The organism is Mesorhizobium newzealandense, assembly GCF_042682145.1.
Lineage (GTDB): Bacteria > Pseudomonadota > Alphaproteobacteria > Rhizobiales > Rhizobiaceae > Mesorhizobium > Mesorhizobium newzealandense.
Genome location: NZ_JBHUGZ010000013.1, coordinates 53,677 through 162,337 on the forward strand (window position 1 = coordinate 53,677; position 108,661 = coordinate 162,337).

120 protein-coding genes (2 of these 120 running past the window's edge) are annotated in these 108,661 nt (G+C 63.6%); 66 read left to right on the forward strand and 54 right to left on the reverse strand.

Annotated features, from left to right (window positions below):
- The 4 genes from ACFSOZ_RS19845 to ACFSOZ_RS19860 all read right to left on the reverse strand — a co-directional run.
- A protein-coding gene (locus tag ACFSOZ_RS19845) for a GIN domain-containing protein (protein ID WP_379100599.1) crosses the window boundary here: on the reverse strand, positions 1-129 show its 5' portion. The gene continues 579 nt to the left of window position 1, outside the view; the window shows 129 of its 708 coding nt (coding positions 1-129); it begins with the start codon at positions 127-129; its stop codon lies off the left edge, out of view.
- 34 nt (positions 130-163) lie between these two features.
- On the reverse strand, positions 164-730 hold the full coding sequence (locus tag ACFSOZ_RS19850) for a DUF1700 domain-containing protein (protein ID WP_379100601.1): 567 nt from the start codon (positions 728-730) through the stop codon (positions 164-166).
- Entirely contained in the window at positions 727-1,053 is a 327-nt protein-coding gene (locus ACFSOZ_RS19855; RefSeq protein ID WP_379100603.1) for a PadR family transcriptional regulator, read from the reverse strand. The genes ACFSOZ_RS19850 and ACFSOZ_RS19855 overlap by 4 nt, the downstream gene beginning before the upstream one ends.
- A 245-nt stretch (positions 1,054-1,298) precedes the next feature.
- A complete protein-coding gene (locus ACFSOZ_RS19860) occupies positions 1,299-1,748 on the reverse strand; it encodes a GatB/YqeY domain-containing protein (protein ID WP_379100605.1) in 450 nt (149 codons plus the stop codon).
- A 277-nt stretch (positions 1,749-2,025) separates the two neighbouring features.
- On the opposite strand from ACFSOZ_RS19860, the gene carA reads away from it, so the two are divergent.
- Positions 2,026-3,231, forward strand: coding sequence for a glutamine-hydrolyzing carbamoyl-phosphate synthase small subunit (carA, locus tag ACFSOZ_RS19865; RefSeq protein WP_379100607.1), 1,206 nt, complete (start codon positions 2,026-2,028; stop codon positions 3,229-3,231).
- Positions 3,232-3,291: 60 nt separating this feature from the next.
- Here carA and ACFSOZ_RS19870 read toward each other — a convergent pair whose 3' ends face one another.
- The 3 genes from ACFSOZ_RS19870 to ypfJ all read right to left on the reverse strand — a co-directional run bounded on the left by ACFSOZ_RS19870 (position 3,292) and on the right by ypfJ (position 6,557).
- The gene (locus ACFSOZ_RS19870; protein WP_379100609.1) at positions 3,292-4,212 is read right to left on the reverse strand and encodes an aldo/keto reductase; all 921 of its coding nucleotides are present in this window, start codon (positions 4,210-4,212) and stop codon (positions 3,292-3,294) included.
- The gene (locus tag ACFSOZ_RS19875; protein WP_379100611.1) at positions 4,209-5,474 is read right to left on the reverse strand and encodes a TCR/Tet family MFS transporter; all 1,266 of its coding nucleotides are present in this window, start codon (positions 5,472-5,474) and stop codon (positions 4,209-4,211) included. Before ACFSOZ_RS19875 ends, ACFSOZ_RS19870 begins: the two co-directional genes overlap by 4 nt.
- Before the next feature lie 156 nt (positions 5,475-5,630).
- A complete protein-coding gene (gene ypfJ / locus ACFSOZ_RS19880) occupies positions 5,631-6,557 on the reverse strand; it encodes a KPN_02809 family neutral zinc metallopeptidase (RefSeq protein ID WP_379100613.1) in 927 nt (308 codons plus the stop codon).
- A 183-nt stretch (positions 6,558-6,740) separates the two neighbouring features.
- Here ypfJ and ACFSOZ_RS19885 point away from each other — a divergent pair, with 183 nt between their 5' ends.
- Positions 6,741-8,810 (forward strand): hypothetical protein, encoded by a 2,070-nt coding sequence (locus ACFSOZ_RS19885; protein ID WP_379100615.1) that lies wholly within the window; start codon positions 6,741-6,743, stop codon positions 8,808-8,810.
- Positions 8,811-8,887: 77 nt separating this feature from the next.
- Here ACFSOZ_RS19885 and ACFSOZ_RS19890 read toward each other — a convergent pair whose 3' ends face one another.
- Complete coding sequence (locus tag ACFSOZ_RS19890) at positions 8,888-9,073, reverse strand: hypothetical protein (protein WP_379100617.1); 186 nt, start codon at positions 9,071-9,073, stop codon at positions 8,888-8,890.
- A 107-nt stretch (positions 9,074-9,180) separates the two neighbouring features.
- Positions 9,181-9,636, reverse strand: coding sequence for a manganese-binding transcriptional regulator MntR (gene mntR, locus ACFSOZ_RS19895; RefSeq protein ID WP_379100619.1), 456 nt, complete (start codon positions 9,634-9,636; stop codon positions 9,181-9,183).
- Between the two features lie 234 nt (positions 9,637-9,870).
- Between mntR and ACFSOZ_RS19900 the strand changes: the two genes are divergently transcribed.
- The 3 genes from ACFSOZ_RS19900 to ACFSOZ_RS19910 all read left to right on the forward strand — a co-directional run bounded on the left by ACFSOZ_RS19900 (position 9,871) and on the right by ACFSOZ_RS19910 (position 12,926).
- On the forward strand, positions 9,871-11,235 hold the full coding sequence (locus tag ACFSOZ_RS19900) for an Nramp family divalent metal transporter (protein WP_379100621.1): 1,365 nt from the start codon (positions 9,871-9,873) through the stop codon (positions 11,233-11,235).
- A 75-nt stretch (positions 11,236-11,310) separates the two neighbouring features.
- On the forward strand, positions 11,311-12,153 hold the full coding sequence (locus ACFSOZ_RS19905) for a protein-L-isoaspartate O-methyltransferase family protein (RefSeq protein ID WP_379100623.1): 843 nt from the start codon (positions 11,311-11,313) through the stop codon (positions 12,151-12,153).
- 119 nt (positions 12,154-12,272) lie between these two features.
- Positions 12,273-12,926, forward strand: coding sequence for a dihydrofolate reductase family protein (locus ACFSOZ_RS19910; protein ID WP_379100625.1), 654 nt, complete (start codon positions 12,273-12,275; stop codon positions 12,924-12,926).
- A gap of 56 nt (positions 12,927-12,982) precedes the next feature.
- Here the strand turns inward: ACFSOZ_RS19910 and ACFSOZ_RS19915 are convergent, their stop codons facing one another.
- Complete coding sequence (locus ACFSOZ_RS19915) at positions 12,983-13,852, reverse strand: LysR substrate-binding domain-containing protein (protein ID WP_379100627.1); 870 nt, start codon at positions 13,850-13,852, stop codon at positions 12,983-12,985.
- A 76-nt stretch (positions 13,853-13,928) separates the two neighbouring features.
- Here ACFSOZ_RS19915 and ACFSOZ_RS19920 point away from each other — a divergent pair, with 76 nt between their 5' ends.
- The gene (locus ACFSOZ_RS19920; RefSeq protein ID WP_379100629.1) at positions 13,929-14,528 is read left to right on the forward strand and encodes a LysE family translocator; all 600 of its coding nucleotides are present in this window, start codon (positions 13,929-13,931) and stop codon (positions 14,526-14,528) included.
- 21 nt (positions 14,529-14,549) lie between these two features.
- Here ACFSOZ_RS19920 and ACFSOZ_RS19925 read toward each other — a convergent pair whose 3' ends face one another.
- Positions 14,550-15,344, reverse strand: a complete 795-nt coding sequence (locus tag ACFSOZ_RS19925; protein ID WP_379100631.1) for an SDR family NAD(P)-dependent oxidoreductase — start codon at positions 15,342-15,344, stop codon at positions 14,550-14,552.
- 221 nt (positions 15,345-15,565) lie between these two features.
- Here ACFSOZ_RS19925 and ACFSOZ_RS19930 point away from each other — a divergent pair, with 221 nt between their 5' ends.
- Positions 15,566-16,021, forward strand: coding sequence for a MarR family winged helix-turn-helix transcriptional regulator (locus ACFSOZ_RS19930; protein ID WP_379100633.1), 456 nt, complete (start codon positions 15,566-15,568; stop codon positions 16,019-16,021).
- Between the two features lie 96 nt (positions 16,022-16,117).
- Here ACFSOZ_RS19930 and ACFSOZ_RS19935 read toward each other — a convergent pair whose 3' ends face one another.
- The gene (locus ACFSOZ_RS19935) at positions 16,118-17,296 is read right to left on the reverse strand and encodes an MFS transporter (RefSeq protein WP_379100636.1); all 1,179 of its coding nucleotides are present in this window, start codon (positions 17,294-17,296) and stop codon (positions 16,118-16,120) included.
- A gap of 219 nt (positions 17,297-17,515) precedes the next feature.
- On the opposite strand from ACFSOZ_RS19935, the gene ACFSOZ_RS19940 reads away from it, so the two are divergent.
- The 4 genes from ACFSOZ_RS19940 to carB all read left to right on the forward strand — a co-directional run bounded on the left by ACFSOZ_RS19940 (position 17,516) and on the right by carB (position 23,511).
- Entirely contained in the window at positions 17,516-17,872 is a 357-nt protein-coding gene (locus ACFSOZ_RS19940; protein WP_379100639.1) for an ArsR/SmtB family transcription factor, read from the forward strand.
- 54 nt (positions 17,873-17,926) lie between these two features.
- Positions 17,927-18,685, forward strand: a complete 759-nt coding sequence (locus tag ACFSOZ_RS19945) for a metallophosphoesterase family protein (RefSeq protein ID WP_379100642.1) — start codon at positions 17,927-17,929, stop codon at positions 18,683-18,685.
- 167 nt (positions 18,686-18,852) lie between these two features.
- Positions 18,853-19,791, forward strand: a complete 939-nt coding sequence (locus ACFSOZ_RS19950; RefSeq protein ID WP_379100645.1) for an SH3 domain-containing protein — start codon at positions 18,853-18,855, stop codon at positions 19,789-19,791.
- Positions 19,792-20,007: 216 nt separating this feature from the next.
- Positions 20,008-23,511: a carbamoyl-phosphate synthase large subunit gene (gene carB, locus ACFSOZ_RS19955; protein WP_379100647.1), complete on the forward strand. Its 3,504-nt coding sequence runs from the start codon at positions 20,008-20,010 to the stop codon at positions 23,509-23,511.
- A gap of 1 nt (position 23,512) precedes the next feature.
- Here carB and ACFSOZ_RS19960 read toward each other — a convergent pair whose 3' ends face one another.
- The 4 genes from ACFSOZ_RS19960 to ACFSOZ_RS19975 all read right to left on the reverse strand — a co-directional run bounded on the left by ACFSOZ_RS19960 (position 23,513) and on the right by ACFSOZ_RS19975 (position 26,317).
- On the reverse strand, positions 23,513-24,664 hold the full coding sequence (locus ACFSOZ_RS19960; protein ID WP_379100649.1) for an FAD-dependent monooxygenase: 1,152 nt from the start codon (positions 24,662-24,664) through the stop codon (positions 23,513-23,515).
- A 268-nt stretch (positions 24,665-24,932) separates the two neighbouring features.
- Positions 24,933-25,325 carry a RidA family protein gene (locus ACFSOZ_RS19965; RefSeq protein WP_379100651.1) on the reverse strand — a complete coding sequence of 131 codons (393 nt, stop codon included), beginning with the start codon at positions 25,323-25,325 and terminating at the stop codon, positions 24,933-24,935.
- A gap of 185 nt (positions 25,326-25,510) precedes the next feature.
- Positions 25,511-25,978: a DUF6644 family protein gene (locus ACFSOZ_RS19970; protein WP_379100654.1), complete on the reverse strand. Its 468-nt coding sequence runs from the start codon at positions 25,976-25,978 to the stop codon at positions 25,511-25,513.
- On the reverse strand, positions 25,979-26,317 hold the full coding sequence (locus tag ACFSOZ_RS19975) for a DUF6152 family protein (protein ID WP_379100997.1): 339 nt from the start codon (positions 26,315-26,317) through the stop codon (positions 25,979-25,981). It lies immediately after the preceding gene.
- A 272-nt stretch (positions 26,318-26,589) separates the two neighbouring features.
- On the opposite strand from ACFSOZ_RS19975, the gene ACFSOZ_RS19980 reads away from it, so the two are divergent.
- Entirely contained in the window at positions 26,590-26,910 is a 321-nt protein-coding gene (locus ACFSOZ_RS19980; RefSeq protein WP_379100657.1) for a DUF1476 domain-containing protein, read from the forward strand.
- A 6-nt stretch (positions 26,911-26,916) separates the two neighbouring features.
- Here the strand turns inward: ACFSOZ_RS19980 and ACFSOZ_RS19985 are convergent, their stop codons facing one another.
- Positions 26,917-27,381: a cupin domain-containing protein gene (locus ACFSOZ_RS19985; RefSeq protein ID WP_379100659.1), complete on the reverse strand. Its 465-nt coding sequence runs from the start codon at positions 27,379-27,381 to the stop codon at positions 26,917-26,919.
- A 336-nt stretch (positions 27,382-27,717) separates the two neighbouring features.
- Positions 27,718-28,461: a DUF899 family protein gene (locus ACFSOZ_RS19990; RefSeq protein ID WP_379100662.1), complete on the reverse strand. Its 744-nt coding sequence runs from the start codon at positions 28,459-28,461 to the stop codon at positions 27,718-27,720.
- Between the two features lie 180 nt (positions 28,462-28,641).
- Between ACFSOZ_RS19990 and ACFSOZ_RS19995 the strand changes: the two genes are divergently transcribed.
- Positions 28,642-28,977: a hypothetical protein gene (locus ACFSOZ_RS19995; RefSeq protein WP_379100665.1), complete on the forward strand. Its 336-nt coding sequence runs from the start codon at positions 28,642-28,644 to the stop codon at positions 28,975-28,977.
- A 22-nt stretch (positions 28,978-28,999) separates the two neighbouring features.
- Here the strand turns inward: ACFSOZ_RS19995 and ACFSOZ_RS20000 are convergent, their stop codons facing one another.
- Together ACFSOZ_RS20000 and ACFSOZ_RS20005 are read right to left on the reverse strand one after the other, a co-directional pair.
- Complete coding sequence (locus tag ACFSOZ_RS20000; RefSeq protein ID WP_379100668.1) at positions 29,000-29,488, reverse strand: GNAT family N-acetyltransferase; 489 nt, start codon at positions 29,486-29,488, stop codon at positions 29,000-29,002.
- 5 nt (positions 29,489-29,493) lie between these two features.
- Complete coding sequence (locus tag ACFSOZ_RS20005; protein WP_379100671.1) at positions 29,494-30,426, reverse strand: transglycosylase SLT domain-containing protein; 933 nt, start codon at positions 30,424-30,426, stop codon at positions 29,494-29,496.
- 181 nt (positions 30,427-30,607) lie between these two features.
- Between ACFSOZ_RS20005 and ACFSOZ_RS20010 the strand changes: the two genes are divergently transcribed.
- On the forward strand, positions 30,608-31,177 hold the full coding sequence (locus tag ACFSOZ_RS20010; RefSeq protein ID WP_379100674.1) for a methylated-DNA--[protein]-cysteine S-methyltransferase: 570 nt from the start codon (positions 30,608-30,610) through the stop codon (positions 31,175-31,177).
- 115 nt (positions 31,178-31,292) lie between these two features.
- On the opposite strand, the gene ACFSOZ_RS20015 is transcribed toward ACFSOZ_RS20010, so the two are convergent.
- Positions 31,293-31,622: a hypothetical protein gene (locus tag ACFSOZ_RS20015; protein WP_379100676.1), complete on the reverse strand. Its 330-nt coding sequence runs from the start codon at positions 31,620-31,622 to the stop codon at positions 31,293-31,295.
- A gap of 288 nt (positions 31,623-31,910) precedes the next feature.
- On the opposite strand from ACFSOZ_RS20015, the gene ACFSOZ_RS20020 reads away from it, so the two are divergent.
- A complete protein-coding gene (locus ACFSOZ_RS20020) occupies positions 31,911-32,123 on the forward strand; it encodes a cold-shock protein (RefSeq protein ID WP_010910991.1) in 213 nt (70 codons plus the stop codon).
- Between the two features lie 429 nt (positions 32,124-32,552).
- On the opposite strand, the gene ACFSOZ_RS20025 is transcribed toward ACFSOZ_RS20020, so the two are convergent.
- From ACFSOZ_RS20025 to ACFSOZ_RS20035, 3 genes are all read right to left on the reverse strand, one after another.
- Complete coding sequence (locus ACFSOZ_RS20025; protein ID WP_379100679.1) at positions 32,553-33,161, reverse strand: glutathione S-transferase family protein; 609 nt, start codon at positions 33,159-33,161, stop codon at positions 32,553-32,555.
- 303 nt (positions 33,162-33,464) lie between these two features.
- Positions 33,465-34,313: an EAL domain-containing protein gene (locus ACFSOZ_RS20030; RefSeq protein ID WP_379100681.1), complete on the reverse strand. Its 849-nt coding sequence runs from the start codon at positions 34,311-34,313 to the stop codon at positions 33,465-33,467.
- Positions 34,310-35,206 (reverse strand): EAL domain-containing protein, encoded by an 897-nt coding sequence (locus tag ACFSOZ_RS20035; protein ID WP_379100684.1) that lies wholly within the window; start codon positions 35,204-35,206, stop codon positions 34,310-34,312. Before ACFSOZ_RS20035 ends, ACFSOZ_RS20030 begins: the two co-directional genes overlap by 4 nt.
- Positions 35,207-35,411: 205 nt before the next feature.
- On the opposite strand from ACFSOZ_RS20035, the gene ACFSOZ_RS20040 reads away from it, so the two are divergent.
- Positions 35,412-36,614 (forward strand): pyridoxal phosphate-dependent aminotransferase, encoded by a 1,203-nt coding sequence (locus tag ACFSOZ_RS20040; protein WP_379100687.1) that lies wholly within the window; start codon positions 35,412-35,414, stop codon positions 36,612-36,614.
- Between the two features lie 131 nt (positions 36,615-36,745).
- Here the strand turns inward: ACFSOZ_RS20040 and ACFSOZ_RS20045 are convergent, their stop codons facing one another.
- Entirely contained in the window at positions 36,746-37,141 is a 396-nt protein-coding gene (locus ACFSOZ_RS20045) for a (R)-mandelonitrile lyase (RefSeq protein WP_379100690.1), read from the reverse strand.
- A 385-nt stretch (positions 37,142-37,526) separates the two neighbouring features.
- Here ACFSOZ_RS20045 and ACFSOZ_RS20050 point away from each other — a divergent pair, with 385 nt between their 5' ends.
- From ACFSOZ_RS20050 to ACFSOZ_RS20060, 3 genes are all read left to right on the forward strand, one after another.
- Positions 37,527-39,578, forward strand: a complete 2,052-nt coding sequence (locus ACFSOZ_RS20050) for an elongation factor G (RefSeq protein ID WP_379100693.1) — start codon at positions 37,527-37,529, stop codon at positions 39,576-39,578.
- Between the two features lie 47 nt (positions 39,579-39,625).
- Complete coding sequence (locus tag ACFSOZ_RS20055) at positions 39,626-39,763, forward strand: hypothetical protein (RefSeq protein ID WP_379100695.1); 138 nt, start codon at positions 39,626-39,628, stop codon at positions 39,761-39,763.
- Between the two features lie 544 nt (positions 39,764-40,307).
- Positions 40,308-40,805, forward strand: coding sequence for a methyltransferase family protein (locus ACFSOZ_RS20060; protein WP_379100698.1), 498 nt, complete (start codon positions 40,308-40,310; stop codon positions 40,803-40,805).
- Between the two features lie 56 nt (positions 40,806-40,861).
- Here the strand turns inward: ACFSOZ_RS20060 and ACFSOZ_RS20065 are convergent, their stop codons facing one another.
- A complete protein-coding gene (locus ACFSOZ_RS20065) occupies positions 40,862-41,758 on the reverse strand; it encodes a LysR family transcriptional regulator (protein WP_379100701.1) in 897 nt (298 codons plus the stop codon).
- An 80-nt stretch (positions 41,759-41,838) separates the two neighbouring features.
- A complete protein-coding gene (gene trxB, locus ACFSOZ_RS20070; protein WP_379100703.1) occupies positions 41,839-42,813 on the reverse strand; it encodes a thioredoxin-disulfide reductase in 975 nt (324 codons plus the stop codon).
- Positions 42,814-43,065: 252 nt separating this feature from the next.
- Between trxB and ACFSOZ_RS20075 the strand changes: the two genes are divergently transcribed.
- On the forward strand, positions 43,066-43,545 hold the full coding sequence (locus ACFSOZ_RS20075) for an Lrp/AsnC family transcriptional regulator (RefSeq protein WP_095090929.1): 480 nt from the start codon (positions 43,066-43,068) through the stop codon (positions 43,543-43,545).
- A 193-nt stretch (positions 43,546-43,738) separates the two neighbouring features.
- Positions 43,739-44,638: a glycosyltransferase family 2 protein gene (locus ACFSOZ_RS20080; protein ID WP_379100706.1), complete on the forward strand. Its 900-nt coding sequence runs from the start codon at positions 43,739-43,741 to the stop codon at positions 44,636-44,638.
- Here the strand turns inward: ACFSOZ_RS20080 and ACFSOZ_RS20085 are convergent.
- The 4 genes from ACFSOZ_RS20085 to ACFSOZ_RS20100 all read right to left on the reverse strand — a co-directional run bounded on the left by ACFSOZ_RS20085 (position 44,539) and on the right by ACFSOZ_RS20100 (position 48,045).
- A complete protein-coding gene (locus tag ACFSOZ_RS20085; RefSeq protein ID WP_379100709.1) occupies positions 44,539-45,186 on the reverse strand; it encodes a D-glycero-alpha-D-manno-heptose-1,7-bisphosphate 7-phosphatase in 648 nt (215 codons plus the stop codon). The two genes, ACFSOZ_RS20080 and ACFSOZ_RS20085, sit on opposite strands and share 100 nt — an antisense overlap.
- A gap of 12 nt (positions 45,187-45,198) precedes the next feature.
- Complete coding sequence (locus ACFSOZ_RS20090; protein ID WP_379100712.1) at positions 45,199-45,771, reverse strand: D-sedoheptulose-7-phosphate isomerase; 573 nt, start codon at positions 45,769-45,771, stop codon at positions 45,199-45,201.
- 7 nt (positions 45,772-45,778) lie between these two features.
- A complete protein-coding gene (gene rfaE1 / locus ACFSOZ_RS20095) occupies positions 45,779-47,272 on the reverse strand; it encodes a D-glycero-beta-D-manno-heptose-7-phosphate kinase (protein ID WP_379100715.1) in 1,494 nt (497 codons plus the stop codon).
- Positions 47,273-47,412: 140 nt separating this feature from the next.
- Positions 47,413-48,045, reverse strand: coding sequence for a LysE family translocator (locus ACFSOZ_RS20100; RefSeq protein ID WP_379100718.1), 633 nt, complete (start codon positions 48,043-48,045; stop codon positions 47,413-47,415).
- Positions 48,046-48,209: 164 nt separating this feature from the next.
- Between ACFSOZ_RS20100 and rfaD the strand changes: the two genes are divergently transcribed.
- Genes rfaD through waaC form a run of 3 tightly spaced genes read left to right on the forward strand, consistent with a single transcriptional unit; the run spans position 48,210 to position 51,111 of the window.
- Positions 48,210-49,160 carry an ADP-glyceromanno-heptose 6-epimerase gene (rfaD, locus tag ACFSOZ_RS20105; RefSeq protein WP_379100720.1) on the forward strand — a complete coding sequence of 317 codons (951 nt, stop codon included), beginning with the start codon at positions 48,210-48,212 and terminating at the stop codon, positions 49,158-49,160.
- A complete protein-coding gene (gene waaF, locus ACFSOZ_RS20110; protein WP_379100723.1) occupies positions 49,133-50,140 on the forward strand; it encodes a lipopolysaccharide heptosyltransferase II in 1,008 nt (335 codons plus the stop codon). Before rfaD ends, waaF begins: the two co-directional genes overlap by 28 nt.
- Positions 50,137-51,111 carry a lipopolysaccharide heptosyltransferase I gene (gene waaC, locus ACFSOZ_RS20115; protein WP_379100726.1) on the forward strand — a complete coding sequence of 325 codons (975 nt, stop codon included), beginning with the start codon at positions 50,137-50,139 and terminating at the stop codon, positions 51,109-51,111. The genes waaF and waaC overlap by 4 nt, the downstream gene beginning before the upstream one ends.
- A gap of 143 nt (positions 51,112-51,254) precedes the next feature.
- On the opposite strand, the gene greA is transcribed toward waaC, so the two are convergent.
- The 3 genes from greA to ACFSOZ_RS20130 form a co-directional block, all read right to left on the reverse strand.
- Positions 51,255-51,728 carry a transcription elongation factor GreA gene (gene greA / locus ACFSOZ_RS20120; RefSeq protein ID WP_379100728.1) on the reverse strand — a complete coding sequence of 158 codons (474 nt, stop codon included), beginning with the start codon at positions 51,726-51,728 and terminating at the stop codon, positions 51,255-51,257.
- Positions 51,729-51,830: 102 nt separating this feature from the next.
- Positions 51,831-52,022 (reverse strand): hypothetical protein, encoded by a 192-nt coding sequence (locus tag ACFSOZ_RS20125; protein ID WP_379100730.1) that lies wholly within the window; start codon positions 52,020-52,022, stop codon positions 51,831-51,833.
- A gap of 11 nt (positions 52,023-52,033) precedes the next feature.
- Positions 52,034-52,570 carry a tetratricopeptide repeat protein gene (locus tag ACFSOZ_RS20130; protein WP_111542942.1) on the reverse strand — a complete coding sequence of 179 codons (537 nt, stop codon included), beginning with the start codon at positions 52,568-52,570 and terminating at the stop codon, positions 52,034-52,036.
- 144 nt (positions 52,571-52,714) lie between these two features.
- On the opposite strand from ACFSOZ_RS20130, the gene ACFSOZ_RS20135 reads away from it, so the two are divergent.
- The 3 genes from ACFSOZ_RS20135 (at position 52,715) to ACFSOZ_RS20145 (ending at position 55,265) form a co-directional block, all read left to right on the forward strand.
- A complete protein-coding gene (locus ACFSOZ_RS20135) occupies positions 52,715-53,140 on the forward strand; it encodes a DUF3775 domain-containing protein (RefSeq protein WP_379100732.1) in 426 nt (141 codons plus the stop codon).
- Between the two features lie 186 nt (positions 53,141-53,326).
- Positions 53,327-54,352, forward strand: coding sequence for an extensin-like domain-containing protein (locus tag ACFSOZ_RS20140; RefSeq protein WP_379100999.1), 1,026 nt, complete (start codon positions 53,327-53,329; stop codon positions 54,350-54,352).
- A gap of 106 nt (positions 54,353-54,458) precedes the next feature.
- On the forward strand, positions 54,459-55,265 hold the full coding sequence (locus tag ACFSOZ_RS20145; RefSeq protein WP_379100735.1) for an extensin-like domain-containing protein: 807 nt from the start codon (positions 54,459-54,461) through the stop codon (positions 55,263-55,265).
- Positions 55,266-55,371: 106 nt separating this feature from the next.
- Here the strand turns inward: ACFSOZ_RS20145 and ACFSOZ_RS20150 are convergent, their stop codons facing one another.
- Complete coding sequence (locus ACFSOZ_RS20150) at positions 55,372-56,091, reverse strand: gamma-glutamylcyclotransferase (protein WP_379100738.1); 720 nt, start codon at positions 56,089-56,091, stop codon at positions 55,372-55,374.
- A gap of 112 nt (positions 56,092-56,203) precedes the next feature.
- Between ACFSOZ_RS20150 and ACFSOZ_RS20155 the strand changes: the two genes are divergently transcribed.
- Positions 56,204-56,911 (forward strand): LssY C-terminal domain-containing protein, encoded by a 708-nt coding sequence (locus ACFSOZ_RS20155; RefSeq protein WP_379100741.1) that lies wholly within the window; start codon positions 56,204-56,206, stop codon positions 56,909-56,911.
- Between the two features lie 10 nt (positions 56,912-56,921).
- On the opposite strand, the gene ACFSOZ_RS20160 is transcribed toward ACFSOZ_RS20155, so the two are convergent.
- The gene (locus ACFSOZ_RS20160) at positions 56,922-57,944 is read right to left on the reverse strand and encodes a zinc-dependent alcohol dehydrogenase family protein (RefSeq protein ID WP_379100744.1); all 1,023 of its coding nucleotides are present in this window, start codon (positions 57,942-57,944) and stop codon (positions 56,922-56,924) included.
- A gap of 127 nt (positions 57,945-58,071) precedes the next feature.
- Between ACFSOZ_RS20160 and ACFSOZ_RS20165 the strand changes: the two genes are divergently transcribed.
- From ACFSOZ_RS20165 to ACFSOZ_RS20185, 5 genes are all read left to right on the forward strand, one after another.
- The gene (locus ACFSOZ_RS20165; protein ID WP_379100746.1) at positions 58,072-58,986 is read left to right on the forward strand and encodes a LysR family transcriptional regulator; all 915 of its coding nucleotides are present in this window, start codon (positions 58,072-58,074) and stop codon (positions 58,984-58,986) included.
- A 179-nt stretch (positions 58,987-59,165) separates the two neighbouring features.
- The gene (locus ACFSOZ_RS20170) at positions 59,166-60,476 is read left to right on the forward strand and encodes a hemolysin family protein (RefSeq protein ID WP_379100749.1); all 1,311 of its coding nucleotides are present in this window, start codon (positions 59,166-59,168) and stop codon (positions 60,474-60,476) included.
- 147 nt (positions 60,477-60,623) lie between these two features.
- The gene (locus ACFSOZ_RS20175) at positions 60,624-62,201 is read left to right on the forward strand and encodes an HD domain-containing phosphohydrolase (RefSeq protein WP_379100752.1); all 1,578 of its coding nucleotides are present in this window, start codon (positions 60,624-60,626) and stop codon (positions 62,199-62,201) included.
- A 90-nt stretch (positions 62,202-62,291) separates the two neighbouring features.
- Positions 62,292-62,564 (forward strand): hypothetical protein, encoded by a 273-nt coding sequence (locus ACFSOZ_RS20180; protein ID WP_027024197.1) that lies wholly within the window; start codon positions 62,292-62,294, stop codon positions 62,562-62,564.
- 75 nt (positions 62,565-62,639) lie between these two features.
- The gene (locus ACFSOZ_RS20185; RefSeq protein ID WP_379100758.1) at positions 62,640-63,773 is read left to right on the forward strand and encodes a substrate-binding protein; all 1,134 of its coding nucleotides are present in this window, start codon (positions 62,640-62,642) and stop codon (positions 63,771-63,773) included.
- Positions 63,774-63,888: 115 nt separating this feature from the next.
- Here the strand turns inward: ACFSOZ_RS20185 and ACFSOZ_RS20190 are convergent, their stop codons facing one another.
- Entirely contained in the window at positions 63,889-64,869 is a 981-nt protein-coding gene (locus ACFSOZ_RS20190) for a quinone oxidoreductase family protein (protein WP_379100761.1), read from the reverse strand.
- A 97-nt stretch (positions 64,870-64,966) separates the two neighbouring features.
- On the opposite strand from ACFSOZ_RS20190, the gene ACFSOZ_RS20195 reads away from it, so the two are divergent.
- Complete coding sequence (locus ACFSOZ_RS20195; RefSeq protein ID WP_379100764.1) at positions 64,967-65,380, forward strand: winged helix-turn-helix transcriptional regulator; 414 nt, start codon at positions 64,967-64,969, stop codon at positions 65,378-65,380.
- Between the two features lie 56 nt (positions 65,381-65,436).
- Here the strand turns inward: ACFSOZ_RS20195 and ACFSOZ_RS20200 are convergent, their stop codons facing one another.
- Positions 65,437-66,042 (reverse strand): NADPH-dependent FMN reductase, encoded by a 606-nt coding sequence (locus ACFSOZ_RS20200; protein ID WP_379100766.1) that lies wholly within the window; start codon positions 66,040-66,042, stop codon positions 65,437-65,439.
- An 89-nt stretch (positions 66,043-66,131) separates the two neighbouring features.
- Here ACFSOZ_RS20200 and ACFSOZ_RS20205 point away from each other — a divergent pair, with 89 nt between their 5' ends.
- Positions 66,132-66,500, forward strand: a complete 369-nt coding sequence (locus tag ACFSOZ_RS20205; protein ID WP_379100769.1) for a winged helix-turn-helix transcriptional regulator — start codon at positions 66,132-66,134, stop codon at positions 66,498-66,500.
- A gap of 272 nt (positions 66,501-66,772) precedes the next feature.
- Here the strand turns inward: ACFSOZ_RS20205 and ACFSOZ_RS20210 are convergent, their stop codons facing one another.
- Together ACFSOZ_RS20210 and ACFSOZ_RS20215 are read right to left on the reverse strand one after the other, a co-directional pair.
- Positions 66,773-67,168, reverse strand: coding sequence for an acyl-CoA thioesterase (locus tag ACFSOZ_RS20210; RefSeq protein WP_379100772.1), 396 nt, complete (start codon positions 67,166-67,168; stop codon positions 66,773-66,775).
- Positions 67,169-67,290: 122 nt separating this feature from the next.
- Positions 67,291-68,232 carry a phosphoribosylaminoimidazolesuccinocarboxamide synthase gene (locus ACFSOZ_RS20215; protein WP_379100775.1) on the reverse strand — a complete coding sequence of 314 codons (942 nt, stop codon included), beginning with the start codon at positions 68,230-68,232 and terminating at the stop codon, positions 67,291-67,293.
- A 201-nt stretch (positions 68,233-68,433) separates the two neighbouring features.
- On the opposite strand from ACFSOZ_RS20215, the gene ACFSOZ_RS20220 reads away from it, so the two are divergent.
- The 3 genes from ACFSOZ_RS20220 to ACFSOZ_RS20230 are packed head-to-tail and all read left to right on the forward strand — an operon-like array spanning position 68,434 to position 72,172.
- Entirely contained in the window at positions 68,434-70,050 is a 1,617-nt protein-coding gene (locus ACFSOZ_RS20220) for a GMC family oxidoreductase (RefSeq protein WP_379100777.1), read from the forward strand.
- Positions 70,047-71,258 (forward strand): mandelate racemase/muconate lactonizing enzyme family protein, encoded by a 1,212-nt coding sequence (locus ACFSOZ_RS20225; protein ID WP_379100780.1) that lies wholly within the window; start codon positions 70,047-70,049, stop codon positions 71,256-71,258. The genes ACFSOZ_RS20220 and ACFSOZ_RS20225 overlap by 4 nt, the downstream gene beginning before the upstream one ends.
- Complete coding sequence (locus ACFSOZ_RS20230; protein WP_379100783.1) at positions 71,255-72,172, forward strand: NAD(P)-dependent oxidoreductase; 918 nt, start codon at positions 71,255-71,257, stop codon at positions 72,170-72,172. Before ACFSOZ_RS20225 ends, ACFSOZ_RS20230 begins: the two co-directional genes overlap by 4 nt.
- Positions 72,173-72,252: 80 nt before the next feature.
- Here the strand turns inward: ACFSOZ_RS20230 and ACFSOZ_RS20235 are convergent, their stop codons facing one another.
- Entirely contained in the window at positions 72,253-73,191 is a 939-nt protein-coding gene (locus ACFSOZ_RS20235; RefSeq protein ID WP_379100785.1) for a diacylglycerol/lipid kinase family protein, read from the reverse strand.
- Positions 73,192-73,921: 730 nt separating this feature from the next.
- Here ACFSOZ_RS20235 and ACFSOZ_RS20240 point away from each other — a divergent pair.
- The 5 genes from ACFSOZ_RS20240 (at position 73,922) to ACFSOZ_RS20260 (ending at position 77,665) form a co-directional block, all read left to right on the forward strand.
- The gene (locus ACFSOZ_RS20240; protein ID WP_379100788.1) at positions 73,922-74,356 is read left to right on the forward strand and encodes a hypothetical protein; all 435 of its coding nucleotides are present in this window, start codon (positions 73,922-73,924) and stop codon (positions 74,354-74,356) included.
- A gap of 6 nt (positions 74,357-74,362) precedes the next feature.
- Positions 74,363-75,493 carry a hypothetical protein gene (locus tag ACFSOZ_RS20245; protein ID WP_379100790.1) on the forward strand — a complete coding sequence of 377 codons (1,131 nt, stop codon included), beginning with the start codon at positions 74,363-74,365 and terminating at the stop codon, positions 75,491-75,493.
- Between the two features lie 15 nt (positions 75,494-75,508).
- Positions 75,509-76,507, forward strand: a complete 999-nt coding sequence (locus ACFSOZ_RS20250) for an alpha/beta fold hydrolase (protein ID WP_379100793.1) — start codon at positions 75,509-75,511, stop codon at positions 76,505-76,507.
- 163 nt (positions 76,508-76,670) lie between these two features.
- On the forward strand, positions 76,671-77,192 hold the full coding sequence (locus ACFSOZ_RS20255; RefSeq protein WP_379100796.1) for a hypothetical protein: 522 nt from the start codon (positions 76,671-76,673) through the stop codon (positions 77,190-77,192).
- Between the two features lie 224 nt (positions 77,193-77,416).
- The gene (locus ACFSOZ_RS20260; protein ID WP_379100799.1) at positions 77,417-77,665 is read left to right on the forward strand and encodes a hypothetical protein; all 249 of its coding nucleotides are present in this window, start codon (positions 77,417-77,419) and stop codon (positions 77,663-77,665) included.
- Between the two features lie 57 nt (positions 77,666-77,722).
- Here ACFSOZ_RS20260 and pyrE read toward each other — a convergent pair whose 3' ends face one another.
- A complete protein-coding gene (gene pyrE / locus ACFSOZ_RS20265; RefSeq protein ID WP_379100800.1) occupies positions 77,723-78,241 on the reverse strand; it encodes an orotate phosphoribosyltransferase in 519 nt (172 codons plus the stop codon).
- Positions 78,242-78,385: 144 nt separating this feature from the next.
- On the opposite strand from pyrE, the gene ACFSOZ_RS20270 reads away from it, so the two are divergent.
- Positions 78,386-78,955, forward strand: a complete 570-nt coding sequence (locus tag ACFSOZ_RS20270; protein WP_379101001.1) for a P-loop nucleotide/nucleoside kinase family protein — start codon at positions 78,386-78,388, stop codon at positions 78,953-78,955.
- A gap of 46 nt (positions 78,956-79,001) precedes the next feature.
- On the opposite strand, the gene ACFSOZ_RS20275 is transcribed toward ACFSOZ_RS20270, so the two are convergent.
- The 3 genes from ACFSOZ_RS20275 to ACFSOZ_RS20285 form a co-directional block, all read right to left on the reverse strand.
- Positions 79,002-79,625: a hypothetical protein gene (locus ACFSOZ_RS20275; protein ID WP_379100802.1), complete on the reverse strand. Its 624-nt coding sequence runs from the start codon at positions 79,623-79,625 to the stop codon at positions 79,002-79,004.
- Between the two features lie 18 nt (positions 79,626-79,643).
- Positions 79,644-81,266 (reverse strand): FAD-binding protein, encoded by a 1,623-nt coding sequence (locus ACFSOZ_RS20280; protein ID WP_379100804.1) that lies wholly within the window; start codon positions 81,264-81,266, stop codon positions 79,644-79,646.
- Positions 81,267-81,566: 300 nt separating this feature from the next.
- Positions 81,567-81,809 carry a DUF1344 domain-containing protein gene (locus ACFSOZ_RS20285; protein WP_379100806.1) on the reverse strand — a complete coding sequence of 81 codons (243 nt, stop codon included), beginning with the start codon at positions 81,807-81,809 and terminating at the stop codon, positions 81,567-81,569.
- 440 nt (positions 81,810-82,249) lie between these two features.
- Between ACFSOZ_RS20285 and ACFSOZ_RS20290 the strand changes: the two genes are divergently transcribed.
- Positions 82,250-82,744 (forward strand): YegJ family protein, encoded by a 495-nt coding sequence (locus ACFSOZ_RS20290; RefSeq protein ID WP_379100808.1) that lies wholly within the window; start codon positions 82,250-82,252, stop codon positions 82,742-82,744.
- Positions 82,745-82,750: 6 nt separating this feature from the next.
- Here ACFSOZ_RS20290 and ACFSOZ_RS20295 read toward each other — a convergent pair whose 3' ends face one another.
- On the reverse strand, positions 82,751-83,719 hold the full coding sequence (locus ACFSOZ_RS20295) for a hypothetical protein (protein WP_379100810.1): 969 nt from the start codon (positions 83,717-83,719) through the stop codon (positions 82,751-82,753).
- Positions 83,720-83,784: 65 nt separating this feature from the next.
- Positions 83,785-84,843 carry a CapA family protein gene (locus tag ACFSOZ_RS20300; protein ID WP_379101004.1) on the reverse strand — a complete coding sequence of 353 codons (1,059 nt, stop codon included), beginning with the start codon at positions 84,841-84,843 and terminating at the stop codon, positions 83,785-83,787.
- 156 nt (positions 84,844-84,999) lie between these two features.
- Between ACFSOZ_RS20300 and ACFSOZ_RS20305 the strand changes: the two genes are divergently transcribed.
- From ACFSOZ_RS20305 to ACFSOZ_RS20335, 7 genes are all read left to right on the forward strand, one after another.
- On the forward strand, positions 85,000-86,256 hold the full coding sequence (locus ACFSOZ_RS20305; RefSeq protein WP_379100813.1) for a hypothetical protein: 1,257 nt from the start codon (positions 85,000-85,002) through the stop codon (positions 86,254-86,256).
- A gap of 470 nt (positions 86,257-86,726) precedes the next feature.
- On the forward strand, positions 86,727-88,358 hold the full coding sequence (locus tag ACFSOZ_RS20310; RefSeq protein ID WP_379100816.1) for a DUF2778 domain-containing protein: 1,632 nt from the start codon (positions 86,727-86,729) through the stop codon (positions 88,356-88,358).
- A gap of 128 nt (positions 88,359-88,486) precedes the next feature.
- Positions 88,487-91,657 carry an excinuclease ABC subunit UvrB gene (gene uvrB, locus ACFSOZ_RS20315; protein ID WP_379100819.1) on the forward strand — a complete coding sequence of 1,057 codons (3,171 nt, stop codon included), beginning with the start codon at positions 88,487-88,489 and terminating at the stop codon, positions 91,655-91,657.
- 86 nt (positions 91,658-91,743) lie between these two features.
- The gene (locus tag ACFSOZ_RS20320; protein ID WP_379100822.1) at positions 91,744-92,079 is read left to right on the forward strand and encodes a hypothetical protein; all 336 of its coding nucleotides are present in this window, start codon (positions 91,744-91,746) and stop codon (positions 92,077-92,079) included.
- 314 nt (positions 92,080-92,393) lie between these two features.
- Positions 92,394-93,920, forward strand: coding sequence for an ABC-F family ATP-binding cassette domain-containing protein (locus tag ACFSOZ_RS20325; RefSeq protein ID WP_379100824.1), 1,527 nt, complete (start codon positions 92,394-92,396; stop codon positions 93,918-93,920).
- A 111-nt stretch (positions 93,921-94,031) separates the two neighbouring features.
- A complete protein-coding gene (locus ACFSOZ_RS20330) occupies positions 94,032-94,418 on the forward strand; it encodes a nuclear transport factor 2 family protein (protein WP_379100827.1) in 387 nt (128 codons plus the stop codon).
- A 94-nt stretch (positions 94,419-94,512) separates the two neighbouring features.
- Positions 94,513-94,671 (forward strand): hypothetical protein, encoded by a 159-nt coding sequence (locus tag ACFSOZ_RS20335; protein WP_379100830.1) that lies wholly within the window; start codon positions 94,513-94,515, stop codon positions 94,669-94,671.
- A 27-nt stretch (positions 94,672-94,698) separates the two neighbouring features.
- Here the strand turns inward: ACFSOZ_RS20335 and ACFSOZ_RS20340 are convergent, their stop codons facing one another.
- Complete coding sequence (locus ACFSOZ_RS20340) at positions 94,699-95,313, reverse strand: glutathione S-transferase family protein (RefSeq protein ID WP_379100833.1); 615 nt, start codon at positions 95,311-95,313, stop codon at positions 94,699-94,701.
- Between the two features lie 239 nt (positions 95,314-95,552).
- Here ACFSOZ_RS20340 and ACFSOZ_RS20345 point away from each other — a divergent pair, with 239 nt between their 5' ends.
- Together ACFSOZ_RS20345 and ACFSOZ_RS20350 are read left to right on the forward strand one after the other, a co-directional pair.
- On the forward strand, positions 95,553-95,975 hold the full coding sequence (locus tag ACFSOZ_RS20345) for a VOC family protein (RefSeq protein ID WP_379100835.1): 423 nt from the start codon (positions 95,553-95,555) through the stop codon (positions 95,973-95,975).
- A 106-nt stretch (positions 95,976-96,081) separates the two neighbouring features.
- Positions 96,082-96,435 (forward strand): DUF1428 domain-containing protein, encoded by a 354-nt coding sequence (locus ACFSOZ_RS20350; protein ID WP_379100838.1) that lies wholly within the window; start codon positions 96,082-96,084, stop codon positions 96,433-96,435.
- Between the two features lie 9 nt (positions 96,436-96,444).
- On the opposite strand, the gene ACFSOZ_RS20355 is transcribed toward ACFSOZ_RS20350, so the two are convergent.
- Both ACFSOZ_RS20355 and ACFSOZ_RS20360 read right to left on the reverse strand, forming a co-directional pair.
- Positions 96,445-98,079, reverse strand: a complete 1,635-nt coding sequence (locus ACFSOZ_RS20355) for a tetratricopeptide repeat-containing sulfotransferase family protein (protein WP_379100841.1) — start codon at positions 98,077-98,079, stop codon at positions 96,445-96,447.
- Between the two features lie 185 nt (positions 98,080-98,264).
- Positions 98,265-98,489, reverse strand: coding sequence for a hypothetical protein (locus tag ACFSOZ_RS20360; protein ID WP_379100843.1), 225 nt, complete (start codon positions 98,487-98,489; stop codon positions 98,265-98,267).
- Positions 98,490-98,815: 326 nt separating this feature from the next.
- Here ACFSOZ_RS20360 and ACFSOZ_RS20365 point away from each other — a divergent pair, with 326 nt between their 5' ends.
- The 5 genes from ACFSOZ_RS20365 to ACFSOZ_RS20385 all read left to right on the forward strand — a co-directional run bounded on the left by ACFSOZ_RS20365 (position 98,816) and on the right by ACFSOZ_RS20385 (position 100,368).
- Entirely contained in the window at positions 98,816-99,022 is a 207-nt protein-coding gene (locus ACFSOZ_RS20365) for a cold-shock protein (RefSeq protein ID WP_379100846.1), read from the forward strand.
- A 205-nt stretch (positions 99,023-99,227) separates the two neighbouring features.
- Positions 99,228-99,497, forward strand: a complete 270-nt coding sequence (locus tag ACFSOZ_RS20370; protein WP_379100848.1) for a hypothetical protein — start codon at positions 99,228-99,230, stop codon at positions 99,495-99,497.
- Positions 99,494-99,778, forward strand: a complete 285-nt coding sequence (locus ACFSOZ_RS20375) for a hypothetical protein (protein WP_379100851.1) — start codon at positions 99,494-99,496, stop codon at positions 99,776-99,778. The genes ACFSOZ_RS20370 and ACFSOZ_RS20375 overlap by 4 nt, the downstream gene beginning before the upstream one ends.
- Before the next feature lie 128 nt (positions 99,779-99,906).
- A complete protein-coding gene (locus ACFSOZ_RS20380; RefSeq protein ID WP_164482279.1) occupies positions 99,907-100,044 on the forward strand; it encodes a hypothetical protein in 138 nt (45 codons plus the stop codon).
- 99 nt (positions 100,045-100,143) lie between these two features.
- Positions 100,144-100,368, forward strand: a complete 225-nt coding sequence (locus ACFSOZ_RS20385) for a hypothetical protein (RefSeq protein ID WP_379100854.1) — start codon at positions 100,144-100,146, stop codon at positions 100,366-100,368.
- Between the two features lie 169 nt (positions 100,369-100,537).
- Here the strand turns inward: ACFSOZ_RS20385 and ACFSOZ_RS20390 are convergent, their stop codons facing one another.
- Complete coding sequence (locus tag ACFSOZ_RS20390; protein WP_379100856.1) at positions 100,538-100,936, reverse strand: Kazal-type serine protease inhibitor family protein; 399 nt, start codon at positions 100,934-100,936, stop codon at positions 100,538-100,540.
- 502 nt (positions 100,937-101,438) lie between these two features.
- Here ACFSOZ_RS20390 and ACFSOZ_RS20395 point away from each other — a divergent pair.
- From ACFSOZ_RS20395 to ACFSOZ_RS20405, 3 genes are all read left to right on the forward strand, one after another.
- Positions 101,439-101,651, forward strand: a complete 213-nt coding sequence (locus ACFSOZ_RS20395; RefSeq protein ID WP_006202520.1) for a cold-shock protein — start codon at positions 101,439-101,441, stop codon at positions 101,649-101,651.
- A gap of 349 nt (positions 101,652-102,000) precedes the next feature.
- Positions 102,001-102,213, forward strand: a complete 213-nt coding sequence (locus ACFSOZ_RS20400) for a cold-shock protein (RefSeq protein ID WP_013530020.1) — start codon at positions 102,001-102,003, stop codon at positions 102,211-102,213.
- Positions 102,214-102,399: 186 nt separating this feature from the next.
- Positions 102,400-102,831 carry a BA14K family protein gene (locus ACFSOZ_RS20405; protein WP_379100859.1) on the forward strand — a complete coding sequence of 144 codons (432 nt, stop codon included), beginning with the start codon at positions 102,400-102,402 and terminating at the stop codon, positions 102,829-102,831.
- 223 nt (positions 102,832-103,054) lie between these two features.
- Here ACFSOZ_RS20405 and ACFSOZ_RS20410 read toward each other — a convergent pair whose 3' ends face one another.
- The 3 genes from ACFSOZ_RS20410 to ACFSOZ_RS20420 all read right to left on the reverse strand — a co-directional run bounded on the left by ACFSOZ_RS20410 (position 103,055) and on the right by ACFSOZ_RS20420 (position 105,189).
- Entirely contained in the window at positions 103,055-103,693 is a 639-nt protein-coding gene (locus ACFSOZ_RS20410; RefSeq protein ID WP_379100861.1) for an MBL fold metallo-hydrolase, read from the reverse strand.
- Positions 103,694-103,832: 139 nt separating this feature from the next.
- Entirely contained in the window at positions 103,833-104,150 is a 318-nt protein-coding gene (locus ACFSOZ_RS20415; protein WP_379101007.1) for a hypothetical protein, read from the reverse strand.
- A gap of 145 nt (positions 104,151-104,295) precedes the next feature.
- Entirely contained in the window at positions 104,296-105,189 is an 894-nt protein-coding gene (locus ACFSOZ_RS20420; protein WP_379100864.1) for a branched-chain amino acid aminotransferase, read from the reverse strand.
- 248 nt (positions 105,190-105,437) lie between these two features.
- Between ACFSOZ_RS20420 and ACFSOZ_RS20425 the strand changes: the two genes are divergently transcribed.
- The 4 genes from ACFSOZ_RS20425 to ACFSOZ_RS20440 form a co-directional block, all read left to right on the forward strand.
- The gene (locus tag ACFSOZ_RS20425) at positions 105,438-105,971 is read left to right on the forward strand and encodes a MarR family winged helix-turn-helix transcriptional regulator (RefSeq protein ID WP_379101010.1); all 534 of its coding nucleotides are present in this window, start codon (positions 105,438-105,440) and stop codon (positions 105,969-105,971) included.
- Positions 105,958-106,677: a response regulator gene (locus ACFSOZ_RS20430; protein WP_379100866.1), complete on the forward strand. Its 720-nt coding sequence runs from the start codon at positions 105,958-105,960 to the stop codon at positions 106,675-106,677. The genes ACFSOZ_RS20425 and ACFSOZ_RS20430 overlap by 14 nt, the downstream gene beginning before the upstream one ends.
- Positions 106,678-106,726: 49 nt before the next feature.
- Positions 106,727-108,142, forward strand: coding sequence for an ATP-binding protein (locus ACFSOZ_RS20435; RefSeq protein ID WP_379100869.1), 1,416 nt, complete (start codon positions 106,727-106,729; stop codon positions 108,140-108,142).
- A 208-nt stretch (positions 108,143-108,350) separates the two neighbouring features.
- Positions 108,351-108,661, forward strand: the 5' portion of a protein-coding gene (locus tag ACFSOZ_RS20440) for a glycosyltransferase family 4 protein (protein ID WP_379100872.1). Its footprint extends 712 nt past the window's final position; the window shows 311 of its 1,023 coding nt (coding positions 1-311); it begins with the start codon at positions 108,351-108,353; its stop codon lies off the right edge, out of view.

Genomic DNA, 108,661 nt, shown 5'->3' on the forward strand with positions numbered 1-108,661 from the left:
GGATTGCCCGCCAATCCAGGCCCCCCCGGCATGGACCCAATCCGGTCCGGAAAGACCGATGCCCAGAGCCAGAAAAACGACGGCGCCGATCATTCCGGCGGTGGCGACGAATGCCAATTTTCCAGTCATTGTCCGTTTCCTTCAACGTTATGACAAACAACGCTCAAACGGGGTTGCGGTCCGATTGAGTGAGACGGGAATGCAGCCGCGCATAGCGCCCGAGGACCCCTATGCCCGCACTCGAGCCCAACAACAGCAAGGCGCCGCCACCGAGCAGGCTGCTGACCAGTCCGGCACCGATGAACAGGCGACCCAGCGTCGCTGTGAGCGTCCCGCCGCTGGAGAACACCAGTGCGGTGAGAATGATCTTGACGCCGAGCGCACCGATGGCGACGAGCGTGATGCCAAGGCCGAGCGCAAGGACGGCCGCGATGATGAGCAGCGGCAGCAGGAAAACGAGATCGACGAAGGCAAGGCCGGCCAGCGCCAACATGGCCGCGAACATGTTCGACACGCTCCAGTGGGCTTCGAAGCGACGCAGCCCGGCTTCGGCCTGCAACTCGCGGGCAAGCCTGGCCGGATCACCCAGGGCAGAAGCGACCTCAGCTTCGCTGCGGCCCGAGGCATCGGCGAAATGAGCGCTGTAGTCGCCAACAATATCCTCGATCTCCTGAGGCGGCAGGCCGGCGAGCCCCAGTCTCAGCGTGCGCAAGAAGGCGTCCCTGGTCATGGCAAATCCTCGAGAAGTTTATCGACCGCGCCGGCAAACGAGCGCCAGTCGCGGCGGTGAGCTTCGAAAGCTTTCTGGCCCAGCGGCGTGAGCCGGTAATATTTGCGCGGCGGCCCGCTGCTCGACTCGACGATGCGGGTCGCGACCAGGCCTTCATTCTGCATCCGCCGCATCAGGGGATAGATCGTGCCTTCCCCCATGCTGACCGCGGCGACTAGCGTGCTGGCGATTTCATAGCCATAGCTTTCGCCCCGTGACAGCACGGCCAGGACGCACAGATCAAGCGCGCCCTTTCGCAACTGCACCTGGATCGAGTCGGTCATGGCAGATCTCGGTTTCGAGATGTGTATATAACACGCTACCTGTTTATGCAAGGTAGCGGATTGACGTTCCTCGGCGGCTCGTGCGATCGGGGTCCGGGAACTGTGTCCGGCGAAAAAATCCGATCAATGCGCGAGGTCGCGTGCCGCCGCGACGCCAGCGACCTGTCTCATGGAAAGAGGTTCAGGAAATACGAGGCTCTCGCCCGCCTTTGCGCGGCACGTAGGCGTTGCCTTCGCGAGGACCCTTACTGCAACAGGCCCTTGACGATGCCGCTCGCCTTGCCGAAATCCATCTGGCCGGCATATTTCTGCTTCAGCGCGGCGATCACCTTGCCCATGTCCTTCTGGCTGGCCGCACCTGTCGCCGCAATCGCCTCGCGCGCCGCCGCGGCCACCGCGGCATCGTCCAGCTGCGTTGGCAGGAAGGTGCGGATGATCTCCATCTCGCCGCGCTCCTGCGCGGCCAGTTCCGGCCGTTTGCCGTCGTCGAACGCCTTGGCCGATTCCTCGCGCTGCTTCACCATCTTGGCCAGGATCTGCAGGATCTCCTCATCGCTGGCCGGCTCCTTGGCCGAACCGCGATTGGCGATGTCGCGGTCGTGGATGGCCGCCTGGATCAGCCGCAGCGTCGGCAGCCGATGCTTGTCCTGCGCCTTCATCGCGCTCTTGAGGGATTCGGCGATTTTGCCACGCATGGTGCTTTCTCCTTCGATCGGCGCGGACAATAGCGCCGAGGACAGGCCAACGCAAACTCTGATATCTTTAGGCAAGTCACTGATATTGCTTGATGAAATAATTCGAAGCCCGATTTCGCATGATCATTGACCGCTCTGCCCCCTTCCCCTATGTACTGGGCCTTGCATGAACTGAAGCCTGAGTGCGTGAAAGCTGCGAAATCGCCGCTTTGCGCCGTTTGCTGCGCAGATGGCCCGCCGGGCCGGTTGAAGCGCGCAGCCACATAGGAGTGCCGCCATGGCCGAGATGACCGCCCCCTGGGCAACCGAAAAGCCGACTGCCCTTCTGGTGCTGGCCGACGGCACCGTCATCGAGGGTCGCGGCCTGGGTGCCACCGGCTCCGCCGTCGCCGAGGTCTGCTTCAACACCGCGCTGACCGGCTACCAGGAGATCCTCACCGACCCGTCCTATGCCGGCCAGATCGTCACTTTCACCTTCCCGCATATCGGCAACATCGGCACCAATGACGAGGACATCGAGGACCTCAATCCGGTTGCCCGCGCCGGCGCCGTCGGTGCCGTGTTCAAGGCCGATGTCACCAACCCGTCGAACTACCGCGCCGGCACCGGTCTCGACCAGTGGCTGAAGAAGCGCGGTATCGTCGCCCTGTCGGGCATCGACACCCGCGCACTGACCGCGCTGATCCGCGAAAAGGGCATGCCCAACGCCGTCATCGCGCACGCGCCCGATGGCGTCTTCGACCTCGACGATCTGAAGCAGCGCGCCGCCGCATGGTCGGGCCTGATCGGGCTCGATCTCGCCAAAGAGGTCACATCAGGCCAGTCCTCGGTCTGGCGTGAGACGCCATGGGGCTGGAACGAAGGCTTTGGCGAACAGGCCGCGCCCTCGATGCATGTCGTTGCCATCGACTACGGCGTCAAACGCAACATCTTGCGCCTGCTCGCCGGCCTCGGCGCCAAGGTCACCGTGGTGCCGGCCAACACCGGCGCTGAAGAAATCCTTGCCATGCAGCCCGACGGCATCTTCCTCTCCAACGGCCCCGGCGATCCGGAAGCCACCGGCGACTATGCCGTGCCGGTCATTCAGGACCTGTTGAAGACCGACATCCCGGTCTTCGGCATCTGCCTTGGCCACCAGATGCTGGCGCTGGCGCTGGGCGGCAAGACCGCCAAGATGCACCAGGGCCATCACGGCGCCAACCATCCGGTCAAGGACCACACCACCGGCAAGGTCGAGATCGTCTCGATGAACCACGGCTTTGCCGTCGATGCCGATTCGCTGCCCGCCGGCGTCGAGGAAACCCATGTCTCGCTGTTCGACGGTTCGAACTGCGGCATCACGCTGACCGGACGGCCGGTGTTCTCGGTCCAGCATCACCCCGAAGCCTCGCCCGGCCCGCAGGATTCGCACTATCTGTTCCGCCGCTTCGTCAATCTCATCCGCGAGAAGCGTGGCGAGGAATTGCTGGCGGAGCGGGCTTAACTCGATCCGCTAGCGCTGCCCCATAGGGCACGCCACAATCACGCCGTGCCTTCGGAAGGTCTACGCCACCGGCCGGCCTTCGCTGGCTTCTAGGATGGCGAACCATTGCTGGCGGTCGAGGCTGATCTCCAGCGCCTTGACCATGGCAGCCAACCGTTCCGGCTTCATCGTGCCCAGCACCGGCACCAGTTGCGCCGGATGGCGCAGCAGCCAGGCGATGGCGACGGCAGCGAGATCGCCGGCACCGATCTCGGCGGCTACAGCCGCAAGCGCCGCACGCACCCGCGCTTCTCGCCCCTCCTTGCCGGTGAACAGCGAGCCGCCGCCCAGCGGTGACCAGATCATCGGCGCATAGGAAAGCCGCTGTGCGTGATCGAGGCTGCCATCGGTCAGCGGCGATGTCTTCAGCACCGACATTTCGATCTGGTTGGTGGCGAGCGCGAAGGGCAGCCGCGAAGCCAGGAGATCGAACTGCGACGGCGTGAAATTGGAGACACCGACCGCCCGCACCTTGCCGGATTTGACCAGCCCGGCCAGTGCCGCCGCCGTGTCGTCGGCATCCATCAGCGGGTCCGGCCGGTGCAGCAGCAACAGGTCGAGATAATCGGTGTGGAGATTGGCGAGCGAGCGGTCGACCGAGGCCGCGATATGGGCGGCACTGGTGTCATAGTGCTTCAACCGGTTCTGCGGCCGGTTGCCCGACGCCAGCATGATGTCACATTTCGAGATCAGCTCGATCTCGTCGCGCTTGCCTTTCCAGCGCGCCAGCCCGGCGCCGAAGGCCGCCTCGACCTCGTAGTTTCCATAGATGTCGGCATGGTCGAAACTGGTCAGGCCGAGATCGACGGCGGTGCCGATCAGCCGGGCCACTGCTTCGGCATCCGGGCGGACGGCGCTGTCGAGCAGGCGCCAGGCGCCGAAAACCAGCCGTGACAGCGACGGCCCGTCCTCGGTCAAGGCAATGCGGCTATCGTGGCTCATATCTGCGCTCCATCTTCCGCGACGCCGGCCGTGACGTTTCTGAGCGGCGCCGGTCTGGCCACTTTGGTGACGAAGACAATGAGCGCCAGCGTCAGGAAAAACGCGCCGACCAGATAGGGCGCGCCGCCGAAGGTCACGGGCGCATTCGGCCCCGTGAACCAGGAAAAGATCGCCGTATAGAGCAGCGGCGTGATGATCGAGGTGATCGAGAAGATCGAGGTCATCGCGCCTTGCAGTTCGCCTTGCGCCGAAGGCGGCACCTTGGCGGCGGCGAGGCTCCTCAGCGGCGGATCGGCCAGCGCTTCCAGACAGCCGACGACGATCACCGCATAGATCATCCAGCCTTGCGACGCGAAGGCGTAACCGAAGGCGCTGAGCGCCGTGAAGGCAAGGCCGATAACCGCCGTTTTCCACTCGCCAAGCCTAGGGATGATGCGCGGCAGCACCGTCGCCATGACGATCGCGCCGCACAGGCCGAAGGCGCCAAGCGAGAAGCCGATCTGCTGCTCGCTCCAGCCATAGCGGTAATTGGAGACGAACGACCACACCGCCGGATACATCATATGGCCGAGCGTCATCAGGAAGAAGACAAGCCCGATCCAGCCGATGCCTTTGTATTGGCGCATCTGCAGAAGCGTCCCGACCGGGTTCGCGCGTTTCCACTCGAAGCGGCGGCGGTGCTTGTCATCGAGCGTTTCCGGCAAGAGGAACAGCGCGATCAGGAAGTTCACGAAAGCCAGCCCGGCAGCGAAATAGAACGGCACGCGCGGCCCGAACGTGCCGAGCAGCCCGCCCAGAACCGGCCCGATGACGAAGCCGACGCCAAAAGCGATGCCGAGCAGGCCGAAATTCTTCGCCCGGTTATCGTCGTTGGAGATGTCGGCGATGAACGCGGATGTCGTCGAATAGCTGGCGCCGGAAATGCCGGCCAGCACGCGTCCGATGAACAGCATCGGGTAGGACCAGGCGACGGCGCAGATCAGATTGTCGATGGAAAAGGTCAGCACCGAGGCGAGCAGGATCGGCCGTCGCCCGAACCGGTCGCTCAAGCCGCCCATGATGGGTGCGAAAAAGAACTGCATCGCCGCATAGACGAAGAGCAGCCAGCCGCCCTCGATCGCCGCTCCACTGATGCTGACGCCGGTCAACTCCCTGAGATAGGCCGGCAGCACCGGCATGATCATGCCGAAGCCGATGATGTCGAGCAGTAGCGTGGTGAAGACGAGCGCAAGGCCCCGTCTGGCGGTTTTGGGGTCGATCATGAAGGGTCAAGCTCCTCTGCTCGCCCTGGGGCGCAGGCGGACGCACCTTATAGGCGAGCCCGCTGCAAGGAACAATGAGGGAACAGGCCGAAGTTTTTCATCCTGACATTCCCTGACGGCACTTTCGCCGTCAGGCCAGTCTCGGGAAACAGTCTCTCAGATCGGGCCGCTCAGCGTGTTGCAATCCGAAAGCTTGCCGCTCTTATAGCCGCGCGCCAGCCAGGTCTGCCGCTGCTGCGAGGTGCCGTGGTTGAAGCTTTCCGGCACGACATAGCCCTGCGTCTTCTTCTGCAGCGTATCGTCGCCGATCTGCTTGGCGGCGTTCAGCGCACTCTCTATGTCGCCCTGCTCCAATATGCCTTTCTGCGCGGTGTAGTGCGCCCAGACGCCGGCGAAGCAATCGGCCTGAAGCTCGATGCGCACCGACAGCTGGTTGGCATCCGCTTCGCTCATGCCTTGCCGCATCTGGTTGAACTTGGACATGATGCCGGTCAGGTTCTGCACATGGTGGCCGACCTCATGCGCGATCACATAGGCGCGGGCGAATTCACCCGCGGCGCCGAACTGCTGGTCCAGCTGCTGGAAGAAGGTCATGTCGAGATAGACCTTGTGGTCGCCGGGACAATAGAATGGCCCGGCCGACGACGAGGCCGAGCCGCAAGCCGAGCGAATCTGGCCGCTGAACAGCACCAGCTTCGGGTCCTCGTAGGTCAACCCCTGAGACTTGAAGATGCCAGTCCAGGTGTCTTCGGTCTCGGCCAGCACGGTGGCGACGAACTGCTTCATCTCGTCATTGGCGGGCGCACCCGCGCCGCTGTCCTGGGCGCCGCTGTCGTCAGTGATCTGGCCGCCGCCGCCCGGCGACAGGCCGCCATCGCCACCGCCGAGGATCGTCGACGGATCGAAGCCGAAATACCATCCGGCGAGAACAACCAGAATGACCAGGAAGATGCTCCCGCCACCACCGGCACGACCGCCGATCGGGATGCGGAACTGACCGGGGCTGCCGCCGCCGAGACCGCCGCCGCTATCGCTGCGGTCGTCCTCGACATTGTCACTCTGACGGCGGCCTCTCCAGAGCATGGCAACTCCTCGCGCTGCGAACTTCCCCGTTGTTCCGGCAAGGCCGGCTCAACCCAACAAACAATTATCGCAATGGTTGCGCCAAGTCACAGTATTTTTCGAGCCTGATATGGCGACCTCGCCACTCTGGCCGAGACCAGGGAAGGCCTGTAGCATCGCCGCAAACGGAGGGGTACGCGAGGCTTGAAGACGATCGGTCAATTCCTGTCGCTGTTCGCGGCACTGCTCTGCCTTGGTCTCACAAGTGCCGGCGCGGTGACGCTCGATTCCAGCGTTGCCGTCACCGATCCCGCCACCTTGCAGGCGCTGGAGCGTGGCGGCCTGTCGATCAGCCGCCTGCTGGGCCCGGCACTCGGCCTCACCCGCGACGTCGACAATCGCGGCCTGTTTTCGGTGCCGGCGCTGGCGACGGTGCGCGATACAGTCAAGCAGCAGATCGCCGACGAGCCGAAGACCAGCCCCGACCCCTATGTCGCGACCATGGCGAAGTCGACGGACACCAGCCAGAAATTCAATCCGAAATACGTCGATGACGACGGCTCAACGCTCGACCTGACCGGCGTCGTCAACCGCATGGACCGGGGCTATCTCGGTCATACCGAATGCGGCGAGATCCGGCTGATCTACCGCTTCCACTATTCGGTCGCGGAAAAGCAGATGAAAGGAAAGGTGAGCCAGCGCATTTCCTCGCGCCTGCCACTGACCATGAGCCTGGTGTTCAACGCCAAGCCCACGCGAGCGCAGGCCCGCGCTTCAAAGGACTTGCCGAGCGCGACGGACGTGTCCTGTGCCGACGTCGCCAAGCGCTGGCTTGCCGCCGGGCGGAAGGACCTTGCGCCGGATCAGCTCGCTGCCTGGCTGCGCTCCGACGAAGGCCCACTCTCCGGCGCCATGCTGAATTCGTCGCAGATCATGCGGCTCGAACTCAACATGCAGGTGCTCAGGCTATCGGCCTCGACGCGGCGCGATTTCGGCGGCCATGCCGAATATCTGCTGAAGATCTTCAAATGGGATCCGGCCACCTCGAGCTTCTACGAATCAAAGATGGAGAACCAGATCGACCGGGCGACGGTTCTGGCCGACAAGCCGGCCTTCGCCAAATGGCTGCTCACCGACCGCAACATCTACGACCTCGACCATGGCCGGCTGGTCATCGACGAAAAATTCCTGGCCAAAAGCGCCGTCTCCGTCGCGCCCGGTGGCCTGAGCCGGTCGCAGAACAACATCGCCTACGGGCTGGTCGAAGATGCCGATATCGACCAAGCGCTGAGGGACTATGTCGCCAGGGGCAACACGCTCGCGACCGTCAAGTCGGTGGCCGGCTTCGAATTGCGGCTCAACGAGATGACCTGCACCGGATGCCATCAGACGCATGGCATTGCCGGTTTCCACTACACCGGCGCCGACCCGGCCAGCGAGCCGCGCCGCAACGCCGTCTTCGTGCCGGGCTCGGCCGTGTTCTTCGCCGACCTGCCGCGCCGCCGCGCCATCGTCGAGCAGTTCGCGGCCGGTGGCCATCCGGATTTCACGCGCGGCTTCGCCGCCCGCCCGGACGAGAAATATGCCGAGGCGCTGAAAGGCACCGACCTCTACAATGGCTGGGGCTCGATCTGCTATCGCGGCGAGGATCCAAGCTTCAAGGACTGGAGCTGCGGCGAAGGCCTGCGCTGCGCTGGCGTCCACGAAAGCGCCATCCATCCGGGCTTCGGCACCTGCGTCAGCGAGGCCGGCACGGCGGTTGGCGATCCCGTCGAGTTTGGCGAGATAAGAATGTCGACATGGGGCAACGACCAGTATTGCCGCCTGTCGCCGGCCACCGCCAAGGCCTGCGCCATCGATCCGGCGCGGGACAAGAAGCCACTGGTCAAGCTCGCCGGCTATGGCGCCGCGCGCCAGCGCTATGACAATCCCGAACAGAAGACCGGCGGCTTTCCCGGCGGCATGCTGCGCAAGGCGAGCTGCGACAAGCTTCCCGACGAGGCGACGTGCGGCCGTCTGGCCAAAACCGGCTTCAACGACTGCATCGCGTCGGGCAAGGACCACAAATTCTGCACCAAGGAGTTTACCAAGACGGCCGGCCTGCGCGCCTGCGACAAGGCGCATCCCTGCCGCGAGGACTATATCTGCACCGCCGGCTATGACGACCTGCCCCAGGCCAAGCCTGGCGAGGGCACCTGCATCCCGCCCTATTTCATCTTCCAGTTCCGCGTTGACGGCCACCCGCGCAGCTGGGTGCAAGATGTCAAGGAGTGAGCCGCATCCCAACAGGCGGGCATTCGCCTACAACCGCGCACATCGGTCTGACGACGTCAGCCTGACAGGCGCCGTTATTATTTCTGCTTGGTGCCGGCGCTCCTGCCATCCGAACTTTTCGAGCGCTCCTCGAAGCGCGCGGCGCCCTTCTTCAGGGGATGGCCGGTCTCGGCCTCGGTCTTGCGCTCGTCCTTCGCCGCCGCCTGCTTCAATCCCTTGGCCGCCTGCTTGCCCTTTGCGGTCGGTGCCTGTTCAACGCCCATCGCTTCCTCCTTTGGCGCGCGACAATCGCGCGGTGTCAGGAGCAACGTGCATAACCCATGGCGGTTCCGGCGACTTCTTCGTTCGGGAAACTCGACACTGACGTGGCTCAGCGTGCCGCCGTCATCGCCTTGCGGAACGCTTCCAGCGTCTCGGCGCTGACATGGTGCTCGATGCCTTCGGCATCGATGCGCGCGGTCTCGGCACTGACGCCGAGCGAACGCAAAAAGGCTTCCACCGTCTGGTGGCGGATGCGGCTCTCCACCGCTACCTTGCGGCCGGCATCGGTCAGGAACACGCCGCGATAGGGCTTTCTCGACACCAGCCCATCGGCGCACAGCCTGGTCAGCATCTTGGCCACCGTCGGTTGGGCGACGCCGAGCCGTGCGGCGATGTCGACCTGGCGGGCCTCATTGCCGTCCTCGATTAGGTCGGCGATCAGCTCGACATAGTCCTCGACCAGCGCGCTGCGGCGCGCTTCGCGTGTCTGCCGGAACCCTTCCGAATGGACATCGGCATCAGGCAGCGGCTTCTCGCGCGGGACCGGTCTGTTCTTCAGCGCCAATGCGCGCTCCTCCTGAGGCTTCTGCCGTCCGTGCATTCATAGCACGGGCTCTGATTCTTCAGGCCGTTTATTTGCATTCCCCCGCAGGTGCAACCGGCGTCTGCGGTTGCATCTTTTGCGCCTTGACCAGGAGTCGAATAAAAAGCACCGACAATGAAATATAGCATATTGCATATTGTTGAGCCGTGGCATAGCTTAAGACAACGTCAGCACGTCTCGCGGAAAGCCCCCCTCATGTCTGAAGTCGAAGCCACAGCCTCCCGATCCACGTGGCGGTTCGCCAGGCCCGAGGACGACGATCAGCCCAGCCTGCGCGAGGTCAATTCCTCCATCAGCGTGCCGAGTTCGGGCGTCTGGTTCCGCCGGCTGTTCGCCTTCATGGGCCCCGGCTACATGGTCTCCGTCGGCTATATGGACCCGGGCAACTGGGCGACCGACCTCGCCGGTGGCGCGCAGTTCGGCTACACGCTGCTGTTCATCATCATGCTGTCCAACCTGATGGCGATCCTGCTGCAGGCGCTCGCCGCCCGCCTCGGCATCGCCACCGGCCGCGACCTCGCCCAGGCCTGTCGCGCCTACTATCCCCGCCCCGTCAATTTCATGCTGTGGATCGCCTGCGAGCTGGCCATCATTGCGTGCGACCTCGCCGAAGTCATCGGCACGGCGATCGCGCTGCAGCTTCTGTTCGGCATTCCGCTGATCGGCGGCGCCATGCTCACGGCGCTCGACGCCTTCCTGGTGCTTCTCTTGATGAACAAGGGCTTTCGCTATCTCGAGGCGTTCGTCATCGCGCTTCTGATCATCATTTTCAGCTGCTTCGCCATCCAGATCTTCGTCGCCGCCCCGCCGGCCGGCTCGATCCTGCATGCCATGTTCGTCCCGTCATCCGAGATCGTTACCAACCCGGCGATGCTCTACATCGCGATCGGCATCATCGGCGCCACCGTCATGCCGCACAATCTCTATCTGCACTCCTCGATCGTGCAGACCCGCGCCTATGAACGCACCGACAAGGGCAAGCGCGACGCCATCAAATGGGCAACGACGGACTCGACCATCGCCCTGATGCTGGCCTTGTTCGTCAACGCCTCGATCCTGATCGTGTCGGCGGTCGCCTTCCACGACACCGGCCATCAGGACGTCGCCGAGATCGGCCAGGCCTTCGAGCTGCTGTCGCCGCTGCTGGGCCTCAGCATTGCCTCGATCCTGTTTGCGGTGGCGCTGCTCGCCTCGGGCCTCAACTCGACCGTGACGGCGACGCTGGCCGGCCAGATCGTCATGGAAGGTTTTCTGCGCCTGCGCATCCCCAACTGGGCACGCCGGCTTCTGACACGCGGCCTCGCCATCATCCCGGTGGTGATCGTCACCGCGCTCTATGGCGAAAAGGGCACCGGTCAGTTGCTGGTGTTCAGCCAGGTGGTCCTGTCGATGCAGCTGCCCTTCGCGGTCGTCCCGCTGGTGCAGTTCGTCTCCGACAAGAAGAAGATGGGCAACCTCGCCATTCCGCGCGGCGTCGCCGCACTGGCCTGGGTGGTCGCCGCGGTCATCCTGGTGCTCAACTTCAAGCTGCTCTACGACACCATGTTCGGGGTCGGCTGAGTCCCGGAAATCGACTGGCCTGCCAAGAGATAGTCTCGCGACAAATCGGCAATCCGCACTTATCTTGTCCCCGTCATGACTGGGATCGAAGACATCAGGAAGTTCTACGGGCGGCTGATGGCCGCCAATTCCGGCTCGCCCGATCCGCGCCTGGAGGCGGTCTTCGCCGAGGTCCCGCGCGAAGCGTTTCTCGGTCCCGGGCCGTGGACGATCATCGCCGGCAACGGCAAGGTCACAACGCCGAGCGCCGATCCGGCCCACATCTACCAGAACGTACTGGTGGCGCTCGATAACGCCAAGGGCATCAACAATGGCGAGCCGTTCCTGCACGCCATGTGGATCGGAAAGCTTGCGCCGAAACCCGGCGAGGCCGTTTGCCACATCGGCGCCGGCACCGGCTACTACACCGCGGTGCTGGCCAGGCTGGTTTCGCCCGGCGGCACCGTCACCGCTTTCGAACTCGACAAGCAACTGGCCGTGCTCGCGCGACAAAATCTCGAAGCCTATGGCAACGCATCCGTCGTCCACGGCGATGCCGTGACGACGCCCCTGCCGTTGTCCGACATCATCTATGTCAATGCCGGCGTCGCCGCGCCGCCGGCGGGATGGCTGAAGGCGCTGCGGCCAGGCGGCCGCATGATCTTTCCCTGGCGCCCGGCCGAGCGCGTCCCGCTGGCGGTGATCGTGACCCGCACCGAAAGAGGCTTCGCCTGCGATCCCTTCATGCGCTCGTGGTTCATTCCATGTGTCGGCGCCTCGATTGCAGACCTTGCGGCGAAGATCCCGACGCGCGAGCAGGCCGCGCGTAGCCGCTCGATCTGGCTGGCATCGGACAAGGCACCGGACCGCACCGCCACCGCTATCTTCGGCGAGGTCTGGTTCTCATCGCGCAGCCTCGATGCCAGGCCTCGCGGTTGACGCATCGAGGACGGGCTTGCCAAAATTTTGCAAGCGGTGTCGGACGGGTGGTCGGTCACCCGTCCTTGGGCTGAAGTCCGGCCGCGACGGCGTGGATTGAAGAAACGGGAGCATCGACAATGAGAAAGATCATCGCCGCGACATTCGTCAGCCTCGACGGGGTCATGCAGGCACCCGGCGGTCCGGAAGAGGATCCGGTCGGCGGCTTCAAGTTCGGCGGCTGGACGTTCCACTATTGGGACGATGCCATGGGCGCCTTCATGGGCGAGACCTTCGGCAAGCCCTTCGACCTGCTGCTCGGCCGCAAGACCTACGACATCTTCGCCGCGCACTGGCCCTATCAGGACAACGACCCGATCGCCGAAAGCTTCAACGCCGTCACCAAATATGTGGCGACGCACCGGCACGACACTTTGACCTGGAACAACAGCCGGTCGCTGGGCGCCGATGTCGTGGCGACACTGCGCAAGCTCAAGCAGGAAGACGGCCCGGACCTGCTCATCCAGGGGTCGAGCGACCTGATCCAGACCTTGCTGGCCAACGATCTGATCGACGAGGTCAGCCTGCTGATCTTCCCGCTGGTGCTGGGCAAGGGCAAGCGGCTGTTCGGCAATGGCACGCTGCCTTCCGCCCTCAAGCTGACCCACTCGCAGGCCTCGAGCACCGGTGTCATCATGGCGACCTACGAACGAGGCGGCGAGATCAAGGTTGGCTCGTTTGCGCCGGAGAAGCCGTCCGAGGCAGAGATCGAGCGGCGCAAGAACTGGAAGTAGCACGACCTGGGTTCCTCGCCCTGCCAGAGCGGGGGCGAGGAACCAAGTTTCTACTCTCAAGCCGCCTGCGGCCGCCGGGCCAGCCCATCGCGGATATGGCGCGCGAATTCCTGCGCCGCAGGGCCGACGCCATGCTTGGGCAGATGCAGGTTGATGGCAAAATTCGGCAGCGGCGGCAGTCCGGAATCCAGGGGCAATATGTCGAGATCAGCCGGCACGGTGGAGGCCAGCCAGGTGGTGACGGCGAGGTCCGAGCGCACCGTCGCGGTCGTCGCGTCGATGTTGCCGTTCTCGAACACGGTGCGCCATTCCAGCCCATGCTCGCTCAGCGCCGACAGCACCGCCGGCCGGAACGCGCAGGTGTCGGCAACGATCGAGACCGGCAGCGGCCGCTTGGCGCGGGCGACGCCGCCTTTCGCGCCGACCCAGACCAGCCGGTCAATGGCAAGGCACTCGCCCGCCGTCGGGCCGACCCGTTCCTCGATCACCGCAAGGTCGATGGTTCCACTCGCAAGGGCAGCGGCCAGTTCCGGCGACGAGGCGCAGACCAGCGATATTTCGACCTGCGGATAGGTCTCGGCATAACGCTTCAGCACCGGCGCCAGCAAGGTGCCGACAAGGTCGTAGGGCACGCCGAGCCGCACCTGGCCGGCCACCGGGGTGCCCGCCATCTCGGCCCAGATCTCGTCATTGAGGCCAAGCAGCCGCTTGCCCTTGCCGAACAGCCGCTCGCCGGCTCGCGTCAGCCGCAGGCCGCGCCGGTCGCGCTCGAACAGGCTCGAGCCGAGCGCCTCCTCCAGCCGCTTGACCTGCTGGCTGACCGCACCCTGTGTCAGGTGCAGCGCATTGGCAGCCGCCGTCATGCTGGCCTTGTCGGCGACGGTGACGAAGGTGCGGATCAGCGCCATGTCGAGATTTCGGATCATGCTGCATTATGCCTTCTAATGCTAACCATGGCAAACATTGCATTTACTGAAGTACGTGCGCGGCTAGGATAGCCGCATGCTCGAGCCCATCATCCCCCTCATCCTGTTTGCAATCGTCGCCACCACCACGCCCGGCATCGCCACGACCCTGTCGACGGCGTCCGGCGCGCAGTTCGGCTTTCGCCGTTCGGTTCCTTTGCTGGTCGGCAGCGCCGCCGGCCTCGCCACCGTGACGGGCGCCGCCGCTGCCGGGCTTGCCGGCCTGCTGCTTGCCGTGCCCTCACTGCAACTGGCGATGAAGGTCATCGGCTCGCTCTATCTCATCTGGCTGGCGATCAAGATCGGCCGCAGCGGACCGCCCAACCTGGACGTGACCATGGCCAGACCGAACAGCTTTCTCGGCGGCGCTGGCATTCAATGGATGAACCCCAAGGGCTGGGCGATGGGGCTGGGCGCCGCCGCCTCGTTCGCGGCATTGGCCAGCGGGCCGATGCAGCTTGCGCTGCTGCTCGGCGTCACCTTTGGCCTCGCGGCCGCCGCTTCGCTGTCGCTGTGGTGCGTGGCCGGCATGCTGCTTGCCCGGCTGCTCAAGACCGAGTGGCAATGGCGCGCGCTCAACATCGTGCTGGCGCTGGTGCTTGCCGCCTCGATCATTCCGATGTGGCGGTCGGCTTAGACGCCAACCGCCACGCTCTCATCAAGCCGCGTAACGCGCCGCCGGCTTGTCGGCATGCAGGCTGCCGTAGAAGGCTTGCCGCGCGCCGAGGAAAGTGTCCAGCTTGGCGGCGTCGGCAAGCCCCGGCACGGTGACCGTTTCGCCCTTGGTCAGGCCGACAAGTGCGGCATCGACCAGATCGTCGGCCGTCATGACGATCTCCTGCGGAAGGCTGTCGATATCGCTGCCGGCAATCTCCCAGAAATCGGTCCGGGTCGCCCCCGGCAACACCACCTGCGCCTTTACCTGCGTACCCGCGACTTCGCGCTGCAGGGCTTCGGTGAAGTTGACGACATAAGCCTTGGTGCCGCTGTAGATGCCGCCGAACGAGGTGTCGAAGGCGAGCACCGAGGCGATGTTGACGATGGCGCCACGGTTGCGCGCCTTAAGCCCCGGCAGCACGGCACGGGTCAGCCGCGTCAGGGCGATGACATTGACCTTGATCATGCGCTCGGCCGCATCGGCGTCGGCAGTCGCCACCACCTGCTGGCCGCCAATGCCGGCATTGTTGATCAGCAGCGTCACGCTGTCGTCGGCGGCGATCGCCTGCTCGACGCGGCGGATGTCATTGTCGTCGGCGAGATCGGCGCTGATCACGCTGACCTTGCGGCCATAGGCATAGCGCAGCTTCTCCGCCAGTTCCTCGAGCCGGTCGGCGCGCCGCGCCACCAGCACCAGATCATAGCCCTGCCCTGCCAGCCGGTCGGCATAAACCGCGCCGATGCCTGCCGAAGCTCCGGTGACGACCGCCGTGCCCTTGTTGCTCTGTCCACTCATTGTCCTGTTCCTTCTTCGACTGATTTGCTTCGCTTCAACCTGGCCGCCGGCAGTTGGGGCAATCGCCCTCGCCTTGCCGGCAAAGCCATCTGATTTCATTTAGTGGTATATGCCACCATTAGTGAAGTAGGCATATGCCACTATCTTGTCAATGATCGGAACGGGGATTATTTGTGGAAGCTGCGGGCGGACATCCTGTCGCCGTCGCCGAAGGAAACATCATGCCGAAAGACACCCTGCCCGGCCTGACGCTGTGCAACAACGCCATGCTGCGTCGCGCGGCGCGCAAGCTTGGCCAGTTCTATGATGATGTAATGGCGCCCTCGGGCCTGAAAGCCACGCAGCAGGGCCTGCTCTACCAGATCCACATCGGCGACGAGCCGGCGATGGGCGCCATTGCCGCGTCGCTGATCATGGATCTGTCAGCGCTCGGCCATACGCTGAAGCCACTGATCCGCGACGGCTATGTCGAGACCTTCGCCGATCCCGACGACCGCCGCATCAAGCGCGTGCGGCTGACGCCGCGGGGTCTGGTCAAGCTCGATGAGGCGATGAAGCTGTGGCACGTCGCCCAGCAGCGTTTCGAGGACGTGGTCGGCAAGGAACAGGCGGCAAAGCTGCGCGCGGCGCTGGATGACATCGCCGCGCTGGATTTTGATCTGCCGCCGGCCAGCTAGGGCAATTCCCGGAAAAGTGTGAAACGGTTTTCCCGGGAAAAGCGCGTAGCGCTTTCCCTTAGGGAATTGCGTCAAAGAAATAGCCGGCCGACGATTCTACTCAGCCGGCATGGCGACCGGCCGCGCCGCCCAGCGGCCGGCAAGTACGATGCCGAGCCCGATAATCGGGAAGGCCGCGGCGACCAGGCCGAGATCGGCCGGCGCGCCGTAGCGCAGCACGGCACCACCGACCACGGCGCCCAGCGCCACGCCGAGATAGAGCGCCGAACCGTTGAGCGACAGCACGATCGGAGCGGCATCGGGCGCCAGCTTGATGATGCGGCTGGCCTGCGCCGGCGGGAACGCCCAGCCGACGATGCCCCACGGCACCATCATCGCCATCAGCGCCGGCCCGGCAATATGCGGCGGCAGGAAGGTCGGGATGACCGACAGCATGACCAGCATGGCGGCGCTCAACGCCAGCGACCAGCCGACGGTGCGGGTCGCACCGAAACGGTCGGCTGCCTGGCCGCCGGCAATGTTGCCGATCACGGCGCCGACACCGAAGGCGAGCAGCATGCCCGGCAGCGCGATCTGGCTGAGCCCGCCGCCCTCGATGGCGAGCGGCGCGACATAGGCAAAGACGGTGAAGGCGCCGGTCAGCGCCAGCAATGTCGTCAACAGGATCGGCATCACGCCGGGACGCATGGCCGCCGCCAGCCTGCGCTTCAGCGGCAGCCTGGTGCCGACGATGCCGCGTGGCAGCCGGTACCACAGGATGGCGCCGGCAAGCGCGCCAAGGCCGGCAATGGCGTAGAACGTGCCGCGCCAGCCGGCAAAGGCCGCCACCAATGCGCCAAGCGGCGCGCCGACGGCGACGGCCACCGTGGTGCCGCCGACGACGACGGCGATGGCGCGGGCCCTGTGGTGGTCATCGACCAGCGCCACCGCGGTTCCTTGCGCGGTCGCGGCGAACAGGCCGGACGACAGCGCCATGACGATGCGCGCGATCAACAGAAGTTCGAAGGAGGAGCTCAGCGCGGCGGCAATGTTGCCGATGACGAAGAACACCAGCGTCCACAGGATGACGCGGCGCCGGTCCCATTCGCCGGTCAGCGTCGCCAGGATCGGCGTGCCGATCGCATAGGCGAGTGCGAAGGCGGTGATCAGTGTGCCGGCCAGTGGAATGGAGATGCTGGCATCCGCCGCGATGTCGGGCAGAAGGCTGGAGATGACGAAGCCTTCGGTCGAGATCGTGAACGATCCGAGCGCAAGCCAGAAGAGGCGCTTGTCCATGGGGCGGGGTCCTTAGTTCAAAAGTTATTGAACAATCGGACATAACAAAGCATGATGTCAATAAAGCCAGGGAAAAATAGCTGAACCCTCCTGACAGCCCTCTGTCAGCACAATCGGTCAGCACCGTCGGTCACGGATCATTAAACGGAGAACCAGTGTGCACGGCTACGGCGGGATGGATGCGTTGAAATCGGCCCGAACTGTGCTTAGGTTCCAGCCATGACCTTGCCTCACCCCAATACGGACCAGATCAGCCTGCCGATCGTGCTCGGCGTGCTCGGCGACCCGACCCGGCTCGCCATCGTGCGCTATCTCGCCAGCAAGGAAGGCGTGCCGCTGAACTGCAGCCAGTTCCTCGATCTCGGCTCGAAGACCAATCTCAGCTACCACCTCGCCAAACTGCGCGAGGCCGGCGTCACCCGCGCCGAAGTGGTCGGCACCAACCGGATGATCACGCTGCGCCGCGCCGACCTCGACGCCCGCTTCCCCGGCCTGCTCGACAGCGTCATCGCCGCGGCCGGCGCTGAGCCGGCGCTGCCGGCGGTCGGTGGCCACGACCTTGAAATCCCCGCCTGAGGCTGTTCCCGCCCTCGCTTGAGAAACGTTGCCTCACCAACGGAGCCACCCAAAATGCGCATTGCCGTCCTCGCCGATATCCATGGCAATGTGCTGGCGCTGGATGCCGTGCTTGACGATCTTCGCCGGCGCGGCGGCGCCGATTTGACCGTCAATCTCGGCGACAGCGTTTCCGGCCCGCTATGGCCGCGCGAGACGTTTGCGCGGCTGGAGGCGCTCAACCTGCCGACGGTGCGCGGCAATCACGACCGCCGTGTCGCCTGTGATCCGGCCGACGAGACCATGTGGGCTTCCGACGTCTATGCGCAGGAACGGTTCACGCTGGCGCAGCGCGAGGTGCTTTTCGCGCAGCCGCTGACGCTGGAGATCGCGCCCGGCGTGATCGCCTTCCACGCCCGTCCCGACCATGACGAGAAATATCTGCTCGATGCGATCGTCGACGGCCAGCTGGTGCGCGCGCCGCTGGCGGCGATCCGGCGGCGGCTGAAGGCGCTCGACCCAGCCTGCCGTATCGCGCTGTGCGGCCACAGCCACCGGGCGGAGCTGATCCGCATCCCCGATGGTCCCGTCATCTTCAATCCCGGCAGCATCGGCTGCCCTGCCTATGACGATTCGACGCCGCCGGCGCATGTCTCCGAGCAGGGCTCGCCGCATGCGCGCTATGGCATCGTCACGCTGGGCGGTGCGGATCAGCCCGGCCGTTTCGAGGCCATCGCCGTCGACTACGACCACGAGGCGGCGGCCAGACAGGCCGAACAGGCGGGCCGACCGGAATGGGCCCACGCGCTGCGCACTGGCTTCATGCCGGGCTGAATGCATTCGCGTTCATGCCGCCCAGCTGAACTGGCTCACAGGCGAAACGGCGGTCGAATTTTCGGGCTTACATGGCAGCGCGTCGTCCCCTATAAAACCGGCCGGGCATGCAGCGGCTCGACCCGCAGCGTGCACGGTGTCTTTGAGTATCAGCGCACGGCCAAACGATGAGGCGCACAGTTACGCTCCGAACAACCCTGCATGCGCTGATTGCCGTTCCGCTGCTGATGGCGGCATGGCCTGCCGTTGCCGTGGCTGAAGAGGCGCCGGATCTCGTCATTTCCATCGTCACCGGCCTGGCGCCGGACGATCTTCTCAATGTCCGCACGACCGCATCGCCGATCGCCAAGGTCGAAGCGCGTCTGGCCGTCGGCGACAGCGTCACCAATCTCGGCTGCAACGACGTCAACGGCCACAAATGGTGCAAGATCGAGAGCACCGGCAAGGAGAAGCTGAGCGGATGGGCGCCGGCGCGCTACCTCATCCCCCTCAATCCGGCCCCCTATGTCGAAGGCCAGGCAAAACCGATCGACGGACCGGTGGTCGCCTCCAGTGGCAGCGGCAATGAGGCCGACCAGGCATCGGCGCCGAGCGCACCGCCGCCCGACCTGGCGGCGCGGCTGGGCGCTGCCAGTCCGGCGGCTGGCGCCGAAAGCACGCCGAAATCAGCCGCCGAAATCGGCCGGACGGCCATGCAGGATGCCTACGGCCTGGCCTTCGCTGTGCAGGAAAACCCGACCGGCGAGATCGAAGAGCCGCCGGTCGCGGCCTGGGCATCCACTGCCCCGCCACCTGACTCGCAGACCGTCGCGCGGCTGGAACCGCCGTCCGGCCATGCCGCCAATGAAATTCCGTGCGCCCGCTATGTCGGCGAGCCGATGACGCGTTGCGAGGTCAGCGTCGTGCATAAGGGCAGCGACAACGCCGACGTCACGGTCACCTGGCCCGATGGCGGCACCCGCATCATCTCCTTCGTCGCCGGCCAGCCGGCCAGCTCCGACGCGCGCAGCGACTTCCGCTTCACCCGCGAGGGCAGCCTCAACATGATCCGCGTCGGCGTCTCCGAACGCTTCGAGATCACCGATCGGCTGGCGCTGGGGGATTAGGTTTCAGGCAGTAGGCAGTAGGGAATAGGCATTAGGCGCTGAAACCTCCCTCACTGCCTACTGCCCTACTGCCTACTGCCCTCATTTTCGGGGTTACATCGGGCAAACTCTTCCCTATAAGGCCCTCCTAGCCTGATACCAGAATCGCGAGCACAACCGGCCGGGTCTTCCCGTCCCGGTTTTTTGTGCAAGCCGCCCGCCGAACGGAACTTCGCCATGCCAAGACGCACCGACATCAAGTCGATCCTGATCATCGGGGCCGGCCCCATTGTCATCGGCCAGGCCTGCGAATTCGATTATTCCGGCACCCAGGCCTGCAAGGCGCTGAAGGAAGAGGGCTTCCGCGTTATCCTGGTCAATTCCAATCCGGCCACCATCATGACCGACCCGGAACTGGCCGACGCCACCTATATCGAGCCGATCACGCCTGAAGTCGTCGCCAAGATCATCGCCAAGGAGCGGCCCGACGCGCTGCTGCCGACCATGGGCGGCCAGACCGCGCTCAACACCGCTTTGTCGCTGCGCCGCATGGGCGTGCTCGACCGCTACAATGTCGAGATGATCGGCGCCGACGCGCATGCCATCGACAAGGCCGAGGACCGCGCGCTGTTTCGCGAGGCGATGAAGAAGATCGGGCTCGAAACGCCGAAGTCGATGCTGGCCAACGCCACCGACGTCAAGAACACCGACCGCAAGACGCATGAGGCCGAGCGCGCCGCCGTCAAGGCCGAGGCCCCGACCGATCTCGACGCCGCGCTCGACGCGCTGGAAACCCGCTGGAACCTCGGCGAAGGCGACCGCAAGCAGCGCTACATCAGCCACGCCATGGCGATCGCCGCCCAGGCGCTCGACCATGTCGGCCTGCCCGCCATCATTCGCCCGTCCTTCACCATGGGCGGCACCGGCGGCGGCATCGCCTACAACCGCGCCGAATTCTACGAGATCGTCCAGTCCGGCCTCGACGCCTCGCCGACCACCGAAGTGCTGATCGAGGAAAGCGTGCTCGGCTGGAAGGAGTATGAGATGGAGGTCGTCCGCGACAAGGCGGACAATTGCATCATCGTCTGCTCGATCGAGAACATCGACCCGATGGGCGTACATACCGGCGACTCGATCACCGTCGCCCCAGCGCTCACGCTCACCGACAAAGAATATCAGATGATGCGCAACGCCTCGATCGCGGTGCTGCGCGAGATCGGCGTCGAGACCGGCGGCTCCAACGTGCAGTTCGCCGTCAACCCGGCCGATGGCCGCTTGGTCGTCATCGAGATGAACCCGCGCGTCTCGCGCTCCTCCGCTTTGGCCTCCAAGGCGACCGGTTTCCCCATCGCCAAGATCGCCGCAAAACTCGCCGTCGGCTACACGCTGGACGAGCTGGAGAACGACATCACCGGCGGCGCCACGCCCGCCTCCTTCGAGCCGTCGATCGATTATGTCGTGACGAAGATCCCGCGCTTCGCCTTCGAGAAATTCCCCGGCGCCGAACCGGTGCTGACCACCGCCATGAAGTCGGTCGGCGAGGTCATGGCCATCGGCCGCACTTTCCAGGAATCGCTGCAGAAAGCGCTGCGTGGTCTCGAAACCGGCCTCACCGGCCTCGACGAGATCGAGATCCCCGGCCTCGGTCACGGTGCGGCAGTCGCCAACCATGCCGACGACCGCAACGCCATCCGCGCCGCGCTCGGCACGCCGACGCCCGACCGGCTGCGCATGGTGGCGCAGGCGATCCGCATGGGCACCTCGCTGGAAGACGTGCACGCCATGTGCAAGATCGACCCGTGGTTCCTCGAGCAGATCGCCGGCATCGTCGCCATGGAAGCCCGCATCCGCGAGCACGGCATCCCCGGCGATGCCGTCAATCTGCGCATGCTGAAGGCGATGGGTTTTTCGGACGCCCGCCTCGCCTCGTTGACCAAAACCGACGCCGAGATGATCCAGAAGGCTCGCGAAAAGCTCGACGTTCATCCGGTCTACAAGCGCATCGACACCTGTGCGGCCGAGTTCGCCTCGCCCACCGCCTATATGTACTCGACCTATGAAGTGCCGTTCGCCGGTGCGCTGGCCAACGAAGCGCAGGTCTCGTCGCGCAAAAAAGTCGTCATCCTCGGCGGCGGCCCCAACCGCATCGGCCAGGGCATCGAGTTCGACTATTGCTGCTGCCACGCCGCCTTCGCGCTGCGCGACGCCGGCTATGAAGCGATCATGATCAACTGCAACCCGGAGACCGTGTCGACCGACTACGACACCTCGGACCGGCTCTATTTCGAGCCGCTGACGGCGGAAGACGTGCTGGAGATCCTGCGCGCCGAACAGGCCTCGGGCGAACTGGTCGGCGTCATCGTCCAGTTCGGCGGCCAGACGCCGCTGAAGCTCGCCGATGCGCTGGAGAAGGCCGGTATCCCGATCCTCGGCACCTCGCCCGACATGATCGATCTGGCCGAAGACCGCGACCGTTTCCAGAAGCTGCTGCACAAGCTCGGCCTGACCCAGCCGAAGAACGGCATCGCCTATTCGGTCGAGCAGGCCCGCCTCGTCGCCGGCGAGCTCGGCTTCCCGCTGGTGGTGCGCCCGTCCTATGTGCTGGGCGGCCGCGCCATGCAGATCATCCACGACGAGGGCATGCTGCAATCCTACCTGCTCGACACCGTGCCCGGCCTGGTGCCGGAGGACATCAAGCAGAAATACCCCAACGACAAGACCGGCCAGATCAACACGCTGCTGGGCAAGAACCCGCTGCTGTTCGACACCTATCTCTCGGGCGCCATCGAGGTCGATGTCGACTGCCTGTGCGACGGCAAGGCGACCTTCGTCTCCGGCATTCTCGAACACATCGAGGAGGCTGGCATCCATTCGGGCGACAGTGCCTGCTCGCTGCCGGTGCACTCGCTGCCTTCGGAGCTGGTCGACGAGTTGGAGCGCCAGACGGCGGCCCTCGCCCGCGCGCTCAATGTCGGCGGGTTGATGAACGTGCAGTATGCGATCAAGGACGGCACGGTCTATGTGCTGGAGGTCAACCCGCGTGCATCGCGCACCGTGCCCTTCGTCGCCAAGACCATCGGCCGTCCCATCGCCAAGATCGCGGCCCGCATCATGGCCGGCGAGAAGCTGGAAGACGCCTTCGCCCATTACGGCGCCATGCCCGACCCCAGGAACCCCGGCCACATCGCGGTCAAGGAAGCGGTGTTCCCCTTCGCCCGCTTCCCCGGAGTCGACATCCTGCTCGGGCCGGAAATGCGCTCGACCGGCGAGGTCATGGGCCTCGACCGCGATTTTGCGCTCGCCTTCGCCAAGAGCCAGCTCGGGGCCGGCGTCGACCTGCCGCGCTCCGGCACGCTGTTCGTCTCGGTGCGCGACGAGGACAAGAAAGGCATATTGCCGGCGGTCAAGCGCCTGACCGGCCTCGGCTTCAAGGTGCTGGCGACATCAGGCACGCAACGCTTCCTTGCCGAAAACGGCGTCGACGCCGAGAAAATCAACAAGGTGCTGGAAGGCCGCCCGCACATCGAAGACGCCATCCGCAACCGCCAGGTGCAGATCGTCTTCAACACCACGGACGGCCAGAAGGCGGTGTCGGACTCAAAATCGCTGCGCCGCGCCACGCTGATGCAGAAGGTGCCGTATTACACGACGCTGTCAGGTGCGGCCGCGGTGGCGGAAGCGATCGCGGCGCTGAAGGCGGGGAGCCTCGAGGTCAGGCCGCTGCAGGAGTATTTTGCCTAGTCTAAAGCGAAGCGGCGGCTGCCTCGGCTTCGGCATCGGCGTCGTAATTCCAGACCCAGGCACGTTCTTGCGGCTGAGCATCGAGCTTGCGGTCGCGGGCATGCAAATTGCCGCTGGCGTCATAGCGAGCACCACTCACGCGCGCCATGCGCTGGACGCCGGCAGTCCGCTCGCGCCGCAGCTGCTCGTAAATCAGCAGCGCCCGTGGGGCTGACTTGCGGTCTGCGTGGCTCAGCACGGTCGCCAAGGCAACCGCGTCTTCGATGGCCTGATTGGCTCCTTGTCCCAAATGCGGCAGCATTGGGTGGGCGGCGTCGCCCAGCAGGGTCAGGCGTCCGCGAGTCCAGGTTGCGAGCGGCTCACGATCGAACAGGCCCCACCGAAACGTCGTTTTCAGTTGGGCAATGACCGTCTCAACCATGGGGTCCCAGCCGGCGAACTCCCGGGCAAGGGCGGAGGGATCGCCCCGTGCCGACCATGACTCCTTCATCGGCTCGTCAGTCGTCACAAAGCCGACGTAGTTGATGAGCAGGCCGGCGCGCACCGGATAGACGAGAAAATGCTTGCCTGCACCAAGCCAGTTGCGCATCGCTCCCGGCGGCCACGAGACACCAGCCGCCGGGATCACTCCTCGATAGGCGACCGATCCCGAATAGAGCGGGGCGGACGGGGCAACTACGAACTGCTGAAGGGTAGAATGGATACCGTCAGCCGCGATCACGACGTCAGCCGTTGTGCGCAAACCGTTTGCGAAAGTGATGACGGCCTGCTCATCGTCCTGTTCGAAGCCGATACATCGATGGCCGGCCTTCACAATTTCGGCAGGTAGCCGGTCGACGAACATTGCCAGCAAATCGGCGCGGTGCATGCCGTAGAACTCGATTTGGCTGGCAAGCGCGGGGGGCCACATCGCCGCCGCATAGGATCCATCGGCGCGACGAAACTGTGGGTCGATCCATCTGGCCCCCGAGCGGATCAGCTCGTCACCGAGGCCGAGCCGCCGAAGCATCCGGACACCGTTCGGTTGGATCACGACGCCGACGCCGACCTCGGCCAGGGCCGTCGCCTGCTCGTAGAGACGGACGTCCATACCACGTTGAAGCAGGGCGGCAGCAGCCGCGGCGCCGCCGATGCCGCTGCCGATGACCGCCACACGTAGCGGGCTGGTGCTCATTGCTCCGGCTCGTCAAGCATTGTCAGCCCTTGGCGCGTGCCGCCACCGCGGCCGCCCGTGAATATGGGCAGCCTAGCGCCGGCGCACAGCGCAGGCAAACGGCGATCATGTTGCAAGGCGCGCGTCGTCGCCTGGGAAAATAAACAAGGTGCTGGAAGGCCGCCACACATCGAAGACGCCATCCGCAATCGCCAGGTGCAGATGGTCTTCAACACCACGGACGGCCAGGGCGAGGGCCGAACCCAGTTCACGCCACGGCCACACACTCGATCTCGATATCGAACTCCATCGGCCATGACGCCACCGGCACGAAGGTCCGCGACGGCGGATTCTCGGGAAAATGCCTGGCGTAGACGCGGTTGATGGCGTTGTAGAAGCCGGAATTGACGGCGTAGATGCGCACCATCACCACATTGTCCAGCGAGGTGCCGGCCGCCTCCAGGCAATGTTTCAGCGCCGTCAGCGACGCTTCGGTCTGCGTTTCGATGTCGCCCTTGACCAGCCTGCCGGTCGAGATATCGAGCGGCGGCGTGCCGGACACGAAGACCAGCCCGGCGGCCTTGGTCACCAGCGACAGCGGCACGCCCAAGGCGCGCACGGCCGCCGACAGGATCGGCACTTCGATGATTTCCTTCTTCATGGCAACCTCCCTCTCAATGCATTTGGCAATTGCAGGGAGCTTATCTGCCTGCCTTGGGAAGACCAGTGCCGATGCTCGGTTTGACCAGACCATGATCCCTAAAAGTGGGAGCCGGTTTTCGGATGAGATCATGGTCAAACAAGGAGCTAGAGCCCCATCTCGATTCCATCGGGATGGAACGGGCTCTAAAGAAAACCGATGAACCGTCCGGCGAAAAGCACCGAGGTCCACAGCAGCATCGAGAGCACAGCCAGGATGGTGGCGGTCTCGCCTGTCGGCTCGTCACCGCCTGTTGCGCGGCAGAAGCGCAGGAAGGCGAGGAAGTTGACGCCGGCAAAAAGGATGAGTGCCATCTTGGCGAGGAAAATCGGCATCGCCGCATATGTACTCGCCTTGACTGAAAAGAGCAGCGAGCCTGTGACAAGCGCACCTGCGAACGCACCCAATGCGGTGCGGCGCAGCAGGGCAACGAACGCCGCGTGCGGCAGCGAGCGGAAGGCGCCGCAGATCCTGAGGTCCATGAGAACGACGCTGGTCAGCAGCGCGCCGATCGACATGATGTGGAGCGCATTGACTATAGGATAGGCGACGAAGGAGGCCTTCAGCCACCGCGCGAAGGTGAGTTGCTCGATGCCGGCGAGGAACTCCGCCATTCAGGCCGGTGGCACACGGTCGGGATAGACATCATACGTCTTCCCCTTGACGATGACACGGACCGCTTTCATGCGCTTTTCGGTCGCGTCGAGCGAGCGGTTGCCGATCGCGGTCACCTCGTCGCCAACCTTGGCAACCTCCTCCGTGAAGCCGGCGGCGATCGTGCGGGACGGCGGCGCCATCTCCACCCGCCAGGCCTCTCCCTCCGCGTCGACATCCAGCGTGGCATGCGGATTGCCGATATAGATGGCCGTGATCTTGCCCCGGAGTTCGAAAAACCCGTCCTGCGTCCACGACCAGCCATGATGGGCATAGGCTGCGGTGCCGGCGGCAAGCATCACGGCCGCTGCCAGCGCGACGCCGCGAATCCCGTTGAAAAAGTGACTGCATCACTCGCCTCCTCGGTTCATCCAGCAGGCATTCGAGAGTAGGACACAGCGCGGCAACGTCAAATCACATCGGACGAAAGACCGGCACCGCAGGCGCCCGCTCGATCACCGGCATGAACCGATCCGGCCTTGCTAATGACATCCATGCGCGCCACTCTCGCCTCTGCTGGCCGCTCTTCTCCCAGGCTGAAGACCGGCCTCCCATCTGAACGAGGAAAACCATGAGCAGCATGAGAGACCGTCAGGAAGGCTTCGAAAAGAAGTTTGCGATGGACGAGGAAACGAAATTCAGGGCCATGGCGCGGCGTAACAAGCTGCTCGGCCTGTGGGCCGCCGAAAAGCTCGGCAGATCCGGTGCGGACGCCGACGCCTATGCGAAAGAAGTGGTGCACGCGGACTTCGAAGAGGCAGGCGACAACGACGTGTTCCGCAAGGTACGCGCCGATTTCGATGCGGCAGGCGTCGTCCAGTCAGATTCTCAGATACGTGTCGCCATGGAAGAACTGCTGGTCACCGCGGTCGAGCAGATCAGGACGACCTGAGCACGCTCAGCTTTGATCTGGATAGGGCGTGCCATCCTTGTGCAGGAAGCGGCCGTCGGCGCTCGGGCTCATCATGTCGATGTCCGAGCAGGTGATGGTGTCGTCCGGGTTGCGCGAGCCGACCTCCAGATAGAGCGCCGTCATGGCCGATTGGTTGATCAGGTGATGGCCGTTGCCGCAGTTTTTGGCAAAGGTCGCGCAATCGCCAGCCCTGAGCAGTGTCTCGCCGCCATCCTCGACCAGCGTCAGTTCGCCGTCCAGCACATAGACGAACTCGTCCTCATGGCTGTGCCAGTGGCGTTGGCTGGACCAGCCGCCGGGCGGCAAGGTCATCAGGTTGACGCCGAAATCGGTGAGGCCACCCGCATCGCCCAGCCGCCGCCGCGTGCGGTCGGCACAGGGCGCATCGAAAGGCGCGGGGTAGCCTGATCCCTTGCGGACGGGCACGGCTGACAAGTCGATCCTGGGCATGGCTACTCCCTCAGATTGATGCCGGCAGTCTAGGTCACGGCGGGCACGAGCACAGAGCCACCCTGCAGCACTCAGTTCGCCACGAGGCACCACCGTGGCACTCTCGTGGCACTCTACGGCGCCCCCCTCTGTCCTGCCGGACATCTCCCCCACAAGGAGGGAGATTGGCAGTCACCACCGCTTTCGCCAGTTTTCAACGTTGCAAGAAGAGAGCCAGCGCCCCACCTGCCAATCTCCCCACTTGTGGGGGAGATGTCCGGCAGGACAGGAGGGGGGCGCCGTAGAGCACTGTTTTTTCGAGTGCTCCAGCTGGCAACGCCTCGAAGGCAAAGCCCCTCAGTGACAGCACGCCTCGCCATATTGCAGCTGCTCGTGCCAGTTCGGTCGGCCCTCAGGCGCAAAATCCATCAGGTTCCACAGGATCTCGCAGGTGCCGATGGCGCGCGGGTCCTGGCCGGGCTCCGGCGGTGCGAAGCCGAGCTCGGACGACCAGAAATGGCGCATGCCGTCGGCGTCGCGATGGAACACGGACAGCAGCGGGATCTGCGCGCCGTCCGCGTCCTCGGCATTGTAGTCGCGCTTGAAGCTGTTGGAGGCCGACGACACCAGCCGCATGTTGCGCCAGCCGCGGTCGCGGCCGAGCGTGACCAGGTTTTCGAGCGCGGTCTTGGCCACCACCGCGAAATTGAAGCCGGCCGCCTCGAGATGGCCGACCGCGCCGTCGAACTGGTCGAGCAGCGCCGTGCAGGACGGGCATGGCTGGTCCGGGCGCGCGAGCTTCGCCGTGCCGCCGCCTGTGGCCACCTCGCGCGTCTCCTGCGGGTGGCGCGGAAACATCATGTTGTAGAGGATGAGCGAGTCCTTTCCCGGCGCGAACAGCTCCGACAATTTTACCCGCGTGGGCTTGCCGGCAATGTCCAGCCCGTCGAACGCATAATCCTGCGGCACCAGCCCACCGGGCGGCAATGCACGGCGCGCGACGGCCACGGCCTCCATGGCGCGGCGCAGTTCGATTTCCTTCTGCAGCAGTTTTTCGCGGGCGGTGCGGTATCGGGCGGATTCGTTTGGAAAGGTGATCATGATCGGCTCCTTGGGTCGTCGCGCCGGCGTCCCGGCGCGGTTGCTCTGCGACCCAAGGACGTTTGGCGACGATCGGTTCCGACATTTCTGCGGATGGCCCGCAGCGATCGCTCGCGGCGGAACCTCTACGGCTTCCCGGCATTCTCGCCGCAGGATAAACAAGCCGGTCCGGGGAACAGAATGCACAATGACGAAATCGACCTGCGCTGCCCGCAAGTGGTGGCCGACAATGCCGCCAAGGGCCTCCGGCTGCGCGGCGAATTCGGCCGAGGCGGCACCGAGATCGGCGTGGCCCGCGCCACCGAACTGAAGAACCGGGAAAAGCTCGCGCCCTCCACCATCCGCCGCATGGTCAGCTATTTCGCCCGCCACGAGGTCGACAAGCGCGGCAGGAATTACGGCAACGAGCAAAACCCGTCGGCCGGCTACATCGCCTGGCTATTGTGGGGCGGCGACGAAGGCCGTGCCTGGGCGCTGGAGCTCAAACGGAAGATCGGCAACGCGCCGGACATCTGATCGGCTGCGCCGACCGCTCCTCTCAGCCGTACCAATCAACCTCGAACATGCCGAGCCGCTGGTAGAGCCGGATAGCGGCGGCATTTTCCACCGTGTTGGTCTTCAGGTCGACACGATCGACGCCGCGCTCGCGAAAACTGGCGAAGGCGTGCCACATCAGCGCCTCGGCAATGCCCTTGCCGCGCGCCTCGGGATGGACGGCTAGGTCCTTGACGAAGGCCGATTTCCAGCACAGGGCGGCCGCCGCCAGCCGGCCCTTGGCGTCGATCACCAGGAAGCACAGCGCCGGGTCGAATTCGGGATCGCCTGATATACGCGGCCACCAGTCCTCGAAAGGGCCATCGGCGCCGTCGTCGAACACTTCGGTCAAAAGCGCATGCAGGGCCGGCGCGTCACCGGGCTCGAAGCAGCGCATGACAAAACCCTCCGGCCAGTGCGGAGGAACCAAGGTCTCGTCGAGGATCTTGCGCAGCCGGATGTCGTTCAGAGCCGGCGGGCGCGGTTCAGGCATCGCGCTCAGGCGTCGGGCTGCAGGCGGCTGCGCTGGCGGTCGCGGCCAAGCCCGGTCGCTTCGAGCAGGCCCTTGCGCTTGGCGTCGAAATAGTAGCCGGTCTGGTAGAGCCAGTCGGCGCGCTTGGCGTTGCCGCCGGCCACCAGCCAGGCGCCGCGCAGGTATTTGACCGCGTATTTCAAATTGGTCTCGGCGTCGAACAGGCCCTTGGCCGGTCCGTCATAGCCCATGCCGCGCGCCGTCGCGTGCTTGATCTGCATCAGCCCCCAATGGCCGTTGTTGTAGGCTTTCGGGTTGAAGGTGCTCTCGCGGTTGACGACATGGCGCACCAGGTCGACCGGCACCTGGTAGAGGGCGGCATATTTCTCGATCAGCCGCTCGACGTCGCCGCGCACGCCCGTCGCATGCTCTTCTTGCACGGGTGCCATCGGGAACTGGACAAGCGCAGCCGGATTCTGCGGCACGACATAGGCGACCTGCTGCACATCGGGCACGACTTTCCGGTCGCCCTTGGCGGTCGCCGGCATGACGAGCCCGGCTGTCGTATAGGTCTCGGCTGTCTTGATCGGCTCACTCGCATTCGCCGGCGGCGGCGCCTGCCAGGCATTGGCGGTCATCACAGCGGGCACTGCTGGTGCTGCCGGGGTCGATCCGGCAAAGGCGGCGGTCGCTGCAGCCGGCTGGACGGCGGGATCAAGTGCCGGTGTGGCCTGGCCGGACGTCAATTCGGCCGTCTGAACAGGGGCGATCCCCGACGATTCTGGCAGCACCGAAACCGTCGCCGGCAACGGTATGGTGAAGCCGGCATCAGCGCCGGCGGCAGTCGCGGTCTCGGTCAGGGCAGGCGCGGACTTCATCTGCGAGGTCGACGTGCAACCACTGACGCTGGCGGCGGCCAGGATCACGCCGATCGCGATAAGAGTGTGTTTTGCTGGCAAGCCGCGCTCGGGTCCGATTTGTCGGGTTATTAAGAAATCCCTTACACCAGCGATTCATGACCGGCAATCGGAGCCATCAGGTGGTTTTCGGGTGGCGGGACCTGGGGTCTGATGCCATATTGTTCTGGATATGTACCGGGTCGACTCCCGGTTTTCACCACTTTGCGGAAAGGAACGCAACATGGAAACGACACCTTCGATCACAGCCGGCCACACAGTGTTAGAAACAGTGATCGGATTCATGGGCATCGCCTGGAGTGAAAAGGGCCTGATCCGGCTCTGCCTGCCCGAACGCAGCCGCGAAGCGGTGGAACGGCGCCTGCTGCGCCATGGCGGCGTTTCCGCCTCCACCGCGCAGCCGCCATGGGTGGTCGAACTGATCGCCTCGATCAAGGCCTATGCGGCCGGCGAGGATGTCGACTTCACCGGCGTACCCGTCGATCTCGACGGCGTCGACGACTTCCGCCTCGCCATCTATGACGCGGCGCGAAAGCTCGGCTATGGCGAAACCACCACCTATGGCGAGTTGGCCAAACGCGCCGGCCATGGCGGTCTGCCGCGCGAAACCGGTGCTGCCCTTGGCGCCAATCCGGTGCCGCTGGTCATCCCTTGCCATCGCATTCTTGCCGCCGGCGGCAAGATCGGCGGCTTCTCGGCACCCGGCGGCTCGAACACCAAGGAGAAGATGCTGGCCATGGAAGGCGTGCGCGTCGGCCCACCACCGCCGGCGCAGGTTTCCTTCGGGTTTTGAACAGCTGCGCCAAAGCCAGGCGCGGGCAAGGTTGCCTTGTTTTGACGCAATTCCCTAGGGAGAGCGCTACGCGCTTTTCCCGGGAAAACCGCTTCACACTTTTCCTGGAATGGCTCTAGTTGTTGTGGAAGAATCGCCGGCGGAAATGCCGATCATTGTCCGGCCGCTTGCAGTTGTAGACCGGGCAAGATTTGGTATCGGCGCTCGGCACGTAGGCGCGTGTCCTCACCTCGCCCATGGTGCAGAATTGCTGGCTTTGCACATAGCGGTCGTAGAGCGGCAGGCCCGGCACCCGCGTCGACTGGTAGCGCAGGATGACGGCGCCATGGCGCGCGATCGTCGACTGGACCTTGCCGCAGCTCATATGCGTCGGATCGTAGCGCGAGATCGCCTGCGCCTCGGCGGCCACCAGCGTCAGGCAGGCGGCAAGCAGAATGGTTTTCATGATCCTCTCCCCTCTCCCAAGCGAGCGGATGGAGCGCGCGAGGGCCCCGATCCTGTGGCGACGCTCTCACGCGATTGGGGCGGCCATTGGGCGGCCTTTTGATCACGGCTTTCTCACGCAGTCTTGTTTTTCGTGCGAAAGCAGACTATATGCGTTCCATTGATATTTCGGCCGATCGATCCGGGCCTCGCGATATTCGCGTTTGCTGACGTCTATCTCCAAAATCTCGATACACACCGGCTGGACCTCGGTCTGGTCAATCTAAAGCAAATGTGAAGGACTATCTAAATGGCAACTGGAACGGTCAAGTGGTTCAACGCCACCAAGGGCTTCGGCTTCATCCAGCCTGACGCGGGCGGCGCGGACGTATTCGTCCACATCTCCGCTGTCGAGCGTGCTGGACTGTCGACCCTGGTCGAAGGCCAGAAGATCAACTTCGAGATCGAGCAGGACCGCCGCACTGGCAAGTCGTCCGCTGGTTCTCTGAGCAAGGCAGCCTGATTTTGCGAATGGCGCGCGCCGGGCGAGAGCCCGGGGCGCGCGGCAAGTCACGGATGTACTGACAGTCGCGCGAGAAGCGCGCCGGAGCGGAAAGACCCGACAAGCTGGATCAGCAGATAGCTGCCAGCCCGGACCAGACGCTCCCGATCAGGCTACCGAAAATGGGAAGGCGGGATTTATCCCGCCTTTTTGTTTGTCTGGGGTGAGGAGTGGTCCGCGCAGCGGACGAAAAACCAATTGCTTGACTTTTCGAACGACGAACGCCCGGCAGGGCGATGACGGGCAGTGCGGCCTCAAGGCTGCCCGCCGCGCCGGCCAAGCCCAATTGTGAAAAAGGCTGGCGCTCCCCCTCATCTGACTGCCGCCATCTTCTCCCCGTATTGGGACGGGAGAAGGACGCTTTCGCCGAAGCTTTCGCCAATCGCCGAGTTAACCCAGCCACTCCATCGGCACGTGCCCCGGATCCGCCTCCACCCTCTTCAGCCAGTCCGCCACCGCTGGATAGGCGTCGAGCTGGAAGCCGCCCTGCTCCGCCGTGTGCGTATAGGCATAGAGCGCGATGTCGGCGACGCTGAGCGCGCCGCCGGCGAAAAAGGCACTGCTTTCCAGATGCTTGTTCATAACGCCGAGCGCCTTGTTGCCGCGCTCCAGCGTCACCGCCAGCCGCTCAGGCGTCGCATCCCTGGCGCGTTCGGGAAAGGTCAGCAGCGCCTTGCGCACGGCAATATAGGGCTCGTGGCTATACTGTTCGAAGAACAGCCATTGATAGGCCAGCCCCCGCTCGTATTTGTCCGCCGGCAGGAAGCGCGTGCCTTCGGCGAGATAGAGCAGGATGGCATTGGATTCGGCGAGCCGCCGACCATCGTCGAGCTCGAGCAGCGGCACCATGGCGTTCGGGTTCTTGGCGACATAGTCGGGCTTGCGGGTGTCGCCGGTGTGCGAACTCACCTCGACATTGGTGAAGGCGAGGCCAAGCTTGGCCATCAGCAGGCGCGGCTTGTAGCAATTGCCGCTATCGATCATGCCGTAAAGTATCATTGCCAGTCCTCGGAGTGCTGCCTCTGCCGGCGCGATTATCGCAGCGGCTCGCGGCGCAACCAATGATTTGTTTTGGCACGACCATCAGCGCCGCTGATGAAAGCGTCCTTCTCTCCGTTTACGGGGAGAAGTGCCCGGTAGGGCGATGAGGGGCAGCGCGACACATCAGGATTTTCTCTTCGGAGCTGAGCCGTATACTGCGAAGGCCGGCGCTGCCCTCATCTGGCTGCCGCCATCTTCTCCCCGTATAGTGAGGGGGAGAAGGACGCTCTCGCCGCAGATTTCGCCAATCACCAACGCGCCCTAGCCGAACAGCGGCACAACCTTGCTATCCCTGCCCAGCAGCGTGTCGATGGCGAGCGGCTCTTCGTCGAAGATGGTGCCGGCCAGCGCCGGCCGGGCGAGAAGAAAACCCTGCAGCAGGTCGACGCCGCCTTCGAGCGCGACGCGCAGATGGGTGGGCTGCTCGATGCCTTCGACCAGGACCTTGGCGCCGCGGTCGTGCAAGGTCGAAACCAGCGGGTGGAAGAACCGCTCGGCGGCGGCATGGCGGCAGAACTCGGCGAACCAGGTGCCGTCGATCTTGACGATGTCGGGGTGGAGCAGGCCGACCCGCTCCGCGGTCGAGTGGCCGGTGCCGAAATCGTCGATGGCGACGCGCATGCCGTCGCGCCGCATTTCGTGCACCAACCTGGTGAGAAGCGCGTCGTCGGCCGCCTGTTCGGTGATTTCGCAGACCAGCATGGCCGGCGCGAGGCCGAACTCGCCGAGATGCCGGGTCATCAGCCGGATCTCGGCCAGTGCCCGCCCGGGATGGTCGTTGATCAGCGGATTGTAGTTGAAGAACAGATCGAGCCCGTCGACGCCGATGTTGTGAAAATTCCTGAGGTGCAGCGCCCGGCACATGGTTTCGACAAACAGCCGGTCGGAGGCGGCAATGCTTTCGAAAAACACCTTCGGCGCACTGGGGCGGCCGGCACGGTGCGGCTCGATCAGTGCTTCGACCGCGACGGCGTGAAGGAAGCGGCCTTGCGGCGCGAAAATCGGCTGATAGGCGCTGCGCAGCCGGAACTCGCCATGGATGCCATACTCGATGCCGACCTCGTCGGCGAAGATCGCATCGCCGACATTGCGCCGCCGCTCGGGCCTCATGGCGTCACCCTGCGCCCGAACGCTTTCGCCCGCCGCGTCGCTTCCGGCGAGGCCGGCTGGACAGGCGCGGCCCCAGCGACCGCGGCGGCGGGTTGCTGCGTGGTTTTGCCGAAGACGCGAAAGCTGGTCGGCGCCAGCTCGGGCCGCGCCAGCACGAAACCCTGAACCATCGACGCTCCCGATTTCTCGGCGAGTTCCAGTTGCCAGCCCTCCTCGATGCCCTCGAACACCGTGCGGATGCCTTGCTCCTCGAAGCTTCTGACCATGGTGGTCAGCAGCGCGAAGCCGGCCCCGGACTCCATCAGTTGCGTGATCCAATAGGCGTCGAACTTGACGATGTCGGGCTTCAGCTCCTTGATGCGGTTGATGTCGGAATCGTCGGCGCCATAATCGTCGACGGCAATGCGAAAGCCGTTGCCCCTCAGCGCGGCGACGAAGCTGTGCAGGGTTTCCTGCGACGCCGACCGCTGCTCGGTCACTTCGCAGACCACCCGGCCTGGATCGATACCAGCCTCATGCAGCACCAGCCGCATTTCGCGCAAGGCATTGTCGGCAACGGTGCGCTCGGTGAACACCGAGGGGTCGAAATTGACGAAGATCGCCGCCTCCTGCGGCAGGCAGGCGCCGGCGTTCAGAAGATGCAGCGTCCTGGTCAGCGCCTCGATATGCAGGCGATCGGCGGCCGGGCAGGTGCTGAAAAAGCTCACCGGCGATTGCGGCTCGCCGTCGCGGAACGGCCGGATCAGCCCTTCGAACGCGGCAACCGACAGCTTGCCTTCGTTGAAGGCAAAGATCGGCTGGAAGGCGCTTTGCAGCGTGTAGATGCCCCAGACACCGGTGGAGGTGCCGTCGTCCTGACGGATGATGTGGGCAAGCCCGATGCTGCGCGACACGGTTCCTCGCTCCGCGAACTGGCGGATTGGTGTGCGATCCTGCCACGCAAGCCTCTACCGCTCGTTAATGAATTTATTGTTGCCGATCACGGGTCATTGAGATCTGGATCAGCCGACAATGCTTGCACTGCGCGACATCATGCGACATGAGAAGCGCCGCGGCTGCTCCTGGCCGTGCCGATCCTTTATGGAGACGTTCAAGGTCATGGCCTTTCTTGCCGACACCCTTTCCCGCGTAAAGCCTTCCGCCACCATCGCGGTGACGCAGAAAGCGCGCGAGCTGAAAAATGCCGGCCGTGACATCATCGGCCTCGGCGCCGGCGAGCCGGATTTCGACACGCCCGACAACATCAAGAATGCGGCGATCGAGGCGATCCGCCGTGGCGAAACCAAGTATCCGCCGGTTTCAGGCATCGTGCCGCTGCGCGAGGCGATCGCGAAAAAATTCAAGCGCGAGAACAATCTCGACTATAAGCCCGAGCAGACCATTGTCGGCACCGGCGGCAAGCAAATCCTGTTCAACGCCTTCATGGCGACGCTGAACCCCGGTGACGAGGTCATCATCCCGCGCCCCTACTGGGTCAGCTATCCCGAGATGGTGGCGATCTGCGGCGGCACCTCGGTGTTTGCCGACGCCTCGATCGACAACGGCTTCAAGCTGACCGCCGCCGTGCTGGAAAAGGCAATCACGCCGCGCACAAAATGGCTGCTGATGAACTCGCCGTCGAACCCGTCGGGTGCTGCCTACACCGAGGCCGAACTGCGCGCGCTGGCCGACGTGCTGTTGAAGCATCCGCATGTCTGGACGCTGACCGACGACATGTATGAGCACCTGACCTTTGGCGACTTCGTCTTCAAGACCATCGCCGAGGTCGAGCCGAAGCTCTACGAGCGCACGCTGACCATGAACGGCGTGTCGAAAGCCTATGCCATGACCGGCTGGCGCATTGGCTATGCGGCGGGCCCGGTCCAGCTGATCAAGGCGATGGACATGATCCAGGGCCAGCAGACATCGGGCGCCTGCACAATCGCCCAATGGGCGTCGGTCGAGGCGCTCAATGGCCCACAGGACTTCATCGCCCGGAACAAGGCGATCTTCCAGGGCCGGCGTGACCTCGTCGTGTCGATGCTCAACCAGGCGCGCGGCATAACCTGCCCGTCGCCGGAAGGCGCCTTCTATGTCTATCCGTCCTGCGCCCAGCTGATCGGCAAGAAGACCAGGGCCGGCAAGGTGATCGACACCGACGAAACTTTCTGCTCGGAACTGCTCGAGGCCGAAGGGGTCGCGGTGGTGTTCGGCTCAGCTTTCGGCCTTGGTCCGAACTTCCGCATCTCCTACGCCACTTCGGAGACGCTGCTTGAGGAGGCCTGCACCCGCATCCAGCGCTTTACAGCGTCGCTGACCTGATCAGGCCAGTCTTGAACTGAAAACCCGGCCTCACCGCCGGGTTTTTTGTTGGCAACGTCTCCTGCTTCACCTCGCTGGCCGAAAGCGCCTCGGCTTGACTAGAATTCCCGAGTTCCTCACCGGCTCGGCACTCAGCCGCCATATTGCGCCGACGTCACCTCTTCCAGCCAATCGGCGTGGACGCCGTCCAGCGCCTCCTGCATGGCGATATGCGTCATCGTCGATTTCGGTGCGGCGCCGTGCCAGTGCTTTTCGCCAGGCGCGAACGAGATGACGTCGCCGGCCCTGATCTCCTGGACCGGCTCGCCCCATGTCTGGGCAAGGCCGGCGCCTGAGGTGACATAGAGTGTCTGGCCGAGCGGATGCGTGTGCCAGTGGGTGCGCGCGCCCGGCTCGAAGCTGACCAGTGTGGCCCGCAGCCGCGCCGGCACCTCCTTCTCGATGATCGGCGTCTGCAGCACGCGGCCGGTGAAGTATTTTTCCGGCGCTATGATGGTCGGCACGCTACCGCAGGCAATGATCTTCATGGTGGGTGATCCTGGAACTGGTGAAGCGATCGGCAACAAACGCCGCCCGACCTTTGAGGCAAAGAGCATTCTCGGCCGATATCATCCCATGCGCAACCGGCCCTTTCGCCCGCCGCCGCAAGACCCGTTTTTTCACCCTGGCCAGGGCCGCTGGCCGCAATCGGTTCCAGGGTTATTTTTTCGGCCGGCCGCGGCGTAACGCCAGGCTCTATTTTTCTTGCCCTGCCGGCAAACAAGTGGGACGATGGCTTTGGGCAGGTGGCGAAACCAAAAGAACCCCGCCCGCGACGGTCGAACAGGCCGGCCGCCGCTCAGGACCGATTGACCACGCCTGAACCATGCATGCCAGTCGGTCCTACGGGAAACGCCTGAGTGGAGGTCATTCATGGGTACTCGCGCCGGAGGACGACGCACGGGACCGAAATGCATTGCCATAGTCGGTCCCTTCGCAAGCGGTAAGACGACACTTCTCGAAGCCATATTGGCCCGCACGGGCTCCATTCCCCGACAAAATCCCGTCTCATCGGGCAACACCGTTTCAGATTATTCGCCAGAGGCGCGCGCCCACGCCATGAGCGTCGAGGCGACGGTCGCAACCACCGAATTCATGGGCGAGCAGATTACCTTCGTCGATTGTCCCGGCTCCATCGAATTCTCCTTCGAGGCCGAGCCGGTGCTGGCTGCCTGCGACCTCGCGGTGGTCGTTGCCGAGGCCGACGAAAAGAAGATCCCTGCGCTGCAGCTGATCATGCGCAAGCTCGACGATCTCGGCGTGCCGCGCATCCTGTTCCTCAACAAGGTCGACAAGGCAATCGCCGGCGTGCGCGACACGCTGAAGATGCTGCAGCCGGCAAGCTCGGTGCCGTTGCTGCTGCGCCAGATTCCGCTGCGCAAGGACGGCGTGGTCATCGGCTCGATCGATCTGGCGCTGGAGCGCGCCTACATCTATCGCGAATATGCCGAGAGCGAGGTGGCTGAGATACCGGGTGACGACAAGGCGCGCGAACTGGAGGCGCGCTTCTCGATGCTGGAGACGCTGGCCGACCATGACGACCAGCTGATGGAACAGCTGCTCGAGGAGATCGAGCCGCCCAAGGACGCCGTCTTCGACGACCTCGCCGCCGATCTGCGCGATGGCGCGGTGACGCCGGTGCTGATCGGCACCGCCGAGAAAGGCAACGGCGTGCTGCGCCTCTTGAAGGCGATCCGCCACGACGCACCCGACATCGAGGCGACCCGCAAACGGCTCGGCGCGCCCGACGGCGCGGCCACGGTGGCTCAGGTGATGAAGACCATCCACACGCCGCATGGCGGCAAGCTGTCGGTGTCGCGCATCCTGTCCGGCCAGGTCGTCGACGGCTCCGAACTCTGGCTGCCCGGCGGCGACACGGCGAAGGTTTCCGGCATCTACAGGATGCTGGGCAAGGACCAGGTCAAGCTCACCATCGCCAAGGCCGGCGACACTGTGGCTCTGGGCAAGCTGGACGAGGTCAAGACCGGCCAGACGCTGAGTTCGGCCAAGGGCGGCACCAAACAGCTGTTCGAATTCGAGCCGCCGCAGCCGGTCTTCGCTTTCGCCCTGCGCCCCAAGGAGCGCAAGGACGAGGTGAAGATGTCGGCCGCCATCCAGCGGCTGGCCGAGGAAGACCCCTCGCTCAGCCTGCGCCACAACCAGGACTCGGCCGAGACCGTGCTGTCTGGCCATGGCGAAATGCATCTGCGCGTCGTGCGCGAGCGGCTGGAAGGCAAGAACCAGATCCCGGTCGAAGGCCATGCGCCGGCGGTGCCCTATCGCGAGACGATCCGCAAATCGGCGCAGCAGCGCGGCCGTCACAAGAAGCAGTCCGGCGGCCATGGCCAGTTCGGCGACGTGGTGATCGAGATCAAGCCGCTGCCGCGCGGCGCCGGCTTCCAGTTCACCGACACCATTACCGGCGGCGTCGTGCCGAAGACCTACATCCAGTCGGTCGAGACTGGCGTGCGCGACTATCTGAAGTCCGGCCCGCTCGGCTTTCCCGTCGTCGATGTCGCGGTCAATCTTTCGGACGGCTCCTACCACGCGGTCGATTCCTCCGACATGGCCTTCCAGATGGCGGCCAGGCTGGCGATGAAGGAAGGCATGGCGGCCTGCTCGCCGGTGCTTCTGGAACCGGTGATGAAGGTCGAGATCGTCACGCCGTCCGACGCGACCTCGAAGATCATCGCCCTCATCCCGCAGCGGCGCGGCCAGATCCTCGGCTACGACGCGCGGCCTGACTGGCCGGGATGGGATGTCGTCGAGGCAACCATGCCGCAAGCCGAGATCGGCGATCTGATCATCGAATTGCGCTCGGCGACCGCAGGCGTCGCCAGCTACCGCGCCGTCTTCGACCACATGGCCGAACTCACCGGCCGTCTCGCTGATGAGGCGATGAACGCCAACGGCAAGGCTGCCTGATTCCGTCGCGATGCCACGCCCCTCGAACCTCGGTTCGAGGGGGCCAAATGAAAACGACGCCCGGCGGGACCGGACGTCGTTTTATTGCGGACCGTTTCCCCTGGGAGGTAAAAACGGCAGGTCCGCCGCATCTGGCGCCGCCGAGCTTCGGCGGCAAAAATGGTTCGGACGCGGTAGCCGCCTGAGCCCGGGCCGTCCGAGTGATGCCCCCATCTCCCGCACGACCACACCGCGTCCTATGGTCTGCATAGCAGGTGTTGGGCGTCCGTGTCATGTTACCTGAGGTTACATGACACTGTTACGTGGCAATTCTGACAAATTTTTGAGTCGCCCCGGCAGAGCTCCGGCAACAAAAAAGCCGGATCAACGAAGATCCGGCTGAGTTTGATTGGAAGTGCCTGTTAAGGCTAACCTCCAGAGGGGAACACTCGAGGGCGCTAATGGGAGGAGAACGCGCCCAGGAGATGATCTATATATGTGCTCATCATGCCCAAGAAACAAGCATCTATTTTGCAACACACGCATGCAAAAAGACGCAGGCTGTGGTCTAACCCGTATCCGAGACCAATAGGACCAGCAAAATCACCGAAACCGAGCGCTGGGTGCTGCGATTCACACTACAGAATCGCCAATCACGATCGATTTCTGGCCTGAAATGTCAAAATCGCGTGATGACGTGGAAGAAGGCACCAGGCGTTCATTTCTCAGGCAGTCAGGGGGAAGCATCCAATGCGGACGTTTTCGGCGATCGCCGGCAGCGCGGCATTCTTCATCGCCGCACCCGGCGTGGTTGCCGGGCTGGTGCCCTGGCTGTTGACCGATCGCTGGGGCTTGCCATGGTCGAGCCTGCCGGGCTTTGCCCCTGTCGGCGCCCTCCTGATCGTCGCCGCGATCGCTGCGCTGCTTCATGCCTTCGCCCGCTTTGCGCTCGAGGGCCTGGGCACGCCCGCTCCGGTCGCGCCGACCGAGAGACTGGTGATCGGCGGCATTTACCGCCATGTCCGCAATCCAATGTATGTCGCGGTGCTGTCGATCATCCTCGGCCAGGCGCTGCTGTTCTCGAGCTGGACGCTTGCCGCCTACGCCGTCATCGGTGCGATCGTCATGGTGTCGTTCGTCAGGGTCTACGAGGAGCCGACATTGGCCCGCCGCTACGGCGCGCAATACGAGACCTACCGCCACAACGTGCCCGGCTGGCTGCCGCGGCTGACACCCTGGCGTGGCTGAGCCGAGGTCTCAGGGCACGTTGAGATTGAGGTCAGGCCGAGCCGATGGAGATGCCCTCAGAAGGACCAGCTACGGGCCTTGGCAATGATGAAATCGCGGAACACATGCAGCTTGGCCTGGTTCTTCATCGCATCAGGATAGGCGAAATAGGTGTCGAAGGACGGCACCTCGGTCTCGGGCAGCAATTGCACCAGGTCGGAGTCCTTGCTGATCACATAGTCGGGCAGCATGGCGATTCCGGCGCCACCCTGCACCGCACGCTTGATCGACAATATGTCGTTGATCTGCAGCGTCGGCACCCTTTGTCCGCCTTCGAAATCGCCAACCGTTTCCAGCCAGTTCAGCTCCGACAGATGCGACGGCACCGGCACGCCGAAGGTGACGATGCGATGGCTCTTTAGCTCGGCCACCGAAGCCGGCTTGCCGTGCTTGGCGACATAGGTGGGTGAGGCATAGAGATGGAAGTGCACGGTGAACAGGCGGCGCTGGATCAGGTCCGGCTGCTGCGGCTGGCGCAGCCGGATCGCGCAGTCGGCCTGCCGCATGGTGAGGTCGAGCTCCTCGTTGGCGAGGATCAGCTGCAGGCTGATTTCGGGGTAGAGCTCGATGAACTCCTGCACCCGCTCGGTCAGCCAGCCGGCACCCAGCCCGACGGTGGTCGTCACCCGGAGCACGCCTGAGGGGCGATCCTTGGTCTCGGTCAGCCGCGACTTGATGGTCTCGAGCTTCATCAGCACGTCATGCGCCGTGCGGAACAGCATTTCGCCCTGCTCGGTCAGCACCAGACCGCGGGCATGGCGGTTGAACAGCGGCACGCCGACATCATGCTCGAGCGCACTGACCTGCCGCGAGATCGCCGATTGCGACAGATGCAATGTCTCGGCCGCGTGGGTAAACGACCCCGCCTCCGCCGCAGCGTGAAACACGCGTAGCTTGTCCCAGTCCAACGCCATGATACCCCTCGTTCTGTTTTTGGCGTCTGAATGAAAAATCAGGCTTTTACACGGCGTTTCTAAGCCGCTTTATGAACTCTTTACTCCGCCGCTTCGCGGTGCACTTCGATACCGGCCAGATACTTTTCCGCCTCGAGCGCTGCCATGCAGCCGAGCCCCGCCGCCGTCACCGCCTGGCGGTAGATGTCGTCGGTCACGTCGCCCGCCGCGAACACGCCGGGCACGTCGGTGCGGGTCGAATCGGGCGCCGTCCACAGATAGCCGTTCGGCTTCTGCTTCAGCTTGCCGACAAACAGTTCGACCGCCGGCGCGTGACCGATCGCCACGAACACGCCGTCGACCTTGAGGTGCGTTTCCTGGCCGGTCACCGCATTGCGCAGCTTCAGCCCTTCGACCGAAGGCGGCAGCGGCGTTTTGCCGGGACGGCCGGTGATCTCGTCGACGATCGTGTCCCAGATGACGCGGACATTGTCCTTCTTCAGCAGCCGCTCGCGCAGAATGCGCTCGGCGCGGAAATCGTTGCGCCTGTGGATGACAGTCACGCTCTTGGCGAGGTTCGACAAATAGAGCGCTTCTTCCACCGCCGAATTGCCGCCGCCGATCACCGCGACATCCTTGCCGCGATAGAAGAAACCGTCGCAGGTGGCGCAGGCCGACACGCCAAAGCCCATGAAGGTCTGTTCGGTCGGAATGCCCAGCCATTTGGCTTGCGCGCCGGTGGCGATGATCAGCGCGTCGGCGGTGTAGGTGGTGCCGGAATCGCCCTTGGCACGGAACGGCCGCACGTTGAGGTCGACCTCGGTGATGATGTCGTTGATGATGTCGGTGCCGACATGTTCGGCCTGCTTCAGCATCTGCTCCATCAGCCACGGACCCTGGATGGGGTCGGCAAAGCCAGGATAGTTCTCGACATCGGTGGTGATCATCAGCTGCCCCCCCTGCTGCAGGCCGGCGACCAGCATCGGCTTCAGCATGGCGCGGGCGGCGTAGACCGCCGCCGTGTAGCCGGCGGGGCCGGAACCGATGATGAGAACGGGCGCGTGCTTGGTGGTCATCTGGAAGCCTCTGCGGAGGGCCGCCGGCAATTGCGGCATGGAAAACTCGTCGATATCGCGCGTAATGTAAGTGTTGGCCACGACGCCAGCAAGGCAGGTTGGCGTTCGTCCCCGGAAAGCTTTGTCGCACCCGGTTCCCTGCTTTGCCCCTCCGAAATATTTCGAGCAAGGGATGGAATGGACAGCGAAGTCGTTTAATTACAAAATCACGCAAGATTCTTGCGTATTGCCCCTGACTTATCGAGAGCCCTCATGCCGCTCAAGGCCGATCTCGACGCCATCGACTGGAAGATCCTGCGCGAACTTCAGGCCGATGGGCGCATGACCAATGTCGAACTGTCGAACCGCGTCGGCATTTCGGCGCCGCCATGCCTGCGCCGCGTCAAGCGGCTGGAGGAAGCCGGCATCATCCGCGGCTACCGTGCCCTGCTCAACGCGCCGGCGCTTGGCCTCGATGTCGTCGCCTTCTGCCTGATCGGCCTGCATCACCAAGCCGACGCCGAGTTGCGCACCTTTGCCGAGCGCACCCGCGGCTGGCCGATCGTGCGCGACGCCTGGATGGTGTCGGGAGAATCCGATTTTCTGCTGCATTGCGTGGCGAGCGACCTCGGCGCCTTCCAGACCTTCGTCATCGAGGAGCTGACCTCGACCCCGAATGTCGACACGGTGCGCACCGCGCTCACCATCCGCCGGGTCAAGGACGAAGGGCTGGTCTCGTTTGCACAGCCTTGAGGCCGGTCGACGGCAGCACCACATCGCGCGTGGCCGATGCGGGTTGCGGGCCTCGCCATATCAGAGCCGCTTTGGCATTCGATAGGCTCTGGTGTAGAAAGCCTGATCGTTCTGCCGTGGCCGTCCGGAATTGCGTAAAAGCAGATGGCGCAAGCAGCGTAAATTCCGAGAGCAGTGTGCCGTGGATGGGACTATGACTCGATTTTCTAGCCCGGTTTCGGCGCTTGTCATCTGCATGAACGAAGCCAAGATGATCGGCCCGTGCCTGGAAAGCGTCAACTTCTGCGCCGAGATCATCGTCGTCGATTCGGGCTCGACGGATAATACCCTGGACATCATTCAGGATTTCATCGCCAAGGGTTACCCGATCAGGCTGTTCCACAACGACTGGCCGGGGTTTCCACGTCAGCGGAAATTCGCGCTCGATCAGGCCACGCAGCCATGGTGCCTTTCGATTGAAGCCGATGAGGCCGTCGACGACCTGCTCAGGCAGTCGATCGTGACCGTGACGCAGCCCCAAAATGACGCCTTCGACGGATGGTACGTAAGGCGCCGCGACAAGCTGAAGGGCTATGGCTATGCACACCGCTGGGTGCTGCACAACCGCCTGCTGCGTCTTTTCCGCCGTGACAAGGCCACCATGGACATCAACCTGCGCGTCCATGAATCGTTCGAGGTGCCAGGCGAAACCAACACGCTTGAAAGTGGCGTGCTGTTGCATCGTCGCGAAGTGACTGTCGCGGAGGACCTGGCAAGGGCCAACACCTACTCCAGCCTCAAGGTTGCCACGCTGGTCGAGAGAGGCCAGAAGCCTGGCCTGATAAGGCTGGTCCTGTCACCGCTCGGCAACTTCCTGAAGTTCTACGTAGCCAAGCGCTACTTCCTGTGCGGCCGGCATGGCTTCGTCTATTCGATGATGGTGATGGTGTATTCGTTCGCCACCGAGGCCAAGCTTTATGAAGCTTCGCGAGACAACGATCCGGACTTGAGCGGTCACGGCTTGCCTGACACGGCGCCGAGTGCCGCTATTGCGGCGAGCAGGCCGCCGAAATCCTCGCGGTCGCGCCAGGGCCTGACCGCGAAGCCCGATTGAACGGCCGCTTCGCCGTCGACCAGCCAGCCCTGCGAGAGGCCGGCGCGCTGTCCCGCCTCCATGTCCGCCGGCTTGTCGCCGACGATCAGAGAACGTCGCAGATCGAGCCCGAGACTTTTGCCCGCCTCCAGCAGCATGCCTGGATTGGGCTTGCGCATCGGGTGGTCGGCGATCGCAAGCGGCCCCTCGCCCGCCTCGTGATACGCGCAGGCCAGGACCATGTCGACGGACGCGCCCTCGCCGCGTAGCAGGTCGAGCACGCGGCCGTTGACCGCGGCGAACTCGCTCCAGCCGAAATAGCCGCGCGCGATACCCGACTGGTTGGTGACGATGATGACCGGAATGCCGGCCCGATTGGCGACACCGATCGCCGCAGCGATATCCTCGCGCAGCACGATTTCGGCCGGATCATCGGGATAGTCTGTATCGACATTGATTGTGCCGTCGCGGTCGAGGAACAGCGCCGGAGTGCCGGTCGGAAAAATCCTGGTGCCGATCCGCTCGACCCACAGTCCGGGCTCCTGGAGCGGATAGGGTACGGGCTTCACGACAGCGTCCCGTCAGCCATTGCTGAGACGCGCTTCGACCACCTCGCACAGATGATGATAGAGGCACAGATGCCCCTGCTGGATGATCGGCGTCGAGGTCGAGGGCACATTGAGCAGGATGTCGGACAGCGGCTTGAGCTTGCCGCCGGAGTCGCCGGTCAGGCTGATCACCGTCATGTCCATCATCCGCGCCTGTTCGGCGGCGGCGAGGATGCTCGGCGAATTGCCACTGGTCGAGATTGCCAGCAGGACACCGCCCGCCGAGCCATGCGCCTCGACCTGGCGGGAAAACACCGTGTCGAAGCCATAATCATTGCCCCAGGCGGTCAGCACCGCGGCATTGGCCGGCAGCGCGATGACATTGTAGGCCTTGCGCTCCTTCAGGAAGCGGCCGACCAACTCGCCGGCGATGTGGATGGCATCGCTCGCCGAACCGCCATTGCCGCAGATCAGCAAGGCCTTGCCCGACGAAAGAGCCGTCACGACAGCGCTCGCCGCCCGCTCCATCTCGCTGGTCAGGTCGCGCTCGACCATGGCGGAAATCGCGGCCGCCGAGCGGACCAGGTAGTCGTTCAAGTCAGACATGAATTCCTCAGCTTGTGGTGCCGCCGGCGCGCAATTTGCCAATGGTACTGGTGGTACTTTTGCCGGCGACGAGATCGACCAGCACGACGCGTCCGCCCGCCTTCTGCACCACATCGGCACCAACCACGGTGTCGATCGTGTAGTCGGCGCCCTTGACCAGTATGTCGGGCAGCAGCGCTCCGATCAGCGCCAGCGGCGTATCCTCCTCGAACACCACGACCGCATCGACCGAGGCAAGGGCGGCGAGCACGCAGGCGCGGTCATGCTGGTCGTTGACCGGCCGCCCGGCACCCTTCAGCCGCCGCACCGAGGCATCGCTGTTGAGGCCGAGCACCAGCCGGTCGCACTGGCTGCGCGCCGCGTGCAGCAGACTGACATGACCGGCATGCAGGATATCGAAACAGCCATTGGTGAAGCCGACGCTCAGGCCTTCTTCCTTCCACGCCGCCACCATGCGCGCGGCCGATGTGGCATCGAGGATGGCGTCCTTGTGGGCGGTCGGTCCATGCGAACGGAACAGCGCGCCGGTGAGCTCTTCGACCGTCAGCCGCGCGGTGCCGCGCTTGCCCACCACGACGCCGCCGGCGGCGTTGGCGATCGAGGCCGCGGCAACAGGATCGGCACCGGCGGCCAGCGCCAGCGCGAAGCTCGCGATCACCGTGTCGCCGGCGCCCGAAACGTCGAACACTTCGCGCGCCTGGGTGGCGATGTGGCGCGCCTCCGTCGGGCCGACCACGCTCATGCCCTTTTCGCTCCGCGTTGCAACGACGAAGTCGAAGCCGTGCGACGAAATCAGCTGGCGTGCCGCAGCCACGATCTCGTCATCGGCGAACACCGCATGGCCGACAGCTTCGCCAAGCTCCTTGCGGTTGGGGGTGATGGCGGTCGCTCCGGCGTAGCGCGCATAGTCGCGGCCCTTCGGATCGACCAGCACCGGCTTTCCCGCCTCACGGCAGATGGCGATCAGGTCGCCGGCGACGCCGTCGAGCAATATGCCCTTGCCGTAGTCGGACAGGATGACGATGTCGGCGCGCGTCAGTGCGTCGCGGAAATGCCGGATCAGGCCCGCCCGCTCAGCGGCGCCGAGCGGCTTGATCTCCTCCTCGTCGAAGCGCAGCACCTGTTGGTTGAGCGCGCTGAAGCGGCTCTTCGACGAGGTCATGCGGCCACGCTCCTGCGCCAGGCCCGCCGTGTCGGCGCCGAGTTCGTCCAGCATGCGCACGAGATTGTCGCCGGCGGCGTCAGTGCCGATCACCGACACTGGAACAGCAGATGCGCCGAGCGAGACGATGTTGGCGACGACATTGCCGGCACCACCCATTGTCGAGGTCTCGCCGCGCCCGTGCAGCACCGGGATCGGCGCTTCCGGCGAGATCCGCTCGATGACGCCGTTGACGAAACGGTCGAGGATGAAGTCGCCGACCACCAGCACGGTGGCCTGGCCGAACCGCGCAATGGCGCGGTGCAGGGGTTCTGGAGAAAGCGGATTGTGCTTGATCATGTCACTGGCAACGCTTGGAAAAGGCCGATTTCAATCTGCTGGGGATCATCAATTGACGGGCCCGATCGTTCATGGCGAAGCCGATATACCGCAATTCCGCGCAGCGCAACGGCAGGCGATGGCCGCGATGGCCCGGGCGGTCAGCTCTTCTGCAAGGCGACATGGACACCCAACCCGACCAGAACCGCGCCGCCGGCCCGCTGCATCAGGCGCTGTGCGCGGCTCGAACGCCGCAAACGGCCGATCACGGCACCCGCCAGGAACACGCAGACGATGTCGGCCGAAGAGAACATCAGATTGACGATGGTGCCCAACACCACGAATTGCAGCCACACCGGGAATGCCGCCGAGGCGTCGATGAACTGCGGCAGGAACGCCATGAAGAAGATAGCCGTCTTGGGATTGAGCACCTCGACGGTGATGCTCTCGAAAAAGGCACGCCGGGCGGACTTCCGCTCGATCGCGGGCAGTGCCATGTCGCCCTCCACGCGCTTGCGGAACAACGAAACGCCGAGCCAGATCAGGTAGAGCGCGCCGACCAGCTTGACCGCCATGTAGAGCGTCGGCACGGCGTGAAACAGCACCGATAGGCCGGCTGCAGCGGCGAAGACATGCACATAGCCGCCCAGATGAATGCCAAGTGCCGCCGTCAGCCCGGACCAGCGGCCGCGCGCCATCGTTTGCGCGGCGGCGTAGAGCATGGCTGGGCCGGGAATGTAGGCGAAGATCGCCGTGGTGGCGAAAAACGCGATGAGCAATTCGGTCGACGGCATTCTTTTGTCCCTCACGATCATGCCAGGCGGCACAAACCGACTGAAGCGTAAGCTTTGCGGCGCCACTGTGACATCCGCTTCGCTGCCTGCTTTGTCGACAGCCCACCCTGCCTCCCTTATAAGGGCCGGAATCGGCAAGCGAAACCCGTATCAGGGCCAACAACATGATCATCGTCACGGGCGGCGCCGGCATGATCGGCGCCAACATCGTCGCCGCGCTTAACGCCGAAGGCCATGACGACATCCTGGTCGTCGACGATCTCACGGACGGCCACAAGATTTCCAATCTCGCCGATTTGCAGATAGCCGACTATCTCGACAAGGATGATTTCCTGCCCCGCATGGAGGCAGGCTCGCTCGGCCGCATCGAGGCCGTCTTCCATCAGGGCGCCTGCTCGACCACCACCGAGTGGAACGGCAAGTTCATGATGGAGGTGAACTACGCCTTCTCGAAACGGCTGCTGCATGCCAGCCAGACGCTGCGCGTGCCGTTCCTCTACGCTTCCTCGGCGTCCGTCTATGGCGGTGGCGCCGAGTTTCGCGAGGATCCGGGGTTGGAGCGGCCGCTCAACGTCTATGCCTATTCCAAGAAGCTGTTCGACGACTATGTCAGGCGCACCGTCTTCGATGCCGACCATTCGCAGGTTGCGGGCCTGCGCTACTTCAACGTCTATGGCCCGCGCGAGGCGCACAAGGGCGCGATGGCCTCAGTCGCCTTCCATCTGTTCAACCAGGTCGAACGGGGCGAGAATCCGAAACTGTTCGGCGCCTATGATGGTTTCGGACCGGGCGAACAAAGCCGCGACTTCATCCATGTCGGCGACGTCGCAGACGTCAATCTGTGGCTGTGGAAGCGCGGCGAAAGCGGCATCTTCAATTGCGGCACCGGCCGCGCCCAGCCGTTCCGCGCCATCGCCGAAACGGTGATCGACACGCTTGGCAAGGGCAAGATCGAGTTCATCGAATTTCCCGACCACCTCAAGGGCAGCTACCAGAGCTTCACGCAAGCTGATATGTCCCGTTTGCGCGCGATCGGTTACAATGGCCAATTCCGGACAGTGGAAACCGGTGTCAGAGACTATGTCGAATGGCTGAAAGCCCAACGATCCTCGTGATCGGCCCACGCTGGGTGGGCGACATGGTGATGGCGCAGTGCCTGTTTTCGGCGCTGAAAGAGCTACATCCCAACGCCGCGATCGATGTGCTGGCGCCTGCCTGGGCCGCGCCGCTGGTCAAGCGCATGCCCGAAATCCGCCAGCAGATCGACTTTCCGCTCAAACCCGGCGCGCTCGAATTCACCCATCGCCGCCGTTTCGGCCGCCTGCTGCGCGGCCGCTACGACATGGCTTATGTCCTGCCGGGCAGCTGGAAATCGGCACTGATCCCGTTCTTTGCCCACATTCCGCGCCGTTTCGGTCATCTGCGCGAAATGCGCTATGGCCTGCTGACCGACATCGTGCCGCTGCCCGATGCCATCAAACGACGCACCGCGCAGGCCTATTTCGGCCTCGCACAGGGCGGCAGCTTCCGGGCGCCGCGGCTGACCGTGGACATCAAGAACCAGGTCACCCTGCTCGACCGTTTCGGGCTGGCGCCGCAGAAATTTGTCGCCCTGATGCCTGGTGCGGAATTCGGTCCGGCCAAGCGCTGGCCGAGTGAAAGCTATGCCGGGCTTGCCCGTGACCTTATGGCGAAGGGCTTGAAGGTCGCGCTGTTTGGATCGAAGAACGACCGCGACGTGACGGCGGAGATCGCAGCCCTCGCCCCTGACGTTGTCGACCTCGCCGGCCAGACGCGGCTGGAAGACGCCATCGACCTGATCTCTGCCGCAAGACTGGCGGTGTCCAATGACAGCGGGCTGATGCATGTCGCCGCCGCCGTCGGCACGCCGATCGTCGCCGTCTACGGCTCGACCTCGCCACAGAATACGCCGCCGCTGGCGGAGCGGCGCGAACTGGTCTGGCTCGGCCTGTCCTGTTCGCCCTGCCACCAGAAGGTCTGCCCGCTCGGCCACCTCAACTGCCTGAAGACGCTTGAAGTCGGGCAGGTCGCGGCGGCGGCGGAACGCTTGCTGGAACTGCCGGCAGCCGCATGAAGGTTCTCATCGTCAAGACGTCGTCGATGGGCGATGTCATCCACACCTTTCCGGCGGTCGAGGATGCCCGCCTCAACCGGCCGGACGTATCCTTCGACTGGTGCGTCGAAGAGGCATTCGCCGGCATCGTGGCGTTGCATCCGGCGATCGACAGGATCCACACGGTGGCGATCCGGCGCTGGCGCAAGGCACTGCTCGACGGCGGCACTTGGCGCGAGGCGACCGCGTTGCGCCGCATCTTGCGCGAATGCCGCTACGACCTCGTCATCGAGGCGCAAGGTCTGCTGAAATCGGCTCTGGTGGCACGACAGGCCGGCGCGCCGATCGCCGGCTTCGACCGCTCGAGCGCGCGTGAACCGTCGGCGACGCTGTTCTATGACGCCACCTACACCGTGCCGCGTGATCTGCACGCCATCGAACGAACGCGGCGGCTGTTCGGCTTGGCGCTCGGCTACCAGCCCGATCTTTCGGCACTGGACTCCGGCATCGTGCCGCCAGCCGGCGATATCGCGGGCATCAGCGGCAGAACCGCCTTCCTGCTGCACGGCACCAGCCGCGAGGACAAGAAATGGCCGGCCGAAGACTGGATCGAAACCGCCCGCCTGCTGGTTGAAAGGGAAATGACGCCGGTCACCACCTGGTCGAACGAACGTGAGAAGGCCGTGGCCGAAGCGATCGCCGGAGCCGTTCCATCCACGATCCTGGTGCCCAAATCGCCGCTCGCCGAAATCGCCGCGATCATCGGCCACTCGACGCTTATCATTGGCGCCGACACCGGCCTCACTCACCTCGCCAGTGCCTTCGGCCTGCCGACCGTTGCGGTGTTCCTGGCGACCGAGCCCGGTCTCACCGGCCCGCGCGGACAATATGCGTCGACGCTTCTGGCGGCGCCTGGGGAACGAGTGACGCCGGCGAAGGTGATGGCGGAGACCGAAAAGCTATTGGCACTTAAATTACGAGCGCCGGCTTAGGACCTTTCAGAAGCTCTGGCGAGTCGAATAGCGCGGTTCTTCGGGGTCGCCCCGCGACGAGCGGAACGTACTTTAAGGTACGTGAGCACCGGAAGCGCAGAAAACCGCGCCAGTCGGCCGCCAGAGTAGAATTATCAAAGGTCCTAGATGAACTGCACCTGGACGATCTCATAGCCCCTTGCACCGCCTGGCGCGTTGACCTCGATGGCGTCGCCGACTTCCTTGCCGATGAGCGCGCGCGCGATCGGTGAGGAGATCGAGATGCGGCCGGACTTCACGTCGGCTTCCTGGTCGCCGACGATCCGGTAGGTCTTCTTTTCCTCGGTGTCCTCGTCAACCAGTACCACGGTGGCGCCGAACTTGATCTTGTCGCCGGTGAGCTTGCTGACATCGATCACTTCGGCGCGGGCGATATAATCTTCAAGCTCGTTGACCCGGCCCTCATTGAGGCTCTGTGCCTCTTTGGCGGCATGGTATTCGGCATTTTCGGAAAGGTCGCCATGCGAGCGCGCCTCGGAGATGGCCTCGATGATGCGCGGCCGCTCTTCCTGCTGGCGCCAGCGCAGCTCTTCCTTCAATGACGCGAACCCCTCGCCTGTCATCGGGACCTTGTTCATGATGCCTGACCTTTCCTGCCGCCACCCCCGCGTTTCGGGGAAAGCCTTGTCGATGGGTACAAAAAGAAAACGGTCCGACAGCCTCGGGCTAACGGAACCGTTTCACCGCAATTTCCCTGAATATAGCAATCTTCGCGGGTTTTTCACGCCAAAAAATCGGTTTTGCAAAAAATCATCTACCGCTTTCACAAATGCCATCGCTGCTTTCGCAAATGCCGTCGGGTCAAATGCCAATTGTGGATGGCCGGCAACAAAAATCCGGCCGCGATCGCTCGCGGCCGGATTGAGAAGCACTTGGAGCCGAATCAGCTCCGCATGAAATGGTCGATCTGCTCCGACAGCATGCCGTATTCGCGCGACCCCTTGCCGGTCCGCTTCTCGATCTCCATCAACTGCTGCTGGGCGCCGGCCAGATCGCCGATCTGCAGATGCGCCTCGCCGAGATACTCGCGCACCAGTGTATAGTTGGGATCGATGCGCAGCGCTTCCTCGTAATAGCCGAGGCCGACGGTGACGCGGCCGGAATGGCGGTGCGAATAACCGAGATAGTTGAGGATGCGCGGATCCTGCTTGTTGGCGGCGAGGCTGAGCACGGCGATCGCCTCGTCATAGCGCCCGGCCAGCGCCAGCGAATGGCCTGCATCATAGATGCTGTCGTCGTCCAGCATGCCTTCCTGGGGTGCGACGCACTTTTTCTTCTTCTTGTCCCAGACCTCTCCCTTTTTGCACTGGGTGACGGTCTGATCGCTGCCACCGCTGCTGCCGGCGGCGAACGCCGGAACGGCAAGGAACTGCAGCGCGACAAGGGCAGTCGCCGCCTGGATCAGCATTCTTTTATGCATCGAAGCCTCCTTGAGGGGTGAGAATGCAACACTAACGCCGGACGGCCTGGGTTTCATCCCGGAAAAAAGCATACGGCAGAACATCAGGTGACGGATGCTGTAAATCCGCTATCATCCAAGCAAACGACCTGACGGAGACGGCCCGTGCAGCGGCGGCTTGAAAAGGACTGGGAGCTTTCGATCGGCCCCGACACCGTGCGCCTGTTTATCCTCAAGGCCAAGGCACTGAGTGCCGCCGTCAACGAGGATTATGCCGGTGGCGCCGAGCATGAGGTCGAACTCGATGGCGAAGCGCATGCCAACCACCATCATGACGGCCTCGCCGAGGAGAGTTCCGAAAACCTCACCGAGGAAGAGCTGCGTGAGCTGATCAACGACCTCAATGTCGATGAAGCAGCCGAACTGGTCGCGCTGGCCTGGGTCGGCCGCGGCGACTACGACGCCGCCGAATGGGTGGACGCGCTTGCCGCGGCGCGCGAACGCGCCAACAAGCGCACGGCGAAATATCTGCTTGGCATGCCGCTGCTTGCCGACTGGCTGGAGGAAGGACTGGAAGCGATCGGCGCGTAACGCCGTGGTTACCGTTCGTGATGGGGCGCAGGCAACCTCCTTGCGTTGGCGCCGTTGACGGCGATGGCGTCGTTTGTCTTTTCCCAAATCTGCAGGGTAGCATTGGTCGTGGCCGTCACAGCTTTGCTGGTTGCGCCAGCCGACGCCAGGCATCGCCACCGGCACCACAAGCTGCGTGCGCCGCATGTGGAGCAGCCGCTGACACCGCGGGTCGACCAGCCGCTGAAACGGCGGGGCGAGCGGCCGCTGAAACGGCGGAGCGAGCAACAGGTGAAGCCGAGCCAGACACAGCAGAAAACGCAGGAGCCGCTGCCATCGCCTGCCGTTGTTCCCGTGCCTGAGCCACGCCCGACGGACGCGCAGAAAGCCGATACTTCGAAGACCGAGGGCGGCCAGAAGACGGAAGCTCCAGGGAGCGGCGCAGCGGGCCGGTTCAATGAAGAAAAATCCCATCAAAAAAAGCAGGCCCGCCCCGACCCATCGGCCAATACGGAAGCCGAGCCGGAGCCGCCGGCTGTAGCGCCGACGCCGCCACAAAAGCCCGACACCGCAGAACCTGAGGTTCAGCCGCCGGCCATCGCCCCGCAACCGCCGCAAAAGCCGGCCGATGCAGGCGACAAGAAAATGCTCCCCGACCCGCGCTCGGCCGCTCTTCCCGACGCGAAAATGCCCGAAGAGGAAGTCGCTTGCCGCGAGCGGCTGAAGACGCTCGGCGTCGAGTTCGAGGAGCACAAGGCGGAAAGCAATCCCGAAATCGGCTGCTCGATCCCCTACCCGATCGTGCTGAAGTCACTTGGCAAGTCGATCGCGATCGCCCCCGGCACCGAGCTCAATTGCCCGATGGCCGAGGTGGCGGCGCGTTTTGCCGCAAATGTCATCCAGCCGGCCGCGAAAGCCGATTTCGGCGCCGATCTGAAATCGATCAACCAGGCATCGGCCTTTGTCTGCCGGCCGCGCAACGGCACAAGAAAACTGTCGGAACACGCCTTCGGCAACGCGCTCGACATCGCCAGCTTCACGTTGTCGGACGGCAAGAAGATCGACGTTGGCGCGACGCCGCCGGAAAAGGACGCGAAATTCCTCAACGCCGTGCGCAAGGCCGCCTGCGGGCCGTTCAAGACCGTGCTCGGGCCAGGCGCCGACCCCGACCATGCCTTGCATTTCCATCTCGATCTCGAACCGCGCCGGCATGGCGGCACATTCTGCCAGTGAGCGTTGGCTAGTGCCGCAATTCAGCCGCAGGCATGAACGCAGGCGCTGAGTTTTCCTTTACCCTTGATCGTTAAAATGCCGGATATCTGGAAACAGGATTCCGCCGATGGCCGGCAAATTTCGCGCTGTGTTTTTCGCCGCCGCGCACCAATCGAGACGCACAGCGATGCTAGTCGCCGGCCTTGCCCTCGCGGCCGTTTCGGCCTGCAACACCGGCAGCGTGCTGTCGCTTGAACCGGCTGTCGATGTCGGCTCGCAAACGGCTGCCGTGCCGCAATACACGGGCATGCAGAAGCTTGTCCCCTCAAATCCCTACATGACGAGCGCCGCCTATCCGCGCATGGATGAACCGATGTCGCCGGTCGAGCAGATGCCGGCCAGCGAAACCGACTGCCGCCAGCAGCTGAAGCGCCTCGATGTCGCCTACACCGACCTGGCGCCGATCCACGAAGGCCAGTGCGGCATCGATTATCCGGTCAAGGTCTCGGCCATCGGCAACATCCAGATGAAGCCCGCCGCGACGCTGACCTGCGACATGGCCGCCACCTTCGCCAGCTGGACGAAGAACGAACTCGTTCCCTCCGCCCGCTGGCGCTATTTCTCCGGTGTCAAAACCATCCACCAGGGCTCCAGCTATTCCTGCCGTACCATCGCCGGCGAAGGCGTGCTGTCCGAGCATGGCAAGGGCAACGCGCTCGACGTCATGAGCATCGAGCTCAACAATGGCGACGACATCGACGTGCGCAAGCCCGGCCTGTTCGCCTTCCGCACCCGCGGCTTCCTCAACAATGTGCGCGCCGACGGCTGCCAGTATTTCACCACTGTGCTCGGCCCCGGCTACAATTACGACCACCGCAACCATTTCCATTTCGACATCAAGAACCGCAGGAACGGTTATCGCGCCTGCCGCTAGGGGCATGATCCCGAAAAGTGGATACCGGCTTCGGAAAAGATCATGCTCAAACACCGAGATAGAGCCCATCTCGATTCATCGGGATGGAACAGGCTCTGGCAAAAGATCAGGCGGGATCAGCGCCACCGGTGGAAGCGATGATTTGGCGCGCCACCAGATCCTGGATATGCCACAGATTCCTGTCGCGAATACCGCTCTCCTCCAGTTTGCCGACGGTCCGGAACAGATATTGCGCCGACGAACCCCAATGTCCGGCAGCCCGTGCCAGAGTGTCCGCAACCTGCTCCGGCGGCAGCCGTCCGGCATAGGCCCTGCCGTCAGGAGCAGCAACGAAAGCCAGGGCACGCAGTGGCCCGTCCTCGGTGTTGACCTTGATCCAGCGGGGCACGTTGGTTGGCGGGTTCGCATCGATCTCCCGGCGCAGCAATTGGCCGAGCTGTCCGAAATGATCTTCGTCCGGCAGTCGGTAAACGATGCCGTTGCAACTGCCACCACGGTCGAGGGCCAGCATCAGGGCCGGCAAATCGCGGGTTCCGCGCCAGCGCGTCAGCTTCAGGCAGAATGAGCGGTGCCACCCTTGCGCCGTGGCCGGGCGCTGTACGATATGGACGAATTCGGGATTCCAGATCAGCGAGCCGTAGGCAAAGACCCACAGCGTTTCGGGCCGGTATTCGGCAAGCAGGTGTTCGACCAGATCATCGAACTCGGCGTCGGTATGCTCGCTGGTTCCAGGCTCTGGGCCGGGATCAGGCTCGATACGATCGACCTTGGCAACGAGGTCGGCGGTCAACGCCATCGATCCGTGGCCTGCCGGCTTTCGCTTCATTCCTGCCCCCTTGCAAAAACGATGGCTGACGATAGACCGGCCGCGCGCGCCTGGCCATTGATTTCCAGGGTTCGTCAGGCAACAGATACCGCGCACAGATCGAGCCTCGTTCATGAGCCAACGAAGACTTCGGCGACGCGTTGCAATTTGGCTGGCTGCCTTCCTGGCCGCCTATCTGGCGCTCGCCTATTTCGCCGCGCCGGAATTCTGGACATTCCGGGATCGCGGCTTTCGCACCCAGCGCTTCGAGATGGTGACGCACACGCCGCAGGGCATTCCGGGCGACCCGATCAATGTCGGCCTGGTCGGCACACAGAAGGAGGTGGTCCATGCCTTCGCCGTCTCCGGCTGGGACACCGCCGATGCCATTACGCTGAAGACCGCGTTCGAGATCGGTGAAAGCGTGCTGTTCGACCATCCCTATCCCGATGCGCCGGTCAGCCGGCTGCTGTTCGACGGCCGCGCCCAGGATCTCGCTTTCGAAAAGCCGGTCGGAGCCAGCGCCGACCGGCGCCATCATGTCCGCTTCTGGCAGACCGGTGCGACCGGCGATGACGGCCGGCCGCTATGGCTGGGTTCGGCCAGCTTCGATCGCGGCGTTGGCCTCAGCCACGACACCGGCGCGATTACCCATCACATCGGCCCCGACATCGATGCCGAACGCGATTTCCTCATGCGCGACCTGGTCACCGCCGGCATGCTGATCTCGACCAGCGACATTGCAGGCGTCGGCGCCACCAGCACCGGGCGCAATGGCGGCGGCGATCCCTATGTCACCGACGGCGAGGCCGTTGTCGGCGTGTTGAAGCAACTGCCATGACAGACAACGGTCAGCTCGTGGTGATCACGATCTTGCCGAACGGCCCGCTCTCCAGATGCTGCATGGCCTGCGGCACCTCATCGAAGCCGAAGACCGTGTCGATGACCGGCTTGATCGCCAGTGTCTCGATCGCCTGGTTCATCCGCTCGAAGGCACGGCGGTGACCGATCGACAGGCCCTGCACGACGATGCGGTTGCGCATGAACGGCAAGATCGGAAAGCTGAGTTCCATCGAGCCCAGCAGGCCGATGATCGACAGCCGGCCGTCGGCGGCGAGCGCGTTGAGCGACCGCCGCGCATTGTCGCCGCCGACCATTTCCAGCACATGGTTGACGCCCAGGCCGTTCGTCAGTTCACGCGCCACCTCGTCCCATGCCGGCTGCGTGCGATAATTGATCCCCTGCCAGGCGCCGAGTTTTTTTGCCCGCTCAAGCTTCTCGTCGCTGCTTGAGGTGACGATGGCGCGCAGGCCGAATGCGGTGGCGAACTGCAGCGCAAACAGCGACACGCCACCGGTGCCCTGAACGAGAACGGTCTGACCTGCCACCGGCCTTGTCGCCTCGGCCAGCGCGAACCAGGCGGTCAGCGCCGCGATCGGCAGCGTCGCGGCCTCGATATCGCTGAGCGACGGCGGCGCCAGCACCGCGGCGTCCTCGCCAAAGATCACATGCTCGGAAAGCATCCCCGGCAGCGACGAGCCCAGCGTGTGCTTGTGCAGCACCGGCGGCGCGTCACCGTCGGGCCAATCGGCGATCACCTGTCCGAGCACGCGCTGCCCGACCTGGAAGCGGGTGACCGCGCCACCGACAGCCACCACCTCGCCGACGGCGTCGGATGTCGGCACGAAGGGAAAGGTCAGGTCGGGGATCAGCACGCCGTCGACGATCATCTTGTCCTTGTAGTTGAGGGATACCGCCCTCGTGCGCACCAGAAGGTCGCGCGGACCGGGCTCGGGAACCTTGCCTTGCGTCTGGCTTAGCCTGGACAGGCCAAAGCCGCTCATCTGCCAGGATCTGTTGATTTGGGTGCTCATGTCGTCTCGCGCTCCGTGAGTGATGGTCACGCGAGACATCTATGCTCTTTGACTATGGAAAATAGTGCTTCGATGCGGCATATTCGGCGACAGATTGAAGAGCAGAATTCTACAATAGGAAATCGCGATGGATACTACCGACTTGCAAGGCATCGTCGCGTTTGTTCAGGCTGTGGAGGCCGGCAGCTTCACCAGCGCCGGCGAACGGATGCATGTGACAAAATCGGCGGTCGGCAAGTCGATCGCCCAGTTGGAGCAAAGGCTCGGCGTTCGCTTGCTGAACCGCACCACCCGCAGCCTCAGTCCGACCAGCGAAGGCGTCAGCTACTATGAGGCCTGCGTCAGGGCGCTTGGCGAGATCGAAGCCGCGCAGTCATTGCTCGCTTCGCGCCGGCAGATCCCGTCCGGCCGGCTTCGGATCGATGTGCCGCTCGCCTTCGGCCGCAGATGTGTTGCTCCCGTGCTGTTCGAGATTTCCAGGAAATTCCAGGACCTGACGGTGGAAATCTCGTTCAACGACCGCCGCGTCGACCTGATCGAGGAAGGCATCGACCTCGCCATCCGCATGGGCGAGCTCGACGACAGCCTGTCGCTCGCAGCCAGACGCATCTATGCCCAGCGCTCGGCGATCTGCGCGGCTCCCGCCTATCTCGACAGGCATGGCAGGCCACAATCAGTCGAGGATCTCGCCGGCCACAGCGTCATCGGCTACGGCCGCGAGGGTGTCGTCCGTCCCTGGGTCATCAGGCATGCCGGCGGCCATCTGGTGACATTCGTGCCCAAGGCGCGGCTTGTCCTCGGGCATGGCGAACCGATGCTGGATGCCGCGCTCGCCGGCTGCGGCATCACCTTCCTGCCGACCTGGCTGGCCGCCGACAGCCTCAAATGCGGCGATCTCGAAATGGTGCTGTCGGACTGTCTGGTCGAAAACATCGTCGTGCATGCCGTCTGGCCGGTGACGCGCTCGCTCACGCCGAAAGTGCGTGTCGTCGTCGACGCTCTGGTCGACCATTTTTCGGCGCCGGCCTGGGATGCTGCCTGAACGACGCAACTGTCATCTTCTAAAAAACCATCCGATGCATGTCGCCCAAAAATTGGTCCCGGTTTTGGGACGACGACATGCATCGGAACAAAGACTTGAAAGCGCGACGGCTGAATCCGTTTAAAGACGACGCGCTTTAGCTATTTTCGAAAACCGCGCCGCAATGCTATTGACCGCTCATGCTATACGTCGAAATCGCTATCGTGGTCGTCCTCATCTGTGTGAACGGCCTTTTGGCAATGTCCGAACTCGCCATCGTCTCGTCGCGCCCGGCCAGGCTCAAAGCGATGATCGACCGCGGCGTCAATGGCGCCGGCCGTGCTCTTGAGCTTGGCTCCAATCCCGGCAAGTTCCTGTCGTCGGTGCAGATCGGCATCACTTTGGTCGGCGTGCTCTCCGGCGCGTTTTCCGGCGCCACGCTGGGCGACCGGCTGGCCACCTTCCTGGCCTCGAACGGCATGCGCGAAACCGTCGCCGATCCGCTCGGCGTCGGCATCGTCGTCGCCATCATCACCTATTTCTCGCTAATCATTGGCGAGCTGGTGCCCAAGCAGATCGCCTTGCGCGATCCCGAGCGCGTTGCCGCGCGGGCGGCGCCGGCAATGACCATCCTCGCCACCGTCTCGGCCCCCCTGGTCTTCCTGCTCGACATTTCCGGCCGCGCCATATTGTGGTTGCTCGGCCAGCGCGGCGAAAGCGAGGAGAAGGTCACCGACGAGGAGATCAAGATGCTGGTCGCCGAGGCCGAGCATCACGGCACCATCGAATCCGACGAACGGCGCATGATCGCCGGCGTCATGCGGCTTGGCGACCGCGCCGTGCGCGCCGTGATGACGCCGCGCACTGAGGTTGACTGGATCAATTTGCAGTCAGACGAGAGCACCATTCGCAAGCTGTTGATGGAGACCCAGCACTCCCGGCTGCCGGCAGGCGACGGCGGCGTCGACGTCATGGTCGGCGTCGTCCAGACGCGCGACGTGCTCGCCGCACTGCTTGCCGGCCGCGTGCTCGACCCGCGCCGGCATGTGCGCGCCGCCCCCATCGTCTATGACCAGGCCGACGCGCTGGATGTGCTGCAGAAGCTCAAGGAATCCGACGTGCCGATGGCGCTGGTGCATGACGAATACGGTCACTTCGAAGGCATCGTCACCCCGGCCGACATTCTCGAAGCCATCACCGGCGTCTTCCGGGCCGATACCGACGCCGGCGACGAGGAGAATGCCGTCAAGCGCGAGGACGGCTCATGGCTGCTCGCCGGCTACATGCAGGCCGACGAGATGGCCGAGGTTCTCGGCTTCGACCTGCCGGAAAACCGCGACTACGAGACCGTCGCCGGCTACGTGCTGTCGCACATGCACCATCTGCCGGCGACCGGCGAATGCGTCGACGCGCAGGGCTGGCGCTTCGAGGTGGTCGACCTCGACGGCCGCCGCATCGACAAGCTCATCGCCACTCGTCTGCCCGGCGCGCACCGCGAGGTGGTGCGCTGACGATCAACGCAATGTAGACCATTCGAGGTCAGCTTTTTGGCCCACCCGGAAGTCCTGTTTCTCGCGGGATGGTGCAGCAGGCTTGGGGTTTTTCCCCTAGGTATTTGCGGCACCCGGGGATAGCATAGGCCCACTGGGAGGTGGGCGATGACAAACGTCTCGATCCGCCGGGCGGACTTTATGATGGTCCTCGCCTATGCTTCGGACCTTGCCACCGGCCATTCTCGCGACTTCGCGCTGAAATCCTGCGTGCTTGCAATGCGGATCGCCGAGCTTGCGGGCGTTTCCGATGAGGTTCGGCGCAATGCCTACCACCAGTCGATGCTGCGCTATGTCGGCTGCAATGCCGACACGGACCTTCTGTCGGCCACCTTCGGCGACGAAATCGCGCTCCGCCAGGATCTTGTCGGTCTCGACATGGGCAATCGTGCCGAACTGGGCAGGGTCTTCGTGCAGGCCTTCAAGCGGTTCTACTACGATCTCGAGCCTGACGCGCAGGCCAGGGCGATCGAGGCCGCGATGTCGCAGGCGCTCGTGGTGGCTCGCCCGGTGCTCACAGCGCATTGCGAGGTCGCGCAGCGGATCGGCGAGCGGCTCGGCCTGTCCGACGAGATCCGGCGCAATCTTGGACAGATCTACGAACGCTGGGACGGCAAAGGCCTGCCGCGTGGGCTGAGTGGTGAGGATGTCCTGCCCGCCGTGCGCCTGATCACATTGGCGCAGGATGCGATTGCACTCAGCGATGCCGTCGGCATCGACGAGATGGCCGAAACCATCGCCAGCCGCGGCGATGGCCCATACGAAGCGGGTCTGGCCCGGCTCGTCTCGGCTAACGCGGCTGTCCTGATGGAGGGCATCGGCGCGACGGTCGACCGCGAGACCATTTTGGCGCTTGAGCCCGATCCGCCGGTGACGCTGGATCAGGGGGCTTGCGATGAGGCGTTCCTGGCCATAGCCGACATGATCGACATGCGCATGCCGTTTACGCAGGGCCATTCGAGGATGGTGTCGGAACTGGCCACGGGTGCGGGGAAACGGATCGGGCTGCCCGACCCTGACGTTCGCGCGCTGCGCTGGTCGGGCTGCATCCATGATATCGGCGAACTGGTGGTGCCGGTGGCGACCTGGATGCGCAACGGGCCCATGTCTGTCCGCGAGCGCGACGCGGCACAGTTGCACGCTTACTACGGCGAACGGGCACTGGCCTCGTTCGGCCGCGAGGGCGATGCGATGGCCGCCCTCGTGCTTCGCCATCACGAACGCCTTGATGGCTCGGGCTATCACCGCAAGGTCGGCGGCTCCGATCTGTCCCCGGCGGCAAGGATCCTGGCCGCTGCCGAAGCCTTCCAGACGTGGCGCGAGGAACGTCCGCACCGCAAGGCGCTGTCCAGCGAGGCGGCGGCGACACAACTGCGCGCCGCGGTGCGCGACGGTTGTATCTGCCCCGACGCCGCGGAGGCCGTGTTGTCTTTCGCGGGCCAGCAGTCGCGCCGATCTTTGCCGCGGGCGCTAGCCGGCATGACGCCGCGCGAAATCGAGGTGTTGCGCCTGATCGCCGCCGGACTGACGGCGAAGGAGGCGGCACGCAAGCTCGATATCTCGCCCAAGACCGCGGACCACCATATCCAGAGCGTCTATTCCAAGATCGGCGTGACCACCCGCGCCGCGGCCGCGCTTTATGCGGTCGAGCACGGCCTTATCCGACCGGGCGAAACGCAGGCATAGGGAATCCACCCCATGTGCGCATGATCCGAGACGCGCATCGTGATCCTGTCGACGGACCAATGGTGGCCGCGACCGACAGGAGGAAATCAGATGCTTCTCGCAACGACCAAGGTGGCTGATGTCGACCACTTCATCCGTATCTTTTCGACCAAGGGCGCCGACAAGCGCCGGCTGCACGGCTCGAACGGCGCAACTGTCTTCCGCGATCCCAGCGAGCCCGACCGCGTCTGGGCGATCTTCGACTGGGACGCCGAGGGCTGGAAGAATTTCGTGTCGGATCCGGAGGTGCCAGCGATCCTGCAGGAGGCCGGCCATGTCGGCAAGCCGCAGGCGGCACTGCTGCTCGGCCACTACGAGGCCTGAGGAGGTCCCACACTGCGCGCCGCCTGCCGCCCGGCGGCGGCGCGCCCGACGAACCCCCAGATTTGGAGAAATCAAATGGATCCGAAACCCATCAAGATCGGCCTTATCGCCGAACTCACCGGCCCGTTGTCTTTCATGGGCGTCGCAAATGCGAACCTCACCACCATGCTCGTCGACGATATCAACGCCAGTGGCGGCTTGCTCGGCCGGCCGCTGGAGCTTGTCATCGAGGATGGCGAAACCATCGACAGCGTCGCGAAGGCAAGGACCGCGAAACTGATCGACGTCGACAAGGTCGATGTGGTCGTCGGCGGCATCTACAGTTCGACCCGCCAGGCCATCAAGAGCGAGGCGGTTACGCGGGGCAGGACGCTCTACATCTACACCGAGCAGTACGAGGGACAGGAAAACGATCCCCTGATCTTCTGCACGGGGCCTGTGCCCGCGCAGCAGGTTGAACCGCTGATACCATGGCTGATGAACAGCACCGGCGCGAAGAGGTTCTATTTGCCGTCGGCCGACTACATTTGGCCCCATTTGCTGAACAAGGCCGCGAGCCGGGTGGTGCGCGCCAATGGCGGCGAGATCGTCGGCGAGGAGTATTTTCCGCTGGACACCGTCGATTTCCGGCGGACGGTTCAGCAGATCATGGCGAGCGGCACCGACGTGGTTTTCAACACCATCGTTCCGCCGGGCCTGACACCGTTCCTCGAAGAACTGCACAAAGCCGGTTTCGGCAAGCGCGGCGGCAAGATCGTCTGCACCTACTTCGATGAGAACTTCTTCAATCTGGTGCCGTTCGAACAGATCGAGGGCCTCTACAGCTGCCTCGACTACTACCAGGAACTCGACGATCCGTTCGGTCGCGCGCTCTTGCGCCGCTACAGCGAACGGTTCTCCGGCAGTGCCATGTTGACCGCCGGCAGCGGGTGCACCGGCCACTACCGGGCGATCAGGATGTGGGAAGCGGCGGTGAAGGAGGCCGGCACGGTGGAGCGCGACGCGGTCATCCGGGCGCTCGATCACGCCCGCATAAGCGAGGGACCGGGCGGCCCGGCCGAAATGGTTCCCGGCCAGCACCATGTTCGCATGAACATGTACATCGCGCAGGCGCAGGGTGGTCGATTCCGAGTTGTGAAGAACTTGGGTCTGATCAATCCCAATGAGCGTGCGCTTGGCGACGAACTCCAACCAAGCAACGCAGGCTGACTCGGCGTTGATCACTGTTCTTCCAGGTGGCGGGGCGGATAGATGGTTGCCCTCGCCACCGGCGATCCGCCTGTGAGCACAAGTCGAGCAGGATCCTAAGGTATCATCACAACACTCAAGCCATCAGCACGACCTTGCCCGTCGAGCGGCGCTCGTCCAGCAGCCGGTGCGCTTCGCCTGCCTGGTCGAGCGGGAAGCGGCCGCCGATCGCAACGTGCAGCCGGCCGCTCGCCGCTAGCTGGAACAGCTCGGACAGGCTGGCTTTCAGCACGTCGGGGGAGAGCAGCGGCAGCAGCGCGAAACCTCTCAGCGACTGGTTGCGGCCGATCATCGCTTCCAGGTCTGAAGCCCCGAGTGCATAGCGGCCGAGCGCCGCGAACACCAGCTCACCACCGGGTGACAGCGCCTGCAGCGACGCAGCCGTCAACGCGCCGCCGACCGTGTCGTAGATGATGTCGGCGCCCTCGCCGCCTGTGATGTCGCGGACGCGGGCTGGCCAATCCGGCTTGATATAGTCGACGGCGGCATCGGCGCCGAGCGACAAAGCGAGATCGAGCTTTGGCTTGCCGCCGGCGGCCGCGACCACCTGGCGTGCGCCCGTCAGCCTGGCCAGTTGGACAAGCAACGAACCGACGCCACCCGACGCGGCCGGCACCAGCACCGACTTGCCGCCAGGAGGACTTTGCCGAAGCAGGTAAAGGGCTGTAAGGCCTTGCACCATCACCGCCGTCGCATCCTCGAACGACAGGGTGTCCGGCAGCGGCACGACGAGATCGGCGTCGATGGTCACCTGCTCCGCATAGCCACTGTGCGGACGCTGTGAGACGAACAAAGGCGCGGCGACGCGGCTTCCCAGCAGCGCGACATCCACCCCTTGCCCAACAGCCTCTACGACGCCTGCCGCCTCGACACCCAAAATCATCGGCAGCTGCGGCGTCACCGCGTAGCCATCCCTGCGCATCAGCACTTCGAAGAAGTTGATCCCGGCGGCATGGACACGGACCAGCACCTCGCCGGCCTGCGGCACCGGCGATGGCAGGTCGACCACCTCCAGCACGTCCGGGCCGCCGAAGCGGCTGAGTTGAATGGCTTTCATGGCAAACTCCGATCGCGCTGGCATCGGCCACCGTTTGCCACTATTTGCGGAGCCTCGACTACACACTCATTTGTCCCCTGCTGACCAGGAGGTGACCATGGCCAACCCGAGCAAGAGAATGCCCATCAAGAGATTGCCGATGCTGCCGGCGGAACGCGCGCTGAAAGTGATCGCTGGGCGCTGGAAGGCGGTCATCCTCTACCATCTCTTCGACGGCCCGCGACGACTGTCGGTGCTGAAGGCGATGATGCCTGGCATCACCCAGAAGGTGCTGATCCAGCAGCTGCGCGAAATGGAGGAGCACGGCCTCGTCAGCCGCGAGATCTTTGCCGAAGTCCCCTCGCGCGTCGAATACTCCGCGACAAGTCTCGGCCTCAGCCTCGAGCCGATCCTGCTGGCGCTTTGCCAATGGGGCCAGCACCACGCCGACGAACTCAACGAAATGCATCACCTCGCCGATTGCATCATCCGCCCAAGGCCGGCGCGGGAGACGCACGCCTCCCACAATTGAAAAAGGGCGGCGCTAGCGCCGCCCCGGATCCTTGGGAGGACAATTCGAACCGGCGGTCAGGCCGCCTTGACTTCCTCGGCGACGGCGTCGGCCTGACGTGCTGCCTTCAGCACCTTGGCCCACCACGCGACGTCGTTGACCAGCGCCGTGGCGGCCTGGTTCAGGTGCTCGAGCTCTTCGAGCTTCTTCTCGCCCTGGCGGACGGCGAGGAAGTCACCCCAGGCGATATGGACGGCCGACTTGACCGGCGCCATCTGCAATTCGACCGCATGAAGGCGCAGCTGCTCGACGGCGCGGGAGCCGCCGACGCTGCCATAGCCGACGAAGCCGGCCGGCTTCTTGTTCCATTCGTTGGCGGCGTAGTCGATGGCGTTCTTCAGCACGGCCGTCGGACCATGATTGTATTCGGCGGCGGTGAAGATGAAGCCGTCGAATTCGGCGACCTTCTTCTGCCAGCGCTTCGCCACTTCATTCTGGGACGGCGCCCAGGCGGAGGATGCGACCTCGTCGAAGAACGGCAGCGGGAAGTCGCGCAGATCGACGATCTCGACGTCGATATCGGCATGCGATTTGGCGATCTTGGCGATCCACTGGGTTGGTACGTCGGCGAAGCGCGCGGCGCGCGTGGAACCGACAATGATGGCGATCTTGGGTTTTGACATGGGGCTCTTCCTTGCAAGTAAAGCTGGTATCGTTTGGATACCGGCGCTATATGAGATACTGTCAACTCGCGGCGCAAGGAGGCACCTTTTTGTTACTGAGGAACCCGCTCAACACTGAAGATTGCCGCGCCGTTTCGGAAATCCTGCAGCGCGTCGGCGATAAATGGACCGTTCTCGTGGTCGGAAAGCTCGGCCAAGGACCGTTGCGATTCAATGAGTTACGCGCTGCTGTCGGCGGCATCTCGCAGAAGATGCTGACCACCACCTTGCGCGGATTGGAGCGAGACGGCTTCGTCACCCGCACGGTGTTCCCGACCATACCGCCGCGCGTCGATTACGAGCTGACCGAACTCGGCCATGAGTTGCTGATCCCGGTCAGCGCACTCGGTGAATGGGCTCGCGTCAACACCACGCGCGTGCGGGCAGCACGTGAGAAATTCGACGAGAAGCACGCCTGAAACCCTTGCGTTGCAAGGGTTTTCGCCGATGGCTGCGCCGGCGGAATTCCATTCCGTCGCCGGCTGTTGATCCGGTTTGGATCCGGATTTTTCAGACGGACCCAGCCAGCAGACAAGGCAAAGCCGCCAAGGCGCTTGCCAGCGGCCGTTCAGCAATCGTTGACTGATTGTCTTCGTTCCGGTCGCAACCAACGCAACCGGAAAAGACCGTGCGGCCGCCCGGATTTCATCTGCGGCGTGGGAAAGGCATAGGCTGTGCGCCGATTTCCCGGTCAGCTTTCCGCCGGAACCGCCTTTGGCTTGCCTTCGCCATCCAGCGCCACCATGACGAAATCGGCATGGGTGACCTTCTCCATCAGGTCGGAGAGGTAGCGCTGCGCCCAGGCCTCGACCTTTAGCGTCATCGAGGTGCGTCCGACGCGCTCGACATGGGTGTAGATGCACAGCGTGTCACCGATCTTCATCGGTTTGGCGAACGACATTTCCTTGACCGCCGCCGTCACCACGCGGCCCTTGGCGCGCTCGGCCGCACGGATGCCGCAGGCCAGATCCATCTGCGCCATCACCCAGCCGCCAAATATGTCGCCGGCCGCATTGGCATCCGAAGGCATGGCCAGCGTGCGCAGCGTCAAATCGCCGAGCGGCCGTCCTTCAGCGTACTGCACCATGGGGGAAATCCTTCGAGGTCATTGCCCTCGATCCCGTAGCGTCAAGGCGCCGACAGGTCAACGCGCCGATGGACAATGTCGCGCTCTGCCGTCCGCATTACCCAGCGAAGCTCAGCTGGCCGCTAAAAGTAACGCTTGAGGTTCGAGCGAATGCGATCCAGGACGCTGGACCCGGACAGGTCAGGAGAGAATTCCCTGCCGGTGATCGCCTCATAGGCCTGCGCATAGACCCTGGAGGCCTGTCCGACGATCTCGCCGGGTATGTCAGGAATAGGATCGCTGTAAGGATCGCACCTTGCCGACACCCACGACCGGATGAAATCCTTGTCGAAGCTCTCCGGCCGGCTGCCGCTGGCGAGGGCCAGTTCGTAACTCTCTGCGATCCAGTACCGGCTGCTGTCCGGCGTATGGATCTCGTCGGCAAGGATTATGGTCTCGTCCTTGTCGGTGCCGAATTCGTATTTCGTGTCGGCGAGGATGAGGCCACGTTCGGCGGCGCGCTGCTGGCCGCGGGCGAACAGCTGCAAGGCGTAGCCTGACACGGTATCCCACTGCGCCGGCGTGAGAAGGCCTTGTTCAAGAATCTCAGCCTTGGACAGGGGCTCGTCATGGCCACCGTGCGAAGCCTTGCTCGTCGGCGTGATGATTGGCTCGGCCAGCTTTTCATTGTCGCGCAGGCCGTCCGGCAGGCTCAAACCATACATGTCCCGATCACCGCGCCTGTACCTTGTCAGGATCGAGGTGCTGGTGGTTCCCGCCAGATAGCCACGCACGACGATCTCGACCGGCAGGATGTTGAGCCTTGTGCCGACGACGACGTTCGGGTCAGGATATTCGAGAACGTGGTTCGGGCAGATATCGGCGGTTTCCTCGAACCAGTACCGGGCCGTCTGGGTGAGGATCTCGCCCTTGAACGGGATCGAGGCCAGGATGATGTCGAAGGCGCTGATGCGGTCGGTGGCGATGATGATGCGCCTGCCGTCCGGCAGGTCGTAATTTTCGCGAACCTTGCCGCTGTAGTGGCCCGGCAATTCGGCAATGAAAGCATCCGACAGGACACGCATATGATTCCTGCCTTGCGCAGATTGGCTGATGCTATCGCATAAGCTGTCGACCCTATGCATATCAAGCGCGATTGTCGGGATTCCCCGCAAGTCTACCTCGCATCGCGGTCGCTTTTTTCACAACGCATGCCGGAAGGCGCGGCGACGCGGCCGACCCGCCGCGTCTAGGCTGTGCCAGATTTCCGGAGCCGCCCACCCATCATGCAGACCTATGACTTCATCATCGTCGGCTCCGGCTCGGCCGGCTCGGTCCTGGCGGACAAACTGTCGGCCTCGGGACGCTTCTCCGTGCTGGTGCTGGAAGCCGGCGGCACCGACAGCCGCTTCTACGTGCAGATGCCGCTCGGCTACGGCAAGACCTTCTTCGATCCGGCGGTCAACTGGAACTACAAGGCCGAGCCGGACCCGGGCCTCGCCGGCAATGCCGACCATTGGCCGCGCGGCAAGCTGCTTGGCGGTTCGAGCTCGATCAACGCCATGGTCTGGATCCGGGGCGCTCGCGACGATTTCGATGCCTGGGCAGCCGCCGGCAATCCAGGCTGGGGCTATGACGACCTGTTGCCCGCCTTCAAGGCGCTGGAGGACAACCAGGCCGGCGCTGACGCATGGCGCGGTGTCGGTGGCCCGCTGCATGTCACCGACTGTTCGGACGCCGTCCATCCGCTGACCAAGCGCTATCTCGCCGCCGGACAGCAGGCCGGCCTGCCGCTCAACCTGGATTTCAACGGCGCCGCCCAGGAGGGCGTCGGCGTCTACCAGATCTCGACCCGCAACGGCCGCCGCATGTCGGCGGCGCGCGCCTTCCTGCGCCCGGCGATGAAGCGCGCCAACGTCCGCGTCGAGATGAATGCGCTGGCGACCCGGGTGCTGTTCGACGGCAAGCGCGCCGTCGGCGTCGAATATCTGCAGAACGGCGAGACCAGGACGGCGCGTGCCGGCCGCGAGGTCATTCTGTCCGGCGGCTCGGTCAACTCGCCGCAGCTTCTGCAGTTGTCCGGTGTCGGACCGTCCGCTCTGCTGGGCGGTCTCGGCATTCCCGTCGTCCACGCCAACGAGAACGTCGGCGCGCATCTGCAGGACCATGTCGGCATCAACTACACCTTCAAGGGCAGGCTGCCGACGCTCAACCAGACGCTGCGCCCGTGGTGGGGCAAACTGCTGGTCGGCATGCAATACATCCTGACGCGTTCGGGGCCGCTGTCGCTGTCGATGAACAATGCCGGCGGCTTCTTCCGCACCGACCCGGCGGCAACCCGGCCCAACATGCAGCTCTATTTCCAGGCCTTCTCGACCGTCATTCCCAAGAGCGGCGAGCGCCCGATCCTGACGCCCGATCCGTGGCCAGGCTTTTCCATCGGCCTGTCCAACTGCCGGCCGTCGAGCCGTGGCGAGATCATGATCCGCTCCAGCAACCCGCGCGACTATCCCAGGATATCGGCCAATGCCTATTCGACCGAGGCCGATGTCGCTGAGATGCTCGACGCGGTGAAATTCGTGCGCAGGATCGCCTCGATGCCGGCAATGGCCGAGATCATCGAGGAAGAGGTTCTGCCAGGTCCGTCGATCACCTCCGACGCCGACCTGATCCAGGATTTCCGGAAGCGCTCGGGCACCGTCTATCATCCGGTGTCGACCTGCCGCATGGGCCCCGATCCTTCCCACAGCGTCGTCGATCCGCGCCTCAAGGTGCATAGTATCGAGGGCTTGCGCGTCATCGACGCCTCGATCTTTCCCGACAACATCACCGGCAACACCAACGCCGCCTCGATCATGACCGGTTGGAAGGGCGCCGAACTGGTTCTGGAGGACCAAGAATGAAAATCACCGACGTCAAGACCTGGGTTGTCGGCAACCCGCCGCCCGGCATCGGCGGCAAGTATTTCATCTTCGTCAAGCTGACCACCGATGGCGGCGTGGTCGGTTATGGCGAGGCCTACAACGCCACCTTCTCCGCCCATGTCACGGCCAAGATGGTCGAGGACATGGCCGAGCGCTATCTCGTCGGCCGCGATCCGCACGACATCGAGAACTTCTTCCGCCGCGCCTATTCGTCCGGCTTCACGCAACGGCCGGATGTGTCCGGCATGGGCTGCTTCTCGGCGTTGGAAATGGCCTGTTGGGATATTATCGGCAAGGAGGCCAACAAGCCGGTCTACAAATTGCTCGGCGGCCAGGTGCACGAGACGCTGCGCTCCTATACCTACCTCTACCCGCACACCGGCAGCGTCCACTCCGAGGATGCGCGCGGCAAGAACGTCTACAACGACCCCGATCTCGCCGCCGCCTGCGCGCTCGAATATGTCGAGCAGGGTTTCAACGCCGTCAAGCTCGACCCGGCCGGCCCCTACACCGCCTTCGATGGCCACCAGCCGCGCCTTGTCGACATCGACCTGTCCACCCGCATGATCAAGGCCATCCGCGAGGCGGTCGGCACCAGGGCCGACATCCTGTTCGGCACCCATGGCCAGTTCACCGCGTCGGGCGCGCTGCGCATGGCGCGCGCCATCGAACCCTACGATCCGCTGTGGTTCGAGGAGCCGGTGCCGCCTGACATGCCCGAAGTGATGGCGCAGGTGGCTCGCGGCACATCGATCCCGATCGCCACCGGCGAGCGGCTGACGACCAAGTTCGAGTTCGCCCGGGTGATCGAGAACCGTGCCGCGACCATCCTGCAGCCGGACCTCGGCCGCTCCGGCGGCATTCTCGAAACCAAGAAGATCGCCGCCATGGCCGAGGCCTATCACATCCAAGTCGCGCCGCATTGCTATTGCGGACCGATCGTCGGCGCCGCCAACATCCAGCTGGCGGTAACGCTGCCCAACTTCCTCATCCTGGAATCACTGAAACAGTGGGACGGTTTTCACGCGACGCTGCTCACGAAGAAGATCGAATGGCAGGACGGCAACGTCATCCCGTCGAAGGAGCCCGGCCTTGGCGTCGAGCTGAACGAAGCGGTCTGCGACGCGCATCCCTACACCGGCAAGGAGCTGCACCTGCAGATGATGCAGACGCCGCTGATGCCGTGAGCGAAAGCTACGCCTTCATCGGCCTTGGCCATCTCGGCGGCAACCTTGCCGCCAGCCTGATCCGCAACGGTTTTGCCGTCACCGTTTTCGACCGCGACCCCGCCGCCGTCGAGCGCCTCGTCGCGCTCGGCGCCACAGCCGCCAACAGTCCCGCCGAGGCCGCCGCCAGAGCCGGCAACGCCATCACCTGCCTACCCTCGCCCAAAGTCAGCGAAGCGGTGCTGGCTGGCCCCGGCGGATTGCTCGAAGGACTGCCCGAAGGCGGCAGCTGGATCGAGATGTCGACCAATGGCCGCGACGAGATCGTGCGCCTTGCAGCCCTCGCCTCAGCCAAGGGCATCGACACGTTGGAATGCCCGGTCACCGGCGGCGTGCATCTGGCGGCGGTCGGAAAAATAACCGCGCTGGTCGGTGGCAATGCAGCGCTCTATGCGCGTCATCGCCCGGCCATTGAAGCGATGTGCGCGAAGTCGTTCCTGATGGGTCCGGTCGGCTCGGCAGCAGTGATCAAGGTCATCACCAACATGCTGGCCTTCATCCATCTCGTCGCCGCCGGCGAGGCGTTGATGCTGGCCAGGCAGGGCGGGCTTGACCTCGCCCAATCCTACCATGCCATCGTTGCCTCCTCCGGCAACAGCTTCGTCCACGAGACCGAAAGCCAGCTCATTCTCAACGGCTCCTACGACATCGGCTTCACCGTGGACCTGGCGCTGAAGGACCTCGGCTTCGCGCTCGCCATGGCTGAACAATCCGGCGTGCCGCTCGACCTGGCATCGCGCGTCAATGCGATTTTTGAGCAAGGCAAGGCGGCCTATGGGGGCAGCGCCTGGTCGACACAGATCGTCAAGTTGCTGGAAGATGCCGTTGGCACCGACCTGCGCGCGCCCGGTTTTCCAGCCAAGCTCGAAGTCTGACAGCAGGCAGGAAATCAAGCGATTTCAAGGCGTTGGATCCATCGCTGGATTCACCTGAATCGATCTGTTAACGACTTGAATCAGTACCTGAGCGTCAGCGCGCCGGGCAGGATCTCGAAGGTTGCCGGTATGCGACCCGGCGACTCGCCGTCTATGTCGACCATCGCGCCGTTCTTCTCGACATCGCCGAGCGGCTCGACCACCACTTTCCTGCCGCGCAGGATGGTGATCGCCGGATGGTTGCGGTGGCGTCCACCATAAAGCAGCCGGATATCCCAGATCAGCTTCAGCTTGCCGGCCGCGCGCAGGATGACGATGTCGAACTGCCCGTCGGTCAACTCGGCATCCGGCGCGATCATCATGCCGCCGCCGAAGAACTTGCCATTGGCCACCGCCACCAGCGCCATGCGCGCTTCGACCGGGGCGCCGTCGTCGACCGTGATCCTGACATCCTGGAAGCGGTAGCGGACGAACTCGACCACGGTGCGCCACAGGAACAGCCCCTTGGCCGACATCTTGCCCTTGCGCTTGTCGGCATTGACGGCGCGGTCGGTGGCGCCCGACAGCCCGAGGCTGGCGATGTTGATGAAGTGGCGGCTGGCCAGCGCGCCATGGTCGTCGATGTAGCAGATGCGTCCGGCATCGACCTTCCGAGCCTTGGCCTCGGCTAGCCGCTTCAGCACCGCATCCACCTCTTTCGGCAGGCCCAGCCCGCGCGCGAAATCGATACCGGTGCCGCACGGCAGCAGGCCAAGCTCGGTCGTCCTGCCGCTTTCCTTCGACGCCTGCAGCAGTCCGTCGGCCACTTCGCTGGCGGTGCCGTCGCCGCCCGCCGCGATCACCAGGTCGAAACCGCTCGCCGCAAGATCAAGCGCCAATCGCTCAGCGTCGCCTTCGGCCTGCGTTTCGCGCAGTTCGAAATCGCCGAAATGCTTTTTCAGCGACGCGGCGACCTCAGGCCAATGCCGTTTCAGCCGGCCGCCACCGGCAATCGGATTGAGAACCACCCCGACCTTCACGCACATCCTCCCGCAAGGACATCACGGCGCTCGGCGCCTCGAGAATCCTTTGCCGGCATTGAAGACCGCGCCCGCCGGCAGGGCAAGGCCGAATGTCCGCTGATACCGCTCACCATGACGGATCAGGAAATCGCGTTATCCCTGGCTGATCCCCGATAACCCCGTTATCCACAGGCCCGCGGCCATTCCCCACGACCCTTACCCGGCGTAAGTTCAACCCATCTCAGGCGGCTACCGATCGCCCAGCCGAAAGGCGAAGTGAAAGGCGGATTTCCTGAGGCCCGTACGGCCCAGATCGACGAGCAGGCTTGCCTGTTCGAGGGGCGGATGCCGAGACCTACGGGGCCGCGGAAAGCGTGCCAACGCCGACGGCGGACCGATGCTGCCATGAAGGACGGCAAAAACCTTCGATGGTGCGCAGGGCAAAGCCCGCAAGGGTGTAGACCGGCGTGGTCCCGAACGGACGCTGCTCTCGGGTGGCGGACTGGCAGGACCGTCAAAATCAAGGCCGGCATGGCGCGACGACTTTACGGAAGTTGCTGCCGCGACCGTGTCCTGATCTGACAGGGAGGCGCTGGGAGAAATCCCGGCGCCGACTGTCTTTTTCTCCCCCTCGATGTCCTTGCCGGTGATCTTGCCGGCGCCGCTTCACCGCGCGCGAAAATCGGTTAGTATCGCTGCGTCGTCAGAGTCTGTTTGCAAAAACAGGCTCGCAGGAGGGGGATACTTCATGACGTTGATCCAGAAGCTTGCCGTTGCCTATGCTTTCCTGTTCTTCGGCGTCGTCGCCATCGGCTACATACCGGCGTTCAACGATGCCAACGGCAATCTGTTCGGCCTGTTCTCCCTGCAATGGTATGACGACCTGCTTCACGCCTTCTCCGGGGTGTGGGCGCTTGCCGCTGCCTTCATCTCGCACCGCCAGGCAGTGTTCTATTTCAAGCTGTTCGGCTCGGTCTATCTCTTCGATGGCGTGCTCGGCCTGGTCACCGGTTCCGGCTGCCTCGATGCCGGCATCTTCATCAACGGCTTCCGCTCCCTCGACGATATCGAATTCCCGGCCCGCTTCTTCGCCAACCTGCCGCACCTCGTCATTGGCGGCTTCGCCGTCTATGTCGGCTTCTGGCTGTCGAAGCGCATACACGACCACTTCGCCACGGCCTGATCGGGCATGTTCCTGTTCCGCTGGCTGAAGCGCATCATCAAGGCGATCCTGTGGTTGATCGTCATCGTCATCCTGATCTCGATCGTCGGGCTGAGCTATGGCTTCCTGACCACGTCGTCACTCGACAAGACGCCTCTGCCCGGCATTGCCGACGGCGCTCCGCCAAAGGCATTGGCCGACAAGGTTCGCGCCGAAATCCCCGGCTACCAGAGGCCGGAGGAATCGACCTTCCTCACCTACCCGGAATGGGCGATCGTCTACGCGGCGCGCGAGTATGCCGGCTTCGTCGACAAGAACCAGCCGAGCGGCTTTCCCTATTGGTCCTATGTCGGCCGCTTCTGGCAGGACTACGCCATGGTGATCCGCGCCAGCTCTCCCTACCAGTTCAACTTCGCCAACCACCAGATGCTGGTCATCATCGGCACCAGCCACAGCATCGAACATATCTTGCAATGGGCCTATGAGAACACGGTCGGCCGCATCACCGAGGCAACCGCCGGCAAACGCACCGCCGCCGACATCTATCAGGCCAAGGTGGCGGCCGACTATGCCGCTTTCCTCGACCAGGTGCCGTGGTATCAATTTCCCTATGCCGAGAAGCGCGCCGGCCTGTTTGCCGTGCAGCCGGCGCCGGGCGACAGCCCCATCCGCACCAGCGAACGCAAGCTTGCCTTCGGCCTCGCCGATACCATCAAGCAGGGCTACGCCGACCTGATCAAGCAGGCACTCGCAGCCACATCCCCACCAGCCTTCCTCGATATCCATGTCTGGGCCAAGGGGCCGGTCGGCGAAGCGACGCACAACGAGCCCGACACCTTGCTTGAGCGCGACTTCGGCGCCGACGGCACCGTCTTCGTCACCAAACGCTATCAGGTGTTTACCGAGATGATCCCGCGCCTGATCGACAAGGGCGTCTCCTTCGTCGAGATCGGCGGCAATGACGAGATCATGGTCACCGTGCTCTCCACCGACTCGATCGCTGTCCCCGATGGCATCCGCATCCTGTTCAGCTATCCGCTGCCGGCCGATCCGGCCACGCGCCGCACCGGGCTGACCGTCGCCGTGCGCAAGCTGCATCTGGTGCTGCCGGCACTGATCAAGTCAGGCGCCAGGCTCGAACACGTCTATGATTATTGAGACGATAGATTGGCCATGCGTCGATTGATCCGCATTGTCGGCTGGCTCGCGCTCACGCTGGTCGTGCTCATTGTGGTCGCGCTTGTCGGCTTTCGCGGCGCGGCGGCGCTGCGGGAGAACCTGTCACCCGAGGAGGCAGCCCCGGCGGGAGCGCTGTTCGTGACGGTCAACGGCCTGAAGATACACTATCAGGTCTGGGGGCCCCAGGACGGGCCGCCGCTGCTCCTGTTCCACGGCACGGCCTCCTGGGCCGAGACTTACCGCGATATCGCCGCGCCATTGGGAGAACAGGGCTTTCGCGTCATAGCGCCCGACATGCCTCCCTTTGGCTATTCGGAGAGACCGGCCGACCAGGACTATTCGCGCGCCGCCCACGCAAGACGCGTCCTCGGTTTCGCCGACGCGCTCGGCCTTCGCCATTTCAGTGTCGGTGTCCACTCCTATGGCGGCGGTGGCGTGATCGAAGCCGCCTTCTCGGCCCCGGCCCGCATCGACGCGCTGATCCTGCTCGACGTGGCACTTGGCCTCGGCCGGACCGAGGCACCGGCCCTCCCGTTCGCATCCTTCCTGAACAGCGACTGGCCACGCCAGTTGCTGACCGCCTCGACCTTCACCAACCCGCTTATGGTCGGACCTGGCCTGCACTCCTTCATTGAGAACGACGACGTGGTCACCGCCGAACGTATCGCGATCTACGCACGGCCTCTCAATGTCGAAGGCACCACCAATGCGGTTGGCCACTGGCTGTTTACCGGACTGTTCAACGACGAACGAAAATCCCTTGCCGCCAACCCCGCGAACTATCGCACCTTCACGCCGCCCGTTCTCGTCATCTGGGGGCGACAGGATACGACCACGCCCCTCCAACAGGGTGAAGAGATTGCCTCGCTGTTTCCGCATGCCGAACTGGCGGTTCTCGATGGCGTCAACCACATCCCGCAGGTCGAACGTCCGCACGACGTGGTGCGGCTGATGGCGAATTTCCTCAAACGAATCTCGCCGGCCACCCGATAGATCGACTGTTCGGCGCTCCGCCACGCTCATTCCACAATCACGGCCAAATCCCGCCTTGTTCGCGCGCGATTGATGGTTGCATGTCACCCAAAAGCGGATACCGGTTGGGGCAACGACATGCATCGAAATGGGCTGCCGGGGGGCATCTCGAAGGGACAAGACCGTGATCAAGACCGCCCTTGTCGCCATGACCATTGTCGGCTGTGACTGCGACGCCAAGCTTTGCGAATATATAGGCGAGACGCCGGCCAAGTGGTCTACCGTCGCCGAGTGCGAAGCGGCGATGAAGAGCCAGATGCTGCACGAGCGCAATTTCAACTATCCGCTCATCTCCGGCATCTGCCGCGCGAAGGGCTCGTCGTCCTCTTCGCAGCTGGCCGCGACCGCGTCCCGACCGGAACTGAAGCCCGCCAGCCGGTCGGTTGAACCCGAAAGCCCGCTGCCGCCGGAATTGAGCCACCGGCCGAGCGTTCCCGTCGGCTCGCCGACGACGGCCATGGAAGCGGCCGCCGCACGGCCCGTCGCCTATGAAGAAGTGGTCGATGGCGGAACCGGCGTGCTCTATCGGACGAAGAACGGCTACGCCGTGGTCAAGACTGATCTTGGCCGCGCCGCCTCAGCGACCGCCGACATGGCGAAACGCTCGGCGAACTGGTTAGCAGGCCTGGTGCCGAAGGGGCTCTAGTGCCGCTAACGTCTTAGTTTGAATTTCGGCTCACGACCCTTTCGCGACGGCGAGGGAGGCGAAAAAGCCGACCTTTTTGCGGGCCTAGCCGCCAGCTGAAGACCACTCCCGCTAGTGTATCGAACCACTTTGATGACCTACCCTCCGATTGATCCGTTCGACGCAAGTCTCGCTTGATCCGAATTGGGTGCCGATCGACCAGCGCTTTGACGAAGAACGGGGGGTTGGCTTTTGCAACCCTTGTCACGCACGACTGGTCGAACGACGGATTTCTGCAGAACGGAAAAGAAATACTCTCCCTCGTCTTCGCAATCGGGCATATTCCTGCTGTTCTCATTCATGGTCGTCGCGACATCAGCGAGCCAGTGATAACGCCTGGCGCCTCCATAACCATTGGCCGGCAAGCCGCCTGCGGGCCGCAGTCTATGGAACAGATGCACATCGCGCTTGATTCATTCACGACGGGACAATGACCCGTCGTAGAGCGCGAAGGTCGTGTAGCCCATGCTTAGGCAACCTTGCAATTTGAGTTAGATTAGGTCGGTTGCAGTCAGTGCCGGGAGAACCGCCAAGTCTGGCAGCCCGGAGATGGAGGGCTTGCCTTCGCCTCGCCAGATCGCACAGACGACAGCGGCAACTTCGGCGCCGGCGGAGCGCACGAGTCTGGTCGCATCGGCAACCGCACCCCCGGTGGTTATAACATCTTCTACGAGCACGACCTTTCGGCCCTCGATCTGCACACCCTCGACAGCTTTACAGGTACCATATTCCTTGGCCGCCTTTCGTACGAACACCGCTGGCAAGCCGCTTTCCAGCGACATCGCCGTGGCAATCGGGACACCGCCCAATTCGAGCCCGGCGAGAACCTCGGTGCCGCCCGGCACGAGTTGCAGCATGCGCTGCGCCACGCGGCGAAGAAGCATAGGATCGGATTCAAACCAATACTTATCGAAGTATTCAGTCGACGTCTGACCAGAGCGCAGCCTAAAGGTCCCATGAAGGCGCGCGATTGCATTGATATCGGTCCCCAACGAGTCTCTGCTGCTCACGATTGTCTCTCCACAGGCTAACTTTCTTGAATTGGCATAATGCCCGCTCTTGACCCTAACGGCGACATTGATTCAAAGCTTCAAACTTCCCAGATCGATTGTGGCATCTAGCAAGATTGGATTTGAGGCGAGGGATTGCGAGTGATCCAGAATGTATTCGTTCTGCTTCTTGGATTCCCTGGAGTCGGCAAGCTGACCGTCGCCCAAGAGCTCGGCTCGCTGCTTCCTGCCCGGGTCATCGACAGTCATTGGATCAACAATCCTATATTGGGGCTGCTTGACGATGACGGCCGGAGGCCATTGCCCGACTCCGTTTGGGAGCATACTGCGAAGATACGTCAGGCTGTCTTGGACACCATTGCCACCCTCTGCGATCCCAGCGCCAATTTTATCTTCACCCATGCTGGCATTCAGGAGAACACGAGGAGCCTCGCATCCTATGAACAAATGAAAGATGCAGCAGAACGCCGCAGCGCTCTTTTCGTGCCTGTGCGCCTGCTTTGCACCGAAGCGGAGTTGATCCGTCGGGTCGCGTTACCCAGCCGACGTGACCGCCTCAAATCGATTGATCCAGAGGCCGCGCGCCGACGCAGCAGGACAGCCGTCGTGCTTGACCCAAAGCACCCAAACAGCCTTACATTCGATGTGACGGCGGTCAGCGCCGAGGAAACCGCGCGGACGATCTACGCCCGCCTAATTGACCGTCTAGGCTGATAGAAGGCAGCAATTTGCCCACAGCTAGTATCCAAACTGAGACACCCTATAGCTTGACCTTAAGGCTCTGCCAGAACTTGTCGATCAACGGCTTTTCGGTCGCCGCGTTCTCGCCGGCAACACGGGTGATGAACAGCAGCCCCTGATCGGCAAGGCCGAAGCCGACGATCTCGAAATCGGCGGTGTCGGTGCGTGTCTTCACCTTGGCGAGAATGCCGGTCAGTTCCTTGCCGTCGGCAAGCTTGCGCGTCGTCGGCTCCTGCGTCAGCGTCGCACCAGCCTGCACCGATTCCTTGGTCATCTCCTGCAGCATCAGCTGGTTGAGCGAGACCGGATTCATCTTGCCGTATTCCTGCACGACGACGATCGCGCCCAGCGCCGAGGCCATCAGATACTGCGTGATGTTCTCGCCGAGATCGGTCTTGGTCACTGAAATGTCGCTCGGATGGACGAAGGAAAAACTGTCGCCGGAAAAGGTGGCGAAGTCGTTGCGCTCCAGCGTCACCCTGCTCTGTTTGCCGCCGGGCAGCGTCACATTTGTGCTTTCGCCGGGATCGATGTCGACCGTCACGCCGTCGATGGTCAGCTTGAAAGCCTTGAGATCCTCGGCGTGAACCGGTCCAGCGCACAGCGCGATGAGGGTGAGTGCCGCCGCCGATACCATCCGCATTGGTTGTTCTCCTGACGTCTACGCCACCCCGCTCAGCGCCTTGATGGCACGGTAGAAGGTCGAGGAAAACAGTTCCGTCGGGTCATATTGCCGTTTCGAGGCGAGGAAGGCCGGCAGTTCGGGATATGAGGCCAGCAATTCCCTGGCGGTGTAGTGCAGTTGGTAAGGCAGGAAGAACCGCCCGCCATGCTTGATCGTCACGTCGATCAGCGCCCGGGTCAGCGTCCGCATTTTCGCATTGCCGTCGGCATCGGTCGACTGGTTGATGTAGAGCACAAGCGAATAGGCCGGCTCCGGCGCGTAGGTCAGCGCGACATCCTCCTTGTGGACGATGCGCACCGAGGCATTGAGCACCGGCAACGGCTGGTTGCGCAGGATCTCGCGGGCCTCCGTGATGAACTCGATATAGGCGGCGCGCGGGATGAAATACTCGTGCAGGATGTCGGTCTCATCCGTCTGATCGTTGAACAGATAGGGCACCGAATCGTGCATCGGGTTGTTGCGGGTGACCAGACAGGCCTCGCCCTCGGCCATGGCTGAGCTGCGCACCACCGTGCAGCTTTCGAATTTCGGCTCCAGCGTCTTTTCGGTGAACCATTTCAGCTCCTGGAACAGGCTGCCCCATTTCGCCAGATTGATGATCACCCGCTTCAACCCGACCGAACCCGGCTCACCGATCTCAGGCTGATCGGCCGGCGGCCGGTCGGCCACCTTGTCGTAGCGGTAGACGATCATGTCTTCGAGGAAATTGCCCGGCGCCGTCGACAGGTGGCCGTAGAACAGGCCGATCTCCTTGTTCGGCTCCAACACATCGGCGAAGAATTTCGGGAAATCGTCCGATTTGATGATTTCGCGTGAGGTGCGGTAGACCACGTTGTCGACGATATCGAGCGTTGCCTCGAGCACCACGCCGAACAGGCCATAGCCGCCGACGACGTGGCGGAACAGGTCGGCGTTCTCGCTCGGTGAGCAGGTCGTCACCGACCCGTCGGCCAGCATCACCCGCATCGAGCGGATCGAGCCGGCAACCGAACCGGCCTGGTGGTCCATGCCGTGCGCGTTGACCGACAGCGAGCCGCCGACCGAGAAGATGTCGGTCGACTGCATCGCCTTCACCGCGAAGCGCGGATGCAAAAGGTTCTGGATGTCATGCCAGCGCGCGCCCGGCTGCAGGGTCATGGTCTTGGCTGCGGCGTCGACCGTCACCTTGTTGAACTTTCTGAGGTCGAGCACCAGCGCGTTGTCGTCGAAGGCATGGCCGCCCATCGAGTGGCGGATGGCGGCCAGCGACACTTTCAAGCCGTTGGCGCGCGCGAAGGCGACCGCCTTTGCGATGTGGTCCTCCTCGGTGACCTCGACCACGCCGTAGACCGGCGTCATCGACAGGCCGCTGGCATCGTTGATGTCGCCACCCTTGGCCGACCACGGCAGCGAAGCATCGAAGGCCGGCGGGCTGGCAATTGGCTTCAGCGGCAGCGCGATGCCGTCGATATCGGCGATGCGGCCTGCGTTCTTCGGTCCCGAAGGCCCGCGCGCCAGCCGCGCCACCGTGGTGCCGCCCCACAGCACCGCGCCGCCGACGACAGCCGCACCCAGCAGCAATCGCCGCGACAGGCGAAACCCTTTTTGTTCCTCGGCCATGAATATCCCCCGCTGGCCAAGGGATAGCGCGGCTCTTTGGCAAAAACCATAGCGGCGCTGTCGGGACAGCGTTCCGCCTAGAGCAATTCCAGGAAAAGTGTGAATCGGTTTTCCGTCCGGAATTGCGTCAAAACAAAGAGATAGAGCGGTTCGGCGTTTCCGTGAAACGGTGAACCGCTCTGGTCGCCCGGCGTTGAGTGCCGAAGACCATGAAAGTGGCCGGTCCCCGAAGGAACCGGCCAGGTAGTGTGGAACAGGGTCTCAAAAATTCGGTCAGCAGGTCTGCTGACGCACTCGCGTCTACGAAGCCTTCTTGATCGACGTCACCATGCCGGTCTTGTCATCGACAGTCACCGCCACCTTGGCGCCGACCTTCAGCTTCCCGACCGCCGCGTCCGGCGACAGCTGGTAGATCTTGCCGTCGTCGAGGGTGATCGACTTGGTCGTCGGGTCGACGGACTGGATGGTGCCCTGAACGGTCGCGGCATAGGCCGTCCCGAGGAAGGCGAGCATAGCGACGGTGGTTGCGAGGGTCTTCTTCATCGTTGGCACTCCGTGCTGTTTCGGTTTTCCGGTCTGCCGTCTTGGGAAACGACAGCACCGAACGACCCGAAACTGGACTGGAAAGCTCGGCCCGCGCAAATCACGTTGAGTGAATTTTTGCAAACAATATCATAGGCTTAATTCCGACACATTGCTGATGGTGGACGCGACTTCCAATCGCTTCAGTCTCCCCCAAACTCACTTCTTTCCACGGAAAGAGTCATTTAGCCGATTGCGGCGGGCGGCTTTCGACCACCATGCAGCCGCCGCAATCCACCTCGGGCGGCATCACGGAACAGACTGCTGACCGGTCATCGGCACAAATATTGTTTCATGGATCAGTTGAAACCGCCCCCCAAAGCGAATGAAACTCGCGCTCCGGTTGCAAACCAGGAATGGATGCCGGATGGTGTCAACCGTTGCGATGAAGGGGGCCTTCGATGAAGTTTGCAGTCCGGACCATGATAGGCCTGATGCTGGCGTTTGCTCCGGGATTGGCCGGCGCACAAGCCACGGATCCGGACGACGACAAGACGGTGATCTTTACTCCCGGCGATCCCGAGATGGCGGCAGCGACCGCGAAGGCGCTCGCCAGCCTTGATGAATTCCTGGCTTTGTCCGAGGCTCCTCCCTCCGGCACGGACAGGTTCAAATTGAAGGTCAAGGTGCGGGACGGAAACGTCACCGAACACTTCTGGGTCATACCGTTTCGTCGCACCGAGACCGGTTTTGTCGGCATATTGGCGAACCAGCCTGAGGAAGTGCGAAACGTCGTACTCGGCCAGAATATAGAATTCGCCAGGGACGATATTTCCGACTGGGGATACACGCGCGACGGGCGTCAGGTCGGCAGCTTCACTGTCTGTGTGATGTTCAAGAAAATGTCGAAAGAAGAAGCAGATTACATGCGCGACAAATACGGCTTCGACTGCTGACAGCGATTAACCGATCTCGTCCTTCGCGCCGATCTTGCGCACCAGTGCTGCCGTCGCCAGCATGGCGCCCATGTCCGCGATCATCGGTGCGACATGCCTGGTGTAGTCGAGCGGCACCAAGATAGCCGGCAGCTCGAAGAAATTCTTCGTCTGCGGCAACAGCAGGAAACCGTCGCTGCCGTTGAGCGCGACGCGGGCCGGATCGTCCGGCCAGGTCTCGCCCAGCCATTTCAGTGCCTGCGCCAGGCGGCCGCTCACCAGCGGCCGTGCCGCTTCGATGTTGTCGGTGCGGAATTCATAAGCGGCGTCGAGCTCGGGCACACCGGACGACAGGTCCTGCATCTTGCTGGCGAACATGCCGCGGAAGAAGCCGACGACCGCATTGGTCCGCCGGGTCGCCACCAATATTCCCGGGAATGGCTCGATCGCCTCGAAAGCGACGATGACACCCTTGAAGGCCGTCGACGAACCCTTGCCCGACCCTTCCCGCAATTCTGCTTCGTAAAGCTCGAACGGAAACTCCTCGTAGCGACCCGAAACGACATCGTCGAACGACTGCCGGTTGAAGGTCCCGACGGCCTCCCGCGGCAGCCGGTCGAAAGAGTTCGGCCGCCCTCCATGCTGGTAACGCATATCCGCGATGAAGCCGAAGATGATCGGCAGCAGTGTCTCGCGGAACGATTGCTGCAGCCGCCTCGCCGGCTTCATCGCCTGGAAGTAGAGCAGGATCGAAGCCGCGAAGCCAATGACATAGAGAAACACATGCGGCGTCGAGAACCATTGCTCGTTGGGATCGGCGACCTTGTTGAACAGCCAGGCGACCAGCACCACGAACACCAGCACCAGGCCGACGAACAGCGGCACCCGCCAGCGCACCTGCCGAACCGCCGAAGCCCTCGCCGCCTCATAGGTCTCGATGTCTTTCCGGATGCCGGCCGTGACCGCCTCGCTCGGCATGAAATCCGCTGTTTCCATCGCCACCCCCGCAAGCCTGCCTCTGCCAGCGCATGATAGTCGGTTTTGCGGGTGCCGCCAGACGGTTAAGCGTCGACGCCGTTTTGGCTTGGAGGAGAAGGAAAGATAGCCCGCAGCCGACCCTCCACCTTGCTGCGCACTCGCCCCTTCAACCCTTCCACCAGAACCAGTCGCTCATGATCGCCGGCGCGCAGCCGCACAAAGGGATGCAGCCGGTAGGACGCCACGGCGCCGCGCGTAACGGCATCGGCACTGACATCGACGACGAAGATGCCGCCGATACGGCCCGGCCATGGCTGGCGGGCAAGGGCGGTGCCGAGGAAATCGCCGAGCCCATAGGCGACGATCGTCCGGTCGACCCGCTCCACCGGCTGCACGACATGGGTGTGATGGCCGGCGATCAGCCCGACGCCCTGCCCGGCCAGCCGCCTGGCCAGCTCCTGCGTTTCGGCGCGTGGAAAATGCCGGAACTCCCAGTCCCAGTGCGGTACCGCACAGAGAAGATCGACAGCATGGCGCAGCCAGTGCGCTGCATCGCACTCCATCGACACGCGGCCGGCGAACAGGTTTTCATCGGCGTTGCGCCAAAGCGTGAAGGCAGCGAAACCCAATGTCAGGGGCCCGACGGTGACCGCCTCCACCGGACCGCCGGCGACCTCACCGATGGTGCGGATGCCGAGCCGCTTCAGCGCCGCCACCGTGTCGTCGAAACCGGCGACGCCCTGGTCGAGCACGTGATTGTTGGCCAGCGACAGCACGAGTTTTTCGCGTGCGATGCCGGCGGCCGCCAGCGCCTGGCTTAGAAAGCGCTCGCTCATGGCATGGTGCGTGCCGAGCTTTGTCCCCAGCACGGAACTCGGCCTGTCCACGATCGGGCTTTCGCAATTGCCGATTACCAGGTCGGCAGCGCCGAGCAGCGCCTTGATCGCCGGGTCGCAGTCCGGCGCACTGCGGTTGGCCACCGCCGAGATGTCGCCGATGAAGGCGAGCCGCACCGCCTGCTTCGGCGGTGGATCGAGCATGGTTGCCGCGGCTGGCGCAAAGCCGTGGACGTCGCCGCCGAGCGACGGCTTCAAGAAACGGGGCAGCCACGACAGTTTGTAGGAAAGCGGATAGTTCGACACGCCCATGCCCAATCGTTTGCCCTGTGTAGACTGTCCATCTCAAGGGTTGAAGCGCATCCGTCGACAATCGTGCAACGATGGCGATCTGCGCCGACAGGCGCGGCGCTGCAAATATGTGTATGGTCGCATGGCGCGACCAACGCATGGGAGGAAAAGATGACACGAACAGCAAGCCTGCTGGCATCCGCCGTCATTCTGCTTGTGCCTTTGTCTTCCGCGCGCGCCGCAATGCCAGAAGCGGCAGCCGCTCTGTTCGAGGCCAAGACCGTGGCCGCGCGCGACACTGCCCTGTCGACACTGGAGGCCGCCGCGCCAAAAGATCCGGCATCTGCCTATGCGGCCGGCGCCGGCGAGTTCTTCACCGCGCTGGAGCTGCTGGCCAGTGGCCTGCACCGTCATGGTTTCGAGAGCCCGCAATCCTTCATGCTGCCCTTGATGCGGCTTCCGGTGCCGGACAACCCCAACCCCGAGCCGCTGACCTACGAGCAGTTCCGCGCCATTCTGGTCGGCTTCCGCGACCGGCTGGAGAAATCCGCTGCAACGCTGGGCTCGGTGCCGGCCGATGCCGATATCGGCATGGCCATCGACCTCACCCGTGTCGGTATCGACCTCAACGAGGACGGCGCGATCACGCCGGATGAGAGCATGGCCGCCATCATGGCCTCGCTGTCGCGCGGCGGCGGCGCGCCGGACGACGCGGCTCCTTCTCTGACCTTCCGCTTCGATCGCGCCGACGGCTACTGGCTGCAAGGCTATGCCGAGTTCCTGATGGCGCAGGCCGATTTCTGGCTGGCGCATGATTTCAGGAGCACCTTCGACGGCTCGTTCCACATGCTGTTCCCGCGCGCCAAACTGCCGTTGCAGGATATTCTCGTGCCGCCCAGCGGCGACATGGGCAGCAGCATCTTCTCCTCGGAATGGCGCATCGCCGATTTCATCTCGCTGGTGCATCTCGTCAACTGGCCGGTGATCGAACCGGAACGCCGGCAGGCGGCGCGGCGCCACCTGCTCGAAATGATCCGGCTGTCGCGCGAAGACTGGAAAGCGATCCGCGCCGAGACCGACAATGATCGCGAATGGCTGCCCGGACCACAGCAGAAGGGCGAGAACCCGCTTACCGGCCTCGAAGTCGGCGAGGAGCAGGTCGAGGCCTGGCTCGCCACCTTGACCATGGCCGAGGATCTCCTGGAAGGCCGCTTGCTGCTGCCGCATTTCCGCATCACCGGCAAGGGCATCAACATGAAGCGCTTCTTCGACGAGCCAAAACCCTTCGACCTGGTGCTGTCGATCACCGGCCCGGCCATCGCGCCCTATCTCGAAAGCGGCAAGATCCTGACCAGCGACGATTTCGACCAAATCCAGCGCCAGTTCGGCGGCGCAGGGTTCCTGACCTTCGCGCTGTGGTTCAACTGAAGTTGGCCATCCCAGACTGAGGGAAGTGCACCCCAATGGCCGTCGAGAGGCGACCGTGCGGACGGAGAAATTGTGGCAGGAGGGCAACAGTTTTGCCGGTCACGACGGCCTATTCGGCAATGCTCAATGGCGCGCGCTGTTGTCGCAGGACTCGCTGAACGGCCTTTTGGATAAATTAGCAAGAGCTGTTTTGCTTGACTCGGACGGCAAAAACAGGCAGCAAAACAGCATTGGAGGGGCTCCAATACCGCGTTCATGGTCGTGGACAAGCCTTCTAGGGCACAAAGTCCACGTCTTCTCGTTAGGTTTTGAGAGGGATTGGTTAACCAACTTTGTCCATATTTTGAAGCAATCGGCAACTAACGACAGGCGCGGCAAACGCGTCGGGGACCACCTGGGATCACTCACAGAATGGTCGTCGCGGCTATCACAGCCGCGGACGTGGGAGCCGATTGGAGCAAGATTGGTGCATGGCGTTCTTGAGTAAAAAAATTGTCGGGGATGTGCGTTGGGACGGCGAGACCGCCTGCGACGCGCCACGTTCCTCTTCCTTCACCCCTGAACGGATCGTCCGCTGGGTCGCGGTGCCCGGCGTCAGCGCGGCCATTGGCCTGTGGCTGGTCGGCACCATGGCTGGCCTCAGTTCCGTCGGCGCCTCGCTGTCGGCGACATCAGGTGGCTTGCCACAGACGCTTTCGATGCCGAGATCGCTCGCCTTGGCCGATCCGCTGAAACAGCGTTTCCTGACATCTTCGGCGCCGTTCGCGCTCGCCAATGCCCATGGCGCCAAAGAGGCGCTGCATGACCATGCCGTGCAATGCGGCGCCCACTGCTTCAAGCTGGCGGGGGTCAGCCCGCAGGCGGAGAAATCCGCTCGCCTCGTGGCGCAGGCAAAGCCAGCCCCGATGGCCGTAAAATCGAAATCGCAGGAGCGTTTCGAACGCATGGAGGCGTCGCTGTCGCCGACCAGGCTTGCCGCTGCCTTCGCTAGCGTGGGAAAACCTGTCGTCGCGGCCAACCCACCCGCGCGCCCCGTCATTTCCACTGTCGCGCCGCAAATTGCCGAGGCATCCCTGGTGCCATCCGTCAAGGTCATGGCCAGCCTGTCGGATGACATGCCGGCTCCGGCGGCGGAACGCTTCGCCCGGATGGATACCGGCTCCGTCGTCGTGCAGACGGCGCCGCAGCCGATGCGCTTTGCCCAGCCGGATGTGGAGACGCCAGACAACGCGCAGTTGGCGCTTGCCCTCGTCCAATCGCTGCCGGTCGACGGCGAGGCATTCGCCTCACCACTGCCGATTGAGGAATCGTCGGCCGATATCGCGGTTTCGCCTGTCGAAACCCAGCAGGAACAGCCCGGCGATGCCGCCTCGCTGTCGGATGCGTTGACCGACGAGGTGCCGTTGCCGACCCGACGCCCGCAGTTCGACGCACCGCAGCAGCCCAAGGTCGTGCAGCCGTCGAAGCCCGTCGTCGTGCAGCAGTCGAAGCCCGCCCAGCAGCAGAAACCGGCTCGTGAGACGGTTCAGCAAGCCCAGCCGTCCAAGCCGGCGCGGCAAGGTCGGCCGGCCGATGGCGGCGACGTGCTGGCCTATGCCAAGCCGGACACACCTTCGGGCGGCCTCGGCAAGGCATTCAAGAACCTGTTCAACGCGCCGGGCGGCTCCAGCAGCGGAGCCAGCAGTGGCGTCGCCGTCTACGACATCAGCGCCGGCACCGTCTACATGCCTGACGGCTCGAGGCTCGAGGCGCATTCGGGTATCGGCGCCATGGCGGACCAGCCGCGCTATGCCGACCAGAAGAACCGCGGACCGACACCGCCCAACACCTACAATCTGTCGCTGCGCGAGTCGCGCTTTCATGGCGTGGAGGCCTTGCGCCTAACACCGGTCGATGGCCGCAACAAATACAATCGCGACGGCCTGCTGGCCCATACCTACCTGCTTCGAGGCCGCTACGCCCAGTCGAGCGGTTGCGTCGCCTTCAAGGACTATGCGCGCTTCCTCGCCGCATTCAAGAAGGGCAAAATCAAACGCCTCGTTGTGGTGCCGCGCCTGTCGTCTTCGCCGACCCGGGTCGCATCCGCCGCCAGGGGCGCGTAATACCAAAAGGCATTCGGTCACATCCTGTCGCCGGCTCCTGACAGCCTACTGTCAGGAGCCGCGTCGTCCGATACGCCTGTCCCCACCGCACTCTTTCCATTTTGGCCAAGACCTCCCATATTCGGGACATGGCCAAATCCCCCGATAAAAAAACGCCGCCGACGGCGAATGACGACCGCGCCGCGCCGAAGCGGCGCAGCCCGCTGACTGATTTCCTCGACGCCTCAGAGCCGCTGCACAGAGGCGGCTTCGCCGAGATGCCGCAGCCTGAGCTGTCGGGCACCCCGCTGACCGGTTCGATCGCCGATTGGGCCGAGCAGATCGAGCAGGAGGCCGAAAAGGAAGGACGTCTCGTCGGCAAGGGTGACGCCGGCAAGTCGCCGAAGCCATCGAAAAAGATACCCGAGCGCTCGTCTTCGCCGGGCCGCAGTTCGCGCGGCACCTCTATGGGTGGCGCGGCAACCGCCAGGGAACGCACCGCCGCCGGCCTCAATCCGGTCGCAGGCCTCGACATTTCGCTGGAAGACGCCGAGACGATGGCCTCGGGCAGCGTCACCGCCACGGTGGCCGCGCTGTCGGCGCTGATCGAATCCGGCAATCCCCTGCACAAGGACGGCGTGCTGTGGACGCCGCACCGCCCTGCCCGCCCGGAAAAATCCGAGGGTGGCATCGCCATCAAGATGGTGTCGGATTTCGAGCCGGCCGGCGACCAGCCGACGGCGATCAAGGACCTGGTCGAAGGCGTCGACAACAGCGACCGCACCCAGGTGCTGCTCGGCGTCACCGGCTCCGGAAAGACCTTCACCATGGCCAAGGTGATCGAGCAGACGCAGCGCCCTGCCCTGATCCTGGCGCCGAACAAGACGCTGGCCGCGCAGCTCTATTCCGAGTTCAAGAAATTCTTCCCGGAAAACGCCGTCGAGTATTTCGTCTCCTATTACGACTACTACCAGCCGGAAGCCTACGTCCCGCGCACCGACACCTTCATCGAGAAGGAGTCCTCGATCAACGAGCAGATCGATCGCATGCGCCATTCGGCGACGCGCTCGCTGCTCGAGCGCGACGACGTCATCATCGTCGCCTCGGTGTCCTGCATCTACGGTATCGGCTCGGTCGAAACCTACACGGCGATGACCTTCCAGATGCAGATCGGCGACCGGCTCGACCAGCGCGCGCTGCTCGCCGACCTCGTCGCCCAGCAATACAAGCGACAGGACATCAACTTCGTCCGCGGCTCGTTCCGCGTGCGCGGCGACACGATCGAGATCTTCCCTGCCCACCTTGAGGATCGCGCCTGGCGCATCTCGATGTTCGGCGACGAGATCGAGCAGATCACCGAGTTCGACCCGCTGACCGGCCAGAAGACCGGCGAACTGAAAAGCGTCAAGATCTACGCCAACTCGCACTATGTGACGCCGCGCCCGACCCTCAACCAGGCGATCAAGTCGATCAAGGAAGAGCTCAAGCACCGGCTGGTGGAACTCGAGCGCGCCGGCCGGCTGCTGGAGGCGCAGCGGCTGGAACAGCGCTGCCGCTTCGATCTGGAGATGCTCGAAGCCACCGGCTCCTGCGCCGGCATCGAGAACTATTCGCGCTATCTGACTGGCCGCCAGCCGGGCGATCCGCCGCCGACGCTGTTTGAATACATTCCCGACAATGCGCTGGTCTTCATCGACGAAAGCCACGTCACTGTGCCGCAGATCGGCGGCATGTATCGCGGCGACTTCAGGCGCAAGGCGACGCTGGCCGAATACGGCTTCCGCCTGCCGTCCTGCATGGACAACCGGCCGCTGCGCTTCGAGGAATGGGACGCCATGCGGCCGCTTTCCGTCGCCGTCTCGGCGACGCCGGGCGGCTGGGAAATGGAGCAGGCCGGCGGCGTCTTCGCCGAGCAGGTCATCCGCCCGACCGGGCTGATCGACCCGCCGGTTGAAGTGCGCCCGGCGAAAAGCCAGGTCGACGATGTCGTCGGCGAGATCCGCGAGACCACCAAGGCCGGCTACCGTACGCTGGTGACGGTGCTGACCAAGCGGATGGCCGAGGACCTGACCGAATATTTGCACGAACAAGGCGTGCGCGTGCGCTACATGCACTCCGACATCGACACGCTGGAGCGCATCGAGATCCTGCGTGACCTGCGGCTCGGCGCCTTCGACGTGCTGGTCGGCATCAACCTGCTGCGCGAGGGCCTCGACATTCCCGAATGCGGCTTCGTCGCCATTCTCGATGCCGACAAGGAAGGTTTTTTGCGTTCGGAAACCTCGCTGATCCAGACCATCGGCCGCGCCGCCCGCAATGTCGACGGCAAGGTCATTCTCTACGCCGACCAGGTCACCGGCTCGATGGAACGGGCGATGGCCGAGACCAGCCGCCGCCGCGAAAAGCAGATGGAGTGGAACGCCGCCAACGGCATCACGCCGGAATCGGTGAAGTCGCGCATCTCCGACATTCTCGATTCCGTCTATGAGAAAGACCACGTCCGCGCCGACATCTCGCAGTTCACCGACAGCGCCGGCGCCATGATGGGCAACAACCTCAAGGCCCATCTCGACGCGATGGAGAAACAGATGCGTGACGCCGCCGCTAATCTCGACTTCGAGAAGGCAGCCCGCATCCGCGACGAGATCAAGCGCCTGCGCGAGATGGAACTGTCCATCTCCGAAGACCCGTTGGCCAAATATGCCGACATGGAAAGCCCGGTTTCGGGCCGCGAAAAGGGCAAGCACAACAAGGGCGTGGCCAAACACCGTACATCAGAGGAACAGGAGCGTTTTCGCAAGCTCGACGAAGCACGTGCCGCCGAAGAGGCCGCCAGGGCTGACCGGTCCAACCTCTTCCGCAAGCCAGCGCTTGACGAGATGGGCGCCGATGGCGCCGTGCCGGTGAAGAAGCCGTTGTTCGCCAAACCCTCGATTGACGACATGGGGCCGGGCACCGACATGCCGACGCCGGCAGGTGCCGTGTCGCGCTCGCTGTTCAAGAAACAGTCGGCCGAAGAGGCGCATGGTTCCGACTTCGGCATTCCCGGCGAGCCGGCAAAGCCGCTATTCAAAAAGAACTCGCTCGACGAGATGACGGTGCGGCGCACGGAAAAGCCGGTTGAAGGGAAAGTGCCGGCAAAGCCACAGCCGATCTCCCCCCATGTGGGGGAGATGCCCGGCAGGGCAGAGGGGGGCGCGAAGGAACGCGACGGTAAACCAATCGTCCGCCAGCGCGCCGGCATCGGCTCTTACGAGGATCCAGGCGACGCCCGCCGCGAAAAGCGCCGACCCGGCAAGACAGGGCGGCCGGGGAAGTAGAGCTTTTCCCTTCTCTCCTTGTGGGAGAAGGAAGTACCCGTCTGCCACCGTTGCGAAACTTCCGACGCCAGCCACTAGAATGCGCGATGATCGTCACTCGCAGACTTCAGGAAGACGAGTTCAAGGCTTGCTTTGCCGAGCCTATGACGAACGTAACCGCGGCGGCAGAGGCTGCAGTGGACATATGGCCATATGTCGAAGCGCTGGATCTGGATGAGATCGGGCTGCCCTATCTGAACGATGTCCACTACGTCTACCGGGATGCCCAAAACCGGTTTGACCAAGTTTTGATTGGCACCGGCAGATTCAACGCCCTTCTTGTGATCGTTGTTGACCTTGGCAGAAGAACGGTGTTCGGGCATTTCCTACTCGACTTGAACAAGGAGTACGGAGTAAGCGGAGGCCACTTAAGATCGGTGTGACGGTAGCCGCCGATTGCCCACCGTCCTTGGCCCACTTGCTTCCACCCCCGCCTTTGGTGTAATCGCTCCGCACACTCAACGTCTTGTCTTGAAAGGAGGGCTCACGTGTTCACGTTTCATCGTCACCATCGTCAGCGTGGCCCGATTTCTGCCCTGCGAGCTAGCTTGCAGGGCTGACCAGGGACGGTCCGGGTTTTTCCCGCTTCGATTTTTTGGTCTGCCCTTCATGGTGCTGCGACGCCTGTTCTGATGGCCAGCACGCGCACCGTCAAAGTGCATCCGGAGCTGTCTCCGGCAAGACCAGAGAAATCACAATGGCCCTGATCAGCCTCAAATCCCTCGGCGTCACCATGAGTGCGCCGCTCTTTGCCAATCTCGACCTCACCATCGGCGCCGGCGACCGGCTCGGCATCGTTGCCGCCAACGGCCGCGGCAAGTCGACTTTGCTCAAATGCCTGACCGGCGAGATGGAACCGACCTCCGGCGACATCACCCGCACGCGCGGCCTGCGCGTCGGCCATGTCGAACAGTCCGTTGCTCCTGCCCTTCTGAGCCGCATGTTCCATCAGGTGGTGGCCGACGCCTTGCCGCCGGAGCAGGCCGAAAGCGAGCTGTGGCGGGTCGACGTCGTTCTCGATTCGCTCGACGTGCCGGAGCCGATGCGCGAGCGAGAAATGCAGGCGCTGAGCGGCGGCTGGCAGAGGCTGGCGCTGATCGCCCGCGTCTGGGTCACCGATCCGGATGTGCTGCTGCTCGACGAGCCGACCAACCATCTCGACCTGGCCAGGATCAGCCAGCTCGAGACCTGGCTGAACACGCTGCCGCGCGAGGTGCCGGTGGTGATCGCCAGCCATGACCGCGCCTTCCTCGACGCCACCACCAACCGGACGCTGTTCCTGCGCCCGGAACAGTCGCCCGTATTTGCGCTGCCCTACTCCCGGGCAAGACAGGCGCTCGACGACGTCGACGCTTCGACCGAGCGAAAATTCCAGCGCGACATGAAGGTGGCGCAGCAATTGCGCCGGCAGGCCGCCAAGCTCAACAACATCGGCATCAATTCGGGCAGCGACCTTTTGACGGTCAAGACCAAGCAGCTCAACCAGCGCGCGGAGCGCCTGGAAGAGGCGGCGGCTCCAGCGCATCGCGAGAAATCGGCCGGTGCGATCCGGCTCGCCAATCGCGGCACCCACGCCAAGGTGCTGATCACGCTCGACGACGCGGCGGTGGAAACACCCGACGGCGCGCTGCTGTTCAGGACCGGCAAGCGCCACATCTGCCAAGGCGACCGCATCGTCCTGCTCGGCCGCAACGGCGTCGGCAAGTCGCGCTTTGTCACCCTGATCCGCAACGCCATCCTTGAGCCTGAAGCCGTGCAGAACGTGAAGGTGACGCCGTCGACCGTACTCGGCTACAGCGACCAGGCGCTGTCCGGCATCAGCGGCGACGACACGCCGCTGGCGATGGTTTCGCGCCGCTACGATGTCGCCGAACAGCGCGCGCGCTCGCTGCTCGCCGGTGCCGGCGTCGGCATCGACATGCAGGAGCGGAGGATCGGCGTGCTGTCGGGCGGCCAAAAGGCGCGGCTGATGATGCTGGCGCTCAGGCTCGCCAACCCCAACTTCTATCTGCTCGATGAGCCGACCAACCATCTCGACATAGATGGCCAGGAAGCGCTGGAGGCAGAGCTGCTGGCGCATCAGGCAAGCTGCGTGCTCGCCTCGCACGACCGCTCCTTCATCCGCGCCATCGGCAACCGCTTCTGGCTGATCGAGAAGCGGCGGCTGACCGAAGTCGAGGACCCGGAGGATTTCTTCCGCTCGGTGGCCGAGGGCACCGGCTGAAGAAAGGCCAGGCGTCCGCCGGGCCGGCATTCGAGTGCTGCCGGCCACACTTCCCCGGTGGCCGCAAAAGGCGCATCCTGAGATTTCGCAAACCGAGGGAGGATACCGGTCATGCGCGGGGTGGACGTCGTCAAGAACCTGTATGATGCTTATGCAAAACGCGACATTGAGGGCGCGCTGGTCGACTGCGCCGATGATATCGTCTTCCGCTGGGTCGCCGAACCGCAGGCACCTTTCATCGCGGCAGGCAACGGCAAGCAGGAGTTCCTTGCCCGCCTCATGGCGCTGGACAGTGATTTCGATTATCGGAGCTTCGTCCCGGTGGACATCATCGACGGCGGCGACAGGATTGCGGCGCAGGTCGAAATCCATTTGACGCGCAAAACCACCGGCCAGGAGCTTGTCATGCGTACCGCTGATTTCTGGACGGTCCGCGACGGCAAGATCGTCGAGATGGTGGAATATTACGACACGGCGCTGGCCGCCTCGGTCATCTGAAGAAAAATTTCGACGACCTGTCGGGGCGCCTGAACCCGCCTCGTCCTTGGGATGCCGACACGATGATGCCGGCTTCAAGCAAGGAGAATGCATCATGTTCAACCTGTCATCCATCGGTCGCATCGCGACCCGTTACGCGGCGGCCCGCGCCCGCTATCGCAGCGAGCGCGCCCTGCTTTCTCTGCCGATCGAATTGCGCAAGGACATCGGCTTTCCGGAAATCTTCGACGAGCAGAACCGCCGGCGTCGTTGACGCCGGCTGCCCAAAGGCGACCGTTGGTCAATCATGCGTATCGCCCGAAAGCGGCGTCGCCTGCATCGACGCCCGCTTTTCGAAAGCCTCGAACCAGCGCCTCAGCCGCACCCGCGAGCGAAAGGGCGGAAGATGACGAAACGCCATCCAGGACAGCGTGGTGGCCAAGGCTATATGGCCGACATGAAGCGGCGCTTCGTCGTCCAGCACGCTTTCGAGCCAGTCGTAGCTTGCCTCGATCTTTTTCCGGTAGCCTTCGGCAAGAGCACCATAACGCAGCTGTTCGGGTCTCCTCTCCGTCTCCCAGCGTAAGGCAATGCCCGTCTGCGCCAGGCCCTGAGCGACCGACTGCAGCCGCAACGCCTGCCAGCGCGCCTCACCGTCTTGCGGTAGCAATTTGCGGCCGTCGTGCAGCGTGTCGAAGTAGGCGCAGATGACATCGGAATCGAAGATCGGCGACGCACCGGGCCGCAGCAGCACCGGCACCTTGCCGAGTGGATTTTCGGCGTAGACGCTGGCATTGCGCAATGTCGGACTGGTCTCGTGATGAATGACCTGGAGGCGATCGGCAATGCCGACCTCGTGAGCGAAAACGAGCGCCTTGCGCGCGAAGGGCGAATGGGTCTGGTAATAGAGGATCATGGTCGTCTCGAGGGCGTGAGGAAGCCACGTAGCCCACCTGTTCTATCCTGCGAGCCGCGAGAATTGCGCTCTGATTGAGGCCCGCCGACGCAAGTTCATTTCACGGCTCCCGCTGGAAACCACCGGCTACCAGGTCTGAGCGGGCGGCTTGCGAAAAATTTCCACGGCCATGTAGGATTGCCGTCACCTCATGCGTCCTATGGTTCGCAAGGCCAGCCAAACGCAAAGAGGAGCAAGACATGACTGACCAGACCCCCGTTCAGCCCGCGGCGAAAGTGCTCGGCGGATTGACCCCTTATCTGCAGGTAGACGGCGCCTTCAAGGCCGCCGAATTCTACAAGAAGGCCTTCGGCGCCGAGCAAGTGTTTGCCTATCCGGCCGACGAACAAGGCCGCACCATGCACATCCATCTTCACATCAACGGCTCGACGCTGATGCTTTGCGACGCCTATCCCGAGCACGGCCATCCGCATCAAAAGGCGCAGGGCTACACCATGCAGCTCCATCTCGATGATGGCGACATCAATGCCTGGTGGCAGCGCGCCGTCGATGCCGGCTGCGAGGTGGTCACGCCATTGCAGGTGATGTTCTGGGGCGACCGCTGGGGTCAGCTGAACGATCCGTTCGGCGTGGCCTGGGCGATGAACGCACCGGTGAAGTAGCTTTTCTCATTGAGCAGCAACGCCCTAGCCGCAGGTGAGGGAATGATGCGCTCATCTGCGCCGGGCCCTGCCGGCCCGGCGCTCATTTCAGCAAAGGAGACCCACCATGTCCTATGTCGATGGCTTCGTGCTTGCCGTGCCCAAGGCAAGACTCGATGACTACAAGAAGCTCGCCAACACCGCCGGCATCGTCTGGATGGAGCATGGCGCGCTCGCCTATGTCGAATGTGTCGGCGACGACGTGCCCTATGGCGAGACCACCTCGTTCCCGCGCGCCGTCCAGGCCAAGGAGGACGAGATCGTCGTCTTTTCCTGGATCACCTATGAATCGCGAGAAAGTCGCGATGCCGTCATGGCCAAGGTGATGGCCGACCCGCGCCTGACGGCCGACTGGGCGACGATGCCGTTCGACGGCAAGCGCATGATCTTCGGCGGCTTCAAGCCGTTCATGGAGCTGTAGGCGTCCGCGTCAGTCCAACTTGTCCAGCAGCGGCTTGAGCCGATCGCCATAGCGCTTCCACAAATCGACCGAGCCCTGATACATCGGCTGGCGCACCTGTGCGGCGGAAGCCGTACGCACCGGCCGGTCGGTTTCGTGGAACGACAGCACAGCATCGTTCCATGGCAGGCCGAGATGGGCGATCAGCGCCCGCGTCTGCCCTTCCTGGTCGGCGACGAAATCCTCGTAGCGCACATCATGCACCACCCCAGGCAGCACGGTATGCCAATGGGCCATGATGTCGGTGTAGAGGTTGTGGAAATCGGCGAGCTCGCCGAGGTCATAACCGTAGCGGTGGCTGTCGCCGCGGAAATGCACCTTGTAGATCGACAGGCACGTCGCCGCCGCATCGCGCGCGCAATGGACGATCTTCGCTTTCGGCAGCATCAGATGGAGGAAGCCGACGAGCAGGAAGTTGCCCGGCATCTTGTCGGTGACATGCTTGAAGCCGGGATAGCGGGCGTGCAGCATATCGAGATACGCCTCGCCAGCCTCGGCAAAGGCCTTGTCGGGCATGTCGGCGATCCCTGCAGGAAAGCCGCCCTTCATGGACAACGGAAACTGCTTGCCGACCGCCGTTTTCAGGATGCTGAGCTCGCCGGCGCCATAGACCTGGGGGTGGCTGGCGATGATCTGCTCGATCAGCGTCGTGCCGGATCGCGGCATGCCGACGACGAAGATCGGCGTGTCGTCACTGATCGTGCTCGGCCGGTGTTTCTCGAAGAAGCCGGCATCGAAGGTGGCCTTCATCGCCTCGAATTCGGCCCGCGTCCTGGCCGGATCGTAGTCGATGCCCTTGCGGCGGATCGCATTGCCTTCGGCGAAATAATCGAAGGCCCTACCATAGTCTTTCAGATCGTCATTGGCCTTGCCGAGGCCGAAGGACAACTGCATGCGCGCCAGACTGTCCTGCGGCGCCTTGGCATGCTGGGCCTCCATGCCGGTCAGTTCGGCATCGCGTTCCTTCTGGCGCTTGACCTGCGTCAGCATCAGCCAGGCTCTCGCCATGCCGGGGTTGACCGCCAGCGCCTGCCGGAAATGATCGGCCGCTTCATCGAGCTTGCCCTTTTCCATCAGCCCGACGCCCAACCCGTGCAGCAGGTCGGCATCCTTCGGGCGAATGGTCAGCGCCTCGCGAAAGACGGCCAGCGCCTCGTCCAGCCGCCCGGCTTCCTGCAGCGTTTCAGCAAGTCCGATGCGGGCACGAGCATGGAACGGATTGCGCCCGAGCGTGCCGCGGTAGATCTCTTCGGCCTCCTCGAACTGGCCGAGCTGCTTCAGTGACGAACCAAGATTGTCGCGCGCCGCGAGCTGGTCCGGCCGGATATCCACCGCACCGCGAAAGAAATCGATTGCCGCTGCGATGCGGCCGAGATCGCGCATGACCGTGCCGAAATTGTTGAGGAAATCGGGATTCGTCGGCTGCAGGCTCACCGACTGTTCGATGAGATCCAGTCCCTCTTCGCTGCGCCCGGTCTGGTGGAGCAGCAGGCCCAGGAAATGCGCCGCAGCCGCGTGATTGGGCTTGCGCGCCAGCACCTGACGGTAAAGCGCCTCGGCTTCCTGCCGGCGCCCGGCCTGGTGCAGCTGCAGTGCCTGCTGCACGTACTGGTCCAGCCCCAGCGGCGGCTGTCCTCCAGCGCCAGATCTGGCTCCTGCACCCGCCGCTCTTCTCTGATCTCTGTTGATGGGAAACCTGCCGTGTTTGTCTGCCTGCCGCGATCTAGGCCATTGGCGCGACAGGTTCAAGTCTTCGCGTGGTTTTGCGCCCCCTCAGACGGTGTGGACGATCAGATCAGCCGGTTGGTCTCGGCAACCTGTCTGGCCCGCCTCAAGGTGCCGTCGGTATCAGCGATCGTTCGCCTTGCCGCCTCATCGCTTCTGATGGTCAGCCGTGCTGTCTTGACGATCATCGGCTTGCCATTCGGGCCAACGGCAAGGGCGTGCAGGATGGCTGGCTTGAGGATCGGGTTGATCGCTACGGTCGTGCCTCTCGGGGTTCTGACGGAAACCATGGCTTTTGTCCTTTCGACAATAAATAAAATACAAGTGCCGGGACAATCGCCCCAGCATAATCCTAAGCATTTTTTTAGAAGCGCCTGATCCCTATCAGAATTTTTCAAAAGGTTATAGCGATCTATTTTTCAGAGAAGCCGGGTGTTTTTTATAAATCTTCTTGAACAATTGGGCCTGACGAGCTATGTAAGCAGGATCGCTTTGGGCCAGAATTGGCATATCGCGGCGTCAGAGGTTCTCGACCCGCCAATCTCATTCCAATCATCGATACCGGGCGCGCGGCAGATTCGCTCCGCGACCATTTCTCATTCTTCGAAAGACCCACATGAACACCGGAACCGTGAAGTTCTACAATGGCCAGAAGGGCTTCGGCTTCATTCAGCCGACCGATGGCGGCAAGGACGTTTTCGTCCATGTCAGCGCGCTGGAGCGCGCCGGCTTCCCTGGCCTCGCCGAAGGCCAGAAGCTGCAGTTCGACCTGGAGCGTGACACCAAGGGCCGCGAGTCGGCCGCCAATTTGCAACTGATCTGATCCGGCCGAATTCGATGAACGCTGACCACGGATGTACTGGCAGCTCTCGAAAGCGGCTTATTTCCAGCGATTGCCGGAAATAGGAAAGCGGGGCTCGTCCCCGCTTTTTTTGCTTTCAGGCGGCTGTTTACGTGGCGCCGCGAGGCGCAATTGCTTTCCGGTTGATGCCGGAAAACATCAAGGCCGGAAACATCAAGGTAAGACAATGCCGGACCGCACCACCCACTCCATCGCCCATTTCGCTGCACCCTTCGTGCTCGGCGGACTGGAGGGACAGCTGCCGGCCGGCGACTACGACATCGATCACGACGAAGAGGTGATCGAGGGCATGTCGCGGCTTGCCTGGCGCCGCGTTGCCACCTTCATCCATCTGCCGGCAAGGGCAGTGAAAAATCCGACTACCAGCCAGCTTGTCGCCATCGACTACCTCGAGCTCGAAACAGCGCTGAAGCGCGACCGGGAGAATGCAGCATGATCCGTTTCCAGCAGAATGCGCGCCCGCGCACCGACACGCCCTCGCACCAGTTTGCGATCGGTCAGACTGTCCGCATGAAGAGCCGCACCGGTCTCGTCCAGAAGACCGCGGAACTGTTCCAGATCAAGAGCAGGCTGCCGGTCAAGGATGGCTCGCCGCAATACCGCATCCGCAGCGAGCAGGAGACCCATGAGCGGGTCACCACCGAAGACAATCTCGAACCGGCCGACAACCCGGTTATTACTGACAACCCGGCTGTGGCCAACAACCCGGTCCTCTGAGACCTGGTGCATGTCGCCCAAAGTGCGCAGCGGTTTTGGGACAACGACATGTACAAACAATGACTCTGAAGCGCGTCGGGTAAGACGCGCTTTGGCAAAGCCAATCCAGCACGCACCAGGAGCACGACATGTCCAAAGGTCAACAGCGAAGCAACCGCGAAACGCGCAAGCCGAAGAAGGACAAGGTCGTGGCCAAACCCGCCTCCCCGTTCGGCTCGTCGGTCAAGCAGGCCGAGAGCAGCCTGAAGCCGAAGTCGAAGGGCTGACAGCCCAGGGGCGCCTCGTGCGCCCCCCGTCGCCCACTGTGTGAGGCGGCAGACTGGACGCAACAGGCCTGCGCAACACACCCCCGCACGGAGGCGCGCTTGAACTTCGTCATCGAGTTCTACCGGTCGCGCGACGCCGACGAAGCCACGCTCGACAAGGTGTCGCTGGAAGCGCCGAACCTGCGCGCCGCCCTGCAGGGTGCCACCGCGCTGTTCCATACGCTGGCCATGCCGCAAATCCCCGATCGCCTGCGCATTTCCGACGACAACGGCAGCGAGCTCTACGCCGGCCCGGCCGATGGAGCCTATCCGGCGGAGGTGTGAGCGAACGCCTCGGTTTTCCCTACTCCCCTTGTGGAGGAAGGCGGATCTGCGCGCAGCGCCGAGACGGTTGGTTGGAAGAAACTCCACCCCTCACGCCGTCCGGCAGCCTCATCCGGCCGAGCTCCGCTGCCTTCTCACAAGGGGGGAAGGCAAGACACGCCCAGCCCCCTCAGCACGGTCCGTCGCCAACGACGCGATAGTCCGCGGCGCGGGCTTCGCAGGAATTGGGGAAGGTGCGCAGTTCGCCATCCCGGCGCGCGCACACGGGAGCGTATTCGCGGGTGCAAAACGTCTGCTCTTCACCACCGCCACCGCCGTCGCGGCACGGGCCGTCGCGCACGATGCGATAGCCGGCCCGGTCGGCAAGGCAGGCATTGGCGAAGGTCTGGCGGTCGCCACCGCGCCGGGCGCAGACCGGCTCGTACTGCCTGCTGCAATATTGCGGTTCGGGCCGTGGCGGACGCGGACCTGGTCCCTCGTCGACGACGACGGTGCAGGCGCCAAGAATTGCCGACAGGAACAGGACGGCAAAACCTTGCCGCGAAAAGATTGCCGCCAGAAACTTCATGTTGATCTCTCCCTCGATCCCGTCCCGGGAAGACGATCCTCGCCATTCCCTTGCCAAATGCAACCCCCGTTCGCACCCCCACGGCAACGCCGCCAGGGGCTGCGGCCGCTATCATCCCATCTCGCAGGCACCATCGCATCTGGCCCATTCGTGGCCCGGTTCTGGCCGATGACCCAGCCGGCAACCAAGCCTATGTCCAGCCGCATCGATGCTCAGGTCAGTCGATCCAGCGTCGGGATGCGCCCAGTGTGGCGGCCCGCGGCGCTATCTTGCAACCTTCACGTTTCCGTGCGATAAATTCCGTGTTCGGGCATTTGCGACCCGGAGAGCGGAACGTTTTGGACGACCTTTCCCCGATACTGTGAATCTCTGACGGCCCCGTTTTCGGCGGGGGGTTTGACCATGCGCCAATGCATGACTGCCGAAGCAACCACCGGGACTTGCCCATTGCGCCAGGCGGCGGGCAGGACCACCAGACTGAACGGGTGAAGGAGTTTCCCCAATGGCCCAGACCGGCACCGTTAAATTCTTCAACGCGACCAAAGGCTTCGGTTTCATCACGCCCGACGGCGGCGCCAAGGATGTGTTCGTCCATATTTCCGCGATCGAGGCCTCCGGCCTGCGCACGCTCGTCGACGGCCAGAAGGTCACCTTCGACGTCGAGCCGGATCGCATGGGCAAGGGCCCCAAGGCCGTCAACCTCCGCGCTGCCTGAGCCATCGGCACGCCGCACGTCTCTCGGACGCGCGACGGAGGCTCCAATGCCTGGACCTGGCTTGGAGAGGGATTTGAATTTTTGAAAGGCGCGGCGGTTATCGTCGCGCCTTTTTCATGCCACGGGTTCTGCCCAATGCATGCCGTTCAGAAGCGCGCAGCGGCTTTGAAACAACGACATGCATAAAAACAAAGACTTAAAGCGGGTCGCGCCTGAATCCTTTCAAGCGCGACGCGCTTCAGGGGCCTGCAAAACTTTCTCTTGCCGATAGCGCTAAAATAAAGGACAAATTTCCACTCGGGCATTTGCCGGCCCGAGACTGGACTTTATGGGATCAAAGGAGCTTCCCATGCCGCAGACCGGCACCGTCAAATTCTTCAACCATGCCAAGGGCTTCGGCTTCATCACGCCCGATGATGGCGCGAAGGATGTTTTCGTCCATATTTCAGCCGTGCAGGCGTCGGGTCTTCCTGGTCTCGAGGATGGCCAGAAAGTGTCCTTCGACACGGAGCCGGACAAGCGTGGCAAGGGCCCCAAAGCCGTCAATCTGTCGGTCGGCTGAGCCGGCTTCTGACAGGCGACGGCGGCGGTTGGACAGTTCCGCTCCCTTGAGTGGTCTTTGACGCTCGTTTTGACATTGACGCGTCGAATCCGTTCAGCCCCCATTCAGCCACGGTCGCATATTAGTCTTTGGTAAAGCCGGCCCGCATCCCCCGAAACTGCCCGGGCCGGTACGAAGGAGACAGACATGAACCGAATTTTCAAGACCGCCGTCCTGTCCGCTGCCGTGGTCGCCACCACGCTCGCGACCTTGCCCGCTGCCAACGCGGGTGACTGGCGCCGTCATCACGGCCATCACGGCAACGGCGATGCGATCGCCGCCGGCGTCCTCGGCCTTGCGGCCGGCGCGCTGATCGGTGGCGCGTTGGCCAATGACCAACCCCCGCCCTACGCTGACCGCTACTACGATGACGGTTATTACGATCGTGACGTCGTGGTGCGCCCGGCACCGGTCCGCCGCTACTATGCGGAGCCGAGGGTTGTCTACAATGAAGGCTACGCCGAGCCGTGGACCCGTGGCTGGTATGACTATTGCTCGGACCGCTACCGCACCTTCAACTCCCGCACCGGCACGTTCACTGGCAATGACGGCGAGCAGCATTTCTGCACGGCCAACTGAGTGCATGTCGCCCAAAAGTGCGCAGCGGTTTTGGGATAACGACATGCACAAAGACAAAACTTTAAAGCGCGAAGCGCTTTAGGGCTTCCCTGCCCCAAACAAAAAAGCGCTGACCGCGAGGCCAGCGCTTTTTTTGTTGTTGGGCTCGACGTCCCAGATTTCTCTTGAGGTCGGCGCTGCCCCTTAAAGCGCTTCGCATGGATCCGTTTCGACGCGACCGGCTTCAAGTCAGAAAAGGGTTGGTCCGGCGCTCCTCGCCGAAGCGTCCGCCGGGACCATGGCCGCAGATGAAGCCGATGTCGTCGCCGAGCGGCAGGAGCTTGTCCTTGATCGAGGCGATCAGCGCCGCATGGTCGCCGCCCGGCAGGTCGGTGCGGCCGACCGAGCCGCGAAACAACACGTCGCCGACATGGGCGAACTTGGCCGCGCGGTTGTAGTAGACGACATGGCCGGGCGCATGGCCGGGACAATGCAACACCTCGAACACATGCGAGCCGAACGACACGGTCTCGCCTTCGGTCAGGAACCGGTCGGGCACACAGTTGCGCGCACCGGCGATGCCGTAACGCCTGCCCTGGTTTTCCAGATTGTCGAGCAAAGACTTGTCGGCTTCATGCGGGCCGATGATGTCGACGCCGAGCGCCTCCTTCAACTCCATGGCGCCGCCGGCATGGTCGATATGGCCATGCGTGATCCAGATGGCCCCGGCTGATATCGCATTGTCCTTCAGCACCGCCAGCACCTTGTCGATGTCGCCGCCCGGATCGACGACCACGCCATGCTTGTCGTCCATGTCGAACAGGATGGTGCAATTCTGCTGGAACGGTGTGACCGGCACGATGCCGGCATTGAGCTGACCCATGATCGTCCTTTCGCTATTCCAGCGTGATGTAAAGGCGCGGGCGAAGGGCGTCCACCCCTCGCAAGACGAACAGTCAGTCGCTCTGAAAACGAAAATGGGCGGCCGAAGCCGCCCATTTAGAACACCTAGACTGAATAGCTTACTTCTTCATGGCGCCCATGACCGCGCCGAGAATGCCGGTCAGGATCGCACCGCCGCCGGCACCACCGATGATGTTGTTGAGGTTCAGCGCGCTGCCAAGACCGCTCGTTGCTGCTGCCGCAGCCGCAGGATCGACCGCGCCGCCACCAAGCAGGCTGCCGAGGATCGCCGCACCGCCGACGCCGCCAATGGCTCCACCCAGGATTTTGGGAAGCTGACCCATCGCCGCTGTCTTGAGCGCCGCACCGACCGCCTGACCACCGATGATACCCGTAATCACCTGTATAATGATCGGAAGAAGCGTGTTCATGTCCATATGATTAGTCCCTCCATAGCTGCCAGCCTCCCGGGCCGACAGCATCATGAGACGCCGAATTGGATGAAAGTCAAATGCAGAAACACTTAAATAAAAGGGGCGGCCCGAAAACCGCCCCTGCTTGCTCGAAAAGCTGTGACTTTCGTTATTCTGCTGCGATCGCGTGCTTGGGCTGAACCGCTGCAGAATAGTCATTCATGAGATTCTTGGCGATTTCACCGACCTCGAATCGGTAAGGTCCGATCTCTGAAACCGGCGTCACTTCCGCTGCCGTCCCGGTCAGGAAGCATTGCTCGAAGCCTTCCAGCTCTTCCGGCATGATGGCCCGTTCGATCACCTCCAGGCCGCGATCCTTGGCCAGGCCAATGACCGTGCGGCGGGTGATGCCGTCGAGGAAGCAATCCGGCTTGGGCGTGTGGATCTTGCCCTCCTTGACGAAGAAGATGTTGGCGCCGGTCGCTTCCGCGACCTGGCCACGCCAGTCGAGCATCATGGCATCGGCATAGCCCTTGGCCTCGGCAGCGTGCTTGGACATGGTGCAGATCATGTAGAGACCGGCGGCCTTCGACTTGGACGGCGCCGTGCGCGGGTCGGGCCGGCGCCATTCCGCCACGTCGAGGCGGATGCCTTTCAGCTTCTGCGCCGGATCGAAATAGCTCGGCCACTGCCAGATGGCGATAGCGCAGTTGATGCGGTTGTTCTGCGCCGACACGCCCATCTGTTCGCTGCCGCGCCAGGCGATCGGCCGGACATAGGCGTCCTGGAAACCCTGCTTCTTCAAAAGCGTGGTGGAAGCGTCGTTGAGCTCGGCCACCGAATAGGGAATCTTGAAGCCGAGCAGGCGCGCCGATTCATGCAGGCGCTCGGTGTGTTCGTTGAGCTTGAAGATCTCGCCGCCATAGGCCCGCTCGCCCTCGAAGACGGCGCTGGCGTAGTGCAGGCCATGGGTCAGCACGTGGATCTTGGCGTCACCCCATTGGACGAACGCGCCATTCATCCAGATGAAACCGTCCAGTTGATCGAAGGGAACGGATGCCATGGTAACCTCCCCGCGGGCGGCAGCCCGCATAGTGTTGTATCGTTGTTGTTTCGTGTCGGCCGCGCAAAGCGGCTTTTATGCTGGAGCGTAGGCGGATAATGGCATTCTGGCAAACTCAGGAAGTTCCGGAAAAACCGGCTTCGCTTGCCTTTTCGTTCGCAATCCGCCCAAAAGCTTGTCAAAAATTACCATTGCAGGGAAATTACGTCAATAGTACTGACATAATCTCTCTTTCAAGCGGAGAAAAGATGACGGATCGAAGCCACGCAGCCGGTAAACCGATCAGGACGGCGATCACCGACGAGGACGGCATCGACTTCGCCATCATCGAACTGTTCTTCTTCGCCTATCGTGACTTCACCTCCGATCCGGATCAGATCCTGGCCGATTACGGCTTCGGCCGCGCCCACCACCGGGTGCTGCATTTCGTCAACCGCAGGCCGGGCCTGACGGTCGCCGAACTGCTCGACGTGCTGAAGATCACCAAGCAAAGCCTGGCGCGGGTGCTCAAGCAATTGATCGACACCGACCATGTCGTGCAGTTGCAAGGGCCGCGCGACCGCCGCCAGCGCGAGCTCTATCCTACAGCCAAGGGGCGCGCGCTGGCGCTGGCGCTGGCGCGGCCACAGTCGCGCCGCATCCATGCTGCATTGGGAGATTCCGGAGTCACCGAACGGACCTTGGTGGAACGGTTCCTCGAAGCGATGGTCAATCCGGAACTGAGAGCGCAGATCGACGTTGGGTCCGCAAAGATGTCAGGGAAAAGCCATGGAGAGCACTGAACGGGTCGATCATGCGGCCGCACCGGACGACGATGCGCCGCATCTGCTTGTCGTCGACGACGACACGCGCATCCGCAATCTTCTCAAGCAGTATCTGACCGAAAACGGCTTTCGCGTCACCGTCGCCGGCAATTCCGGCGAAGCCAGGCGCAAGCTTGCCGGCCTCGACTTCGATCTTCTGATCCTCGACGTGATGATGCCCGGCGAAACGGGCGTCGACCTGACCAAGTCGCTGCGGGCCGAAAAGAACGTGCCGATCCTGATGCTGACGGCGCTGTCGGAAACCGACAGCCGCATCACCGGCCTCGAAGCCGGTGCCGACGACTATCTGCCAAAACCCTTCGATCCGCGCGAGCTGATCCTGCGCATCAACAACATCCTGCGCCGTGGCGGCCCGGCGACCACGCCGAAGGTCGAGCAACTGGTCTTCGGCCCCTACACGTTCCAGATCGCCAGGCGCGAATTGAAGCGCGGCGGCGAGGCGCTGAAGCTGACCGACCGCGAGCAGGAGATCCTAGCGATCTTCGCCGCGCGGGCAGGTGAGACGATACCCCGCCACGAGCTGGTCGGCGACGATTCGGAGGTTGGCGAGCGCACCATCGACGTCCAGATCAACCGCCTGCGCCGCAAGATCGAGCGCGATCCGTCCAATCCGGTCTGGCTGCAGACCGTGCGCGGTATTGGGTATCGGCTCAGCGTGGAATAGAATGCCGCCCGCGACCGGCTGAACGGTTGCGGGCAAGCGAAAAGAGCGAATGGCAACCACGGAACTGCAACAGCCGGGCAATGGCGGCTTGAGCGCACGCGCCGCGCGGACGCTGAAGGCGGTGCCGCGCGCCTGGAACCGGTTCTGGCGCCTCGTTTCGCTGTATATGCCGAAGCGACTCTATGCCCGCTCGCTGATCATCGTCATCGCGCCGATGATCCTGCTGCAATCGGTCGTCGCCTTCGTCTTCATGGAACGCCATTGGGCGACCGTGACGCAGCGCCTGTCGCAGGCCACCGTGCGCGACATCGCCGCCATCATCGACTTGATCGAAACCTACCCGCACGACACCGACTACGCCAACGTCATCCGCATCGCCCAGGACCGCATGCAGCTGAAGGTCGACCTTTTGCCGCCCGACCCGCTGCCCGCGCCCGGTCCAAAGCCGTTTTTCTCGATTTTGGATGATGTTCTCTCGGCCGAAATCACCCGCCAGATAAACCGCCCGTTCTGGATCGACACGGTCGGCAATTCAAACATCGTCGAGGTGCGCATCCAGCTTGAGAACAAGGTGCTGCGCGTCTTCGTGCGCCGCAGCCAGGCCTATGCCTCGAACACCCACATCTTCCTGATCTGGATGGTCGGCACCTCGCTGGTGCTGTTGATGATCGCCATCCCCTTCCTGCGCAACCAGATCCGGCCGATCCTGACGCTCGCCGAAGCCGCCGAAAGCTTCGGCAAGGGCCGTCCGATGCCGCGCGATTTCCGGCCGCGCGGCGCCGAGGAGGTTCGCCGCGCCGGCTTTGCCTTCATCCAGATGCGCGAGCGCATCGAACGCCAGATCGAGCAACGCACCGCCATGCTGACCGGCGTCAGCCATGACCTGCGAACCATCCTCACCCGCTTCAAGCTGCAGCTGGCACTGGCCGGCGGCAAGGCCGAGACCAAGGCAGCGCTCGACCAGGACATCGACGACATGCAGTCGATGCTCGAAGGCTATCTCGCCTTTGCCCGTGGCGAGGCTTCGGAAGACGCCGGACGGTTCGATCTCGAGGCCTATTTCCAGAAGCTCGACGAGGAAGCCAGGCTGCGCAAGCGCAAGCTGTCGACGACGCTCACCGGCGACCGCGATGTGCATGTGCGGCCGAACGCCTTTGCCCGGCTGATGTCCAACGTCATCGGCAACGCCTTCCGCTATGCCAGGACGGTGGAGGTCAACGCCAACCATGGCCGCGGCTCGCTGCTGGTCACCATTGACGACGATGGCCCGGGCATACCTGCTGACCGGCGTGAAGACGTGTTCAAGCCCTTCGTGCGGCTCGACGAGGCGCGCAACCTCGATGCCAGCGGCACCGGGCTCGGCCTGTCGATTGCACGCGACATTGCCCGCAGCCATGGCGGCGACATCACCCTCGACGACAGCCCGCTCGGCGGCCTGCGCGCCGTGATCAAGGTTCCCGCTTAGGCTGGCCAGATTCAGGGCTTCATCCGCCCGTCATGAAACCATGGTCAAGAGCGCGCATGAAGCGCGCGACCTCCATTGATTCGGCCCTGCCGCCTCACTTCGATCCCGTGCCCGCCCGGGTGCGCTGGAGCGAAGCGAGAGCAGCAGGCTGGTCGCCGTTCCGGCATCGTCTCAAGGCAACCGTCGACCTTTCGAGCAAAGGGCCGCCATGCGCATATTGATGGTCACCGACGCCTGGCGCCCACAGGTCAATGGCGTCGTCCACACGCTGGAGCGGCTCACCGAAACGCTGAAATCCTTCGATGTCGCGCTGGATTTCCTGACGCCCAACATCTTTCGCACGCTGCCCCTGCCGACCTACCCCGACATCCGCCTGGCGCTGACCACGCCCGGCCATGTCGCGCGGCTGATCGAAGCCGGCAAGGCGGACCACATTCACATCGTCACCGAGGGACCACTGGGCATCATGGCGCGGCGCTATTGCCGCAATGCCGGCCGGCCGTTCACCACCAGCTATCA

Coding starts and splice junctions, on each gene's coding strand:
- ACFSOZ_RS19850 (WP_379100601.1), bottom strand. CDS start 730: ATGACCAGGGACGCCTTCTTGCGCACGCTGAGACTGGGGCTCGCCGGC.
- ACFSOZ_RS19855 (WP_379100603.1), bottom strand. CDS start 1,053: ATGACCGACTCGATCCAGGTGCAGTTGCGAAAGGGCGCGCTTGATCTG.
- ACFSOZ_RS19860 (WP_379100605.1), bottom strand. CDS start 1,748: ATGCGTGGCAAAATCGCCGAATCCCTCAAGAGCGCGATGAAGGCGCAG.
- carA (WP_379100607.1), top strand. CDS start 2,026: ATGGCCGAGATGACCGCCCCCTGGGCAACCGAAAAGCCGACTGCCCTT.
- ACFSOZ_RS19870 (WP_379100609.1), bottom strand. CDS start 4,212: ATGAGCCACGATAGCCGCATTGCCTTGACCGAGGACGGGCCGTCGCTG.
- ACFSOZ_RS19875 (WP_379100611.1), bottom strand. CDS start 5,474: ATGATCGACCCCAAAACCGCCAGACGGGGCCTTGCGCTCGTCTTCACC.
- ypfJ (WP_379100613.1), bottom strand. CDS start 6,557: ATGCTCTGGAGAGGCCGCCGTCAGAGTGACAATGTCGAGGACGACCGC.
- ACFSOZ_RS19890 (WP_379100617.1), bottom strand. CDS start 9,073: ATGGGCGTTGAACAGGCACCGACCGCAAAGGGCAAGCAGGCGGCCAAG.
- ACFSOZ_RS19900 (WP_379100621.1), top strand. CDS start 9,871: ATGTCTGAAGTCGAAGCCACAGCCTCCCGATCCACGTGGCGGTTCGCC.
- ACFSOZ_RS19905 (WP_379100623.1), top strand. CDS start 11,311: ATGACTGGGATCGAAGACATCAGGAAGTTCTACGGGCGGCTGATGGCC.
- ACFSOZ_RS19910 (WP_379100625.1), top strand. CDS start 12,273: ATGAGAAAGATCATCGCCGCGACATTCGTCAGCCTCGACGGGGTCATG.
- ACFSOZ_RS19915 (WP_379100627.1), bottom strand. CDS start 13,852: ATGATCCGAAATCTCGACATGGCGCTGATCCGCACCTTCGTCACCGTC.
- ACFSOZ_RS19920 (WP_379100629.1), top strand. CDS start 13,929: ATGCTCGAGCCCATCATCCCCCTCATCCTGTTTGCAATCGTCGCCACC.
- ACFSOZ_RS19925 (WP_379100631.1), bottom strand. CDS start 15,344: ATGAGTGGACAGAGCAACAAGGGCACGGCGGTCGTCACCGGAGCTTCG.
- ACFSOZ_RS19930 (WP_379100633.1), top strand. CDS start 15,566: ATGCCGAAAGACACCCTGCCCGGCCTGACGCTGTGCAACAACGCCATG.
- ACFSOZ_RS19935 (WP_379100636.1), bottom strand. CDS start 17,296: ATGGACAAGCGCCTCTTCTGGCTTGCGCTCGGATCGTTCACGATCTCG.
- ACFSOZ_RS19940 (WP_379100639.1), top strand. CDS start 17,516: ATGACCTTGCCTCACCCCAATACGGACCAGATCAGCCTGCCGATCGTG.
- ACFSOZ_RS19945 (WP_379100642.1), top strand. CDS start 17,927: ATGCGCATTGCCGTCCTCGCCGATATCCATGGCAATGTGCTGGCGCTG.
- ACFSOZ_RS19950 (WP_379100645.1), top strand. CDS start 18,853: ATGAGGCGCACAGTTACGCTCCGAACAACCCTGCATGCGCTGATTGCC.
- carB (WP_379100647.1), top strand. CDS start 20,008: ATGCCAAGACGCACCGACATCAAGTCGATCCTGATCATCGGGGCCGGC.
- ACFSOZ_RS19965 (WP_379100651.1), bottom strand. CDS start 25,325: ATGAAGAAGGAAATCATCGAAGTGCCGATCCTGTCGGCGGCCGTGCGC.
- ACFSOZ_RS19970 (WP_379100654.1), bottom strand. CDS start 25,978: ATGGCGGAGTTCCTCGCCGGCATCGAGCAACTCACCTTCGCGCGGTGG.
- ACFSOZ_RS19975 (WP_379100997.1), bottom strand. CDS start 26,317: ATGCTTGCCGCCGGCACCGCAGCCTATGCCCATCATGGCTGGTCGTGG.
- ACFSOZ_RS19980 (WP_379100657.1), top strand. CDS start 26,590: ATGAGCAGCATGAGAGACCGTCAGGAAGGCTTCGAAAAGAAGTTTGCG.
- ACFSOZ_RS19985 (WP_379100659.1), bottom strand. CDS start 27,381: ATGCCCAGGATCGACTTGTCAGCCGTGCCCGTCCGCAAGGGATCAGGC.
- ACFSOZ_RS19990 (WP_379100662.1), bottom strand. CDS start 28,461: ATGATCACCTTTCCAAACGAATCCGCCCGATACCGCACCGCCCGCGAA.
- ACFSOZ_RS19995 (WP_379100665.1), top strand. CDS start 28,642: ATGCACAATGACGAAATCGACCTGCGCTGCCCGCAAGTGGTGGCCGAC.
- ACFSOZ_RS20000 (WP_379100668.1), bottom strand. CDS start 29,488: ATGCCTGAACCGCGCCCGCCGGCTCTGAACGACATCCGGCTGCGCAAG.
- ACFSOZ_RS20010 (WP_379100674.1), top strand. CDS start 30,608: ATGGAAACGACACCTTCGATCACAGCCGGCCACACAGTGTTAGAAACA.
- ACFSOZ_RS20015 (WP_379100676.1), bottom strand. CDS start 31,622: ATGAAAACCATTCTGCTTGCCGCCTGCCTGACGCTGGTGGCCGCCGAG.
- ACFSOZ_RS20020 (WP_010910991.1), top strand. CDS start 31,911: ATGGCAACTGGAACGGTCAAGTGGTTCAACGCCACCAAGGGCTTCGGC.
- ACFSOZ_RS20025 (WP_379100679.1), bottom strand. CDS start 33,161: ATGATACTTTACGGCATGATCGATAGCGGCAATTGCTACAAGCCGCGC.
- ACFSOZ_RS20030 (WP_379100681.1), bottom strand. CDS start 34,313: ATGAGGCCCGAGCGGCGGCGCAATGTCGGCGATGCGATCTTCGCCGAC.
- ACFSOZ_RS20040 (WP_379100687.1), top strand. CDS start 35,412: ATGGCCTTTCTTGCCGACACCCTTTCCCGCGTAAAGCCTTCCGCCACC.
- ACFSOZ_RS20045 (WP_379100690.1), bottom strand. CDS start 37,141: ATGAAGATCATTGCCTGCGGTAGCGTGCCGACCATCATAGCGCCGGAA.
- ACFSOZ_RS20050 (WP_379100693.1), top strand. CDS start 37,527: ATGGGTACTCGCGCCGGAGGACGACGCACGGGACCGAAATGCATTGCC.
- ACFSOZ_RS20055 (WP_379100695.1), top strand. CDS start 39,626: ATGAAAACGACGCCCGGCGGGACCGGACGTCGTTTTATTGCGGACCGT.
- ACFSOZ_RS20060 (WP_379100698.1), top strand. CDS start 40,308: ATGCGGACGTTTTCGGCGATCGCCGGCAGCGCGGCATTCTTCATCGCC.
- ACFSOZ_RS20065 (WP_379100701.1), bottom strand. CDS start 41,758: ATGGCGTTGGACTGGGACAAGCTACGCGTGTTTCACGCTGCGGCGGAG.
- trxB (WP_379100703.1), bottom strand. CDS start 42,813: ATGACCACCAAGCACGCGCCCGTTCTCATCATCGGTTCCGGCCCCGCC.
- ACFSOZ_RS20075 (WP_095090929.1), top strand. CDS start 43,066: ATGCCGCTCAAGGCCGATCTCGACGCCATCGACTGGAAGATCCTGCGC.
- ACFSOZ_RS20080 (WP_379100706.1), top strand. CDS start 43,739: ATGACTCGATTTTCTAGCCCGGTTTCGGCGCTTGTCATCTGCATGAAC.
- ACFSOZ_RS20090 (WP_379100712.1), bottom strand. CDS start 45,771: ATGTCTGACTTGAACGACTACCTGGTCCGCTCGGCGGCCGCGATTTCC.
- rfaE1 (WP_379100715.1), bottom strand. CDS start 47,272: ATGATCAAGCACAATCCGCTTTCTCCAGAACCCCTGCACCGCGCCATT.
- ACFSOZ_RS20100 (WP_379100718.1), bottom strand. CDS start 48,045: ATGCCGTCGACCGAATTGCTCATCGCGTTTTTCGCCACCACGGCGATC.
- rfaD (WP_379100720.1), top strand. CDS start 48,210: ATGATCATCGTCACGGGCGGCGCCGGCATGATCGGCGCCAACATCGTC.
- waaF (WP_379100723.1), top strand. CDS start 49,133: ATGGCTGAAAGCCCAACGATCCTCGTGATCGGCCCACGCTGGGTGGGC.
- waaC (WP_379100726.1), top strand. CDS start 50,137: ATGAAGGTTCTCATCGTCAAGACGTCGTCGATGGGCGATGTCATCCAC.
- greA (WP_379100728.1), bottom strand. CDS start 51,728: ATGAACAAGGTCCCGATGACAGGCGAGGGGTTCGCGTCATTGAAGGAA.
- ACFSOZ_RS20130 (WP_111542942.1), bottom strand. CDS start 52,570: ATGCATAAAAGAATGCTGATCCAGGCGGCGACTGCCCTTGTCGCGCTG.
- ACFSOZ_RS20145 (WP_379100735.1), top strand. CDS start 54,459: ATGGCCGGCAAATTTCGCGCTGTGTTTTTCGCCGCCGCGCACCAATCG.
- ACFSOZ_RS20150 (WP_379100738.1), bottom strand. CDS start 56,091: ATGAAGCGAAAGCCGGCAGGCCACGGATCGATGGCGTTGACCGCCGAC.
- ACFSOZ_RS20155 (WP_379100741.1), top strand. CDS start 56,204: ATGAGCCAACGAAGACTTCGGCGACGCGTTGCAATTTGGCTGGCTGCC.
- ACFSOZ_RS20160 (WP_379100744.1), bottom strand. CDS start 57,944: ATGAGCACCCAAATCAACAGATCCTGGCAGATGAGCGGCTTTGGCCTG.
- ACFSOZ_RS20165 (WP_379100746.1), top strand. CDS start 58,072: ATGGATACTACCGACTTGCAAGGCATCGTCGCGTTTGTTCAGGCTGTG.
- ACFSOZ_RS20170 (WP_379100749.1), top strand. CDS start 59,166: ATGCTATACGTCGAAATCGCTATCGTGGTCGTCCTCATCTGTGTGAAC.
- ACFSOZ_RS20175 (WP_379100752.1), top strand. CDS start 60,624: ATGACAAACGTCTCGATCCGCCGGGCGGACTTTATGATGGTCCTCGCC.
- ACFSOZ_RS20180 (WP_027024197.1), top strand. CDS start 62,292: ATGCTTCTCGCAACGACCAAGGTGGCTGATGTCGACCACTTCATCCGT.
- ACFSOZ_RS20185 (WP_379100758.1), top strand. CDS start 62,640: ATGGATCCGAAACCCATCAAGATCGGCCTTATCGCCGAACTCACCGGC.
- ACFSOZ_RS20190 (WP_379100761.1), bottom strand. CDS start 64,869: ATGAAAGCCATTCAACTCAGCCGCTTCGGCGGCCCGGACGTGCTGGAG.
- ACFSOZ_RS20195 (WP_379100764.1), top strand. CDS start 64,967: ATGGCCAACCCGAGCAAGAGAATGCCCATCAAGAGATTGCCGATGCTG.
- ACFSOZ_RS20200 (WP_379100766.1), bottom strand. CDS start 66,042: ATGTCAAAACCCAAGATCGCCATCATTGTCGGTTCCACGCGCGCCGCG.
- ACFSOZ_RS20210 (WP_379100772.1), bottom strand. CDS start 67,168: ATGGTGCAGTACGCTGAAGGACGGCCGCTCGGCGATTTGACGCTGCGC.
- ACFSOZ_RS20215 (WP_379100775.1), bottom strand. CDS start 68,232: ATGCGTGTCCTGTCGGATGCTTTCATTGCCGAATTGCCGGGCCACTAC.
- ACFSOZ_RS20220 (WP_379100777.1), top strand. CDS start 68,434: ATGCAGACCTATGACTTCATCATCGTCGGCTCCGGCTCGGCCGGCTCG.
- ACFSOZ_RS20225 (WP_379100780.1), top strand. CDS start 70,047: ATGAAAATCACCGACGTCAAGACCTGGGTTGTCGGCAACCCGCCGCCC.
- ACFSOZ_RS20240 (WP_379100788.1), top strand. CDS start 73,922: ATGACGTTGATCCAGAAGCTTGCCGTTGCCTATGCTTTCCTGTTCTTC.
- ACFSOZ_RS20245 (WP_379100790.1), top strand. CDS start 74,363: ATGTTCCTGTTCCGCTGGCTGAAGCGCATCATCAAGGCGATCCTGTGG.
- ACFSOZ_RS20250 (WP_379100793.1), top strand. CDS start 75,509: ATGCGTCGATTGATCCGCATTGTCGGCTGGCTCGCGCTCACGCTGGTC.
- ACFSOZ_RS20275 (WP_379100802.1), bottom strand. CDS start 79,625: ATGCGGATGGTATCGGCGGCGGCACTCACCCTCATCGCGCTGTGCGCT.
- ACFSOZ_RS20280 (WP_379100804.1), bottom strand. CDS start 81,266: ATGGCCGAGGAACAAAAAGGGTTTCGCCTGTCGCGGCGATTGCTGCTG.
- ACFSOZ_RS20285 (WP_379100806.1), bottom strand. CDS start 81,809: ATGAAGAAGACCCTCGCAACCACCGTCGCTATGCTCGCCTTCCTCGGG.
- ACFSOZ_RS20290 (WP_379100808.1), top strand. CDS start 82,250: ATGAAGTTTGCAGTCCGGACCATGATAGGCCTGATGCTGGCGTTTGCT.
- ACFSOZ_RS20295 (WP_379100810.1), bottom strand. CDS start 83,719: ATGGAAACAGCGGATTTCATGCCGAGCGAGGCGGTCACGGCCGGCATC.
- ACFSOZ_RS20305 (WP_379100813.1), top strand. CDS start 85,000: ATGACACGAACAGCAAGCCTGCTGGCATCCGCCGTCATTCTGCTTGTG.
- ACFSOZ_RS20310 (WP_379100816.1), top strand. CDS start 86,727: ATGGCGTTCTTGAGTAAAAAAATTGTCGGGGATGTGCGTTGGGACGGC.
- uvrB (WP_379100819.1), top strand. CDS start 88,487: ATGGCCAAATCCCCCGATAAAAAAACGCCGCCGACGGCGAATGACGAC.
- ACFSOZ_RS20320 (WP_379100822.1), top strand. CDS start 91,744: ATGATCGTCACTCGCAGACTTCAGGAAGACGAGTTCAAGGCTTGCTTT.
- ACFSOZ_RS20325 (WP_379100824.1), top strand. CDS start 92,394: ATGGCCCTGATCAGCCTCAAATCCCTCGGCGTCACCATGAGTGCGCCG.
- ACFSOZ_RS20330 (WP_379100827.1), top strand. CDS start 94,032: ATGCGCGGGGTGGACGTCGTCAAGAACCTGTATGATGCTTATGCAAAA.
- ACFSOZ_RS20335 (WP_379100830.1), top strand. CDS start 94,513: ATGTTCAACCTGTCATCCATCGGTCGCATCGCGACCCGTTACGCGGCG.
- ACFSOZ_RS20340 (WP_379100833.1), bottom strand. CDS start 95,313: ATGATCCTCTATTACCAGACCCATTCGCCCTTCGCGCGCAAGGCGCTC.
- ACFSOZ_RS20345 (WP_379100835.1), top strand. CDS start 95,553: ATGACTGACCAGACCCCCGTTCAGCCCGCGGCGAAAGTGCTCGGCGGA.
- ACFSOZ_RS20350 (WP_379100838.1), top strand. CDS start 96,082: ATGTCCTATGTCGATGGCTTCGTGCTTGCCGTGCCCAAGGCAAGACTC.
- ACFSOZ_RS20360 (WP_379100843.1), bottom strand. CDS start 98,489: ATGGTTTCCGTCAGAACCCCGAGAGGCACGACCGTAGCGATCAACCCG.
- ACFSOZ_RS20365 (WP_379100846.1), top strand. CDS start 98,816: ATGAACACCGGAACCGTGAAGTTCTACAATGGCCAGAAGGGCTTCGGC.
- ACFSOZ_RS20370 (WP_379100848.1), top strand. CDS start 99,228: ATGCCGGACCGCACCACCCACTCCATCGCCCATTTCGCTGCACCCTTC.
- ACFSOZ_RS20375 (WP_379100851.1), top strand. CDS start 99,494: ATGATCCGTTTCCAGCAGAATGCGCGCCCGCGCACCGACACGCCCTCG.
- ACFSOZ_RS20380 (WP_164482279.1), top strand. CDS start 99,907: ATGTCCAAAGGTCAACAGCGAAGCAACCGCGAAACGCGCAAGCCGAAG.
- ACFSOZ_RS20390 (WP_379100856.1), bottom strand. CDS start 100,936: ATGAAGTTTCTGGCGGCAATCTTTTCGCGGCAAGGTTTTGCCGTCCTG.
- ACFSOZ_RS20395 (WP_006202520.1), top strand. CDS start 101,439: ATGGCCCAGACCGGCACCGTTAAATTCTTCAACGCGACCAAAGGCTTC.
- ACFSOZ_RS20400 (WP_013530020.1), top strand. CDS start 102,001: ATGCCGCAGACCGGCACCGTCAAATTCTTCAACCATGCCAAGGGCTTC.
- ACFSOZ_RS20405 (WP_379100859.1), top strand. CDS start 102,400: ATGAACCGAATTTTCAAGACCGCCGTCCTGTCCGCTGCCGTGGTCGCC.
- ACFSOZ_RS20410 (WP_379100861.1), bottom strand. CDS start 103,693: ATGGGTCAGCTCAATGCCGGCATCGTGCCGGTCACACCGTTCCAGCAG.
- ACFSOZ_RS20415 (WP_379101007.1), bottom strand. CDS start 104,150: ATGGACATGAACACGCTTCTTCCGATCATTATACAGGTGATTACGGGT.
- ACFSOZ_RS20420 (WP_379100864.1), bottom strand. CDS start 105,189: ATGGCATCCGTTCCCTTCGATCAACTGGACGGTTTCATCTGGATGAAT.
- ACFSOZ_RS20425 (WP_379101010.1), top strand. CDS start 105,438: ATGACGGATCGAAGCCACGCAGCCGGTAAACCGATCAGGACGGCGATC.
- ACFSOZ_RS20430 (WP_379100866.1), top strand. CDS start 105,958: ATGGAGAGCACTGAACGGGTCGATCATGCGGCCGCACCGGACGACGAT.
- ACFSOZ_RS20435 (WP_379100869.1), top strand. CDS start 106,727: ATGGCAACCACGGAACTGCAACAGCCGGGCAATGGCGGCTTGAGCGCA.